Origin of the sequence: Pseudomonas sp. B392_1p (genome assembly GCF_052245235.1) — a bacterium.
GTDB classification, from domain to species: domain Bacteria; phylum Pseudomonadota; class Gammaproteobacteria; order Pseudomonadales; family Pseudomonadaceae; genus Serpens; species Serpens gallinarum.
The window spans coordinates 225,318-336,968 of record NZ_JBQPXM010000001.1 but is presented as its reverse complement, the minus strand read 5'-3'; the positions used below and the strand labels follow the sequence as shown (position 1 = coordinate 336,968).

Annotated in this window: 110 protein-coding genes, 1 tRNA gene, 1 other RNA gene and 2 pseudogenes (2 of these 114 running past the window's edge); 43 read left to right on the top strand and 71 right to left on the bottom strand. The window is 61.5% G+C overall.

The genetic code is table 11. From position 1 onward, the window contains the following. Positions 1-671 carry the 3' end of a trifunctional transcriptional regulator/proline dehydrogenase/L-glutamate gamma-semialdehyde dehydrogenase gene (putA, locus tag ACTV8E_RS01600; RefSeq protein WP_443198251.1) on the top strand. The gene continues 3,301 nt to the left of window position 1, outside the view, so the window shows 671 of its 3,972 coding nt (coding positions 3,302-3,972); its start codon lies off the left edge, out of view; it ends in the stop codon at positions 669-671. A gap of 202 nt (positions 672-873) precedes the next feature. On the opposite strand, the gene ACTV8E_RS01595 is transcribed toward putA, so the two are convergent. The 4 genes from ACTV8E_RS01595 to ACTV8E_RS01580 form a co-directional block, all read right to left on the bottom strand. Then, the gene (locus ACTV8E_RS01595) at positions 874-1,500 is read right to left on the bottom strand and encodes a LysE family transporter (protein ID WP_273538250.1); all 627 of its coding nucleotides are present in this window, start codon (positions 1,498-1,500) and stop codon (positions 874-876) included. Positions 1,501-1,652: 152 nt separating this feature from the next. Beyond that, on the bottom strand, positions 1,653-2,414 hold the full coding sequence (locus tag ACTV8E_RS01590) for a TerC family protein (RefSeq protein ID WP_443198250.1): 762 nt from the start codon (positions 2,412-2,414) through the stop codon (positions 1,653-1,655). A 4-nt stretch (positions 2,415-2,418) separates the two neighbouring features. Further along, positions 2,419-2,997: a mechanosensitive ion channel family protein gene (locus tag ACTV8E_RS01585; protein ID WP_251835681.1), complete on the bottom strand. Its 579-nt coding sequence runs from the start codon at positions 2,995-2,997 to the stop codon at positions 2,419-2,421. Then, on the bottom strand, positions 2,994-4,901 hold the full coding sequence (locus tag ACTV8E_RS01580; protein WP_443198249.1) for an ATP-binding cassette domain-containing protein: 1,908 nt from the start codon (positions 4,899-4,901) through the stop codon (positions 2,994-2,996). The genes ACTV8E_RS01585 and ACTV8E_RS01580 overlap by 4 nt, the downstream gene beginning before the upstream one ends. A 197-nt stretch (positions 4,902-5,098) precedes the next feature. On the opposite strand from ACTV8E_RS01580, the gene ACTV8E_RS01575 reads away from it, so the two are divergent. Beyond that, complete coding sequence (locus ACTV8E_RS01575; protein WP_443198248.1) at positions 5,099-5,581, top strand: TIGR02444 family protein; 483 nt, start codon at positions 5,099-5,101, stop codon at positions 5,579-5,581. A gap of 21 nt (positions 5,582-5,602) precedes the next feature. On the opposite strand, the gene ACTV8E_RS01570 is transcribed toward ACTV8E_RS01575, so the two are convergent. The 9 genes and pseudogenes from ACTV8E_RS01570 to ACTV8E_RS01530 form a co-directional block, all read right to left on the bottom strand. After that, positions 5,603-6,253, bottom strand: a complete 651-nt coding sequence (locus tag ACTV8E_RS01570) for an AlgP family protein (protein ID WP_443198247.1) — start codon at positions 6,251-6,253, stop codon at positions 5,603-5,605. Between the two features lie 117 nt (positions 6,254-6,370). After that, positions 6,371-6,847 carry a sigma D regulator gene (gene rsd, locus ACTV8E_RS01565; protein WP_273538255.1) on the bottom strand — a complete coding sequence of 159 codons (477 nt, stop codon included), beginning with the start codon at positions 6,845-6,847 and terminating at the stop codon, positions 6,371-6,373. Positions 6,848-7,104: 257 nt separating this feature from the next. Beyond that, on the bottom strand, positions 7,105-7,596 hold the full coding sequence (locus ACTV8E_RS01560; RefSeq protein WP_251835677.1) for a disulfide bond formation protein B: 492 nt from the start codon (positions 7,594-7,596) through the stop codon (positions 7,105-7,107). Between the two features lie 107 nt (positions 7,597-7,703). Then, complete coding sequence (locus ACTV8E_RS01555; protein WP_251835676.1) at positions 7,704-8,927, bottom strand: heme biosynthesis HemY N-terminal domain-containing protein; 1,224 nt, start codon at positions 8,925-8,927, stop codon at positions 7,704-7,706. Then, positions 8,924-10,048: a uroporphyrinogen-III C-methyltransferase gene (locus tag ACTV8E_RS01550; RefSeq protein ID WP_443198246.1), complete on the bottom strand. Its 1,125-nt coding sequence runs from the start codon at positions 10,046-10,048 to the stop codon at positions 8,924-8,926. The genes ACTV8E_RS01555 and ACTV8E_RS01550 overlap by 4 nt, the downstream gene beginning before the upstream one ends. A gap of 16 nt (positions 10,049-10,064) precedes the next feature. After that, positions 10,065-10,826 (bottom strand): uroporphyrinogen-III synthase, encoded by a 762-nt coding sequence (locus ACTV8E_RS01545; RefSeq protein ID WP_443198245.1) that lies wholly within the window; start codon positions 10,824-10,826, stop codon positions 10,065-10,067. Continuing rightward, on the bottom strand, positions 10,823-11,761 hold the full coding sequence (hemC, locus tag ACTV8E_RS01540) for a hydroxymethylbilane synthase (RefSeq protein WP_273538260.1): 939 nt from the start codon (positions 11,759-11,761) through the stop codon (positions 10,823-10,825). The genes ACTV8E_RS01545 and hemC overlap by 4 nt, the downstream gene beginning before the upstream one ends. A 226-nt stretch (positions 11,762-11,987) precedes the next feature. Further along, positions 11,988-12,734: a LytR/AlgR family response regulator transcription factor gene (locus ACTV8E_RS01535; RefSeq protein WP_251835672.1), complete on the bottom strand. Its 747-nt coding sequence runs from the start codon at positions 12,732-12,734 to the stop codon at positions 11,988-11,990. Then, positions 12,731-13,800 (bottom strand): annotated as a pseudogene (locus ACTV8E_RS01530) (sensor histidine kinase). The gene ACTV8E_RS01535 and the pseudogene ACTV8E_RS01530 overlap by 4 nt, the downstream one beginning before the upstream one ends. A 208-nt stretch (positions 13,801-14,008) precedes the next feature. Here ACTV8E_RS01530 and argH point away from each other — a divergent pair. Genes argH through ACTV8E_RS01515 form a run of 3 tightly spaced genes read left to right on the top strand, consistent with a single transcriptional unit; the run spans position 14,009 to position 17,078 of the window. Beyond that, positions 14,009-15,403: an argininosuccinate lyase gene (gene argH / locus ACTV8E_RS01525; RefSeq protein ID WP_443198244.1), complete on the top strand. Its 1,395-nt coding sequence runs from the start codon at positions 14,009-14,011 to the stop codon at positions 15,401-15,403. A gap of 53 nt (positions 15,404-15,456) precedes the next feature. Further along, on the top strand, positions 15,457-16,602 hold the full coding sequence (locus ACTV8E_RS01520; RefSeq protein ID WP_443198243.1) for an NnrS family protein: 1,146 nt from the start codon (positions 15,457-15,459) through the stop codon (positions 16,600-16,602). Further along, positions 16,599-17,078 (top strand): GNAT family N-acetyltransferase, encoded by a 480-nt coding sequence (locus tag ACTV8E_RS01515; protein ID WP_443198242.1) that lies wholly within the window; start codon positions 16,599-16,601, stop codon positions 17,076-17,078. The genes ACTV8E_RS01520 and ACTV8E_RS01515 overlap by 4 nt, the downstream gene beginning before the upstream one ends. 55 nt (positions 17,079-17,133) lie before the next feature. Here the strand turns inward: ACTV8E_RS01515 and ACTV8E_RS01510 are convergent, their stop codons facing one another. From ACTV8E_RS01510 to ACTV8E_RS01475, 8 genes are all read right to left on the bottom strand, one after another. Then, positions 17,134-18,000 (bottom strand): ABC transporter permease subunit, encoded by an 867-nt coding sequence (locus tag ACTV8E_RS01510; RefSeq protein ID WP_251835667.1) that lies wholly within the window; start codon positions 17,998-18,000, stop codon positions 17,134-17,136. Positions 18,001-18,079: 79 nt separating this feature from the next. Then, on the bottom strand, positions 18,080-18,961 hold the full coding sequence (locus ACTV8E_RS01505) for an ABC transporter permease subunit (protein ID WP_251835825.1): 882 nt from the start codon (positions 18,959-18,961) through the stop codon (positions 18,080-18,082). A 23-nt stretch (positions 18,962-18,984) separates the two neighbouring features. After that, positions 18,985-20,136: an ABC transporter ATP-binding protein gene (locus ACTV8E_RS01500; protein ID WP_273538268.1), complete on the bottom strand. Its 1,152-nt coding sequence runs from the start codon at positions 20,134-20,136 to the stop codon at positions 18,985-18,987. 222 nt (positions 20,137-20,358) lie between these two features. Next, a complete protein-coding gene (locus tag ACTV8E_RS01495; RefSeq protein ID WP_443198327.1) occupies positions 20,359-21,432 on the bottom strand; it encodes a polyamine ABC transporter substrate-binding protein in 1,074 nt (357 codons plus the stop codon). A gap of 216 nt (positions 21,433-21,648) precedes the next feature. Then, on the bottom strand, positions 21,649-22,743 hold the full coding sequence (locus ACTV8E_RS01490) for a polyamine ABC transporter substrate-binding protein (RefSeq protein WP_443198241.1): 1,095 nt from the start codon (positions 22,741-22,743) through the stop codon (positions 21,649-21,651). A gap of 213 nt (positions 22,744-22,956) precedes the next feature. After that, positions 22,957-24,321 carry an aspartate aminotransferase family protein gene (locus tag ACTV8E_RS01485; RefSeq protein ID WP_443198240.1) on the bottom strand — a complete coding sequence of 455 codons (1,365 nt, stop codon included), beginning with the start codon at positions 24,319-24,321 and terminating at the stop codon, positions 22,957-22,959. 39 nt (positions 24,322-24,360) lie between these two features. Beyond that, a complete protein-coding gene (locus ACTV8E_RS01480; RefSeq protein ID WP_251835663.1) occupies positions 24,361-25,719 on the bottom strand; it encodes a glutamine synthetase family protein in 1,359 nt (452 codons plus the stop codon). A gap of 38 nt (positions 25,720-25,757) precedes the next feature. Continuing rightward, entirely contained in the window at positions 25,758-26,510 is a 753-nt protein-coding gene (locus ACTV8E_RS01475; protein ID WP_443198239.1) for a gamma-glutamyl-gamma-aminobutyrate hydrolase family protein, read from the bottom strand. 277 nt (positions 26,511-26,787) lie between these two features. Between ACTV8E_RS01475 and ACTV8E_RS01470 the strand changes: the two genes are divergently transcribed. The 3 genes from ACTV8E_RS01470 to gcvH all read left to right on the top strand — a co-directional run bounded on the left by ACTV8E_RS01470 (position 26,788) and on the right by gcvH (position 29,908). Beyond that, a complete protein-coding gene (locus ACTV8E_RS01470; RefSeq protein WP_251835661.1) occupies positions 26,788-28,164 on the top strand; it encodes a glutamine synthetase family protein in 1,377 nt (458 codons plus the stop codon). A 242-nt stretch (positions 28,165-28,406) separates the two neighbouring features. Then, positions 28,407-29,489: a glycine cleavage system aminomethyltransferase GcvT gene (gcvT, locus tag ACTV8E_RS01465; RefSeq protein WP_443198238.1), complete on the top strand. Its 1,083-nt coding sequence runs from the start codon at positions 28,407-28,409 to the stop codon at positions 29,487-29,489. A gap of 35 nt (positions 29,490-29,524) precedes the next feature. Then, positions 29,525-29,908 (top strand): glycine cleavage system protein GcvH, encoded by a 384-nt coding sequence (gcvH, locus tag ACTV8E_RS01460; RefSeq protein ID WP_443198237.1) that lies wholly within the window; start codon positions 29,525-29,527, stop codon positions 29,906-29,908. A gap of 58 nt (positions 29,909-29,966) precedes the next feature. On the opposite strand, the gene ACTV8E_RS01455 is transcribed toward gcvH, so the two are convergent. Then, positions 29,967-30,281: a DUF2388 domain-containing protein gene (locus ACTV8E_RS01455; protein WP_443198236.1), complete on the bottom strand. Its 315-nt coding sequence runs from the start codon at positions 30,279-30,281 to the stop codon at positions 29,967-29,969. A gap of 45 nt (positions 30,282-30,326) precedes the next feature. Further along, positions 30,327-31,931 carry a L,D-transpeptidase family protein gene (locus tag ACTV8E_RS01450; protein ID WP_443198326.1) on the bottom strand — a complete coding sequence of 535 codons (1,605 nt, stop codon included), beginning with the start codon at positions 31,929-31,931 and terminating at the stop codon, positions 30,327-30,329. A gap of 187 nt (positions 31,932-32,118) precedes the next feature. On the opposite strand from ACTV8E_RS01450, the gene ACTV8E_RS01445 reads away from it, so the two are divergent. Beyond that, entirely contained in the window at positions 32,119-32,835 is a 717-nt protein-coding gene (locus tag ACTV8E_RS01445) for a murein L,D-transpeptidase catalytic domain family protein (RefSeq protein ID WP_443198235.1), read from the top strand. A gap of 27 nt (positions 32,836-32,862) precedes the next feature. On the opposite strand, the gene ACTV8E_RS01440 is transcribed toward ACTV8E_RS01445, so the two are convergent. Both ACTV8E_RS01440 and ACTV8E_RS01435 read right to left on the bottom strand, forming a co-directional pair. Next, a complete protein-coding gene (locus ACTV8E_RS01440; RefSeq protein ID WP_443198234.1) occupies positions 32,863-34,647 on the bottom strand; it encodes a GspE/PulE family protein in 1,785 nt (594 codons plus the stop codon). A 233-nt stretch (positions 34,648-34,880) separates the two neighbouring features. Then, on the bottom strand, positions 34,881-36,242 hold the full coding sequence (locus ACTV8E_RS01435; RefSeq protein ID WP_443198233.1) for a CYTH domain-containing protein: 1,362 nt from the start codon (positions 36,240-36,242) through the stop codon (positions 34,881-34,883). Between the two features lie 190 nt (positions 36,243-36,432). Here ACTV8E_RS01435 and ACTV8E_RS01430 point away from each other — a divergent pair, with 190 nt between their 5' ends. The 4 genes from ACTV8E_RS01430 (at position 36,433) to argA (ending at position 41,146) form a co-directional block, all read left to right on the top strand. After that, the gene (locus tag ACTV8E_RS01430) at positions 36,433-37,110 is read left to right on the top strand and encodes a TIGR00153 family protein (protein ID WP_251835653.1); all 678 of its coding nucleotides are present in this window, start codon (positions 36,433-36,435) and stop codon (positions 37,108-37,110) included. A gap of 38 nt (positions 37,111-37,148) precedes the next feature. Then, on the top strand, positions 37,149-38,414 hold the full coding sequence (locus ACTV8E_RS01425; RefSeq protein ID WP_251835652.1) for an inorganic phosphate transporter: 1,266 nt from the start codon (positions 37,149-37,151) through the stop codon (positions 38,412-38,414). Between the two features lie 169 nt (positions 38,415-38,583). After that, positions 38,584-39,768 (top strand): acetylornithine deacetylase, encoded by a 1,185-nt coding sequence (gene argE / locus ACTV8E_RS01420; protein ID WP_443198232.1) that lies wholly within the window; start codon positions 38,584-38,586, stop codon positions 39,766-39,768. Positions 39,769-39,847: 79 nt separating this feature from the next. Then, positions 39,848-41,146: an amino-acid N-acetyltransferase gene (gene argA, locus ACTV8E_RS01415; protein ID WP_443198231.1), complete on the top strand. Its 1,299-nt coding sequence runs from the start codon at positions 39,848-39,850 to the stop codon at positions 41,144-41,146. 120 nt (positions 41,147-41,266) lie between these two features. Here the strand turns inward: argA and ACTV8E_RS01410 are convergent, their stop codons facing one another. From ACTV8E_RS01410 to oscA, 6 genes are all read right to left on the bottom strand, one after another. Continuing rightward, positions 41,267-42,004: a hypothetical protein gene (locus tag ACTV8E_RS01410; RefSeq protein WP_251835649.1), complete on the bottom strand. Its 738-nt coding sequence runs from the start codon at positions 42,002-42,004 to the stop codon at positions 41,267-41,269. A 244-nt stretch (positions 42,005-42,248) separates the two neighbouring features. Continuing rightward, positions 42,249-43,235 (bottom strand): sulfate/molybdate ABC transporter ATP-binding protein, encoded by a 987-nt coding sequence (locus ACTV8E_RS01405; protein WP_443198230.1) that lies wholly within the window; start codon positions 43,233-43,235, stop codon positions 42,249-42,251. 5 nt (positions 43,236-43,240) lie between these two features. Next, a complete protein-coding gene (gene cysW / locus ACTV8E_RS01400) occupies positions 43,241-44,113 on the bottom strand; it encodes a sulfate ABC transporter permease subunit CysW (protein ID WP_443198229.1) in 873 nt (290 codons plus the stop codon). 10 nt (positions 44,114-44,123) lie between these two features. After that, positions 44,124-44,942 carry a sulfate ABC transporter permease subunit CysT gene (gene cysT / locus ACTV8E_RS01395; RefSeq protein WP_443198228.1) on the bottom strand — a complete coding sequence of 273 codons (819 nt, stop codon included), beginning with the start codon at positions 44,940-44,942 and terminating at the stop codon, positions 44,124-44,126. A gap of 108 nt (positions 44,943-45,050) precedes the next feature. Further along, complete coding sequence (locus ACTV8E_RS01390; RefSeq protein ID WP_443198227.1) at positions 45,051-46,049, bottom strand: sulfate ABC transporter substrate-binding protein; 999 nt, start codon at positions 46,047-46,049, stop codon at positions 45,051-45,053. A gap of 163 nt (positions 46,050-46,212) precedes the next feature. Next, on the bottom strand, positions 46,213-46,395 hold the full coding sequence (gene oscA / locus ACTV8E_RS01385) for a sulfur starvation response protein OscA (protein WP_443198226.1): 183 nt from the start codon (positions 46,393-46,395) through the stop codon (positions 46,213-46,215). A gap of 451 nt (positions 46,396-46,846) precedes the next feature. On the opposite strand from oscA, the gene ACTV8E_RS01380 reads away from it, so the two are divergent. Beyond that, positions 46,847-47,428 (top strand): RBBP9/YdeN family alpha/beta hydrolase, encoded by a 582-nt coding sequence (locus ACTV8E_RS01380; protein WP_443198225.1) that lies wholly within the window; start codon positions 46,847-46,849, stop codon positions 47,426-47,428. A 117-nt stretch (positions 47,429-47,545) separates the two neighbouring features. Here ACTV8E_RS01380 and alkB read toward each other — a convergent pair whose 3' ends face one another. Further along, the gene (gene alkB / locus ACTV8E_RS01375) at positions 47,546-48,214 is read right to left on the bottom strand and encodes a DNA oxidative demethylase AlkB (RefSeq protein ID WP_443198224.1); all 669 of its coding nucleotides are present in this window, start codon (positions 48,212-48,214) and stop codon (positions 47,546-47,548) included. Between the two features lie 327 nt (positions 48,215-48,541). Between alkB and lafA the strand changes: the two genes are divergently transcribed. Both lafA and ACTV8E_RS01365 read left to right on the top strand, forming a co-directional pair. Beyond that, positions 48,542-49,381 (top strand): lateral flagellin LafA, encoded by an 840-nt coding sequence (gene lafA / locus ACTV8E_RS01370; protein ID WP_443198223.1) that lies wholly within the window; start codon positions 48,542-48,544, stop codon positions 49,379-49,381. A gap of 388 nt (positions 49,382-49,769) precedes the next feature. Then, a complete protein-coding gene (locus ACTV8E_RS01365; protein WP_443198222.1) occupies positions 49,770-50,330 on the top strand; it encodes a winged helix-turn-helix domain-containing protein in 561 nt (186 codons plus the stop codon). Between the two features lie 513 nt (positions 50,331-50,843). On the opposite strand, the gene ACTV8E_RS01360 is transcribed toward ACTV8E_RS01365, so the two are convergent. The 8 genes from ACTV8E_RS01360 to fliD are packed head-to-tail and all read right to left on the bottom strand — an operon-like array spanning position 50,844 to position 57,067. Then, positions 50,844-51,785, bottom strand: a complete 942-nt coding sequence (locus ACTV8E_RS01360; protein WP_443198221.1) for an OmpA family protein — start codon at positions 51,783-51,785, stop codon at positions 50,844-50,846. Beyond that, positions 51,782-52,654 carry a flagellar motor stator protein MotA gene (gene motA, locus ACTV8E_RS01355; RefSeq protein WP_251835640.1) on the bottom strand — a complete coding sequence of 291 codons (873 nt, stop codon included), beginning with the start codon at positions 52,652-52,654 and terminating at the stop codon, positions 51,782-51,784. Before motA ends, ACTV8E_RS01360 begins: the two co-directional genes overlap by 4 nt. Before the next feature lie 10 nt (positions 52,655-52,664). Beyond that, positions 52,665-53,396 carry a FliA/WhiG family RNA polymerase sigma factor gene (locus ACTV8E_RS01350; protein WP_443198220.1) on the bottom strand — a complete coding sequence of 244 codons (732 nt, stop codon included), beginning with the start codon at positions 53,394-53,396 and terminating at the stop codon, positions 52,665-52,667. A gap of 2 nt (positions 53,397-53,398) precedes the next feature. Beyond that, positions 53,399-53,872 carry a flagellar basal body-associated FliL family protein gene (locus ACTV8E_RS01345; protein WP_273538311.1) on the bottom strand — a complete coding sequence of 158 codons (474 nt, stop codon included), beginning with the start codon at positions 53,870-53,872 and terminating at the stop codon, positions 53,399-53,401. A 32-nt stretch (positions 53,873-53,904) separates the two neighbouring features. Continuing rightward, a complete protein-coding gene (locus tag ACTV8E_RS01340) occupies positions 53,905-54,969 on the bottom strand; it encodes a flagellar hook-length control protein FliK (protein ID WP_443198219.1) in 1,065 nt (354 codons plus the stop codon). A gap of 8 nt (positions 54,970-54,977) precedes the next feature. Then, positions 54,978-55,289 (bottom strand): hypothetical protein, encoded by a 312-nt coding sequence (locus ACTV8E_RS01335; protein ID WP_251835636.1) that lies wholly within the window; start codon positions 55,287-55,289, stop codon positions 54,978-54,980. Next, a complete protein-coding gene (gene fliS / locus ACTV8E_RS01330) occupies positions 55,273-55,668 on the bottom strand; it encodes a flagellar export chaperone FliS (protein ID WP_251835635.1) in 396 nt (131 codons plus the stop codon). The genes ACTV8E_RS01335 and fliS overlap by 17 nt, the downstream gene beginning before the upstream one ends. A 19-nt stretch (positions 55,669-55,687) precedes the next feature. Continuing rightward, positions 55,688-57,067: a flagellar filament capping protein FliD gene (fliD, locus tag ACTV8E_RS01325; protein ID WP_443198218.1), complete on the bottom strand. Its 1,380-nt coding sequence runs from the start codon at positions 57,065-57,067 to the stop codon at positions 55,688-55,690. A 490-nt stretch (positions 57,068-57,557) separates the two neighbouring features. Between fliD and ACTV8E_RS01320 the strand changes: the two genes are divergently transcribed. After that, the gene (locus tag ACTV8E_RS01320; protein WP_443198217.1) at positions 57,558-58,235 is read left to right on the top strand and encodes a TetR/AcrR family transcriptional regulator; all 678 of its coding nucleotides are present in this window, start codon (positions 57,558-57,560) and stop codon (positions 58,233-58,235) included. Positions 58,236-58,414: 179 nt separating this feature from the next. Further along, entirely contained in the window at positions 58,415-59,521 is a 1,107-nt protein-coding gene (gene aguA, locus ACTV8E_RS01315) for an agmatine deiminase (protein WP_443198216.1), read from the top strand. Positions 59,522-59,565: 44 nt separating this feature from the next. Here aguA and ACTV8E_RS01310 read toward each other — a convergent pair whose 3' ends face one another. The 12 genes and pseudogenes from ACTV8E_RS01310 to flgB form a co-directional block, all read right to left on the bottom strand. Next, positions 59,566-60,612, bottom strand: a complete 1,047-nt coding sequence (locus ACTV8E_RS01310) for a hypothetical protein (protein ID WP_443198215.1) — start codon at positions 60,610-60,612, stop codon at positions 59,566-59,568. 16 nt (positions 60,613-60,628) lie between these two features. Beyond that, on the bottom strand, positions 60,629-61,531 hold the full coding sequence (gene flgL, locus ACTV8E_RS01305) for a flagellar hook-associated protein FlgL (protein ID WP_251835630.1): 903 nt from the start codon (positions 61,529-61,531) through the stop codon (positions 60,629-60,631). Between the two features lie 53 nt (positions 61,532-61,584). After that, the gene (gene flgK, locus ACTV8E_RS01300; protein WP_443198214.1) at positions 61,585-62,958 is read right to left on the bottom strand and encodes a flagellar hook-associated protein FlgK; all 1,374 of its coding nucleotides are present in this window, start codon (positions 62,956-62,958) and stop codon (positions 61,585-61,587) included. A 146-nt stretch (positions 62,959-63,104) separates the two neighbouring features. Then, positions 63,105-63,455, bottom strand: a pseudogene (locus ACTV8E_RS01295) (rod-binding protein); the annotation flags it as partial. A 2-nt stretch (positions 63,456-63,457) separates the two neighbouring features. After that, a complete protein-coding gene (locus tag ACTV8E_RS01290; protein WP_273538326.1) occupies positions 63,458-64,549 on the bottom strand; it encodes a flagellar basal body P-ring protein FlgI in 1,092 nt (363 codons plus the stop codon). 12 nt (positions 64,550-64,561) lie between these two features. After that, a complete protein-coding gene (gene flgH, locus ACTV8E_RS01285) occupies positions 64,562-65,221 on the bottom strand; it encodes a flagellar basal body L-ring protein FlgH (RefSeq protein ID WP_443198325.1) in 660 nt (219 codons plus the stop codon). 8 nt (positions 65,222-65,229) lie between these two features. After that, entirely contained in the window at positions 65,230-66,012 is a 783-nt protein-coding gene (gene flgG, locus ACTV8E_RS01280; RefSeq protein ID WP_251835627.1) for a flagellar basal-body rod protein FlgG, read from the bottom strand. A 208-nt stretch (positions 66,013-66,220) separates the two neighbouring features. Beyond that, positions 66,221-66,949, bottom strand: coding sequence for a flagellar basal body rod protein FlgF (locus tag ACTV8E_RS01275; protein WP_443198213.1), 729 nt, complete (start codon positions 66,947-66,949; stop codon positions 66,221-66,223). Positions 66,950-66,962: 13 nt separating this feature from the next. Further along, the gene (gene flgE, locus ACTV8E_RS01270; protein ID WP_443198212.1) at positions 66,963-68,150 is read right to left on the bottom strand and encodes a flagellar hook protein FlgE; all 1,188 of its coding nucleotides are present in this window, start codon (positions 68,148-68,150) and stop codon (positions 66,963-66,965) included. A 29-nt stretch (positions 68,151-68,179) separates the two neighbouring features. Beyond that, a complete protein-coding gene (locus ACTV8E_RS01265) occupies positions 68,180-68,845 on the bottom strand; it encodes a flagellar hook capping FlgD N-terminal domain-containing protein (protein WP_251835624.1) in 666 nt (221 codons plus the stop codon). Then, entirely contained in the window at positions 68,845-69,273 is a 429-nt protein-coding gene (gene flgC, locus ACTV8E_RS01260) for a flagellar basal body rod protein FlgC (protein ID WP_251835623.1), read from the bottom strand. The genes ACTV8E_RS01265 and flgC overlap by 1 nt, the downstream gene beginning before the upstream one ends. A 2-nt stretch (positions 69,274-69,275) precedes the next feature. Further along, complete coding sequence (gene flgB, locus ACTV8E_RS01255; RefSeq protein WP_443198211.1) at positions 69,276-69,635, bottom strand: flagellar basal body rod protein FlgB; 360 nt, start codon at positions 69,633-69,635, stop codon at positions 69,276-69,278. A gap of 184 nt (positions 69,636-69,819) precedes the next feature. Between flgB and flgA the strand changes: the two genes are divergently transcribed. Further along, positions 69,820-70,500 carry a flagellar basal body P-ring formation chaperone FlgA gene (gene flgA / locus ACTV8E_RS01250; protein ID WP_443198210.1) on the top strand — a complete coding sequence of 227 codons (681 nt, stop codon included), beginning with the start codon at positions 69,820-69,822 and terminating at the stop codon, positions 70,498-70,500. A gap of 511 nt (positions 70,501-71,011) precedes the next feature. Here flgA and ACTV8E_RS01245 read toward each other — a convergent pair. Together ACTV8E_RS01245 and elbB are read right to left on the bottom strand one after the other, a co-directional pair. Beyond that, positions 71,012-71,482 carry a thioesterase family protein gene (locus ACTV8E_RS01245; protein WP_251835620.1) on the bottom strand — a complete coding sequence of 157 codons (471 nt, stop codon included), beginning with the start codon at positions 71,480-71,482 and terminating at the stop codon, positions 71,012-71,014. Between the two features lie 147 nt (positions 71,483-71,629). After that, positions 71,630-72,289 carry an isoprenoid biosynthesis glyoxalase ElbB gene (gene elbB, locus ACTV8E_RS01240; RefSeq protein ID WP_443198209.1) on the bottom strand — a complete coding sequence of 220 codons (660 nt, stop codon included), beginning with the start codon at positions 72,287-72,289 and terminating at the stop codon, positions 71,630-71,632. Between the two features lie 408 nt (positions 72,290-72,697). On the opposite strand from elbB, the gene hemB reads away from it, so the two are divergent. The 3 genes from hemB to ACTV8E_RS01225 all read left to right on the top strand — a co-directional run bounded on the left by hemB (position 72,698) and on the right by ACTV8E_RS01225 (position 77,393). Further along, complete coding sequence (gene hemB, locus ACTV8E_RS01235; protein WP_251835618.1) at positions 72,698-73,705, top strand: porphobilinogen synthase; 1,008 nt, start codon at positions 72,698-72,700, stop codon at positions 73,703-73,705. 79 nt (positions 73,706-73,784) lie between these two features. Continuing rightward, complete coding sequence (gene ppk1, locus ACTV8E_RS01230; RefSeq protein ID WP_443198324.1) at positions 73,785-75,926, top strand: polyphosphate kinase 1; 2,142 nt, start codon at positions 73,785-73,787, stop codon at positions 75,924-75,926. 471 nt (positions 75,927-76,397) lie between these two features. After that, complete coding sequence (locus ACTV8E_RS01225; protein ID WP_251835617.1) at positions 76,398-77,393, top strand: DctP family TRAP transporter solute-binding subunit; 996 nt, start codon at positions 76,398-76,400, stop codon at positions 77,391-77,393. Positions 77,394-77,417: 24 nt separating this feature from the next. Here ACTV8E_RS01225 and ppx read toward each other — a convergent pair whose 3' ends face one another. Beyond that, positions 77,418-78,920 (bottom strand): exopolyphosphatase, encoded by a 1,503-nt coding sequence (ppx, locus tag ACTV8E_RS01220; protein WP_251835616.1) that lies wholly within the window; start codon positions 78,918-78,920, stop codon positions 77,418-77,420. Between the two features lie 269 nt (positions 78,921-79,189). On the opposite strand from ppx, the gene trxA reads away from it, so the two are divergent. The 4 genes from trxA to ACTV8E_RS01200 all read left to right on the top strand — a co-directional run bounded on the left by trxA (position 79,190) and on the right by ACTV8E_RS01200 (position 83,635). Beyond that, positions 79,190-79,516, top strand: coding sequence for a thioredoxin TrxA (gene trxA, locus ACTV8E_RS01215; RefSeq protein ID WP_251835615.1), 327 nt, complete (start codon positions 79,190-79,192; stop codon positions 79,514-79,516). A gap of 243 nt (positions 79,517-79,759) precedes the next feature. After that, on the top strand, positions 79,760-81,019 hold the full coding sequence (gene rho / locus ACTV8E_RS01210) for a transcription termination factor Rho (protein WP_251835614.1): 1,260 nt from the start codon (positions 79,760-79,762) through the stop codon (positions 81,017-81,019). 97 nt (positions 81,020-81,116) lie between these two features. Further along, positions 81,117-82,583 carry a 4-hydroxy-3-polyprenylbenzoate decarboxylase gene (ubiD, locus tag ACTV8E_RS01205; protein ID WP_443198208.1) on the top strand — a complete coding sequence of 489 codons (1,467 nt, stop codon included), beginning with the start codon at positions 81,117-81,119 and terminating at the stop codon, positions 82,581-82,583. Between the two features lie 83 nt (positions 82,584-82,666). Further along, positions 82,667-83,635: a CDP-6-deoxy-delta-3,4-glucoseen reductase gene (locus tag ACTV8E_RS01200; RefSeq protein WP_443198207.1), complete on the top strand. Its 969-nt coding sequence runs from the start codon at positions 82,667-82,669 to the stop codon at positions 83,633-83,635. Between the two features lie 12 nt (positions 83,636-83,647). On the opposite strand, the gene ACTV8E_RS01195 is transcribed toward ACTV8E_RS01200, so the two are convergent. After that, the gene (locus ACTV8E_RS01195) at positions 83,648-84,625 is read right to left on the bottom strand and encodes an NADPH:quinone oxidoreductase family protein (RefSeq protein ID WP_443198206.1); all 978 of its coding nucleotides are present in this window, start codon (positions 84,623-84,625) and stop codon (positions 83,648-83,650) included. Between the two features lie 160 nt (positions 84,626-84,785). On the opposite strand from ACTV8E_RS01195, the gene ACTV8E_RS01190 reads away from it, so the two are divergent. Next, positions 84,786-85,187 carry a flagellar basal body-associated FliL family protein gene (locus tag ACTV8E_RS01190; RefSeq protein WP_443198205.1) on the top strand — a complete coding sequence of 134 codons (402 nt, stop codon included), beginning with the start codon at positions 84,786-84,788 and terminating at the stop codon, positions 85,185-85,187. A gap of 12 nt (positions 85,188-85,199) precedes the next feature. Here ACTV8E_RS01190 and ACTV8E_RS01185 read toward each other — a convergent pair whose 3' ends face one another. Both ACTV8E_RS01185 and ACTV8E_RS01180 read right to left on the bottom strand, forming a co-directional pair. Then, positions 85,200-87,077, bottom strand: coding sequence for a diguanylate cyclase domain-containing protein (locus ACTV8E_RS01185; RefSeq protein WP_443198204.1), 1,878 nt, complete (start codon positions 87,075-87,077; stop codon positions 85,200-85,202). A 51-nt stretch (positions 87,078-87,128) separates the two neighbouring features. Next, the gene (locus tag ACTV8E_RS01180; RefSeq protein WP_251835608.1) at positions 87,129-87,578 is read right to left on the bottom strand and encodes an EVE domain-containing protein; all 450 of its coding nucleotides are present in this window, start codon (positions 87,576-87,578) and stop codon (positions 87,129-87,131) included. A 179-nt stretch (positions 87,579-87,757) separates the two neighbouring features. On the opposite strand from ACTV8E_RS01180, the gene ACTV8E_RS01175 reads away from it, so the two are divergent. Next, the gene (locus ACTV8E_RS01175; protein WP_273538340.1) at positions 87,758-87,886 is read left to right on the top strand and encodes a hypothetical protein; all 129 of its coding nucleotides are present in this window, start codon (positions 87,758-87,760) and stop codon (positions 87,884-87,886) included. On the opposite strand, the gene ACTV8E_RS01170 is transcribed toward ACTV8E_RS01175, so the two are convergent. The 4 genes from ACTV8E_RS01170 to ACTV8E_RS01155 form a co-directional block, all read right to left on the bottom strand. After that, complete coding sequence (locus ACTV8E_RS01170) at positions 87,872-88,540, bottom strand: 5-formyltetrahydrofolate cyclo-ligase (protein ID WP_443198203.1); 669 nt, start codon at positions 88,538-88,540, stop codon at positions 87,872-87,874. The two genes, ACTV8E_RS01175 and ACTV8E_RS01170, sit on opposite strands and share 15 nt — an antisense overlap. Positions 88,541-88,606: 66 nt before the next feature. After that, a non-coding RNA gene (gene ssrS, locus ACTV8E_RS01165) (6S RNA) lies at positions 88,607-88,785 on the bottom strand. Between the two features lie 41 nt (positions 88,786-88,826). Beyond that, positions 88,827-89,129, bottom strand: coding sequence for a cell division protein ZapA (locus ACTV8E_RS01160; protein WP_251835606.1), 303 nt, complete (start codon positions 89,127-89,129; stop codon positions 88,827-88,829). Then, a complete protein-coding gene (locus ACTV8E_RS01155) occupies positions 89,126-89,335 on the bottom strand; it encodes a TIGR02449 family protein (protein ID WP_273538342.1) in 210 nt (69 codons plus the stop codon). Before ACTV8E_RS01155 ends, ACTV8E_RS01160 begins: the two co-directional genes overlap by 4 nt. 173 nt (positions 89,336-89,508) lie before the next feature. Here ACTV8E_RS01155 and ACTV8E_RS01150 point away from each other — a divergent pair, with 173 nt between their 5' ends. The 5 genes from ACTV8E_RS01150 to ACTV8E_RS01130 are packed head-to-tail and all read left to right on the top strand — an operon-like array spanning position 89,509 to position 94,325. Continuing rightward, positions 89,509-90,066, top strand: coding sequence for a YecA/YgfB family protein (locus ACTV8E_RS01150; RefSeq protein WP_273538344.1), 558 nt, complete (start codon positions 89,509-89,511; stop codon positions 90,064-90,066). 13 nt (positions 90,067-90,079) lie between these two features. Beyond that, positions 90,080-91,414: a Xaa-Pro aminopeptidase gene (pepP, locus tag ACTV8E_RS01145; RefSeq protein ID WP_443198202.1), complete on the top strand. Its 1,335-nt coding sequence runs from the start codon at positions 90,080-90,082 to the stop codon at positions 91,412-91,414. Continuing rightward, entirely contained in the window at positions 91,414-92,598 is a 1,185-nt protein-coding gene (ubiH, locus tag ACTV8E_RS01140; protein ID WP_443198201.1) for a 2-octaprenyl-6-methoxyphenyl hydroxylase, read from the top strand. Before pepP ends, ubiH begins: the two co-directional genes overlap by 1 nt. Before the next feature lie 17 nt (positions 92,599-92,615). Then, the gene (locus ACTV8E_RS01135; RefSeq protein ID WP_443198200.1) at positions 92,616-93,098 is read left to right on the top strand and encodes a DUF4442 domain-containing protein; all 483 of its coding nucleotides are present in this window, start codon (positions 92,616-92,618) and stop codon (positions 93,096-93,098) included. 9 nt (positions 93,099-93,107) lie between these two features. Then, on the top strand, positions 93,108-94,325 hold the full coding sequence (locus tag ACTV8E_RS01130) for a 2-octaprenyl-3-methyl-6-methoxy-1,4-benzoquinol hydroxylase (RefSeq protein ID WP_443198199.1): 1,218 nt from the start codon (positions 93,108-93,110) through the stop codon (positions 94,323-94,325). A gap of 15 nt (positions 94,326-94,340) precedes the next feature. Here the strand turns inward: ACTV8E_RS01130 and ACTV8E_RS01125 are convergent, their stop codons facing one another. Beyond that, positions 94,341-94,829, bottom strand: a complete 489-nt coding sequence (locus tag ACTV8E_RS01125) for a sn-glycerol-3-phosphate transporter (RefSeq protein WP_273538349.1) — start codon at positions 94,827-94,829, stop codon at positions 94,341-94,343. A gap of 217 nt (positions 94,830-95,046) precedes the next feature. Here ACTV8E_RS01125 and ACTV8E_RS01120 point away from each other — a divergent pair, with 217 nt between their 5' ends. From ACTV8E_RS01120 to ACTV8E_RS01110, 3 genes are all read left to right on the top strand, one after another. Beyond that, positions 95,047-96,048 (top strand): extracellular solute-binding protein, encoded by a 1,002-nt coding sequence (locus tag ACTV8E_RS01120; RefSeq protein WP_251835598.1) that lies wholly within the window; start codon positions 95,047-95,049, stop codon positions 96,046-96,048. A 121-nt stretch (positions 96,049-96,169) separates the two neighbouring features. Continuing rightward, complete coding sequence (locus ACTV8E_RS01115; protein ID WP_273538351.1) at positions 96,170-97,780, top strand: ABC transporter permease; 1,611 nt, start codon at positions 96,170-96,172, stop codon at positions 97,778-97,780. Between the two features lie 61 nt (positions 97,781-97,841). Then, the gene (locus ACTV8E_RS01110; protein ID WP_443198198.1) at positions 97,842-98,003 is read left to right on the top strand and encodes a hypothetical protein; all 162 of its coding nucleotides are present in this window, start codon (positions 97,842-97,844) and stop codon (positions 98,001-98,003) included. 95 nt (positions 98,004-98,098) lie between these two features. On the opposite strand, the gene ACTV8E_RS01105 is transcribed toward ACTV8E_RS01110, so the two are convergent. Further along, positions 98,099-98,175, bottom strand: a tRNA-Arg gene (locus ACTV8E_RS01105). A gap of 120 nt (positions 98,176-98,295) precedes the next feature. On the opposite strand from ACTV8E_RS01105, the gene ACTV8E_RS01100 reads away from it, so the two are divergent. After that, a complete protein-coding gene (locus ACTV8E_RS01100; protein WP_443198197.1) occupies positions 98,296-98,994 on the top strand; it encodes a cytochrome b/b6 domain-containing protein in 699 nt (232 codons plus the stop codon). Positions 98,995-99,028: 34 nt separating this feature from the next. Here ACTV8E_RS01100 and ACTV8E_RS01095 read toward each other — a convergent pair whose 3' ends face one another. The 4 genes from ACTV8E_RS01095 to pcaD form a co-directional block, all read right to left on the bottom strand. Then, positions 99,029-99,481 carry a c-type cytochrome gene (locus ACTV8E_RS01095; RefSeq protein ID WP_273538651.1) on the bottom strand — a complete coding sequence of 151 codons (453 nt, stop codon included), beginning with the start codon at positions 99,479-99,481 and terminating at the stop codon, positions 99,029-99,031. Positions 99,482-99,611: 130 nt separating this feature from the next. Next, entirely contained in the window at positions 99,612-100,265 is a 654-nt protein-coding gene (locus ACTV8E_RS01090) for a 3-oxoacid CoA-transferase subunit B (RefSeq protein WP_443198196.1), read from the bottom strand. 16 nt (positions 100,266-100,281) lie between these two features. Next, on the bottom strand, positions 100,282-100,941 hold the full coding sequence (locus ACTV8E_RS01085; RefSeq protein ID WP_443198195.1) for a 3-oxoacid CoA-transferase subunit A: 660 nt from the start codon (positions 100,939-100,941) through the stop codon (positions 100,282-100,284). A gap of 104 nt (positions 100,942-101,045) precedes the next feature. Further along, complete coding sequence (gene pcaD, locus ACTV8E_RS01080; RefSeq protein WP_251835569.1) at positions 101,046-101,795, bottom strand: 3-oxoadipate enol-lactonase; 750 nt, start codon at positions 101,793-101,795, stop codon at positions 101,046-101,048. A 119-nt stretch (positions 101,796-101,914) separates the two neighbouring features. Between pcaD and ACTV8E_RS01075 the strand changes: the two genes are divergently transcribed. Then, complete coding sequence (locus ACTV8E_RS01075) at positions 101,915-102,790, top strand: LysR family transcriptional regulator (protein ID WP_443198194.1); 876 nt, start codon at positions 101,915-101,917, stop codon at positions 102,788-102,790. A gap of 38 nt (positions 102,791-102,828) precedes the next feature. Here ACTV8E_RS01075 and catC read toward each other — a convergent pair whose 3' ends face one another. The 3 genes from catC to ACTV8E_RS01060 are packed head-to-tail and all read right to left on the bottom strand — an operon-like array spanning position 102,829 to position 105,654. Then, the gene (gene catC / locus ACTV8E_RS01070) at positions 102,829-103,107 is read right to left on the bottom strand and encodes a muconolactone Delta-isomerase (RefSeq protein ID WP_443198193.1); all 279 of its coding nucleotides are present in this window, start codon (positions 103,105-103,107) and stop codon (positions 102,829-102,831) included. 18 nt (positions 103,108-103,125) lie between these two features. Further along, on the bottom strand, positions 103,126-104,334 hold the full coding sequence (locus ACTV8E_RS01065) for an acetyl-CoA C-acetyltransferase (RefSeq protein WP_443198192.1): 1,209 nt from the start codon (positions 104,332-104,334) through the stop codon (positions 103,126-103,128). A gap of 15 nt (positions 104,335-104,349) precedes the next feature. Continuing rightward, positions 104,350-105,654, bottom strand: a complete 1,305-nt coding sequence (locus tag ACTV8E_RS01060; protein ID WP_443198191.1) for an MFS transporter — start codon at positions 105,652-105,654, stop codon at positions 104,350-104,352. Between the two features lie 443 nt (positions 105,655-106,097). On the opposite strand from ACTV8E_RS01060, the gene gabD reads away from it, so the two are divergent. From gabD to ACTV8E_RS01035, 5 genes are all read left to right on the top strand, one after another. Then, positions 106,098-107,546 (top strand): NADP-dependent succinate-semialdehyde dehydrogenase, encoded by a 1,449-nt coding sequence (gene gabD / locus ACTV8E_RS01055; RefSeq protein ID WP_443198190.1) that lies wholly within the window; start codon positions 106,098-106,100, stop codon positions 107,544-107,546. A 75-nt stretch (positions 107,547-107,621) separates the two neighbouring features. Continuing rightward, entirely contained in the window at positions 107,622-108,902 is a 1,281-nt protein-coding gene (gabT, locus tag ACTV8E_RS01050; protein ID WP_443198189.1) for a 4-aminobutyrate--2-oxoglutarate transaminase, read from the top strand. Positions 108,903-109,357: 455 nt separating this feature from the next. After that, the gene (locus ACTV8E_RS01045; protein ID WP_443198188.1) at positions 109,358-110,608 is read left to right on the top strand and encodes a sarcosine oxidase subunit beta family protein; all 1,251 of its coding nucleotides are present in this window, start codon (positions 109,358-109,360) and stop codon (positions 110,606-110,608) included. A gap of 10 nt (positions 110,609-110,618) precedes the next feature. Next, entirely contained in the window at positions 110,619-110,948 is a 330-nt protein-coding gene (locus ACTV8E_RS01040) for a sarcosine oxidase subunit delta (RefSeq protein WP_443198187.1), read from the top strand. Then, a protein-coding gene (locus ACTV8E_RS01035; RefSeq protein ID WP_443198186.1) for a sarcosine oxidase subunit alpha crosses the window boundary here: on the top strand, positions 110,945-111,651 show its 5' end (the start). The gene runs 2,311 nt beyond the window's last position; the window shows 707 of its 3,018 coding nt (coding positions 1-707); its start codon is at positions 110,945-110,947; its stop codon lies off the right edge, out of view. Before ACTV8E_RS01040 ends, ACTV8E_RS01035 begins: the two co-directional genes overlap by 4 nt.

The following is a 111,651-nucleotide window of genomic DNA, read 5'->3' as shown; positions in this document are numbered from 1 at the left end:
TGTATCTGCACCGCCTGCTGTCGAGCCGGCCTGACGATGCCGTGAATCGCACCCTGCAGCGTCTGGATGCGCACACCCCGGCCGATACCGAACTGCGCGACCTGTGGCAGGCCGAACAGGGCCAACCTCTGACGCAACTGCAGGCCTGGGCACGGCAGAATGATCACGCCGAGCTGGCCGAGTTGACCGAACGCTTTGCCAGCGCTTCGCAAAGCGGACTGAGCCGTGTGCTGTCCGGTCCGACCGGCGAACGCAACAGCTACCTGCTGCTGCCGCGTGAACGGGTGTTGTGCCTGACCGACAGCGACACCGACCGCCTCATCCAACTGGCTGCCGTACTGGCGGTCGGCGGACGCGCGCTCTGGCCGGACAGCGAAGCCAGCCGGCAGCTGCGCACCCGCCTGCCCCAGCCAGTGCAGGCACGCATTGAGCTGGTGACTGACTGGACGGCACAAGGCGTGGAATTCGATGCCGTGCTGCACCACGGAGATTCCGATCACTTGCGCAAAGTCTGTCAGCAGATCGCGACCCGAACAGGACCGCTGATTGGCGTGGTGGGCTTGCATCCGGGAGAAATTGAAGTCCCCCTGGAGCGCCTGTTGATCGAACGCTCGCTAAGCGTCAACACCGCAGCGGCCGGAGGAAACGCCAGCCTGATGACCATCGGATGAGAGTTTGAAATAACCCCGACACCACGTAATTGGGCGGCCTCGCCCATTGCACGGTGTCGGGAGAAAAATTCCGGGATACCCGGGCAACCCGCCGTGCATGGCACCTGCGCGGCGGGTACTCGTGACGCTGATTGCATCCAGCCCATTCACCTGGTGCAAGCGACGCCGCTTACAGCAACGGCAGCATCGCTTCCCTGTCGACCTACGCCCGGCGCACCGTGGCCAGTAGCCCGGCGGCCGCGATAAACAAGGCACCGAAGCTGCGATTGAGGATGCGCTGCTGGCGCGGCGAGCGCAGCAGGCGCAGCACCTTGGCCGCCAGCCCGGTGTAACCGGCCATCACCACCAGGTCGACGGTGATCATGGTCGCAGCCATGGCCAGGTACTGCACCAGCTGTGGCTGGCGGGGGTCGAGAAACTGCGGCAGCACGGCCAGGATGAAAACAATCGCTTTGGGGTTGCTGGCATTCACCAGAAAGCCACGCAGTACCAAGCTCAACGGCCGCCCCAACGGACGCGCCGTCGTGCCGCTGGCATAGTCGCTGGGTGGAGCTTGCCACTGCTTCCAGCCCAGGTACACCAAGTAGGCCACACCAAACCACTTGATCAGGCCGAACGCCAACTCCGAGGTCGCCAACACTGCGCCCAGCCCGGCGGCCACGATGCCGATCTGCGCCGCCAATGCCAGCTGCAATCCCAGGGCATTCCAGTAACCGCGCCAAAACCCGTAGTGCAGACCGCTGGACATCGAGGCGATGGCCCCGGCCCCGGGCGACAGGCTGATCACCCAGCAGGCGATAAAGAAAGCGAACCAGGTGTCCAGGCTCATGAGCGGCTCCGGTAGAGAATGAAGGCTCGAAGTTTACGCCTGCATAACGCAGCGCGGCCAAGATTTCGACCCGCCAATCCGGTGATCCGGATCATCAGGTGACGCCTTGGCCGCGAGGAGCTGGACAGGTGTGGGGCAGCGCCCCGCACCACTCAGTCCGGCAGGTTTTTACCCAGTTTGATCGGGTCCTTGAGCTTGCGTCTCATCGCCTTGCGCATGCGGATATTCAACGCCTCGACGCCCAGCGAGAAGGCCATGGCGAAGTACACGTAGCCCTTGGGCACATGCACACCGAAGGCTTCGGCGATCAACAGCGTGCCGACCACAATCAGGAACGACAGGGCGAGAATCTTCAGCGAGGGATGCTTCTCGATGAAGTCGCTGATGGTGCCGGCGGCAAGCATCATCACCAGCACGGCGATGACGATGGCGGCGACCATCACGGGTACGTGTTCCACCATGCCCACCGCGGTGATTACCGAGTCCAGGGAGAAGATGATGTCGATCACCGCGATCTGCAGGATCACGCTCATGAAGCCAGCCTTGGCCGCGCCGCCGGGTGAGGCGTCATCCTCGACTTCACCCTCGACGCTGTGCCAGATCTCCAGGGTGCTCTTGAACAACAGGAACAGGCCGCCGAAGAACAGGATCAGGTCGCGCCCGGAAACGCCCATCTCGAACACGGTGAACAGATCGGAAGTCAGGCGCATGACCCAGGCAATCGACAGCAGCAGCAGGATGCGCGTACCCATGGCCAGGGCCAGGCCGAAGAAACGCCCCTTGGCCTGCTGCTCTTTGGGCAGGCGGGCGACCAATATTGAAATAAAGATGATGTTGTCGATGCCGAGGACGATTTCCAGGGCAGTCAGGGTTAAAAAGGCGACCCAGATTTCCGGGTTGGTAAGCCATTCCATACGATCAAATCTCGTTCTTGCTGAGTGGGGGAAGTTCGGTACCGCGCCAGCGACGCATCACTTTCTGGAAAAAAAGTGTGTTGGGGATCTGCACCAGGGCGCCGTCACTCTCTTCGGAAAGGTCTTCCAGAGTGGTATAGAGCATGTTGATCGACACAACACGGCCTTTGACCCCCGGCTTGTCGGCGGCGTCCAGCAGCTCCAGGCGATCGCCCAGGCGGAAAGGGCCAACCGTGAAGATCAGCAGCGCACAAAATAGGTTGGAGAGCACGCTCCAGGCGGCGAAGAACGCGACCGCAGCCACCGCCGCGAAGCCGGTAATTGCGGTCCACAGCACGGTGGCGGAAACGCCCAGACGCTCCAGCACCATGAGAATGGCGCTGCCCATGATCAGCCAGGTGAGTACGCCACGCAGCGGGATCAGCACTTCCATGGGCAAGCGATAGCGCTCGCCAATGCGCCAGATGAAACGGCGCAACATGCGTTGCACCAGCCAGGCCAGAAACAGAATCAGCAAAATTTGCAGGCCAGGGACCAGAATGCCAAACCATTCCTGTGCCCACAGCGGCAACCACTCTTTCATTCGACGTTCTCCAATTCTTGCTGCAACTTCTCAAGCAGTTCGAGCTTTTCCAGCCAGTGTTCTTCCAATTGCGCTTCGCGCCCCTTGAGCGTTGTCTGCTCGGCAAGCAGTTGCTTGAGCTCATCCTTGCGCGAGCCGTCGTACAGACCACCATCACCCAGGCGGGTTTCCAGCGCAGCGAGCTTTTCCTGCACCTCACCCAGCTGCTTCTCGAGCTTCTCGACTTCGCGCTTGTGCGGGGCCAGTTGCTGGCGCAGCGCGGCAGCGGCCTGGCGCTGGGCGCGCTTGTCGGTCTTGTCGCCGGTTGAAGGCGCCGCAGCGGGCGCCTGCCGCAGGCGGTACTCGATTAGCCAGCGCGCATAGTCGTCCAGGTCGCCATCGAAGGCCTGCACGCGGCCATCGGCAACCAGCAGAAACTCATCGGTGGTGCTCTTGAGCAGGTGTCGGTCGTGGGACACCACCAGCACGGCGCCCTCGAATTCCTGCAAGGCCAGGGTCAGCGCCAGGCGCATGTCCAGGTCAAGGTGGTTGGTCGGCTCGTCGAGCAGCAGCAGGTTCGGCTTGCCCCAGGCAATCAAGGCCAAAGCCAGACGCGCCTTTTCGCCACCGGAGAAATTCAGCACGGGCTCATCGCAGCGGTTACCGCGAAAATCGAAGCCACCGAGGAAATCACGCAACACCTGTTCGCGCTCGCCCTCGGCGATGCGCTGCAGGTGCAGCAACGGGCTGGCCTTGGGATCGAGGGCATCCAGCTGGTGCTGAGCGAAATACCCTATGGCCAGATTCTCCCCGCGCTGCAGACGACCGCCCAAGGCCTGAAGCTCGTCGGCCAGCGTCTTGACCAACGTCGACTTGCCAGCGCCGTTGGGGCCCAGCAGGCCGATCCGGCTGCCGGGCACCAGCTGCAGCTTGACCTTGTCGAGTACCGTCTTGTCACCGTAGCCGAGGCGGCCTTCGGCCAGATCCAGCAACGGACTGGACACTTTATTGGCTTCGCGAAAACGAAAGCTGAACGGCGAATCGATATGCGCCGCCGCCAGCACTTCGAGTTTTTCCAGTGCCTTGATGCGGCTTTGCGCCTGGCGGGCCTTGCTGGCCTTGGCCTTGAAGCGGCGGATGAAGTCTTCCATGTGCGCGCGCTGCGCCTGCTGCTTTTCGTACGCCTGTTGTTGCTGGGCCAGGCGTTCGGCGCGGGCGCGCTCGAAGGCCGAGTAGCCGCCGCGATACAGCGTCAGCGTCTGCTGGTCGAGGTGGGCGATGTGATCGACCACCGCATCGAGAAAGTCGCGGTCGTGGGAAATGAGCAACAGCGTGCCGGGGTAGCTTTTCAACCAGCCTTCCAGCCAAAGGATCGCATCGAGATCCAGGTGGTTGGTCGGCTCATCCAGCAGCAGCAGGTCGGACGGGCACATCAGGGCCTGGGCCAGGTTCAGGCGCATCCGCCAACCCCCTGAGAAGTCACCCACTGCGCGGCCCATCTGTTCGTTGGCAAAGCCCAACCCGGCCAGCAGCTTGCGCGCGCGGGCATCGGCACTGTAGCCATCGGCGTTGTCCAGCTCGGTGTGCAAACGCCCCAGCGCACTGCCGTCGTGGGCCGCCTCGGCGCGGGTCAGTTCGGCCTGGATACGGCGCAGGTTGGCATCGCCGTCGAGTACGTACTCCACCGCCGGCCGCTCCAGGGTATCGACTTCCTGGCGCATGTGGGCGATGCGCCAGTCGGCGGGTAACTGGCATTCGCCGGCGTCCGGGCTGAGCTCGCCGCGCAACAGCGCGAACAGGCTGGATTTGCCCGCGCCGTTGGCACCGATCAGCCCGGCTTTCTGCCCGGGATGCAGGGTCAACTCAGCCCCTTCGAGCAGGCGCTGCGGGCCACGTTGCAAGGTGAGGTTCTGGAGTCGGATCATCGGCGGGCGTCACACTCTATCGACATCGTTGGGGCAAGCGGCGATATAGTCCGTGCGGGATCTGGGCGGGCTGTGAAGGCATCGCCTGCCTGTTGCCGATCACCGGCTTCTCGGCTGCATCGCACGCGCTTGTCGGTGGCTTGTATGCGGCCGCGCAGTCTATCAGTTTCATTAAAAAGCAGCGCAAGGAGCTTGAATTGACCGACCTGTGGGATTTCGCGCTACGCCTTTACGCGCAGCCTGACGTAGAGCCCGCATGTCTGCGCTTGCAGGCCGGCGGTGCGGATGTCTGTCTGCTGCTTTGCGCCGCCTGGCTGGACCGGCGCGGAGTAGCCTGCGATGCGGCACGCGTGCAGCAGCTACGCAAGCAGGCGGAGCCCTGGCAGCGTACAGTGACCACTCAGTTGCGCCAACTGCGCCAAGAATGGAAATCTGCCGCCCAGGGCGATGCACAACTGACCGAGTTGCGTGAGCAGCTCAAGCGCCTGGAATTGCAAGCCGAGCAGGTGGTGTTGCAGCGTCTGGGAGCGATCGCGAGGGCCTGGCCGTCAATAGCAGGCGAGACGGATATGGTTTGGCTACGCGCCATTGCGGGCGAGACGGCCGACCCAGCAGCGTTGGCGAGCTTGCATCAGGCCGCAGCGTCCCTAGCGCGCGCACCCCATGACCGACTCCCTTAGGAGTCAGTCCGATGGCGGCTTTTATGCGTCGGAAACAGGTGCTGCCGAAGCCGTTGCTGCCTTGCGCGCAACCGGCTTGCGAGACGCGGTGGGCTTGGCGGCGGGCTTGCGCGCAGTGGCGGGTTTGGCGGGAGTGGTACTTTTCACAATTGCAGGCGTGGCGGCAGCGGCGATGCTCTCTGCCTTGCTGGTCGCACCGGCCGGTTTGCGCGCCACCGCGGTACGCGAGCGCGGCGCAGCAGCGGTGGTCTGGCGCGTCGCGGCAGCTTCGCGCTTGGCCAGCGCCTGGGTGGCAGCTTCTTTCACCTTGCCGATGCCCTGGGCGAGTTTGAGGCTTTCCTCGGCATCGGCTTGCAGTTGCGCGATGTAGGCACGGGTTTCGTTTTGCCGCTGCTGGAGGGAATCGAACAGCTCCTCCAGTTCCTCGATGCGTTTATGCGTCCTGGCCTGTGCCTTGGCCTTGCCGTTGGCAGCAGCGTCTTCCAGTTTCAGTCGCGCGTCGTGCAGTTTTTCCTGCGCCTTGCCACGTTGCTTTTCCAACTTGGCAAGCAATTTTTCAGCATCAATCTGCGCCTGGGCACAGGCCGCTTCCAAATGTTCGAGCAAGCTGCTCGAGAGTTGTTGCAACAGGTGCAGCGGGGTGTGGACAGTATTCTTCTTGCGGGCGGCCATGCTGCGCTCCTGCTTAGGCGTTGGCTTATGTTAGGCGAACCATTTTCAAGGTGAAATTGCTGCAGGTGAGGTCGCGGGTATGACGAGCACGCCCGCAACCTGATAAAAGCCGACCTGTCAGTTGCTAAGCTGCTCAGCCGCTTGGCGATGGGCGTTGTGCAACACCTCGATCATGCAGTCTTCCAGTTCGAACCGCTCGTGCAGCAACTGCCCAAGATGCTGCAGCTCATGAGCCAACGCAGGGTCTTCGGCGCAGCGACCTTTCGGGCAGCGGTCATTGAAGGCCACCGCCTGTTCCGTGATAGCTTCAATGCGGGGATAAATCTGCTTGGCCAGGTCCAGGCCACGTTGGTCGTTGAAATCACTGGCCTGACGCAGCAATTGCTCGTAGACCTCAAAATGTCCGGTGGATACGTAGTCGAGCAGGTGTTGGCAAAAGGTTTGTAGATCCTTGGGGCGACGCTGCGCATCGTCTTCTTGCGCATGCAGGCTATCAAATACCTTGATCAGCTCATGGCGAGCTTGCAGCCAGCGATCAATCAGTTGGTGAACTCCACCCCAGCGCTCCTGGGCGTTTCGGCAGCTTTCTAACATGATGACCTCGCTTCCTTTGGTCTGTGACTTCGCGCCGCGCTCACACGACGAAATGATTCGCCGCGCCAAGCGCATTACTCAAGAGGCAGACAACGGATAAAGCACTTCCGCCGACGTCTTGACGCCAATGTAGGCTTTCGTCGCGCGGCGTTTCAACCGGCAGGCGGAGAAATCTTCATACATGCGTTTGAGAGCGAGGGCTCGAAAAACCCTGCCCTTTGACGATAAAGACAGGATTTGGGAGGCGTGCGGGCCAGTCAGGTGCGGCGAAGAAGTTGGTACAGGGCGAACAGCAGCATGCCGATGAAGGCCAGCAGGCTCCACTCCGGAATGCTCATGCCGAACAGGGTCCAACTGATCTTGGCGCAGTCGGCAGTGCCGTGCAGGAGTAGACGCAAGGTTTCCTGGAACGGTAGGGCTTCGAGCATGTAATCCAGGCTGGGCAAGCACGCCGGCAGCTCATCGGCCGGTATACCCTGCAGCCAGATCTGCCGCCCGGCAATGGCGGCACCGCCGGCGGCGCTCAGCAATGCCAGTGCAGCGTAGATACGTCGCCCCAGTCGAGCCGGACCATGCACGGCGGCCAGCAGGCAGACCAGACCGAAGGCGATGACGGCAATACGCTGCACAACGCACAGCGGACAGGGCTCGAGCCCGACCACATGCTCCAGATACAGCGCGCCGCCCATGATCAACAGGCTGGCGACGAAGGCGAGAAGGAACATTAAACGCGGACTGGCCTGGGACATGGAGGCACCGGAAAACTGGAAAGGCGCTACGGTAGTAGAAAGCGCCAAGGTGTTTCAAGGCGTATTGCCACTTCATGCTGCTAAATGCCGCGCAACGAGCACAGGGCTCAGCGCGGCGCGGGCAAGGGCGTGCGCGAATTAAACAAGCCCAGTCCTTCTTGAAACAGCTGGTTGCTGCGCTCGGTCTCGCCCAGGCGGTTCAGCAGGCGGGCCAGTTCGGCGCAGGTTTGCGGATCGCGGGAAAAGCCCAGACTGGCCTCGTAGTAATCCCGCGCCTTGCCCCACAATTGATGATGCAAGCTCATGCGGGCCAAGGCGCGCAACAGGACGGGGTCCTCGGCATGCTCGCTCAACCAGGCTTCGGCGCTCTGCAATTGGCGACCCGTATCGCTGCCACGTAGCTGCCCATACAGCTCCACCAGGCGCGGCTCGTAGTGTTTCTTCAACGCAGCGCGCAGCGTTTCCTCAGCCTGAGCCTCTGCGCCCGCCTGGCGCAACTGCTCGGTATAAATCAGCAACAACTCGGGATCATTACGGTGCGCCTGACCCATCTGCTGCCAAGTGTTATGCAGCGGTTGCAGCGTGTCGCCCTGTTCATGCCCATGCAGGCTTGCGTCAAGCAGGGCCGCGCGCCAGGCCTGACGCTCGATATCGCGCAGCTCGCTGTCCGCCAGCACCTTCTGCTTGCGCAGCTCGGGCAACAGGCCGACCACGGCCGCGCTATCGCCGCGCTGACGTTGCAGATCAAGCAAACGGCGCAAGACTTCCGGGTGATGGGGGTGACGCTCAAGCATGGCGCTCAAGGTGTCGTGGGCACCCTGCAGGTTGCCACGCGCCTGCTGCAGCTCCGCGTGGGTCAGAGCCACCGCCAGTTCGGCGCGCGGCTGACGGGTCAGGGCACGTTCGAGCAGGTTGTCGCTGCTTTCATAGTCCCCCAGCTGGTTGGCCGCACGGGCCGCGCCCAAGTAATACATCAATGGCTGCGGGTCCTGCTCGGCGGCCAGGCGCAAATGCTTGAGCGCCGGGCTCCAGCGACCCTCGGCGAGCTCCAGCAACCCTTGCTCGCTGGCCTTGCGGCCGCGCCGACTGCGGTGCCGACGCGACCAGGGATTGGCCAGCGCACTGGAAACACCCAGCACGCGTAACAGCACCCGAAGCAGATAAAACGCCAACCAGAGCACCAGCAACGCGGCCAGAAAGACCCACAGGCTGGACTCGTAGCGAAAGCCTTCATAGGCGATCAGCACATAGCCGCTGCCCCGGGCGATGCCCAACCCGACCACGCTGGCCGCCACCACCAGCAACGCAATCAGCAGTACGCCACGGATCATGGCGCAGCCTCCTGCTCCGCCTCGCCATTACGCGGGGTCTGACGTTGCTGCACATAGGCCTGCAGACTGAGCAGTGCCGGCCGCAACTCTGGCGTTTCTACTTCTACCGCCTGTTCGGCCAAGGCCGCGATCCGCTGGCGCAGACTCTGCACCGCCGGGTTGTCGACATCGAAATAGTTTTTCAGTACATCATCTGCCTGCCCCAGCGCGCTGCTATAGACCGGTGCTCGAGCATTCAGCGCGCCCCACTGCGCCTGTTCCAGGGCCAGCGCCAGTGCCAGGCGCACCTGAGACAAGCTTTGGCCGGCGAGCAACGGGCGAATGTTCTGGTCGGCATTCACATCGATGCGCACGAATTTCGAAAGAGTGTGCCACCAGCGTTGCCAGGCAGGCTGCGTCGTTTCTGCGGATGCGATTGGCGCGTCATCAGGCCGAAACTCGGGAGCCAGACGCGTCAAACGTTCGGCCTGCTCGCGCAAAGCTGCCAGCTGCAGGAACAGGCCGTTGCGGTCCGGTTGCGGCAATGCACGCAACGCCTCCAGCGCCTTGATCAGCTCACCACGCGCCGCGAAGGCCAGCGGATCGTCCTGGGCGCGCAGGATATCGTCGGCTCCCTGCACCAGCGCCGTGGCGCTGGCCACATCCTGCAGTGCCGAAAGGCGCAGCATGGCCAGGCGCAGCAGGTGTTCGGCTTCGGCCAGGCGCCAATCTTCGCGGCTGGCACCCAGCAGCTGGTTCAGGCTACTGGCCAGCTGCTGCTGATCGCCCTGCACACTCATCAGCAGCTGACGCTGCTCATCCAGTTGCGCAACGCTGGGCAATTCGCCCAGCCGCGCCTGCAAGCGCTGCTCGGCTTGGGTGAGGCGTTGTTCGCTGGTTTCCTGACTGCGCTGCCACTGCGCTTGCAGTTGTTGCCAATCGGCCTGCTGGCGGTCTTGCTGCTGGTTTTGCTGATGCAGCTGCCAGGCACTCCAGCCGCCTGCACCGGCGGCCAACAGGGCGATCAGCAGGGCCAGACCGGCCAGGCCTGTGCCTGTGCGGCGATCGCTTGGCGTTGGCGAGGGCGCGACAGTAGCGTCGGTAGCCGGCAGGGAAGGGCTTTGCGCGTCAGTTTCGCTCACGTATCCATCCTTTGCTTCAAGGGGCGGGCTGCTGCAGCGCCGCCAGCAAGGCCGGGGCGCTGGCGCCACGGCAATCCACAACAGTCCGGGCACCGGCCTCACGGGCGATGTCGGCCACCCGCGGGCTGGGCACGAACAAGGGTAGACGAGCCAGTTCCGGCCAGTCATCATTGGCCAGTTGCAGCAGGTGCTCGAAGCCTTGCCCGCTACTGACCACCAAGCCGTTGAGTGCTTCGTCCAGCACCCGCTGGCGTAACGTGCCGGGCGGGTATACAGGGAGTTGCCGGCGGTACAGTGGCAAAAAATCCACCTCGACGCCTTGGTTGCGCAACCGCTCGGCAAAGAAATCTCGGCCACCGTCGCCGCGCAGAATCAACACCTTGGGCTTGGGGACGGCAAGGGCCGAGGCCAGTTGCGGGAGTGCCAGCAGAGCCTCGCTGTCATCACCCATTTCCGGCCAGGCGACCGGCAGGCCGTAGTCGGCAAGAATGCCGCCGGTAGCAGCGCCGACGCTGAACCAGTGCTGGTTGATCGGCGGCTGTGGCCAATACTGATCAATACGCTCCAACCCCAGGCGCGCTGCAGGCTTGCTGACCGCCACCACCGCACAATAGCGGTCCAGGTTGAGCAACAGACTGCGCTGTTCGGGCGTTTCTTGCAGCGGCTCGATTTCCAGCAGCGGCAGGCTGCTGCTGAAAATCCCCTGCACCGCGAGCGTCGCGGCGAGGGCTGCGCATTCCTCGGCGGGCCGGGTCAGCAGCAAACGCCATTCATTCACGGATGGCCGGCCTCGCCATAGACCGCCTGGAGAATCTCTGCGGCGCCCTGTTCCAGCAGCGCCTCGGCGACCCGTACTCCGAGAGTTTCTGCTTCGCTGACGTCGGCACGGCCTTCGGCGCGCAGCAGGCGACCGCCGTCCGGTTGGCCGACCAGGCCGCGCAGCCACAGCTGGTCGCCTTCCAGTTCGGCGTAGCAGGCGATAGGCACCTGGCAGCCACCGTTAAGGTGTTTATTCAATGCCCGCTCGGCAGTGACGCGCCATGCAGTCGGCTGGTCATGCAGCACGGTCAGCAGCTGGTGGATTTCCGCGTCGTTGGTGCGGCACTCGATACCCACCGCGCCCTGACCGCCGGCCGGCAGGCTGTCGAGAACCTCGATGCGTGCGGCGATACGTGATTCGAAACCCAGACGGATCAGCCCGGCGGCGGCCAGAATGATCGCGTCGTAATCGCCGGCATCCAACTTGGCCAGGCGAGTATTGACGTTGCCGCGCAGGAAGTGGATGTTCAGATCCGGACGGCGCGCCAGCAATTGCGCCTGGCGGCGCAGGCTGGAGGTGCCGACCACACTGCCGGCCGGCAGCGCATCGAGATTGGCGTAGGTATTGGAAACGAAGGCGTCACGCGGATCTTCGCGCTCGCAGATGCAGTACAGGCCCAGCCCCTCGGGGAAGTCCATGGGCACGTCCTTCATCGAATGCACCGCGATGTCGGCCTCGTTCTCCAGCAGGGCGGTTTCCAGTTCCTTGACGAACAGGCCCTTGCCGCCGATTTTGGCCAACGGCGCATCGAGTAATTTGTCGCCACGGCTGACCATGGGCACCAGGCTGACCTTCAGGTTCGGATGGGCCGCTTCCAGGCGCGCCTTGACGTATTCGGCCTGCCACAGGGCCAGGGCACTCTTGCGGGTGGCAATGCGGATTTCGCGAGACATGGGTAATTCCAGAGTTGAACTGGCGGCGATGATAACAGGCTCGGGCCGCCAGCTGGATTGCCGGGGATCAAGCGGCGCCGCCGTCCTGCGTAACGGACGTTGCGCACTTGCTTGGGGGGCTGCCCTCCGACGGCTCCGCGCCTTATCAATACAGCGTATTGAGGTTAAGCCGCCCGACTCGCTGGCAGCTTACAGCGGCTGGGTAACAGGCCGTTAGTACAACCTGCTACAGCACCTGCATCAACTTGCGCACCCCGGCCACGTGCCGGCGGCTAACGGTCAGTGCCTCACCATCCAACCCACGTAGATACAGCTGGAAGTGCCCCAGAGGGGTACGCTGCAACCGTTCAATGCGCTCGCGTGCCACCAAGGCATTGCGGTGAATACGCACGAAGCGATCGCCAAACTCCTCTTCCAAAGCCTTCAACGGCTCATCGAGCAACACCTCACCGCCTTCATGGCGCAAGGTCACATATTTGTGATCAGCGATGAAATACACCACCTGTTCCAGAGGGATCAACTCAATACCTCGGCGGGTGCGTGCGCTGATATGGCTGCGGGGCTCAGCGTTCGGGCCGCCGCTCGGACGTGTCAGAGCGGCCAATTGCACCCGGTTGGGGCGCTGGGCCTTTTGCAACGCATCGGCCAGCGCCTCCAGACGCACCGGCTTGACCACATAACCCACCGCGCTGACTTGAAAGGCATCCACGGCGAATTCGTCATGGGCCGTGCAGAAGATCACGGCCGGGGGTGACTCCCGCTCACACAGCCTGGCCGCTACCTGCAGGCCATCCAGGCCAGGCATGCGGATATCGAGCAGGACTACGTCCGGCTTCAGGCTGTCGATCAGGGTCAAAGCTTCCTCGCCATTGCTGGCGGAAGGTTCCAGGGCCCGGTAGCCGTCCAGTTCACCAATCAGGCGGCTGAGGCGTTCGCGGGCCAGGGGTTCATCATCGACAATCAAGACATTCATTTTGCTCTGGCTTCCTGCGTGAGTCTCAACAAGGATAGCGTAGACAGGTGACATGCCGTCCGTTACGACGTTCCACGCTCAGACTGGCATCGGAGCCAAAAAGTGCCGTTAGTCGAGCGCTTATGTTGCCTAACGCCTGTTGCGTACCCCGTGTCGCGGGCGCTATGCCGTCCTGACAGGGATTGCCGACCCGCAATTCAAACCACCCCTCGTCATAGCGTGCGTCGATCTCCACCAGCCCGCCTTCGACCCGAGGCGCCACCCCATGGATCAAGGCATTTTCCAGCAGCGGCTGCAGCGTCAGATGGGGAATCATTACCTGGGCAGGCACCCCGTCCACATTCCATTCCACCTGCAAGCGGTTCCCGAAGCGGTAGTGCTCAATGGCCAGGTAACGTCGCGCCAATCCAAGCTCGTCCTTCCAGGTCACCAATGCACCGGGCTTGGCCAGGCTGGCACGAAACAAATCGGCCAAATCAAGTACGGCCTGTTCGGCCTTGAACGGATCGCTGACCACAAGGCTGGCAATGCTGTTCAGGCTGTTGAACAGGAAGTGCGGGCGTATGCGCGCCTGCAGCGATTCGATACGTGCCTGCAGCTCCGCCTGCTGCTGTCGGCGCCATTGGCTTTGCAGGTAAAAGTAGCGTAGCAGCAGTGCCGACATGATCAGGCTGATCAAGGCGTGGCGCAGGTACAGACGCGCTTCCGGGCTGGGTGGCCCGCCCAGCTCGAAATACTCGGTGACCCAAGTACAGCCCAGGGTCAGCACCACCACGATCAGACAGCACAACGGCCCCGCCACGGCCGGGCGCAAACGGGCCAGCCAGGGGCGCAGGCGACACAGCACGGCGGCGGACAGCAGCACGCACCACTGCACGAACAGCGAAGTCAGCGCCAGGCGCACCCAGTCGAAGCCGTGCAGCATCGGTTCGGCCAGTACCAACACCAGCACCAGCAGCTCAGCCAGCAGCACCAGGGAGAGCAGCGCCTCGGGCTCGCAGAGCTCAGGCACGAAGAAATCGTCCAGGGGCGCACGCGGCGCACCGTTCAGCCATTTAATTTGCATGGCTACAGTTTCCGCTCTGCCAGGTACGTCAGCAGCGATCTGGCGCACCGAACACAGTCGCCGTCCTAAGGAAGCGTGATGCGCTCGACAGCGTTGCACGGCAGCGGCGACAGGCCCGACCCTGCTATCATTCGCGCACCTTTTTGTCGGCATGCCGGCCGCCCCGAGCGTCCCGCCTGCCTGTTGCGCACCAGCAGAGAGCATTCCCATGAGTGTCGAGAAAACCAACCAGTCCTGGGGCGGCCGCTTCAGCGAGCCCGTCGACGCCTTCGTCGCCCGTTTCACCGCCTCCGTCGACTTCGACAAGCGCCTCTACCGCCATGACATCATGGGCTCGATCGCCCATGCGACCATGCTCGAGCAGGCGGGCGTACTGAATACCGAGGAGCGCGACGCGATCATCGCCGGGCTCAAGGATATCCAGGCGGAAATCGAAGCCGGCCAATTCGACTGGCGCGTCGACCTGGAAGACGTGCACATGAACATCGAAGCGCGCCTGACCGACCGCATCGGCATCACCGGCAAGAAGCTGCACACCGGACGTAGCCGTAACGACCAGGTAGCTACCGATATCCGCCTGTGGCTGCGTGACGAGATCGACATCATTCTCGGCGAGATCACCCGCCTGCAGCAGGGGCTGCTGGGCCTGGCCGAGGCCGAGGCCGAGACTGTGATGCCCGGTTTCACCCACCTGCAAACCGCCCAGCCGGTCACCTTTGGCCACCATCTACTGGCCTGGTTCGAAATGCTCAGCCGCGACTACGAGCGTCTAGTGGATTGCCGCAAGCGCACCAACCGCATGCCGCTGGGCTCGGCTGCCCTGGCCGGGACCACCTACCCGATCCAGCGCGAAATCACCTGCCAGTTGCTGGGTTTCGAAGCCATTTCCGGCAACTCGCTGGACGGCGTGTCGGACCGCGACTTCGCTATCGAATTCTGCGCCGCCGCCTCGCTGGCCATGATGCACCTGTCGCGCTTCTCCGAAGAGCTGGTGCTGTGGACCTCCGCCCAGTTCCGCTTTATCGACCTGCCCGACCGCTTCTGCACCGGCTCTTCGATCATGCCGCAGAAGAAAAACCCCGACGTGCCCGAACTGGTGCGTGGCAAGTCCGGCCGCGTGTTCGGTGCCCTGATCGGCCTGCTGACCTTGATGAAAGGCCAGCCGCTGGCCTACAACAAGGACAACCAGGAAGACAAGGAACCGCTGTTCGACGCCGCCGACACCCTGCGCGACAGCCTGCGCGCTTTTGCCGACATGGTGCCGGCCATCAAGCCCAAGCGCGAGATCATGCGCGAGGCGGCGCTGCGTGGTTTCTCCACCGCCACCGACCTGGCCGACTACCTGGTACGCAAGGGCCTGCCGTTCCGCGACTGCCACGAGATCGTCGGCCATGCGGTGAAATACGGCGTCGACACCGGCAAGGATCTGGCCGAGATGCGCCTCGACGAACTGCGCCAGTTCAGCGAGCAGATCACCGATGACGTGTTCGCCGTACTGACCCTGGAAGGCTCGGTGAATGCCCGTGACCACATCGGCGGCACCGCGCCGGCGCAGGTGCGCGCGGCGGTGCAGCGCGGCAAGGAACTGCTCGCAGGCCGTTGAAAGATGTGGGCGAGGCAGGCACCAGTCTGCCCGCTTAACACGGGAGCGAGCCCATGAGCGCGCGCAAGCCTCGCCTGCCCTTCGCCAATGCCTGGTTCTTTCCCGCCGCAGCGCTCTACGCTGCGGTCTTGCTCCCGTGGTCGGTACTGGCCCTGTTCGGCCTGCTGCCGACACCCGCCGGATTGCTCAGCCCGCTCGGGCATGCCCATGAAATGCTCTTCGGCTTTGCTCTGGCTGTGGTCGCCGGCTACCTGCTCGGCCCGCAGCCGCTGCCGCTCATCCTATCGCTGCTGGGCTGCTGGGCACTGGCGCGCCTCGGCTGGCTGTTCTGGCCGGGGGCCTGGTGGACAGTAGTTGCCGCCGCGCTGTTTGCCGGCGGCGTGGCCTGGAACGTGGTGCCGCGTTTTCTGGGTGCGGCGAAAAAATGGCGTAACCAGATCGTCGCGCCGGTGGTGGCCTCGCTCGCCCTGCTGAGTGCCATTGCCAGCCTACCCTTGCCGTTGGAATTGACCCCGCGCCTAATGCACGAAGCCTTGCTGCTGCTCGCCATGCTGCTGTTTTTCATGGGTGGACGAATCATCGCTCCGGCGGTGGCAGGGCACATGATGAGCCAGGGTCACATCCTGGATGCACGCGTACAGCCGAGGCTGGAGGGCGCGGCCTTGATCCTGCTGGGCCTCGCCTTGCTAAGCAATCTGCTGCCCTGGGCACTGGCCAGCCAGGTAAGTGGTTTCTTGTTGCTGAGCGTGGGCCTACTGGCTGGCGTGCGCCTGTTGCGCTGGCAGCCCTGGCGCTGCGCCCGACGACCCGACTTGCTGGTGCTGCTGCTCGGTTACCTGTGGCTGAGCGTGGGCCTGCTGCTGTTCGGGCTGGCGCTGCTGACGACTGCCCTGCCGTTGAGCGCCAGCCTGCACGGCTTGACCATTGGCGCGCTGGGCACCCTGACGTTCGCGGTGATGGCCCGTACGCGGTTGATCTACCGCCTGCGAGACGCCAACGCACGGCCCTGGATTCACCCTGTCGCCGTTCTGCTCAGCCTGGCGGCGCTGGCGCGCATCCTGCCGCCACTGCTGCAGCTGCAGCCTTTTCCCTGGCTGCTGCTGTCTGCGGCCTGCTGGTCGCTGGCCTTCCTGCTACTGGTCGTGCTGCTCTGGCAGACGCGCGGACGCTTTAACCAAGAGGACGCGAGCCCACCATGAATCTGCTTATCCGCCCCGCCAGCGCCGATGACGCTGCGCTGATTCTGCGTTTTATCACTGACCTGGCCATCTACGAAAAGGCCGAGCACGAGGTCAGGACCGACGCCGCCGGCATTTGCGCCAGCCTGTTCGCCGCTGACAGCAGCGCCCAGGCGCTGATCTGCGAGCGCGACGGCCAGCCAATCGGTTACGCGGTGTATTTCTTCAACTATTCGACCTGGCTGGGTAAGAACGGCTTATACCTCGAAGACCTGTATGTCGATCCTGCCCAGCGAGGTACTGGCGCGGGCAAGGCGCTGCTGCGCCATCTGGCAAGACTCGCAGTGGACAAGGGCTGCGGACGCTTCGAGTGGGCGGTGCTGGACTGGAACCAGCCGGCCATCGATTTCTATGAGTCGCTGGGCGCGCGCCCCCAATCGGAGTGGACCACCTACCGGCTGGCCGGCCAGGCGCTGCTGGATCTGGCAGCGGATTGAGCGCCAACGGCTGCTGAAAAACAAACGCCCCGGCTTCTGGCCGGGGCGTTTGCATTCAGACCTGTACAGGTCGCACAGGCTTGTTGCTGAGGTTTTCTTCTTTCATCTGCTCGATGGAATGCTTGCGACGCTCCTCCGCGCGACGGGTGAAGTACCACGCCGCGAAGGTGAACATCGACACCACCAGCAGGATCAGGCTGGCCACCGCGTTGATCTCCGGCTTCACACCCAGGCGCACGGCGGAAAAGATCTCCATCGGCAGGGTGGTCGACCCCGGACCGGAAACGAAGCTGGCCAGTACCAGGTCATCCAGCGATAGCGCAAAGGACAGCATGGCCCCAGCAGCCAGCGAAGGCGCAATCATGGGCACGGTGATCAGGAAGAACACCTTCCACGGCCTGGCGCCCAGGTCCATGGCCGCCTCCTCGATGGACAGGTCCAGTTCGCGCAGCCGCGCCATCACCACGATTGCCACATAGGACGCGCAGAACGTGGTATGGGCGATCCAGATGGTCACGATGCCACGCTCCGCCGGCCAGCCGATCAGCTGGGCCATGGCCACAAACAGCAACAGCAGCGACAGGCCAGTGATCACCTCGGGCATCACCAGCGGTGCGGTGACGAGGCCACCAAACAGCGTGCGTCCCCGAAACCGCGGAACGCGGGTGAGCACGAATGCCGCCAGGGTTCCGATGGCCACCGCGGCGATGGCGGTGTAGCAGGCGATTTCCAGCGAGCGCATGACCGCACTCATCAACTGGCGGTTATCGAGCAAGCCGACGTACCACTTCACCGACCAGCCGCCCCAGACGGTAACCAGTCGCGAGCCGTTGAAGGAGTAGATCACCAGAATGATCATCGGCAGGTAGATGAACAGCAGCCCAACCCAGAGGACGATGTTCGAGAAACTCCAGCGCCTCATGGCTTGCCCTCCATGACCTTGGCTTGCTTCGGAATGGAGAGCCGTTTGAACAGAATCATCGATCCTGAGCGTGAGAGCGTCATGGCTTGCCCTCCAGTTCCTTGGCTTGGTTACGGTTGAACAGAATAATCGGCACCAACAGGATCGCCAGCATCACAACCGCCAGCGCCGAAGCCACCGGCCAGTCGCGGTTGTTGAAGAACTCCTGCCAGAGCACCTTGCCAATCATCAGCGTCTCCGGACCGCCAAGCAGCTCGGGAATCACGAACTCGCCAACTACCGGGATGAACACCAGCATGCAGCCGGCGATAATGCCGTTCTTGGACAGTGGCACGGTGATCTTCCAGAAACTGGTGAAATGCCGCGCACCCAGGTCGGAGGCAGCTTCCAGCAGGCTTGGATCATGCTTCACCAAATTGGCGTAAAGCGGCAGGATCATGAATGGCAGATACGAATAGACAATGCCGATATACACCGCCAGGGTCGTATTGAGGATTTGCAGCGGCGTATCGATCAAACCCACGCCCATCAGCACACCGTTGAGCAGACCGTTGTTACTGAGGATACCCATCCAGGCGTACACGCGGATGAGGATCGCGGTCCAGGTCGGCATCATGATCAGCAACAGCAGCACCACCTGTTTTTGCGGGTCGGCCCGGGCGATGGCATAGGCCATCGGGTAACCGATCAGCAAACACAACAGCGTGCTGAACAGGGCGATTTTCAACGATCCCAGGTAAGCGAGCAGGTACAGCTCGTCCTCGCTGAGGAACACGTAATTGCCGAAGTTGAGCAATACCTGCAGCTGATTCTCGGCCCAGGCAAACACTTCGGTATACGGCGGGATGGCCACATCGGCTTCGGCGAAGCTGATTTTCAGAACAATCACGAACGGCAGCAGGAAGAACAGCAGCAGCCAAAAGAACGGCACGCCGACGACCAGTTGCCGCCCGCTGGGCAGCAGTCTTTTCAGGCCGGACGCTCTCATGACTGCAGCACCACGCCGCTGTCGTCGATCCAGTACAGATACACCTGATCATCCCACGTCGGGCGCTTGACGTTGCGCTCGGAGTTGGCCAGGAACGACTGGACCAGCACGCCTGACGCCAGCTTGATGTAATACAGGGAATGACCACCCAGATAGGCGATGTCATGCACGGTGCCTTGCACCCAGTTGTAGCCTTCGTGCTCGATTTCCGGCATTTCGCTGCTGATCAGCAGTTTTTCCGGGCGCAGAGCATAGGTAACGCGTTTGTCTTCAGCGCGCGTGCTGATGCCGTGACCGACATAGATCGGGCGTTCCAGCGCCGGGCAGGCAATCACCGCGTGGTCGCCGACGTCTTCGATCAGCTCGCCATCGAACAGGTTGACGTTGCCGATGAACTCACACACCAGGCGGCTGGCCGGCGTTTCGTAGATGTCCATGGGGCTGCCGACCTGGGCGATCCAGCCCTGGTGCATGATCGCAATGCGCTCGGCCATGGTCATGGCCTCTTCCTGGTCGTGGGTGACAATCAGGCAGGTCACGCCGACGCGCTCGATGATCGCCACCAGTTCCAATTGCATCTGCGAGCGCAGCTTCTTGTCCAGCGCACCCATAGGTTCGTCGAGCAGCAGCAGCTTGGGACGCTTGGCCAGCGAGCGGGCCAGCGCCACGCGCTGGCGCTGGCCGCCGGACAACTGGTGCGGCTTGCGCTTGGCGTACTGGCTCATTTGTACCAGCTTGAGCATTTCCGCCACGCGCGCTTCGACCTCCGCCTTGGGCAGGCTGTCCTGCTTGAGGCCGAACGCGATGTTCTGCTCAACCGTCATGTGCGGAAACAACGCATAGGACTGGAACATCATGTTGATCGGCCGCTCATAGGGCGGCAGATCGGTGATGTCCTGGCCGTCCAGGTAGATGCGCCCTTCGGTGGGCCGCTCAAAACCGGCCAGCATGCGCAACAGAGTCGACTTGCCCGAGCCAGACCCACCCAGCAGGGCGAAAATTTCGCCCTTGCGGATGGTCAGCGACACGTCGTCAACCGCCACGGTATCGTCGAATTGCTTGGTCACCCGGTCAATCTTGACCAGGACTTCCTTGGCTTGCTGATCGCCACTGAGGGCTTTCTTGTAGGCGCTAGAGGCCACCGCCATAACTATCATTCTCCCCGAAACTTCAACCCTGGCGCCGCCAGGCCGGATATTTCAATAGCGATGCAGAACGACGGAAGCAGTCAACCATTCCGCGCCCTTGCAGCAAGTCAAATCAGTCGTGCCGGCGCACTCGCCAGCCCCCGTCCGGACCCTCCGGCGCGGGGGCGCAATTGAAACATTCAGACGAGCGTGGGGCCAGCCCGGGCGCGGCTTTCTCGCCACTTATTGGCCGGATTTAACCTTGGTCCAGCTACGGGTCATCAATCGCTGCACCTTTGTCGGCAATTCGGCAGAAATATACAACTTGTCCAACACATCTTGCGGAGGGTAAACAGCCTCGTCCGCCAGCACGTCCGGGTCCATGAACTCGCGCGCCTTGAGGTTCGGATTGGCGTAACCGACATAATCGCTGACCTGGGCAATCACCTCAGGCTCGAGCAGATAATTGATGAAGCGGTGCGCCGCTTCCACATTACCGCTGTCGGCGGGAATGGCCAGCATGTCGAACCACAGGTTGGCGCCCTCTTCGGGAATCACGTAGGCGATTTCCACGCCCTTGCCGGCTTCTTCCGCGCGGTCAGCCGCCTGGAACACATCGCCGGAATAGCCCACCGCCATGCAGATGTTGCCGTTGGCGAGATCAGACACATATTTGGAGGAGTGGAAATAGGTAACGTAGGGGCGCACCGCCGCCAGCTTGGCCTCGGCCTTGGCATAGTCCTCGGGGTTCTGGGTGTTGGGGTCCAGACCCAGGTAATTGAGCATGGCCGGAAGCATCTCATCACCCGAATCGAGGAACGCGACGCCGCAGCTGGACAGCTTCTTCATGTTCTCGGGCTCGAACACCATGGCCCAGGAGTCAATTTCCACGTCATCGCCCAAGGCCGCCTTGACCTTCTCGACGTTGTAACCCAGGCCATTGGTACCCCACAGATAAGGGACCGCGTACTGGTTACCCGGATCGTTGACCTCCAGCTGCTTGAGCAGGGCCGGGTCCAGATTGCTCCAGTTGGGCAGCTTGCTCTTGTCCAGTTTCTGGAAAGCACCCGCCTTGATCTGCTTGCCAAGGAAGTGATTGGACGGCACGACCACGTCATAACCGGAACGGCCAGCGAGCAGCTTACCTTCTAGGGTTTCATTGGAATCGAACACGTCATAGACCGGCTTGATGCCGGTCGCCTTGCGGAACTCGGCCAGCGTGTCTTCGCCGATGTAGTCCGACCAGTTGTATATATGCACCGTGGTTTCGGCCTGGGCCGTGCCGGTCAGGATCAGGGCTGCGCTCGCGGCGAGCATGGCGTTGCGATAGGACGTATTCAATGGAGGATCCTCTTGCCAGCCGCGGTTAAAGCCACGGTCTTGCGTCGTTTAGTGGCGACCTGAAGGTCGCACTCATGGTGCCCTGACGAAATTCGCCCCGGGCATTGGGGTTACGCTCCCGGCCTTGCGGCCTGACTACGGTTTATTACGGTGTGAATGGCCGGCTGCACGAGCAACCGGCCGGGCCCGCACTTAACGACCGGACTTGATCTTGGTCCAGCTGCGGGTCATGGCGCGTTGCACTTTCTGGTCCAGGTCCGGGAAAGTGTAGAGCTTGGCCATCACCTCTTCAGACGGGTAGATACCCGGGTCGGTGCGAATCGCCTCGTCCACCAGCGGGGTGGAAGCGGCGTTGGCACTGGGGAACTGCACATAGTCGACGATCGCCGCCATTACCTCAGGCTTCAACAGGTAATTGAGGAAGGCATGGGCGTTATCGACATTCTTCGCATCGGCGGGAATGGCCAACATGTCGAAGAACGCACCCGCGCCTTCTTTGGGAATGTTGTAGCTGACCTTGATGGCGCCACCGGCTTCCTCGGCGCGCGCCTTGGCTTGGTAAACATCACCGGAGTAGCCGATCGCCACGCAAATATTGCCGTTGGCCAGGTCGGAGATGTACTTGGACGAGTGGAAATAGGCCACGTTCGGACGGATCTTGAGGAACAGCTCTTCGGCTTTCTTCAGCTCATCGGGCTTTTCACTGAGCGCGGGGTAGCCTAGGTAATGCAGCGCGGCGGGCAGAATCTCGGTGGGCGAGTCCAGGAAGGACACACCACAGGCCTTCAGCTTCTCGATGTTCTCGGGCTTGAAGACCAGTTCCCACGAGTCCACGGGCGCGTTATCGCCCAGCACAGCTTTGACCTTCTCCGGGTTATAGCCAATGCCGATGGTGCCCCACATATAGGGGACGGCGTACTGGTTGCCCGGGTCGCTGGAGTCCAGGGACTTGAGCAGGTTCTTGTCCAGGTTGTCCCAGTTGGAAAGCTTGCTCTTGTCCAGTTTCTGGAACACGCCGGCCTTGATCTGCTTGGCCAGGAACGGGTTGGACGGCACGACGACGTCATAACCCGAACCACCGGAGAGCAGTTTGGCTTCGAGTACTTCGTTGCTGTCGAAGACGTCATAAACGACCTTGATGCCGGTTTCCTTCTGGAAACTCTCCAAGGTGTCCGGAGCGATGTAGTCCGACCAGTTGTAGACGTGCAACACTTTTTCCTGCGCCTGGGCCAAGCCGGCCACGGCAGTCAGGGACAACGCGAGAAGGGTCTTGCCGAACATATTCATGCGTTACAGCTCCGATTGTTTATAGGTATCTGGAGTGACGTTGCTGACGAACCCGATCTTGCGGCTCACTACGGCGCACCCCCGGTGAGCCTGGCCAACGCACCGGCGAAGTCTGGCAAGGACCAGGGCCCGTGACAACAGGTGCGGCGGCGAAATTGTGAGCGGACTTTAAGGATTCTGCCGTTTCGCAATCGGCGTGACGGCAATAGGCCTTCAGCCCTTGCCCGACACTTCACGTACCGTTAGATCCAGACAGGTGCGCGCCTTGTCGATCAGCTCATCAATCTCCTCCTTGTTGATTACCAGAGGCGGGGCAATGATCATGGTGTCACCCACCGCGCGCATCACCAGGCCGTTGGCAAAACAGTGTTCACGGCAACGCATGCCGACTTCCAAGCCACTGTAACGCTCGTGGGTCTCCTTGTTCTTCACCAGCTCGATGGCGGCCACCAGTCCAACGCCGCGGGCCTCGCCCACCAGCGGATGCTCGGCCAGCTCACGCCAACGCTGCTGCAAGTACGGTGCCGTTTGCGTCTTGACCTGGTTAACGATGCCTTCGCGCTTGAGCAGGCGAATGTTGGCCAGCGCCACCGCCGCCGCCACTGGATGCCCGGAATAGGTGAAGCCGTGGGCGAACTCGCCGCCGCGGTCTAGCACCTTCACCACGCGCTCATGCACCACCACGCCGCCCATGGGGATGTAGCCGGAGGTGAGCCCCTTGGCGATCGGCATCAGATCGGGCTTGAGATCATAGTACTGGCTGCCGAACCATTCGCCGGTACGCCCGAAGCCGCAAATCACCTCATCGGCCACGAAGAGGATGTCGTACTTGGCAAGGATCTCGCGCACCTTCGGCCAGTAGCTGTCCGGCGGCACTATCACCCCACCGGCGCCCTGGATCGGCTCGGCGATAAAGGCCGCCACCCGGCCCTCGCCGACGTCGAGAATCTTCTTCTCCAGTTGCTCGGCGGCCCACACACCGAAGTCCTCGGGAGTCATGTCGCCGCCTTCGCCGTACCAGTAGGGCTGATCGATGTGCTCGATACCGGGAATCGGCAAGCCACCCTGGGCATGCATCCCTTTCATGCCGCCCAGGCTGGCACCGGCGATGGTGGAACCGTGATAACCATTCCAGCGCCCAATGACCACTTGTTTATCAGGCTGGCCCAAGGTTGCCCAATAATGGCGCACCATGCGCAACACCGTGTCGTTGGCCTCGGAACCCGAGCCGGTGAAGAACACATGGTCCAGCCCTTCCGGTGCCAATTGTGCGATTTCCTGCGCCAGCTCCAACGCCGGCGGGTGGGCAGTCTGGAAGAACAGGTTGTAGTAGGGCAGCTCGCGCATTTGCGCGGCTGCGGCCTCGACCAGCTCTTCGCGCCCATAACCGACATTCACGCACCACAGACCGGCCATGCCATCGAGGATCTTGTGCCCCTCGCTGTCCCACAGGTACACGCCCGACGCCTTGGTGATGATCCGCGCACCCTTGCGGTTCAGCGCCTGGTAATCCGTGAAGGGGGCCAGGTGGTGCTGGCGGCTCAGAGTCTGCCATTGCTCGGTTTGCGGATTGCTCATCGATTCCCCCTTTGAACGCACTGTGTGGACACGCGGTGATCACACCGAAAACAACAGAAACTCCCGTTCCCAGGAGCTGATCACCCGCTTGTAGTTTTCGTTTTCGGCTCGCTTGACCGCCACATAGCCGGTAATGAATTTGTGGCCCAGGTATTTATCCAGCGTCTTGCTGGTTTCCATGCGCTCCAGGGCATCCTCGATGGTCAGCGGCAGGCGCAGGTTACGCCGCTCATAACCACGGCCCTTGACCTGGGGACTTGGGCTGATGCCCTCGATCATGCCGATATAGCCACACAGCAGGCTGGCGGCGATGGCCAGGTACGGGTTGGCGTCGGCCCCGGGCAGACGGTTCTCGATGCGCCGGTTCTGCGGCGTGGATTCCGGCACGCGCAAGCCCACCGTGCGGTTTTCTTCGCCCCATTCGACGTTCACCGGCGCCGAGGTGTCGGGCAGGAAACGGCGGAACGAGTTGACGTTGGGCGCGAACAGCGGCAGCACTTCAGGGATGATCCGCTGCATGCCACCGATGTAATGCAGAAACAGCTCGCTCATGGAGCCGTCATCATTGGAGAAAATATTGCGCCCACTCTTTATGTCGATCACGCTCTGGTGCAGGTGCATAGCGCTGCCCGGCTGATCGGTGATCGGCTTGGCCATGAAGGTCGCCGCCACGTTGTGTTTGAGCGCCGCCTCACGCATGGTGCGCTTGAACACGGTGATCTGGTCGGCCAGGTGCAAGGCCTCGCCATGGCGGAAGTTGATCTCCATCTGCGCCGGGCCTTCCTCATGGATCAGCGTGTCCAGATCCAGGTTCTGCGCCTCGCACCAGTCGTACATGTCCTCGAACAGCGGGTCGAATTCGTTGGCCGCGTCGATGGAAAACGACTGCCGACCGGTCTCCGCTCGCCCCGAGCGACCGATTGGCGCCTGCAGCGGGTAGTCCGGGTCATCGCTGCGCTTGGTCAGGTAGAACTCCATTTCCGGCGCGACAATCGGTTGCCAGCCGTGGTCGGCATACATCTTCAGCACGCGCTTGAGCAGGTTGCGCGGCGACAGCTCGATGGGGTTGCCGACCTTGTCGAAGGTGTCGTGGATCACCATGGCGGTGGGCTCCAGCGCCCAGGGCACCAGGAACATGGCGCTGGCATCCGGACGGCAGAACATGTCGATGTCCGCCGGGTCGAGCAATTCGTAATAAATGTCGTCTTCGACGTAATCGCCGGTCACCGTCTGCAACAGCACGCTCTCCGGCAGGCGCATGCCCTTCTCGGCGAGAAACTTGTTGGTTGGGGCTATCTTGCCGCGGGCGATGCCCGTCAGGTCGCTGATCAGGCATTCGACTTCGGTGATCTTGTGTTCTTTCAGCCAGCTGGTGAGCTGGTCGAGGTGGCTGCTCATAAAGACCTCAAGGTTGAACCAAACCGGCCCCTGCCGGCTCAGCGGTTTTGCGCTCGCGCCCGACACGCCCGGCCAAAGGCCTGGAACAGCGCGAGGGAATCGGGATTGGCCTGTACCTGCCATTCAGGATGCCACTGTACGCCGACAGCGAAGCTGCGTGCAGCCTCCACCGAAAAGGCTTCGATCAGCCCGTCGGGTGCGCGCGCCTCGATACGCAAACCCGGCGCCAGACGGTCGACGCCCTGTGCGTGAATGGAATTGACGTGGATTTCGCTCGCCAGGCCGAGCCCGCTCAGAACGCCGCCGGGCTCGAGGCGCACGACATGCCGCGGCGCGTACTGCACCTCCAGCGGCTGGTCCTTGGGTTCGCGATGGTCTTGATAGGGCGCCACGCTGTGCACGCTCTGGTGCAGGCTGCCGCCCAGCGCCACGTTGATTTCCTGGAAGCCGCGACAGATGCCCAGCAGCGGCACGCCAGCCTCCAATGCCGCAAGGATCAGCGGCAGGGTAATGGCATCGCGGGCCGGATCATGAGCAGTGCCCGGCGTACTGGTCGCCCCTTGATAAAAGTGCGGGTCGACATTGGACGGCGAGCCGGTGAGTAGCAGCCCATCCAGGTGCTCGAGCAGCCGCGGCAGGTCGAACGCTTCGACCAGGGCGGGAATGATCAGCGGCATGCCCCCGGCAGCAAGGGCCACCGCACGGACATATTTATCGCCGGCAATGTGGTAGGGATGCAGGCCGATCTGCTTGTTGCAGGCAGTGATTCCAATCAACGGCTGGCGGGACATGGGGCACCCGTATCCAATCTATTGCTGTTTCGTTTCGAGCTTAGTCTTGTTCATTTTTTTACACAACAGCTTGGCAAAAAACCGAACACCGCTCTGCAGCGCCCCGATCAAGCGCTCGCAACGCACCCGTCCCACCGTTCTGACACGCCCTAAAATAGGCCTTGATGCCCTGTTAGAGGGCGTAATCCGGAGCTATTGACAGCCCCTGAGGATTAAGATTGACTCACCTTCAAATGACTTCACTGATTGATATTTTTAACAAGAAAGGTGTTGCATCATGTCTCCTCCCCCACGTGCCGTTCAGCTCAACGAAGCGAACGCGTTCCTCAAGAAACACCCTGAAGTCTTGTTCGTCGACCTGCTCATTGCCGACATGAATGGTGTCGTGCGTGGCAAACGGATTGAACGCACCAGCCTGCACAAGGTGTATGAAAAGGGCATCAACCTGCCTGCATCGCTGTTCGCCCTGGACATCAATGGCTCGACCGTGGAAAGCACCGGCCTGGGCCTGGATATCGGCGATGCCGACCGCATTTGCTTCCCGATCCCCAATACACTGAGCAACGAGCCCTGGCAAAAACGCCCCACCGCTCAGCTGTTGATGACCATGCACGAGCTGGATGGCACACCGTTCTTCGCCGACCCACGCGAGGTGTTGCGCCAGGTGGTGAGCAAGTTCGACGATTTGGGGCTGACCGTTTGCGCCGCCTTCGAGTTGGAGTTCTACCTGATCGACCAGGAAAATGTGAACGGCCGGCCGCAACCGCCGCGTTCGCCGATATCCGGCAAGCGCCCGCATTCGACCCAGGTGTACCTGATCGATGACCTCGACGAGTACGTCGATTGCCTACAGGACATCCTCGAGGGCGCCAAGGAGCAGGGCATCCCCGCTGACGCCATCGTCAAGGAAAGCGCGCCCGCGCAGTTCGAAGTCAACCTGCACCACGTGGCCGACCCGATCAAGGCCTGCGACTACGCGGTACTTCTCAAGCGCCTGGTCAAGAACATCGCTTACGACCACGAGATGGACACCACCTTCATGGCCAAGCCCTACCCCGGCCAGGCCGGCAATGGGCTGCATGTGCACATCTCGCTGCTCGACAAGCAGGGCAACAATATCTTCAGCAGTGATGATCCCCAGCAGAACGCCGCTTTGCGTCACGCGATCGGCGGTGTGCTGGAGACCATGCCGGCCTCGATGGCCTTCCTGTGCCCGAACGTCAACTCTTACCGCCGCTTCGGCCCACAGTTCTACGTGCCGAATTCGCCGTGCTGGGGCCTGGACAACCGCACCGTCGCCCTGCGCGTGCCCACCGACAGCGCGGACAACGTACGCATCGAACACCGCGTCGCCGGCGCCGATGCCAACCCCTATCTGCTGCTCGCGTCGGTCCTGGCTGGCGTGCACCACGGCCTGACCAACCGGATCGAGCCGGGCCCGCCCGTGGAAGGAAACTCCTACGAGCAGAATGAGCAGAGCCTGCCCAACAACCTGCGCGATGCCCTGCGCGAGCTGGACGACAGTGAGGTCATGGCCCAATACATCAGCCCGGATTACATCGATATCTTCGTGGCTTGCAAGGAAAGCGAACTGGCCGAATTCGAGCATTCGATTTCCGACCTGGAGTACAACTGGTACCTGCACACCGTGTAACCCCCCCGCAGATACGCCCGTGCAAGAGCGGTCTCGGCCGCGATTATCGACAGCTTGGTGCTTCCGCAGCCCTATCGCGGACAAACCGCTCCTACACGAGCAGCAAAAAACGCCCGTATCCCAGTGCGCCTCTTCCGCTTACGGATGAGTTGCCGTGACCTGCTTTGTACGTGCAGCTACAATGCGCGCCATTCGACGCAGCCTGCGCCTGTTTTGGCGCCACGTCCGGCAAGGAGGTTTCCATGGGTCAACGCACGCCCCTGTACGCTCTGCATCTGGCAATGGGAGCCAAGATGACCGATTTCGGCGGTTGGGAGATGCCGCTGCATTACGGTTCCCAAGTCGAAGAACATCACCAGGTCAGACAGGAATGCGGCGTCTTCGATGTCTCGCACATGTGCGTGGTGGATGTCGGCGGCGCTAACGCCGAAGCCTTTCTGAAACACCTGCTGGCCAACGATGTCGCCCGGCTCGACCTGCCCGGCAAGGCCCTGTACAGCGTGGTGCTCAACGAGCAGGGCGGCGTACTCGACGACTTGCTGGTATACCTCACGGCGTCCGGCTACCGGCTGGTCAGCAACGCCAGCACCCGGGAGAAAATTCTCGGCTGGCTTCATCTGCACAGTCCATCTTTCGATGTAACGCTGCATGAACGCCGCGATCTGGCCATACTGGCGATTCAAGGGCCGCAGGCACGCGCCAAGCTCAGCCTGCTGGTGACCATCGCGCGCGCGGCACTGATAAAAGAACTCAAGCCATTCCAAGGCCTGGAAGAAGGCGGCTGGTTCATTGCCCGCACCGGCTACACCGGCGAGGATGGCCTGGAAGTGATGATGCCGGCCGACGATGCGGCGGATTTCTTCAACGAATTGGTCGGTGCCGGCATAGCGCCAATCGGCCTGGGTGCGCGTGACACGCTGCGTCTGGAAGCGGGGCTCAATCTTTACGGCCAGGATATGGATGAAACGGTTTCACCGCTAGTCTCCAATCTGGCCTGGACCGTCGCCTGGGAGCCGGCCTCGCGAGCCTTCATCGGCCGCGCCGCGCTGGAAGCTCAACTTGCCAGCGGCGTGCCGAGCAAGCTGGTCGGCTTGGTATTGGAGGAGCGCGGCGTGTTGCGCGCCCATCAAGTGGTGCGGGTCGAAGGCTTGGGCGATGGCGAGATCACCAGCGGCAGCTTTGCACCAACCCTGGGTAAATCCATTGCCCTGGCGCGGGTGCCGATGACCACCGGCGAGCGGGCGGAAGTGGAAATTCGTGGCAAATGGTTTCCCGTACGGGTTGTACGAGCGCAATTTGTACGACACGGTAAAATATTGATTTGATCATCGGCGATATCGCCAACCAGAGAGGACATGACATGAGCACTATCCCCGCTGATCTGCGTTATGCCACCAGCCATGAGTGGGCGCGCCTGGAAACCGATGGCACCGTGACCATCGGCATCACCGACCATGCCCAGGACGCCCTCGGCGATGTGGTGTTCATCGAACTGCCCGAAGTGGGCCAGCAATTGGCTGCCGGACAGCAAGCGGGGGTAGTCGAGTCGGTAAAAGCCGCATCGGACATCTACGCACCGATTAGCGGCGAGGTGATCGAGGTGAACTCGATGCTGGTCGACGGCCCCGAACAGATCAACAGCCATCCTTATGAGAGCTGGTTCTACAAGCTCAAGCCGCAGAACACTGCCGAAATGGATAACCTGTTGGATGCCGCTGGCTACCAGGCCTCAGTTGACGCCTGACCCACCGTGCATCACGTCCAGAGGCCGCCTTAGTGCGGCCTCTGGCGTTTCTGGACGCTTATTCTGCAAAGTGTTGGGGATACGCGAGGATCGCAGTGGCCAGTTCCAGGTCATTGACCTGTAGGTCGGGATACTGTTCACGCACCTGCTGCAGCGCGGCGTCGAGGTAGGCGCCACGCAGGGTGCCGCCGCTGGCGACGAAGGCGCTGGCATCGTCCTGGGCAGCGGAAACGACCTTATCATCCTTAAGCGTGGAATACAGCGAGGCCGAAATACCGGCCGACGTAGCGTAATCACTCCAATCCCTCGCACTTAGCGAAGTGGCGGACACACCCAGCGCGATAGCGCTGAACATCAATAGCGTGCGGCGCATGGCAGCAGCTCCTGCAAAACTGAAGAATACTTACCTTTGTTCAGATTACCGCTGCGGCAGGTGAGTTCCCGCCTGTTCTCGAGGTGAAGCCGCATTCAAGGCCGCACGCAAGGCAGGATCACGTCCGTAGATATCGGGGCGATACTGCACCCGACCACTGGCATCGACTTCTGCAGTCCAGTACGCCATGAGGATGGGCAGCGGTCGGTTCAGTCGGTACTCATGGGTCCTGCCCGTTTCCAACAGTGCCGTCACCCGTTCGTGCTCGCCCTCGCTGAGCAACAGATCCACCAGCGTCAGGGCACCTTCGACTCGTACACAACCGGAGCTGAACGTACGCTGCGCTTCCGAGAACAGCTGCTGGCTGGGCGTGTCATGCAGGTAGACCGCAAAGGGATTGGCAAAGCGCACCGCCACCTTGCCCAGCGGATTGCTCGGCCCGGCATCCTGGCGCAGGCGCAGACCCCGCACATTGTTCCAATCCACGTGATAAGGGTTCAGTCGGTTGCCATACTGGTCGAAGACACGCATCTGGTGACGGGCCAAAAATCCGATGTCACGGCGGATTTCCGGCAGTTTGTCTTCGCGCAAAATAGTCGGCGGTACCGTCCAGGTCGGGTTCAGGGTCAGCCGTTCGATCATCGACTTGAGCTGCGGCGTGGCCCGCTCAGCACGACCGACCTGTACGCGCGTCTGCCAGACAGGCATCCGGTTGCGGTAGTAGCTCAACTGCCCTCCGGCGATATCCACCAGCAGCAGCTGGCTCTCCATGTCGCGGGCGTACCAGCGCCAGCGTTCGAGATTGACGCGCAATTGATCGAGCCGCGACGCGGGGCTGATATTGAGCGCGTCCAGCGTACCCGGGCCGACGATGCCATCCACCTTGAGCGCATGTTGGCGCTGAAAGTCCTCTACCGCGTCCACCAGCGCGTATTGATAGCGCAGCCCTTCGCCGCCTTTTTCCAGTTCGAGCACCGAGGATGTCAGATAACCCGCCTGAATCAAGCTGCTACGCAAGGCGGGCACTCGACTGTCCTGCATGCCTGGTCGCAGCAGGGGGCCGGGCGGCACTGGCGTCCAGGGCGGCAGCGGGCTGTCACGCATGCGCACATAGGCAGCGCGCAACGCCTGGTACTGATCGAGCGCGGGACGGGCCTGCTCGAACGCACTCTGCACATCGTCGACGCCCAGCAACGCCAGCGTCTGCACGGTCAGGGCTTCATCCGTGTGCTGCGCACGCCACATAGGCTCCAGTTGCGCCTGTGGTAGCCGCCCATGGACGAGATGCTGCAAAGCCTGCAGATAGGCATGACTGGCTAGAATGTCGAGACAGGCGAGCCAGCGTGGATCGGCGCCGCCATTCTGGCTCATTCGCCGCAGCGTCGCCGGCTGGTAGAAGGCCGCGTCCAGGCCATCATCGGCCAGTTTCTCCAGCTCTTCCACCAAGTTGTTCAAGCTGCGCGGGTCGCTCCACAGCGGAGTGAAGGCGAACGGCAAGTAGAAAGCTTGCAAGCGCTGGCGGGCCTGTTCATCAAGCCCCGGCGGGGTCGTTTGGCAGCTGCCCGGAAACCGCCCCAGGATTTGCTGGAGTGGAGTGGTGGCGATGGGGGCGTCCGTTTTAGCCGTTGCGACGAGCGGAACCGTCAACAACCAGACACTCAGATAAACTGCCGATCGTTTTTTATCCAAGACATCGCTCCGCACTCACTTGGACAGTCAGACGGTCGCACCCTCAAAAGGGCGGACCCGTGAACAACAAGAGTCCTCAAGGAGTATAGGCAGGTAGCCAGCGATACAAGACAGGACGTCAGGAGACTGACCAACGAGGCCTTTGCCCATGATTCGCGTTATTCGACGCCTGCTTTGCGCTGCGGGATTGTCCCTGTGCGCCACGCCACTTCTGGCGGCTCAACCGACGTATCAACCCCTGGTGGACAGCCTGGCCAGGGTCGCGCCCAAGCTCGACCGTCAGGTGCTCACCCATGCCGTGGCGGCCATGCAATGCGCGGTCAATCACGGCGCCACGCCTGCCGGGCGGCTGGCGGTGATCGATTTCTCACTGCCGTCCAGTCAGCGGCGGCTGTGGATTTTCGACTTGGACAAGAAAACAGTGTTGCTCAAGGAGTACGTGGCCCATGGCCAGAAGTCCGGACAAAACCACGCCACGCGCTTCTCCAACCAGGTCAACAGTCATCAATCGAGCCTGGGTCTGTTCCGTACAGCCGAGAGCTATCGGGGCAAGCACGGCTACTCACTGCGCATGGACGGCATGGAGCCCGGCATCAATGACCGCGCCCGTGAACGGGCCATCGTCATTCACCCCGCCGATTATGTAGACCCAAGCTGGATCGCCAAGCAGGGGCGCATCGGCCGCAGCTGGGGTTGTCCGGCGGTACGCCCGGAAGTGGCGCGCATGGTGGTGGATAGCCTCAAGGGTGGGCAATTCATGTTTTCCTGGTACCCCGACCAGGAGTGGCTGCAATCCTCGGCCTACCTGAACTGCGAACCGCAGCGGGTGGCGAGCATCATTGCCGCCGGTCCGCGCAAAGGCTGATCCGCGCAAGCCACAGTTGCGTCAGCGCTACCGTTGCTCGCTCTGCGGGGTGACGCGCAACACTTCCTCCACAGTGGTCAGTCCGGCGGCAATTTTCTGCGCGCCGGACAACCGTAAGCTGCGCATCCCGTCCTTGAAGGCGGCCCGGCGTAGGGCGATCAGGTCGGTATCGGCACCGATCAGCGGCTTGAGGTGATCATCCAGCAGCATGATTTCGTAGACACCGGCGCGCCCGCGATAGCCGGTGTCGCGGCATTCCAGGCAACCCACCGCACGATGCGCACCCGTGGGCAGCGGGGCGTTCCACGGTTTGGTCAGGGTCTGCCAATCCTCGGCGTTCAACTCCACCGGCGCCTTGCAGTGGGGGCACAGGGTGCGCACCAGGCGCTGGGCCATCACGCCAAGCAGCGTGGCGCGCAACAGGTAATGGGGCACACCCAGTTCCAGTAAACGGGTGATAGCGCTGGGGGCGTCGTTGGTATGCAGGGTGGACAGCACCAGATGGCCGGTAAGTGCCGCCTGGATGGCCATCTCGGCCGTTTCCAGGTCGCGGATTTCACCGATCATGATGATGTCCGGGTCTTGGCGCATCAGCGCGCGCACGCCACTGGCGAACCCCAGTTCGATGTTGTGCTGCACCTGCATCTGGTTGAAGGCGCCTTCGATCATCTCGATCGGGTCCTCGATGGTGCAGACGTTCACTTCCGGCGTCGCCAGCTGCTTGAGTGTGGTGTACAGCGTAGTGGTCTTGCCCGAGCCAGTCGGCCCGGTCACCAGGATGATGCCGTTGGGCTGACCGGTCATGCTCTGCCAACGACGCAGGTCGTCGGCGCCAAAACCAAGCTGATCGAAACTCTTGAGCAGCACTTCCGGGTCGAAGATACGCATCACCATCTTCTCGCCAAACGCCGTAGGCAGCGTTGAAAGCCGCAGCTCCACCTCGTTGCCCTCGGGCGTCTTGGTCTTCACCCGGCCATCCTGCGGCTTGCGCTTCTCGGCGACGTTCATCCGCCCCAGCGATTTCAAGCGGCTGACCACCGCCATGGTCACCTGCGGCGGCAATTGGTAGACGTTGTGCAGCACGCCGTCGATGCGAAAGCGCACCGTGCCCTGCTCGCGGCGTGGCTCGATATGGATGTCGCTGGCGCGCTGCTGGAAGGCGTATTGGAACAGCCAATCGACGATGTTGACGATGTGCGCATCGTTGGCGTCCGGCTCCTGATCGGTAGCGCCGAGACTGAGCAACTGTTCGAAGTTGCCCAGGCCACTGAATTTCTGATCCACCGCCGTGGCGCCACTCACCGAACGGGCCAAGCGGTAAAACTCGGTGGTGAAGCGCTGAATATCCGCCGGATTGGCCACCACGCGGCGGATCGGCCGTTGGAGCACATGGGTCAGGTTGGCTTCCCAGGCATGCACGAACGGCTGGGCGCTGGCGATGGTGACCGTTTCGCTGTCCACCGCCACGGCGAGAATCTTGTGCCGCTGGGCGAAGGCATAGGACATCAGTGGCGTGACCGAGGCGACATTGATCTTCAAGGGGTCAATGCGCAGGTAGGACTGGTCGGCCCACTCGGCCAACCACAAGGTCAGGCTTTCCAGATCCAGCATGCGACCTGGCCGAGTCAGATCATTCAGCTGCTGAGTGGCGAGAAACTCCAGCGGGTGCTGCTGGGGATTGGCGGCGCCGCGGCGGATGGCCAGGCATTGCTCGGCACTTTCCTGGGACACCCGCCCCTGAGCGACCAGCTCACGCAACACATCGTTGAGGTCCAGCCAGCGGTCGGGGGCGGCAGGAGCGAAAGTGGACATGGACGAGGCCTCGGACTGCGGCAAACGGATCGGCGCAGCTTAACGAGTCGTCCTCGGCCACGCCTTGCGGCTTTGCACAGTCCGGGCAGAGGGCGGCGGAGCCGGATGCAGGAGCGGGCGGGTCCGCGATACTCGACTCCCGATACCCATCCGGGGTCGGTGATGGGTATCGCTTCGCTCAACGCCCTGCCACGAGGCGCGTGTCGCGCCAAGGAAAGGATTTTTACGCGCGGTTACTTCAAGGCTTTCCAGCCCTTGAGCATCCATACGGTTTGCACCTGCTCGGCGCGTGCTGCCAGCACGGCGTCGTCGGCCGGGGCGACTGCCAGCTCATGCAACTTGTGCAGCTCGCCGTACAGGCGGTCGGCTTCGGGAATGTTCAGCGCACCACGGGCCAGGCGCAGCCAGGCGAGCATGCGCTCCAGACGCGGCAACTGTTCAGCCAGGTCACCCGGTTGGCGCTGGTAGCGCTCCAGCGGCAGGGCGGTAATTTCCTCGTTGAACAGGCGGTTGAGCCAGCGTTCGATCGGTGCGGCGCCGGCGCGAGCACCGCGCTCGTTGCGCGCTGTGGTCCAGGCGCGGCTCAGCAGCCACTGCGAGGCCAGCAATGAGAAGCGGCCCCAGCGAATCGCGCCGAGCTCGGCAGCGAATAGCTCTGGCGCCGCCTGACGCACCTGGGCGTCATCGCGACCGGCGCTCAGGCGCGGACGCCAGTCACCGATCAACGCATCCAGCGCTTCGCGCAGCTCACGGCTGCTGGCACGCGGCACGGCCTGGCCGAGACTGCCGAGCAATGCGCGCAGGTCGAGCAAGTGTTGAAGCCACTGCTCGAGCAGCTTCCAGTGGCCATTAAAACGGTACTGCTCCGCCAGGCGCTGACTGATGCCCAGCAGGTACCAGGCCAACACAGAAAAGGCATCGTCCAGCGGTTGCTGGGCCTCAATCTGCGGCGTCGGCAGGCTCAGGCTGTAGCTGTTGGCATCGAACAGTCGGTAACCGCGCTCGGCCTTGCTGATGTCGCAGGGCATCAACGGCAGATCGGCGGCCAGCTCGGCAGCCAGCTCCAAGAGCGCTGCGGGTTCGCCCTGACGCAGTTCCAGTTCCAGCTCGCAGATTTCTTCTTCGCCTTCACCGGCAATCACCTTACCCAGGTCCAACGCCGCCTCTATCACCACCTTGGCCTTGCCGCGGCCCCAGGCAATTTCAGCTTTTTCACGGACAAAATCGGTGGTGAAGAGCGGCGCGAGTTGCTGTTTGTCCAGGTCTGCCAAGGCCGCCGGCCAGCAATCGTCCGCCAGCTTGCTCAGGTCCAGCGCGGGGGTATCGAGGTACCAGTCCCACTCGTTGCGCTCGGAAAGCCCTGCGACGCTCTGACCGCGGCTCTTCAGCGTCTGGATCAGTTGTTCACCGTCGCGGCGCAGGCGCAGGGCGACATGGGCGCGGGCCAGGTCGCGGGCAGGCGTGTCGAAATACTGATTGAACAGCTCGCCGCGCTGCCAGCCGCTCTTGTTGCGCTTCTTCAACAGCGGGTGCTCGCGCAGGGCGGTCAGGGTTTCGCGGCTGACGCGCAGCTTGATTTCGGTTTCTTTGTTCATGCGGTGGCGGGCTCGGTGTCACGATGAGAGGGCGGGAACAGACGGCGAACGTACTGCAGTCAGGGAGACCGCCTCGCGGCCTGACAAGGGCCGTCTAGCATACAGGCATTACTGTTCGATGACCTACGCTAGCGAGGGCTCGCAGTGCCCCGTATACTTGCCGCCTCTTTTCGACCTAGGGTTCTCCCTAATGCCAGTCAATCCCTTTGCCAGTCTGTTCGGTCGGTCGCCTATCGGGCCGATGCAACAACACATCGCCAAGGCCCACGAATGTGCGGCCAACCTGGTGCCCTTCTTCGAGGCCGTCATGGCCGAAGATTGGGAGCGTGTAGAACAGGTGCAGCAGGAAATGGTGCGTTTGGAGCGCGAGGCCGACAAGCTCAAGAAGAGTGTGCGCATGCACCTGCCCAAGAGCCTGTTTCTGCCTGTGCCGCGTTCCGACTTGCTCGATCTGCTCAGCGTGCAGGACAAAGTGGCCAACCGGGCCAAGGACATCGCCGGCCTGATGCTGGGCCGCCAGATGACCATTCCCCACTCCATCCAGCCGCAGATGCTTGCCTACGTGCGCCGCTGCGTGGATGCCAGCGCCCAGGCCTTGAAGGCCATGGATCAATTGGACGAATTGTTGGAAACCGGATTCTCGGGCCGCGAAGCCACGATTGTGGAGCGCATGGTCGAGGAACTGGAAGCTATCGAAAACGAGACCGATCGTCAGCAGATCGAAGTTCGTCGCGGTTTGTACAAACTGGAGAAGGACCTTCCCCCCGTCGATGTGATGTTCCTCTACCGGATCATCGACTGGGTCGGCGACATCGCCGACCGTGCCGAGCGTGTCGGCAACCGACTGGAACAACTGCTGGCGCGCTAGGCGCCAGCTTCCTTTCTGGAATCTACAGGTAATTTTTTATGTCTCTTGTCGCGGACTACGGCTTCGTACTCCTCGTGCTGGCCTGCTGCTTCGGTTTTTTCATGGCCTGGGGTGTGGGTGCCAACGACGTTTCCAACGCCATGGGTACTTCGGTGGGTGCCAAGGCACTGACCATCAAGCAGGCGATTCTGATCGCCATGGTGTTCGAGTTTCTTGGCGCCTACCTGGCCGGTGGCCAGGTCGCTGAAACCATCAAGAACGGCATTGTCGCCGCTGATGTGATTCCCGCCGACCTGTTCGTGCTGGGCATGCTGTCCTCACTGCTCGCCGCCGGGACCTGGCTGCTGGTCGCCTCCCTGCGCGGCTGGCCGGTCTCCACCACCCACTCGATTGTCGGTGCCATCATCGGCTTCGCCTCGGTTGGCGTGTCGGTCGATGCCGTGAACTGGGCCGGACTGGTACCCATTGTCTCTAGTTGGATCGTTACACCGCTTCTCTCTGGAATCCTCGCCTGGGGACTGTTCAAAAGCGTGCAATGGCTGATCATCGACACTGACAACCCCTTCCAGAACGCCAAGCGCTGGGTGCCGGTCTACATGTTCCTCACCGGCTTCATGCTGGCGCTGATGACCTTCACCAAGGGTCTGAAACACGTTGGCTTGAACTTTAGCGTGGGCCAGAGCGTGCTCTTTTCTATCGGCGTCGGTGCTGCCGTTTGCCTGCTGGGCGTTGCCCTGCTGACGCGCATCAAGCTCGACCCCGAAGCCAACCGCACGTTCCAGTACGCCAGTGTGGAAAAAGTGTTTTCCGTGCTGATGATCTTCACCGCCTGCGCCATGGCCTTTGCCCATGGCGCCAGCGACGTGTCCAACGCCGTGGGCCCATTAGCGGCAGTGGTCGGGGTGATCGAAGCCGGCGGAGACATGGTCGTTGGCGGCAAATCGCCCGTTCCGGCTTGGGTCCTGTTGATGGGCGCCTTCGGTATCGTGGTCGGCCTGGCCACCTACGGCTGGAGAGTGATTGCCACCATCGGCAAGGGCATCACCGAGCTGACCCCCAGCCGTGGCTTCGCCGCCGAACTGGCCACCGCCAGCACCGTGGTCGCTGCGTCAGGCATCGGCCTGCCAATCTCCACCACCCATACCCTGGTGGGCGCGGTCCTGGGTATTGGCCTGGCACGCGGCATCGGCGCATTGAACCTGTCGGTGGTCGGCAAGATCTTCACCTCCTGGGTCGTGACCCTGCCGATTGGCGCTCTGTTGGCGATCATCTACTTCGAAATCATGTCGCTGATTTTCCTGTAAGAGCAGTTGCAAGCTTCAGGCTACGAGCCGCAAGCTCGTAGCCTCGATTAGCCGAAGGCGTAATCCGGGGGATGCATGTCCTTCGGGTTGTCGGATTACGCTTCGCTAATCCAACCTACGCCTGAAGCCTGTTGCTATGATGAGGGCCTCTGCGAAAGAGTCGCCCCCTATGCCCTTGCCTTCGCTGAAAGACCAGTTCGCCGCGCTGATCGCCGCGCCCTCGGTGAGTTGCACCCAGGCGGCCCTGGACCAATCCAACCTTGCCGTGATCGAGTTGCTGGCCGGCTGGCTCGGCGACTTGGGGTTCGTCTGCGAACTGCAAGAGGTTACGCCCGGAAAATTCAACCTGCTGGCCAGCCATGGCACGGGCCCAGGCGGCCTGGTGCTGGCCGGACACAGCGACACCGTGCCTTACGATGCCGCCTTGTGGCGCAGCGATCCCTTGCGCCTGACCGAGCGGGACGGCCGCTGGGTTGGTCTGGGCGTGTGCGATATGAAGGGCTTTTTTCCGCTGGTGATCGAAGCGGTCAAGAGCCTGCTCGACCAGACCTTCCGCCAGCCGCTGCTGATTCTCGCCACCTGCGATGAGGAAAGCTCGATGTCCGGGGCCCGCGCCCTGGCTGCCGCCGGTCGACCGCTAGGCCGCGCCGCGGTGATCGGCGAACCCACCGGACTCAAGCCAATTCGCCTGCACAAAGGCGTGATGATGGAACGCCTGAATATCCTCGGCCGAAGCGGCCACTCGTCCGACCCCCGTTATGGCCACAGCGCCTTGGAAGCCATGCACGACGCCATGGGCGAACTCCTTGCACTGCGCGCACAATGGCAACGCGAATTCCACAACCCGCTGTTCAACGTGGCGGTGCCTACGCTTAATCTCGGCTGCATCCACGGCGGCGACAATCCCAACCGCATCTGCGGCCAGTGCGCCTTGGAGTTCGACCTACGCCCGCTGCCGGGCATGGACCCGCAGCAGCTGCGCGCGGCAATTCACAGCAAACTGCAGCCCCTGGCCGAGCGGCACCAGGTGCGCATCGACTTCGCCCCATTGTTTCCCGAGGTGCCGCCCTTCGAGCAGACTGCCGACAGCGAACTGGTACGCCTGGCCGAACGCCTGACCGGACAGGCCGCCGAAGCGGTGGCGTTCGGCACCGAAGCGCCTTATCTTCAGCAGCTTGGCTGCCAGACAATTGTGCTGGGCCCGGGCGACATCGCCTGCGCCCATCAGCCGGACGAATACCTGGAGCTGGCGCGCCTCGAACCCACCGTGCGTATCCTGCGCCAACTGATCGAACATTACTGCCTGCGCCCAATGTCCATGGATGCCAGCGCCACCTTGCCTACAGGAGACTGACCGTGCAGCCGCAGCTTCGACGATAAAGCCGCTTACTGTCTTCCGCTTGCTCATCGACCGCTTACGCAAAAGGCTTCCCATGCACGAATACGTCAACTGGCTGCGCCATGCCTCGCCCTACATCAACGCCCACCGCGACCGCACCTTCGTGGTCATGCTGCCCGGCGACGGCGTCGCCCACCCGAATTTCGGCAATATCGTCCACGACCTGGTTCTGCTGCACAGTCTCGGCGTACGCCTGGTGCTGGTACACGGTTCGCGCCCGCAGATCGAAGCGCGTCTTGCTCAGCGCGGGCTGGCGCCGCGCTTTCACCAGGACCTGCGCGTCACCGACGCGGCAACCCTGGAGTGCGTAATCGACGCGGTCGGCCAATTGCGCATCGCCATCGAAGCGCGCCTGTCCATGGACATGGCCGCCTCGCCGATGCAGGGCGCGCGCTTACGTGTCACCGGCGGCAATTTCGTCACCGCACGGCCCATCGGCGTCGTCGAGGGCGTCGACTACCAACACACCGGCGAAGTGCGACGCATCGACCGCAAGGGCATCAATCGTCAGCTCGATGAACGCAGCATCGTGCTGCTTTCGTCGCTGGGCTATTCGCCCACCGGGGAAATCTTCAACCTGGCCTGCGAGGACGTCGCCACTCGCGCGGCCATTGACCTTGAGGCCGACAAGCTGCTGCTGTTCGGAGCCGAACGCGGCTTGCTCGACGAACAGGGCACGCTGGTGCGTGAACTGCGCCCACAGCAGATTCCGGCCCACCTCAAGCGCCTAGGCAACAGCTATCAGGCCGAGCTGCTGGATGCGGCCGCCCAGGCCTGTCGCGGTGGGATCAAGCGCAGTCATATCGTCAGTTACGCCGAAGACGGCGCGCTGCTCAACGAACTGTTCACCCGTGAAGGGGGCGGCACCTTGGTGGCCCAGGAACAGTTCGAGGCGGTGCGCGAAGCAAGCATCGCCGACGTTGGCGGCCTATTGGAATTGATTCGCCCGCTGGAAGAACAGGGCATCCTGGTGCGCCGCTCACGGGAGATGCTGGAGCGCGAGATCGAACAATTCAGCATCGTCGAGCGCGAAGGCCTGATCATTGCCTGCGCGGCGCTTTATCCCATACCGGACTCGGACTGGGGCGAACTGGCGTGCCTGGCCGTGCATCCCGATTACCGCCACGGCCAGCGCGGCGATGTGCTGATGGAACGCATCGAGAAACGCGCCCGTGCGTTGGGGTTGAAGACCCTTTTCGTGCTTACCACCCGCACTGCCCACTGGTTCCAGGAGCGCGGTTTCAAACCCAGCGGCGTCGAACGCCTGCCGGCGGCCCGCGCTTCGCTATACAACTTTCAGCGCAACTCGAAAGTGTTTGAAAAAGGCCTTTAAAAGCAGCGGCCAGCATCAAGCCCGAGGCGTGACAGGGCACTCGGCTTTAACACGCTGCGCAACGCCATACCCATCGCCGTAATGCGCTGGGTATCGCTTCGCTCAACGCCAAGGCGAGGCTTATTCCAACGCCATCCATTCCTCGCTCAGGGCGCGCGCGTGACGGTCCACGGTAGTGGGCGCAAAAGGCCGACCGGAAGCGCTGACCAACGCACTGCTCTGGCTGTTCATGTCGAGCAGGGCAACGCGCAGGTACTGCCAGCGGGCCTGGATCTTGGTCAGCTTCGGATTATCCTCGGCCAACCCCTGCATTTCCTGATCAATGAACGGCACCAGCTTGCGTTCATCCTGCCCAAGATAGGTATCCGGTTGTTCGCGAGCGATCTCGAAATTACCAAAATAGGCGCGGCTGAGGTATTGCACGGCGAGGTATTCGACCTTGGCGGCCACCTCGGTGGGCGAGGCGGAAGGATGCGTGCGCAGGGCACTAAGGAAATCGCGCAGCGCACGGGCCAGTTCTTCCGGATAGCGCCAGGGCATGCTGTCTTCCCCTGGGCCGAAAGCCACGCCACGGCGCAACTCTTCTATCAATTGCAGGTGCAGGCGGTACAGCGTCTCGTCGGACTGCAGCGCCTGCATGGCCCGTTGCAAAGCCTGGATGTCATCCTCCAGCCGCAGCTGATGGTCTTTCTGAAATCCTTCACCACGCAGCAGTAACAGGCTACCGGTAGCCCGCGTGGCCTGGATCTGAACAGTTTCCACCGGCGTCAACGCGGCAAACGCCAGTGGCGGCGCCATCATCAACAGGCCCAGAAAAAGAGCCGCCAGGCGGCGCAGTGAAACCACGAACGTTGGCATGGGATGCTCCTTTTTTATTGTTGTGAGCCGTCAGCCCAGTGGCCTGGAATGACGTGGTCCCCAGCTTAGCGCTCGCCGTAACGAAAAGAGTCAGTCGAAAAGATGATTTGTGACCGGCTTGGCCTGGCGCTCTCACATGACGCCATGCAGGCGCCTTGTGGGGGGATGTCGCTTTTTTTACATCCACCCTGGGCACCGACAGGTGGACAACTAACAGCGGTTGTCCACCCTACATGCCTCTACGTCAGGGATGCAGCGGCACACCGGCCTTGGGTTTGAAGTACAGCGTCTGGCCACGGCTCAAATCAACCAGGCTGTCGTGGTCCTTGGCCACTTCGGCTTCGATCGGCTCTTCCTGCCCAGAGAGCTTCAAGGTCACCCGGGTAATGGCGCCGAGCGGACGTATGTCACGCACTTCGCCGGCGAGGAAATCGCTCAGCTGGCTACGGGACAGGTCCACTTCGTGGGGGCGGAACAGCACATGGTGCTCGGTGCCGACATACAACCGGTTGGCGTCGCCCAGGAAGTGATAGACGAAATCGCTGGCCGGATGCTCATAGACCTCGGCGGGCGAGCCGACCTGCTCGATCACGCCCTTGTTCATCACCACGATGCGGTCGGCCACTTCCATGGCTTCCTCCTGATCGTGAGTCACGAAGACGCTGGTCAGGTTGATGTCCTCATGCAGGCGCGCCAGCCAGCGACGCAGCTCCTTGCGTACCTTGGCATCCAACGCACCGAAGGGCTCGTCAAGCAGCAGGATCTTCGGCTGCACTGCCAGGGCACGGGCCAGGGCGATGCGCTGGCGCTGGCCGCCAGACAGCTGCTCCGGGTAACGGTCGCCGAGCCAGTCCAGCTGCACCATCTCCAGCAATTCCTTGACCCGCGAGGCGATCGTGGCCTCATCCGGGCGCTCGCGCTTGGGCTTCATGCGCAGGCCGAAGGCGACGTTGTCGAAGATGGTCATGTGACGGAACAGCGCGTAGTGCTGGAACACGAAACCAACGTTGCGGTCGCGCACGTCGCGGGTGGACACGTCTTCGCCGTGGAACACGATGGAACCGGTGTCCGGGGTTTCCAGGCCGGCGATAATGCGCAGCAGGGTGGTCTTGCCGCAGCCGGACGGGCCGAGCAGGGCAACCAGCTCACCGCTGTGGATATCCAGGTTGATGTCGTTCAATGCGCGGAAGGCGCCGAACTGCTTGTGGACGTTGCGGATTTCAATGCTCACAGGTTTTATTCCTCCGCGCCGCTGTGGCGTTGGCGGTTAATTCGCGATTCGCTCCACTGCTTGAGCAGCAGGATGATCAGGGCCAGGGCCAGCAGCAGGCTGGCCACGCTGAACGCCGCGACGTGGTTGTATTCGTTGTAGAGAATTTCGACATGCAGCGGCAGGGTGTTGGTAACCCCGCGGATATGCCCGGACACCACCGACACGGCGCCGAACTCGCCCATCGCACGCGCCGTACAGAGTACCACGCCATAAATCAGCCCCCAGCGGATATTCGGCACCGTGACGTGCCAGAACATCTGCCAGCCGCTGGCGCCAAGCAGACGCGCGGCCTCTTCTTCCTGGGTGCCCTGCTCCTGCATCAAGGGGATCAGCTCACGGGCGACGAAGGGCACGGTGACGAACAAGGTGGCCAGCACGATACCTGGCACGGCGAAGACGATCTGGATGTCGTGGTCCTGCAACCAGGGGCCGAGCGCACCCTGGGCACCGAACAGCAGTACGTAGATCAAGCCGGCGATCACCGGCGAGACCGAGAACGGCAGGTCGATCAGCGTGACCAGAATGCTCTTGCCGCGAAACTCGTACTTGCTCACGCACCAGGCGGCGGCAATGCCGAACACCAGGTTGAGCGGCACCGAAATGCCCACGGCGATCAACGTCAGCTTCAGCGCCGCGATAGCGTCGGGCTCAAAGATGGCGCCGAAAAAAGTGCCCAGGCCGTGCTTGAGCCCTTCGCTCAGCACGATCACCAGCGGCAGCAGCAAAAACAGTGCGAACACCGCCCAGGCCGCGCCAATCAGCGCGATGCGCCCCCAGTGGCGCGGGGCCGGTCGATGCACGACGGTAAGGGGCGCGGCCACGGAAAGACTGCTCATGACGGACTCCTCAATGGGCTCGAATGTAGCGCTGCAGCAGATTGATCAGCAGCAGCAGGATGAAGGCCACTACTAGCATCAGCACGCCAATGGCGGTCGCGGCTGCGTAGTCGTACTGGTCGAGCTTGACCATGATCAGCAACGGCAGGATCTCGGTCTTCATCGGCATGTTGCCGGCGATGAAGATCACCGAGCCGTACTCGCCGACGCCACGGGCGAAGGCCAGGGCGAAGCCGGTCAGCCAGGCCGGTACCAGCGCCGGCACCAGCACGTGGCGAAACACCTGGAAGGGTTTGGCGCCCAGGCAACTGGCGGCCTCCTCGACTTCCTTGGGGATGTCGGCCAGCACCGGCTGCAGGGTGCGCACCACGAACGGCAGGGTGACGAAGGTCAGCGCCAGGGTGATGCCCAGCGGGCTGTAGGCGATCTTGAAGCCCAGGCTGGTGGCGAACTGGCCGATCATGCCGTTGGGCGCATACAGCGCCGTGAGCGCAATGCCGGCCACCGCGGTGGGCAGGGCAAAAGGCAAATCGATCAGCGCCTCGATCAGCTTGCGTCCGGTAAAGGTGTAACGCACCAGCGCCCAGGCCAGCAGCGTGCCAATGATGCCATTGAGCAGCGCAGCGCCTAAAGCGGTGAGAAAACTCAGCTTGAGGGCGGCGAGCACGCGCGCGGAACTGATGATGGCGATGAACTGGTCCCAGCTTAGCTCGGTGGTTTTGACGAACAGGGCGCCCAGTGGAATGAGCACAAGGAAGCTCAGGTAAAACAGGGTGTAGCCCAGGGTCAGCCCGAAGCCGGGTATGACGGGAGACGTTCGAATGGACATGGTCAACGTTCGCTCTGGTTGAGCTACAAGCAAGCCACAAGCGGCAAGCACAGGAACCAGATGGGCTCGCTCTTGCCGCGTGAAACCTGTCGCTTGCAGCCGGCGCGCTTAGTACGCCTGGTAGATCTGGTCGAACACGCCGCCATCGTTAAAGAACTTGGGCTGTGTTTCTTTCCAGCCGTTGAAGTCCTTGTCGATGGTAATCAGCTCAAGGGCCGGGAACTGCTGACTGAATTCAGCCGCCACTTTGGCGTTGCGCGGGCGGTAGAAATTCTTCGCCGCGATGCGCTGGCCTTCTTCGCTGTACAGGTAATTCAGGTATGCGTTGGCCAGTTCGCGGGTGCCGTTGCGCTCGACGTTCTTGTCCACCACGGTCACCGGCGGCTCGGCAAGAATCGACAGCGACGGCACGACGATTTCCAGCGCGTCGCCGCCTTCTTCCTTGAGTGCCAGGAAGGCTTCGTTTTCCCAGGCCAGCAGCACATCGCCGATCTTGTTGTTGACGAAGGTGATGGTCGAGCCACGGGCGCCGGTGTCCAGCACGGGCACCTGCTTGTACAGCTGGGCCACGTACTCCTGCGCCTTTTCGTCGCTGCCGTACTGCTTCTTCGCCCAGGCCCAGGCGGCGAGGAAGTTCCAGCGCGCACCGCCGGAGGTCTTCGGATTCGGGGTGATGACTTCCACGCCAGGCTGGACCAGGTCGCCCCAGTCCTTCAGGCCTTTCGGATTGCCCTTGCGCACCAGGAACACAATGGTCGAGGTGTAGGGTGTGCTGGCGTCCGGCAGACGCTCTTGCCAATCTTCCGGAATCAGTTTGCCGAGGCGGTGCAGCTCATCGATGTCGCCAGCCAGGGCCAGGGTCACCACGTCGGCGCGCAGGCCGTCGATCACCGAGCGGGCCTGCTTGCCAGAGCCGCCATGGGACTGCTGGATGCTGACCTTGTCATGGCCCTGGGCTTGCCAGTGTTGGGCGAAGGCGGCGTTGAATTCCTGATACAGCTCACGGGTCGGGTCGTAGGACACGTTGAGCAATTTGTCCGCAGCGAAACTCGGGGCGGCGAACAGGACGCTGGCCAGGGCGGCGACAGCGAAACGGCGAATGGACATGGTGCAGCTCCTGAAGTTTTCTTTTACGTCTTGGCTATTTTTTGAGGAGGAGTGTCAGCTCCGCATTCGCGGGCGACAGCTGCAGTACCGGTGCGTAGTCATCTGATGGTCTCGATTCATACACGCCCTCCGGTGGTCCAGTCGGGCTTCAGCGTTGGGGTGTTTAGGCAGGCTTGCCCGGTTGATTGTGCAAACGAAATTTTTCCTTGCGCTCGATCTGCACGACTTGGCCGTTGTGCACGGTGATTTCCACCGAGCCAAAGCGCAGATCACGCAGGGCGTTGTGGATTTCACGCAGCAGGGTGGCATCGTCCTGTCCGTCGAGGCTGAGAAGGGTTGCGCTCATGGTGGCTCCGAAAGGTCGGCACCCTGACCAGTGGGCCAGGGCGTGGAGCGGAATATAGAGATCACGTTATATTCTGAAAAATACCGTTTAAGAATTTTTATATTCATTTAATTCATATCAACAGCAATTCCTGGCCAGACGCCAATGCGTGCCGGGGATAAGCAGTTGTAGGGGCGAATTCATTCGCCGTGCGCCGGGGTCGTCGGCGACTCGCGTGTGCGAGTTCCGTGCGGGTGGAGGCACGAGGCGTAGGTCGCAGCGAAGAGGTGCCCAATGCGTCATGAGTATGGCGAATGAATTCGCCCCTACGCGATGCGGGTACGGCTATCAGCCAGCCACCGGCCGAATGCCTGGGCAGGTTATGAATTATGGAATAAGAACATAATCTTTTATTCCTTCAACACTGCATTAACCCTCCCTACACTGCCGCCATTCCTTACGGAGGTGGCCTATGCCCAGTTCCCTCATTCGTTACCTGATCGTCCCCGGCTGGCATGGCTCACCGGTGGATCATTGGCAAAGCCACTGGCAACGCACCTTGCCCAACAGCGCCCGCGTCGAACAGGGCGATTGGCTGACCCCGCGACGCGAGGACTGGGTTGCCCGGCTCAACGCTGCGATTGCTGCTGATGGCTGCCCAACCATTCTGATCGCCCACAGCCTGGGCTGCGTAACGGTGGCGCACTGGGCCGAACAGGCACCACGACATTTACTCGGTCGCGTGCGCGGGGCCTTGCTGGTCGCACCAGCGGACGTCGAACGGCCCGACTGCCCCGAGCCATTGCGCAATTTCGCGCCACTGCCGCGCCAGACGCTGCCGTTCCCTAGCCAGTTGATTGGCTCGGACAACGATCCGGCAGCCACTGCCACACGTGCGTTGCAGCTCGCCATCGACTGGGGCGCCGAGGCCAGCATTCTCAGTGGCGTCGGGCATATCAACGTGAAATCCGGGCACCAGCGCTGGGAGCAGGGCTTTGCTTGGTTGTACCGTCTGCAGGTGCAGATCGACGAGCTGGAGCGGCGTCGCGCCTGACTTTTCACAGCCCGCGCGGGTAAAGCGTTCGCCACAGATTTTTGACGCCACGAATGCGGGTTGCGCGCCCTACAAATCAGCCGATGTGAAATCGGCCCTACAAAGAATGCCATGCGTTTAGCCGGCCTTGCGAAAGGTCAGGTTGATGCGGTGCGCGCCGAGCAGCTCATGGGTCGCGGCCTTAATCGTCAGCACGCCATGGTAACGCAGGCGATCCACGCCACCCCACACCACCACATCCCCATGCAGCACCGGCACCCGCTGGGTCTTGTCGCTACGCTTTTGGCCGCCGAACTGAAACACGGCGGGAATGCCCAGCGACACGGATACAATCGGCGCGCTGAAATCCTGCTCATCCTTGTCCTGATGCAACGAGAGCTTGCTGCCCGGCGCATACCGATTGATCAGGCAGGCATCGGGCAGGAAACCGGCAAACCCCGCCTCGGCGGCAGCGGCTTGCGCCAGACGCAAGAAGACCTCGGGCAACGCCGGCCAGGGTAGACCGGTCAGCACATCCGCTGGGGCATAGCGATAACCGTGGCGGTCCGACTCCCAGCCCAACGCGCCGCAATTGCTCATCGCCACCGACATGCTGTAGCCGCCCGGTGTTTGCATATGGCGAAAGGGCGCAGTTGTCTCGATATCAGCCAGCGCTGACAACAAATCGGCAACGTAGGGCAAGGCGAAGCCGCGCAGCACACAGGCGCTCGGCCCCAGCCATTCGGTGGTCGGAGTGGATTCGGGAAACAGGTCGGGAATGGAGCCCAGTCGAGTGTGATCTTTCATGGACATATGATCCTGCGCGACACGCCACAAAGGAACGCCAAGTGGCCAATGGCCGAACGCTTTTGTAGGGGCGAATTCATTCGCCTGGCGCATGACTCCCAGGCCACACCGCCGCCGCGACCAACTCAAAGGCATCAGCTGGGTCGTTCGTCGCACCCCCGCAGGTGCCGGAAAGCCCGATGCCAGGCGAACGAATTCGCCCCTACAAATGCCCCGCCAAAAATAATTCGTCAAAATAATTTAAGTCCCGCTTCAAGTCCGTCGCCCTACCTGTATAGCGGGCAATCGAAGCCAGCTTTCCAAGCCAATTTTTTGATGGAGGCCCACATGGCCATCTCGATTCATACCAACTACGCCGCATCGCTGACCCAGACCAACATGACCAAAACCAACAGCGCGCTGGGCACCAACCAGCAGCGTCTGGGTACCGGTCTGCGCGTAAACAGCGCTGCTGACGATGCCGCTGGCCTGCAAATCGCCACCCGCCTGAACGCTCAGGCCCGTGGCCAGGCTGTTGCCATGCGTAACGCCCAAGACGGCATTTCCCTGCTGCAGACCGCCGAAGGCGCGCTGAACGAATTCACCAACGTTGTACTGCGCATGAAGGACCTGGCCACCCAGGCAGCCAACGGCACGAACAGCGCCGAAGACATCACCGCTCTAGACGCTGAATTCACTCAGCTGACCGCTGAACTGAGCAACATCATTGATAACACCAGCTACGGTGCTGACAACAATCTGTTTGCATCGGGCGGCAAACTGACTGCAGCCCTGACTCTGCAAATCGGTTCGTCCTCTGCTGAAACACTGGACATTGAAGTACAAACTGAAGTCGCTGCGATCAGTACTGCACTGGCCGCTGCATCGGGTGGCATCTCTGCTTCCGGTGCTGCCAACACCATGATCGACTCGCTGAACACTCTGCTGACCAACGTCGGTTCCGCCCGTGGCGCCATGGGTGCCAGCATCAACCGCCTGAACCACACCATCAACAACCTGGCCAACATGGCCGACAACACCAACACCGCCAAGGGCCGCATCATGGACACCGACTTCGCCGCCGAAAGCGCAGCGATGGCCAAGAACAACATGCTCATGCAGTCCGGTATCGCCATGCTCAAGCAGACCAGCCAGATGCCAGGTCTGGCCATGTCCCTGCTGGGCTAAGCCCTGCCGCGTTTCCAGCCAGGCTCGCCTGGTTGGAAACCACAAAAAACCCGGCTCGCCGGGTTTTTTTGTGCCTGGAAGAAATGTAGGGCAGGTGCAATGCCAGCCGCAACACGAGGTCCAGCCATGCCTCCTCTTCGCGGCGAGCTCGCCGCTCCCACTGTGAAATCCGTGCTACGCGCCCACCCTGTGGGAGGCCCGCCCTCGGCCCGAAGCCTTCACTCAGCAAAAAATTTGCCCTTCTGTCATCGAAAAACTCACGGCAGCGGAAATAGGTCTTCTGGCCGCGACAAGAAAATGGGAACGATCCTTGCTATTACCTATGTGCTCTCACATTGGCATCAGTTTTTTGACGCACGTCCCATTACACCTTAAGTGACCTTTGCCCATGAACAGTCAAGCCCTCCAGCACGCCGTAGTCGACAGCCCCTGGTCTGCCGATTCCTTCACGCTGCGCACAGGCCGGAGCGCCTGCCGCGCCCTGTTCCAGCCGCAGCAGTACCAGTTGCGCCTGCAGCCCGAGCAAGGCGACACCGAACGTGTCGAGTTGGGTTTCGCCGGCAGCCGGGTGCTTGAGCGCCTGCTGCAGACGCCCGGCGAGGTGGTTACCCGCGAGGACCTGCTCGGCTACGCTTGGGCCGACCGCGTGGTCAGCCAGGGCAGCTTGAACCAGCAGATCTATGTGCTGCGGCAAATTCTCGGCGACGAAAAAGGTCGACAGATCATCCAGACCCTGCCGCGTCGGGGGTATTTGTTCAACCCGGACTATATCGAGGCCGAGCAGGTATTACCGGCTTCTTCCGCCGAGACGCCCGCTACGGTTCAGGCCTCACTGGACTGCAACACGAGCAACACCCGCCGCAAACTGCCGAGCTGGTGGCGACTGGTAGCACTGCTTGGCTTCACCCCCTTGCTCGCCACCTGTGCGGCCAATCTGCCAGGACTGTGACGTCTTAAGCCGTACGATGCCATTGCTGTGACGGGCGAATTCATTGGCTTTGTCCAGCTGTTGCAAGGGGCGTTACCCAAGCGTTCTATTCACCGACCTTACAACTGGTGTAAGGCGGTGACGCTCGTTGCAGGCGGGTTGGCTGTGTCATGGCGCACGTTCCTCCCGCAACTTGCGCCGGGCGTGGCCGCCCGACGAATTTCATGCCCGCATAACTCACCGCTTAGGCACGTTTCTGGCAGCTTGCATCAGCAGTCCTGCGCCCCTAACGATGTCGGGCCCTTACAGCCGCTTGGCGAGGGCGGCCTCCCACAGAGGTTCAGTGTGGGAGTTGCGACCTCGCGACGAAGACGATGGCACGGCTTAAACGCAAGCCCACCCAAACAAAAGGGCGGAAGGCAGGAGTTCTCCCTGCCGCGGGCTGCGCGGGTAACTGCGTATCAGATGCTTCCTGCGCTCGGCGGGAATCGAGCTGGGACGCTCCGCGCCCCTTCTGAGGCGCAGCCCGATCACTTACTCCACCCAGAGTGTGTCAACCTCTTTGTTCAGCACGCTAACAGGAGCGGGCTGTACAACCTTCTCTGGCACCTTTAAACGCGTGCCTTCCTTGGTGTAATGCAGCTGCGGGTAGCTTTCGCCGAACAGGTCGCGGTACAGCCCTTCGGATTTTTCCGTCAGCAGCAGCAGCTCGATGCGTCGGTTGGCGCCGTCGCGCGGATTGTCTGCGCGCAGCGGCATGACGTCGGCCAAGGCCGAGACTTGCAGCACCTGCGTCGCCTGTAAGCCGGCATTGACCATCACGTTGCGTGCCAGCAACGCGCGGTCCCCGGACAGGTTCCAGTTGTTGTAGGTGGCGCTCTTGCGGTACTGCGTGGCATCGGTGTGGCCGCTGATGATCAGGCGGTTTTCGACCTTGGCCAGCATGTGCGCCAGGCTGGTCAGCAAACGCTGGAAATGCGGATTGAGCCGCGCGCTGCCGCGCTCGAACATGAAGCGCTGCTGGTCGTCCTTGATCAGAATGCGCAGCCCTTGCGGCACCACGATGACTTCGAGGTTGGACAGCGCATCCACTTCACCGGACAGCTCCTCGATCAGATCCGCCAACTGCTCCAGATCTTCGCGGGTGTTGTACTGCCTGATATCTTGCGGCTCGGGCTGGATCTCGCGCACGCTGCCGTCCAGGTCGATCGGCAGCTCGCTGATGTTGTCGAACATATTGGCACCGACCATGCCTTCCATCAGCGGGTTGCTGACCGGGTCGTCGGCGCTGAGCGGCGAAGACGTCTTGCTTGGATTGATGATCCACAACACCATGAACAGCGCCATCATCGCCAGGGTAAAGTCAGCAAAGGCGACCTTCCAGGCACCACTGTGGGCGCCTTCATGGCCCTTCTTACGACGCCGCTTGATAACAATCTCGCGATCCTTATCGCCCTTCCTTCTCAAGCTGCTCATGCTGCGTCCCGCTCTTCCTCATAGCGGTTGACCCAGGATTCGAGCAGGCTGAACGCCGGCTTGACGTCCTGCTCGATCAGTTTGCGACCGGCATCCACCGACAGCAGCGTCGGCTTACCGGCCACATGGGCCACCAGCGTGGTGCGCACGCATTCCAGAGCCGACAATTCGGTGCGGATGCGTTGCGACATGGCCGTGGCCAGCGGCTGCATTACGCAGTAGCAGAAGAAGATGCCAAGGAAGGTGCCGACCAGCGCAGCAGCGACACTGGCACCGATTTCCGCAACCGAGCCGCCAATATTACCCATGGTGATGATGATGCCCATGATTGCGGCGAGAATACCGAAGCCGGGCATCGCTTCGCCGACCTGATTGAGCGAGCGCGACGGCAGCAGCAGGGTTTCCTCCATAGCTTCCAGTTCCTGGTCGAGAAAACCTTCCAGTTCGTGGGCACTGATCTTGCCCATCGCCATCAGGCGGAAGTTGTCGGCAATGAAGGCCATCAGGTTGGGTTCGGCGAGGATGAGTGGGTATTTGGCAAACAGCTCGCTCTTCTCCGGTTCCTCGATGTGCTCATCGAGCACCTTGAGGCCGCCGATTTCGACCATTTCCAGCAGCTCATAGAGGAGCATCAGCAGTTGGCGCTGGAATTCTTCCCCGCGCCGTTTGTAGACCACCACACCCTTGATCTGCTTGAGCATTTCGATCAGCACTTCCTTGGGATTACCCACGATCAGGCTGCCCAGGGCGGCGCCGACGATGATGAGCAATTCTGCAGGCTGCCAGAGCATGGCCAGGTTGCCGTTGGCCAGGGCATAACCACCCAGGACACACGCGACAATGAGGAGAGATCCGAAAATTTTCTGCATAACGGCTCGACTAATTAGGCTCGGTTAATAAGACACAGGCCCGTTTGACGGCCTGCTTGATCAGCTGGCAAATCCGTGCATCGCTGAGGTCCAGCACCAGCGCGATCTCCTTGAGACTGAGGTCGTGCTGGTAGTAAAGGGTCAACACCAACTGTTCGCGCTCGGACAGCCGGCCCAGCACCTGGGCCAACAGGCGTTCCTGATGCACGCGCTGCTCGAACCCCTCGGTGACATTGGCGTTCGGTTCATGGCCGTCCTGCAGCAACGCATCGAGGCTTTCGAGCGCTTCGCCGGACTGGTCCAGCAAATATGCGTGGTAGGCGTCTTCATCCACGCCGAGGTGCGTACGGATTTCCTCATCGCTCGGCTCACGCCCTAGCTGGCGCGCCAGGGCACGCACGCCATCGCGCATCTTGTGGCTCTGCTGACGCACTTGCCGTGGCCGCCAGTCCTGGCGACGTAACTCATCGAGGATCGCACCGCGAATGCGCAGGCTGGCAAAGCGACCAAATGCTTCATCCGGCTCGCCATAACGACGCAGGCTGTCGAGCAGGCCGAGCAGGCCGATCTGCTCCATGTCTTCGCGATCCAGCGTCGAACTGGCCTGCAGTGCCAGCTGGCTGACAATGCGCTTGACCAGCGGCAGATAACGCAATAGCCAGCGCTGTTCGTCCTGCGGAGCGAACAGCGGCGGGGCGCTATGCCCAGGGTAGGCTGTCTCGACGACGCAGGGGCTGTTCATGATTATTGCGCGAGCATCTTGCTGACCAACACGTGCTCGAACGGTGCCTTGAGCTGGCGTGCGGCAAAATCATCAAACAGGGTCTGCTCGATCAGCGCCTGCAGTTCGATAATGGACATCTTGCGCAGTGTCTCGTAACGCATGCCTGACAATTCGGCGACCACCGAATTGCGCACCACCGGCACCAACGGTGGCAGAAGCTTGCTGTCGACCTTGGCGCTGATCTGCAGCGCCAGGTCAATCACCACGTAATGTTCACGTTTGGCCCCGCGCACACCAATGATGATTTTCTCGATGGGCAGAAACTGGTAGGCCGACAGCTCGCTCAGCTCCCGCAACTGTTGGGCGGAATCACCATCGGCCGCGTGCAGATCACCCGTAAACGGGCGCTGAGTCATAAAAAAAGCCGCCAACGCTGTACCCACCACAATGATGTTGAGTACCAGCAGCACGACGATAACGCGGGATGACCTCATACTTTCTCTCTTACGAATTTCTGGAGTGCGCGTCAGACCGTAACCAGCACATCGGAGGTATCACGCTGGCGGGTGTCGTCCCCGCTTGGCTCCAGGACGTTGTCCCGTACCGCGTTCTCCGCGTAGCGCAGTGGCTCCTGGCGTGACTGCTGACCCGACTGACTGTCGGCACCGACCTGGACGTTGACCTGAACAAAATGCTGCGTGAGCAGCTCCTGGCGCAGACGGTCACTGGTTTGCTGCAGCAATCTAAGGGTATCGGCCTGTCCCGCATTGATTTGAATGGTGATGCGGCCCGCCTCTTGACTGACCACGATTTCCAGCTTGCCCAGCTCCGGAGGGTCCAGGCGAATGGTGGCGCGTTGCGCCTTTTGTTGTATCTGCATATCGACGCTGTCACGCAGTGCATGCAGCATCTGCTCGCCACGCTGGGCGTCCGAGCCTTGTAGTTTGAGGGTTCGCTCCGGCAGTGCGCTAACCGCTGCCGGTAGCTGACTGGCCTGACCGGAGAGCACCGCTGACGTCTCGCCCTCGGCCGCTTTGCCAACCGCAAGCGTGCCGGCCATATCCACGGTAATGCCGATAGCATTGCCGGTATTGAGCGGTGCGGCCTCGGCGCGCGCAGCGCCGGCGAGTGTTTCACTGCGCACTTCAACCTGGGCAGGCAAGACGGGAGCCTTGCCGTCGGCGGTATGTGGCTGCGTCAGGCGATCACCCGGCAGCCCTGGCAGGGATTGCGCCGCGCGATCCGCCAACACAGCGCTCTGGCTTGTCGCTGGCTGGGCCTGAACCTGTTGCTGTTGCTGGGCCAGCAGGCTGCCCAGCAGGGCTTCGATCTGCTCGAGGCCAGCTTCACCTTCAGGGGCCACCAAAGTCGGCTCCACTGCGCCAGACTCGACCGGCTCCAGCTCGGCCAGTACATCCACTAATTCAGGCAGAAGCTCAGCGCTGGCACGCAGCTCCGTCGCAAATCCAGGGGCGTTGTTGGCTACATCCTGCGATGCGGTTCCTGCAACTGCGGCGGGTGCGGACTCGGCAGCGGCGGGCAAGATGGCAGAGTTCGCCTGCTGGACAGGTCCGGCCAGATTAATACTCACAGCTGTATTCACCGCAGACTCTCCACCCAGGCATAAGCACTTCGGCCATCTGCGGGTTGTTCGTGACTGTCCAACAGCACCCGCAGGCGCTGACATTCTTCCTGGCAGCGCTGGCGCGCCAGACCGTGCAAGTGCTGAACATCCCGGCACGCGGCCAGCAGTTCGGCGCTGGGCTCGTCACCCTGCTTGCGCAGGCTCAGCAGGATGTCGCGCAGCGAGCGATCAATTTCGCGGATAGCGTCCCAGTCATCGAGATGCAGCACGCGCTCGAGTTGCACCTTGAGATTGTGCAGACGCTGCAGCTCATTGGCGGGCGGCACGCACGCCCTCCCACCCTTCGCGCAACGTGCCGAGTAGGTTTACCACTTCGTCCAGACCTTCCAGCGACAACGTCACGCTGACATCGGCCAGGCGGTAGATGCAGTAGTCGTACAACCGCGCCAGACCGGCAACCAGTTCGCCGCCGTTTTCATAGTCCAGGGAACTGGACAGCCCGTTGAGAATATTGATGCTCTTCTCGATCGAGCGGCCTTTCTCTTGGTAGCGCTTACCTTCGATGTGACCACGGGTGCGAGCCAGCTCGTCGAGCAGACCGTCGAACAGCACCAGCACCAGTTCGTAGGGCGAAGCCGCAGCGGCCTTCGACTCGAGATCGACCATGCGATAACTGTTGTAGCTGTCTTCGTAGTGGTAGGTCATGGGGCCTCAGTCGTTAGGATCATTTCTTTTCGGCGCTGGCGAAGTCGAAGTACAGGCTGGAGGTCTGCTCCAGCGTCGACATGATCTGCATCATGCTGGTGTACTGCTTGAGATAGCGTTGATAGAGATTCTCGTACTGGGTATCGACCCGCTCGTACTCGATATCGGTTCGTTTCATGGAGTCGCTGATGCTGTCCTTGCGCGTTTTCAGGATGCCGTTGACGCTGCTGGTGTAAACCGCCAGGCCGCTTTTGGTATCCAGCAAGGAGTCGAGCAAGCCTTTAGTGGCTCCATCGCCCTTGAAAATGGCATCCAGGGCTTCGGGCTTAGTGGCCAGCATCTTGTCGAAGCGCTCACCATTCAGCTCAAGGCTGCCATCGCGCTTGGCGGTGATACCCAGCGACACCAGCGATTCGCCACCGAAATTCTGGCGAATCAGCTTATCCACCATGCTCTTGATGCCGCGGGTCATACCGTCGGCGGCCAGCGCGCCACGCTCGGATTCTTCCGAACCGCTGGCAGTCAGGCTCTTGATGGTGGACATTAGGCTGTTGTAGGCGTCGACGAACTCCTGAACCTTGGCCTTGGTGGCGCTTGGGTCCTGGGCGATATCGATCGTCAGCGGCTGGTCACCTGCAGCGTGTGCCTTGGTGAAGGTCAGGCTGATGTCATCGATGACGTTGGAGAAGGTATTGCTGGAGTTGCGCAGCTCAATGCCTTCGGCCTCGCTGGCTCCCATATACACAACGGCGTCTTGGGCGGTAGACAACTGCTTGCTGCCCAGAGTGGTCTTTGTTGCGGCCTCGTCCTGCCCTTCGAGCATCAAGGAGATTTTCTGATTCTCGCCAGGATTTTCGCTGGTCAGAACCAGGCTGGTCGTGGTTCCGCTGCGTACAAGCGTGGCATTGACCGCCACTTTACTATCCTTCGCCTTGGCGTTGATGGCGGCGGCCAATTCTCCAAGCGTGGCGTAGTCCGCCGGATTCACCTCGAATGCAGTCGCCTCCGTATTACCGGGCTGGCCGACGGTCAGCTTGCCTGTAGTGGCGAGGTTGCTGTCGTTTAGGCCCTGCAGGGCAACCTGGTCCTTGCTGGCCAGTTGCTTGACGAAAAACTGATAGCTGCCGGCCACCGCCTTGCCGCCCACGGTCGCCGTAGCGTAATCCGAGCTGCTCAGCGTGGCCTTGTTTTGCACCATCGAACTGGCGCTGCCTGTGCCTTTCAGGCCACTGAGCTTGGTTTGAAAGGTGCTCAGGGCGGAACTCAACGTATTGAGCGCCGTCTGCTGAGCCTGGTAGTTCTTTTTGTTGCGATCCAGGCGACTGTAGCTGGTCTGGGTGTCGAATCCCGCCAGCTGGGTGGCCATGTTGTAGGCGTAGTTACTGTCAAAAGTCGTCATGTCTGGTACCCCTTGATGGTTAGGAGGCAATTCCGATGCCAAAACGCCATGCCGTATAAAATTGGCCGTAGCGCCGTTTGCAGCTGAAACTCCGCTTCCGCGCGAAGCACCTAATACCCCGGCGCGCGCCCGATGCGGAAACACCGCTTCCGCATTCCAGCTGGTGGTGGATTTGATAGACACAGGCGACCTAAACGCCGCAGGGCTTAAGCGCCAAGGTTCTGACGCCGTAATAAATGAGGGACCGCAGCCCCTAGAGACAGTGCTCGAGTACAACCTGTAAGGAGGCGCATACCAGAGTTTATCGACCGCAGCACTGGAACCGTGCCCGATACGGCCAGTACAACCCGATCGGCATAGACTCGGCAGCCTGCGAACCCCATCAAGGCGCTCGCGGCTTCTTGCAGCGAAAATACGCACCGTCCCATACGCCGCCAGCGCGCTTGCGCCAGCCACTCGGCCGACTTTCACCCGAACCTGGAGCTCCGGCATGCCGCCATCCGTCAACGCTCGCAAACCCCGCGCCAGCAGTCAGGCGCGCATCGCTGCCATTCACAACGCCGCCCGCGCCCAACTGGCCGATTGCGGCGTGAGCGGATTGACGATCTACGGGGTGGCCGAGCGCGCCCGGATTCCGCCTTCTTCGGTGTACCACTTCTTTCCCAGCGTACCGGCGTTGCTGCAGTCGCTGGCAGGTCAAGTCCATGCCGCCTTTCGCGCCACACTGACCGTGCCGGTTGAGCATGCATCGCTGCAGACTTGGCAGGATTTAGCGCGTCTGGTTGAGCAGCGCATGCTGTGCATCTATGCCGACGACCCCGCCGCCCGCCAACTGATACTGGCCCAGCATGGTCAGGCAGAAGTGACCCAGGCCGACCTGCAGCACGACCTGGAATTGGGCCGGTTGATGCACGCGCTGTTCGACCGGCACTTTGCCCTACCACCGCTGCCCGAGGACCTGGATGTCTTTGCGCTGGCTATGGAGCTGGCCGATCGTGTTTATGCTCGCTCGGTACAACAACACGGCGAAGTCATCCCCCGCTGGCGGGAAGAAGGCGCCCGAGTCTTTGTCGCCTACCTGGGTCTGTACCTACCACCCTGCTTGGTCAAGCGGACTGAACCCCTCGAAAACGGATTCATATCGGCAGTTCTCGAGAACACGCCCTAGGATCTTGCGTTAGCGCGCTTCATTTATCGATTTATATCGGCTATACATCCGCATAAGCCCACCTGGGCCACACTGTTATCGCCGACGGCGAGATCCCATCCGAGTATCTCCCCGGATGGTCTGCTGCCTGCAATAAAGACCTCATCGGTGGGTTAACCCACCCTACGGAAGGAAGACCGATGATCACTCTGACCACCAGCCCTCGCGCCGATGGCTTTCGTATGCCCGCCGAATGGGAAGCACACCACCAGACGTGGATGATCTGGCCCGAGCGCCCCGACAATTGGCGCCTCGGAGGCCAGCCAGCACAGGCCGCGTTCGCAGCCGTGGCACGCGCCATCGCCGAATTCGAGCCGGTCAGTGTGGGCGTGTCTGCCGGCCAGTACGCCAATGCCTGTATGCAGTTGGAGCATGCCAACATCCGCGTTGTAGAACTCAGCAGTGACGATGCCTGGGTACGCGATACTGGGCCAACGTTCGTATGCAATACCCAAGGCGACGTGCGCGGTGTGCATTGGGATTTCAACGCCTGGGGCGGCTTCAACGGCGGTCTGTATGCACCCTGGGACCGCGACCAACAGGTCGCCAAGAAGATTTTGCAGATTGAGCGCCAGGATCGTTACCGCACCGCCGACTTCGTGCTGGAAGGTGGCGCCATTCACGTTGATGGTCAGGGCACACTGATCACCACCGAAGAATGCCTGCTCAACCCGAACCGCAACCCTCACCTGAACCGTACTCAGATCGAGACGCTGCTCAGCGAGCATCTGGCAGTCGACAAGATCATCTGGTTGCCGGAAGGCCTGTACAACGACGAAACCGATGGGCACGTCGACAATTTTTGCTGCTTCGTGGGTCCCGGCGAGGTGCTGCTGGCCTGGACCGACGATGCGCAGGATCCTAACTATCCACGCTGTCGCACCGCCTGGGATGTACTCAACGACACGCTTGATGCGCAAGGACGTGCACTGACGATCCACAAGATACCGATCCCCGGCCCCATTTATGCCACTGAAGAGGAATGCGCCGGTGTCCAGACGGTTACGGGCAGCCAGCCGCGCGACCCGTCGATCCGCCTGGCCGGTTCCTATGTGAACTTTCTGATCGTCAACGGTGGGATCATCGCTCCAAGCTTTGATGACCCAATGGATGCGCAAGCTGAAGCCATCCTGCAGCGCTTATTCCCTGAGCACCGAGTGGTCATGGTGCCTGGGCGGGAAATCCTGCTGGGCGGGGGCAATATCCATTGCATCACCCAGCAGCAGCCGGCGCCGCAGAATCAGTAGAGAGCATTCATGAGCGAGGGCGCCAGGCTATGGCGCCTGCAGGATCAGGACAACAGGCTGACTACGCTGTAGCGGGTCAGGTTGGCTTGGCTGACGACGACCTGGGCCTGGCTGACATAATTGACCGGCCCACGATGCATGACTTCGTTCAGTGCTTCGACGTAGGTTTGCGCCCACTGGCGCTCATCATCTTGCAGGTGCTCGGCTAGAAATAGGCGTATATCCGACTCCCGCTCGCGGATCTGTTCACGCAGTTGGGTGACCCGGTCCAAGGCACTGACCACGCTGTCGAGGATCTGGCGCATTTCGCGCACTGACTCCAGGGCAGATTCGCTTGGCAGACCGAGCAGACCATCTTCGGCGCTTTCCACTCGCGCATAGTGGCCCTTGGCAAACAGCTTGCCCTCACCCTGCACCGCCAGCTCGTCGCGCAGCGCAGTCCAGTCGCTTTCACGAGCGGAGAATTTCAGCGAGCCGTCCGGATCGATTTCCGCGCGCAGTCCCGCCTGGTTGAGGGGCAAGTTGAAACGGCGCAAGGTTTGCTCGACGCTCATACCGTCATCGAGGACCACCGCCAAAGGTTCGCTGAGCTGGCGCCCGGCGCTGAATACTAGGGTTTCCTGGCCCGAGGCGCGCACCTGCTCGATGTTTTCCAGCCCCTGCAGGCTGAAGCGAATGCGCACCGGCTCATTCAGTTTCAGCTGGAAACTGGCATCGAGCACATTGCCGGTGTTACGGCTGCGCTGGTCGAGGATTGCGTTAACCTTCTGCAGCGCTTCGCGCGCTTGCTGACGGCTAACTGACTGGCTGGAGGCCGCGCTGACCTCGGCGCTCAACTTGAGCTTGAGCTGACTGAGCCGGCTCTGCACTTCATTCAGGTAGCTGTTGGCCGACTGGATGGAAGACAACTGCTGGTTGAGTTGCAGGCTGTAGGTGCTGCTCTGGCGTGGCGCCCGCTCGCTGGTGCGAGTTTCGCGCTGGACAGGCTGCGCGCGGCTCTGACGTTGTACGGGGACACCCTTGAGGTCCGCCGTGCGACGATCCAGGTCGAACGGCGTGACGGCTGGCAGTTGTTTATCGACAACCTTCATAGTGTCCCCTTATTCCTTAAAGCAGGTCGAACAGCGACATTCCAGTGAGCTTGGCATAGGTTTTTTGCGTGGCCTGTATGGCCATCTGGTAATTGGCCAGCTCTAGCGAACCGAGAGAATAATCGAAGCGCGACAATTCACCTTCGATTTTCTCATTGACCAGGGAAATATCCGCCTGGCTGTTGGCAAGCAGAGTCAGCGTGTTTTGCCGGCCACCGAGTTCGGTGACATTCATCAGTAGAGCATCATGGCTGCTATCCAGCGCCACGATTGCGTCGGTAATGCTGGTGCGAACTACCGCTGGATCGAGCGTGGCATCCTTCATGGAAGCCACGGCCTCGTGCAGCTTGTTGAGCAGATCCACATTGGTGCCCAACACCGTTTCGGCGGTGACATTATCATCGAGCAGCACGCCATTGGCCACGGCGACCTTGCGGGTGTCGTTGTTGCCGCCCAACGTATAAACGGTGCCATCGAACTTCACAGCCTCCTGGTTGGTGGCGGTGCCGGAAAACAAAAAGCGCCCTTCCTCGTCGCGCGAGTTGAAATAGCTGTAAATGGTTTCTTCCAAGCTTTCCAGCTCGCCGGCCATGCTCTCCAGTGCAGCCTGGTCATTAGTGCCGTTGGCTGCCCAGAGCAACAAGTCGCGCACGCTAAGTATGGTGTCGGATGCCGCAGTGAGGTTGGTCTCGGCCGCCGACAGGCGCCCGGACAGGTTGGCAATATTGGTCTGGTATTGGGCCAGACTGGACTCTTCCCGGGCGATGCGCAGCAACCGCACGCTGGAAATCGGGTCATCCGATGGCAGGATGATACGGTCGCCTGTGGCCATCTGCTGCATCAGCTTGCCGGTTTTCGCTGCGTTGTTGCTCAGCGAGCCATGCATGATGGCGTTGATCTGGGCGTTGGTGATGCGCATATCGCTATCCTTCGTTAAATCGTCGGGGCCGGCAGCACGCCGGCGCGCAGTCGTCAGAATACGGCCAGCATGCTGTCGAACAGGTCGCGGGCGGTGCTGATGACTTTCAGGTTGGCCTGATAGGCCTGCTGGAAATTCATCAAATTCACACCTTCCTCATCGAGGCTCACCGCGCTGATACTGTCGCGCTGGGCCTGGACCTGAGCCAGCACCGACGTGGCGGTTTCCAGGTCCGCCTGACCCTGGCGACTCTGACTGGCCACTTTACCCAGCAGAGAGGCATAGGCATCGTTGAGAGTGCTGGTGTTGCCATCAACGGTCACAGTGGCGTTTTTAAGCTGGATCAGCTCCAGCAACGTCTCGTTGTTACCCTGCGCGGCGTTGGCGCCGGAAGTGGAGAAGGCCAGCTCCCTGGGAGACAGGCTGGCGACCGTCAGCACCTGCGAAATGCTGGTGGGGTCATACACGAACAGCGGCTTGCCGGGATTACCATCCAGATCCGTACCGCTGGCCAGGACAGTGTTGAACTGAGTCGCCAGTTCACCGGCCATCTGGTTGATGCTGCCCTGAATAGAGCGCAGTGAATTGTATTCAGCGTCGTGCAACCCACCCAGCTTGCCGCCCCAGCCATCGCGAGCCATGGGAAACTCGGTGCCGGCGAAGGACAGCTTGAAATCCTGCTCGTTATCGGCTCCGGCGCTTAGGCTGACGGTTGCAGCGGTGGCTCCAGCCACCAGCGGCTGTCCGTTAGCCAAGGAAACACTGAAACTGCCATCAGCGGCTTCGCCCACACGGATATCGGCCAGTTCGGCCAAGCTCTGTACCAGGCTGTCGCGCTGATCGCGTAGGGCCTTGCTGTCACCGTTGGTGGCATCGGCGTAACCAATGCGCTTGTTCAACTCGGCAATGTTGCCGGTCAGACCATTTAACTCGGTGACCATCGCCTCGCGTTGGCCGCGTACGGCCTTCAGCTGCAGCTCGATATTGTTACTCAGGCCGTTAAAGCGTTGGGTCAGAGCCCGAGCTTCATTGAGTATCTGCTGACGAAGGGCAATGGAATCAGGCGTTGAAGTCGTGGCGTTAAGCGCCGCATAAAGGTCGTCCAGGCCGCCGCTGATATTCGAGCCTTCGCTGGCCATCATCTGCTCCAGCGCAACCAGATACTGCTGACGACTTGAGTTGATCCCCTGCTCGCTGGTCGAACGCCACAGCTGACGATTGACGTAATCGTCGGCAATACGCCGAATCGTCGTTATTTCTACCCCACGACCGCCACTCAAGGTGGTATGCCCGGAAAGCGACATCTGCTCGGTACGCAGGCGGCTGAAGCCCGGGGTATTGACGTTGGCGACGTTCTGGCTGGTGGTGGTCAAGGCAGTCTGCGAGGCGCGTACGCCGCTCATGCCAATCTGGCTCATAAGACTCACGAGCGATTCTCCTTGGTGTCAGGACGAATCGGCTGGGCAAAAGCCGCCGACAGCGCTTGATGAGGGGGCGTGGAGGTATTCGACGCCAGTTGCTGATTCAAGGCGACCGTTTCGCCTGCCGGCTTAAATGCCGCATGCGATTGCGCCCAGCTACCGGTCAGCGGCGCTTGCAACGCCTGGCTGGGCAGCGCGGCCACCGGCTCGCCGCCCAGCTGCTCGACCAGCATATCGGCGATGCCGGTGTTGCGCTGGCCGGCCAGTTTTTCGGCGAGCACTTCGTCGTAAAAGTCGCGCATGGTGTCCAGCTCGCGACTGCGCATCGAGCTGCCTTCGGACAGCACATCGCTGGCCTTGCGCATCTGTTTGAGGATCTGTTGCAGGAACATCGCTTCGAACTGCTCGGCGGCGGCCTGCAACTGGTCGTTGCGCGAGATGCCGGTGTGCTCCGGGGCGTTGCGCCAGGACTGCAGCGTATTCGGAAGGTTGAGAATACTCATGGTCAGATCACAATCAGTTCGGCGTTGAGGGCGCCAGCGCGCTCCAGGGCCTGGAGAATGCTCATTACGTCATCCGGCGTGGCGCCCAGGCTGTTCACGGTATTGATAATGCTTTCCAGATTGGCGCCTTCCGGCCAGCGGAACATGGCATTGCGGTCCTGGGTGACTTCCAGCTCCGAACGGGGCACTACAGCCGTCTGGCCCTGGCTGAACGGCGCGGGCTGGCTGACCTGCGGGTTTTCGCTGATGGTCACGGTCAGGTTGCCGTGGGACACGGCCGCAGCCTTGACGCGTACGCCCTCGCCAATCACCACGGTGCCGGTGCGGCTGTTGAACACCACCTTGGGTCGCTCGCGGCCCTCGCGCACCTCCACCATTTCCAGCATGGCCATGAAACTCATGCGCTGGGTGCTGGTGACCGGCGCTCGCACTGACACCTTGGTGGCGTTCAGCGCCGTCGCCGTGCCGGGACCGATGCGCTCATTGATCGCATCCACCACACGGGTGACGGTCTGGAAGCTGGGGTTGCGCAAATTGAGCATGATGTCCGGGCGCTTGGCGAAATCGCTGGGGATCATGCGCTCAACGGTGGCGCCGTTGGCGATCCGGCCCGTGGTCGCACTGTTGATCGACACGCTGGAGCCGCTGCTGCCTTCAGCCTTCAGGCCGCCGACCACTAGGCTGCCTTGGGCCAGGGCATAGATTTCGCCGTCCACGCCATGCAGTGGGGTGAGCAGCAGCTGGCCGCCGCGCAAACTCTTGGCATCGCCCAAGGACGACACCGTGACGTCAATGCTCTGCCCTGGGCTGTAGGAAGGTGGCACGCTGGCGGTGACCGTCACCGAGGCGACGTTCTTCAGTTTGGGATCGACGTTGGCCGGCAGGTTGACGCCGAATTGCTTGACCAGGTTGGCCATCGCCTGGTTGGTGAAACGTACCTGGTTCTTGTCACCCGAGCCATCCAGGCCGACCACCAGGCCATAGCCGATCAATTGGTTGTCGCGGATGCCTTCGACATCCACCAGGTCCATCAGCGGCACGGCCCGGGCGCAGGGCAGGGCCAGCAACAACAGAAGGGGGAGAAGCTTGCGCATGTCAGTATCCGCTTAGAAGGGGAACCAGGGGCTGGTAAAGAAGCGCGTCAGCCAGCCGGCCGAGTTGCTGTCGTTGAGCACGCCGCGCCCGGCATAAGAGATCCGCGCATCGGCGATGCTCTGCGAGGACACCTGGTTGAAGCGGTTGATATCGTCGGGACGTACCAGACCGCTCAGGCGGATGAATTCATCCCCCTGGTTGAGGCGCAACGACTTCTCGCCGCGCACCAGCAGCACGCCACTGGGCAGCACCTTGTGCACGGTGACGGCGATGGAGCCGAGCAGGGTGTTCTGCTGCGAGCTTTTCGCCGAACCGGAGAAGTCGCGCTGGGCATCGGCGGACGCCCCGAGGCGGTCGTACTCGCGACCGAAGACATTGGGCACGCCGATACCGATGGAGGACTCCTTGCCGAAGCTGGTACCGGCGCTCTTGCTCGATTGGGTCGATTCGTTGAGCACCACGGTGAGGATGTCGCCAACCCGGAAAGCGCGGTTGTCGTTGATCAACGAGCTGCCAAAGCCCCGGTACAACCCTCCCGCCACCGTCGTCGACTGCTCGTAGTCCAGTTCCGGCGGAGCATAATCGGTGGTATCGGCGTCTTCGCGCAACTCGTGGAAGCTGGCGCACCCACCGAGCATTAGCACAGCAACCCACAGACAAAGCGTGCGCATCATGGTCATCAAACGGTCTGGTTGAGGAATTGCTGCATGCCGGAGCTGGCGTCGAGCACCTTGGCGTTGGCCTCGTAGGCGCGCTGGATGGCGATCATCTGCACCATGGCCTCGACCACCTGCACGTTGGAACCTTCCAGCACGCGCTGCTTGAGCTGACCAAGGCCATCCTCACCCGCAGTACCCTCAACCGGTTCGCCACTGGCCACGGTTTCGCGGTACAGGTTGCCGCCCAGGGCTTCCAGACCAGCCGGGTTGAGGAAATTGACCAACTGGATCTGACCCAGGTCCTCGGTCACCCCTTGGGCATTGACCACGGTCACGGTGCCGTCGCTGCCCACAGTGAAACCGCTGCTGCCTTCCGGCACGAGAATCTCATCGGCCAGCGGCAGCCCCTGGGAATTGACCATCATGCCTTCGGCATTAAGCTGGAACTGGCCGTTCTCGGTGTAATAGTCCTCGCCATTGGGGCCTTGCACACGAAAGAAGCCCTGGCCGATGATCGCCAGGTCCATCGGCTGGCCAGTGGTCTGGATGTTGCCTTCGGTAAAGACCTTCTGGGTACCGACCACGCGCACGCCATTGCCCATCTGCAGGCCGGACGGCACGGTGTTGACCTGGTCGGCCTGGGCGCCGGGCTGCACCTCGATGGCGTAAAACAGGTCCTCGAATACTGCGCGGTCGCTCTTGAAGCCGACGGTATTCACGTTGGCCAGGTTGTTGGCCACGGTGGTCATTGCCATATCCTGGGCGACCAGACCGGTCTTGCTGACCCAAAGTGCCGAACTCATCGGTTAATCCCCTTTTCAGTGCCTGCCCCTGGCAATGCCAGGGGCGGATAATTAGTGATTGCTTCGGCGCAGTGCTCTTGGGGTGGGGCCGAATTTACTTCGGCTGCGAAGTCTCAAAAGGACCCGATCACCACCCGAACACCGCTGCCGATATGAAATCGGCCCCACACACTTAGCGCGCCCTTGCAACGCAACGGCTTCGTTTTGCTTAGCCGCGAATCAGCCGATTGCCTGCCTCGGACAGGTTTTCGGCGGCTTTCATCATCTTCACCTGGGTTTCGAACAGGCGGCTCAGGCTCATGGTCGATACCAACTGGTCGATGGACGAGACGTTGCTCGATTCCAGGTAACCGCTGGCCAGCGTGATGTCTTCGTTGGCTGCCAAGGGCTGGTTGTCGCGCGGGATCAGTAGCCCTTGGGCATTCTTGATCAGGTCTGCGCCCTGACTGTCGACCAGGCGGATACGGCCCACCTCGACCATCAGGAAATCGCCACGCGGCACCACCGACACCGTGCCGTCTGTGCCGATATGCAGCTGATCGTACTCCGGCAGCACCAGCGGGCCATCCTCACCCAGCAGCAGGCGACCACCGACAGTCAGTTGCCCTTCGGCGTCTACCTGCAAGCTGCCGTTGCGGGTGTAAGCCTCGGCGCCGGCGCCATTTTGCACGGTCAGCAGGCCTTGGCCCTTGATCGCCACGTCCAGCGCCCGGCCGGTGAAATTCACCGGCCCCGGAGTAAGGTCGACGCCGTTGTTCTCCACCCGCGCCATATGACGGCTGTCGTAACCGTAGCCTTCCACCTCGACGGCGGCTGCACGTTCCATGTCGGCGCGAAAGCCGGCGGTGTTCACGTTCGCCAGGTTGTTGGCGTGAATCTGCAGTGCCTGCATGCTGCGGTTGGCCGCTGTCATCGCGGTATAACCCAAACGATCCATGGATGATTCCGCCTTACATCGCGCTGAACAGGATCTGGTCGAGATCCTTCTGGGTGGAGATCACCTTGGTGTTGGCCTGGTAGTTGCGCTGGCCCTGCATCAAGGTCACCAGTTCCTCGGTCAGGTCGACGTTGGAGTTTTCCAGGGTCCCGGCGTTGATCTTGCCGAACTGGGCGACGCCCGCAGTGCCGATCAGCGCGGCGCCGGAGTCGATGGTTTCCACCCAGGAGGTGCCGCTGACGTTCTTCAGCCCTTCGGCGTTGATAAAGCTGGCCAGCACCACCTGGCCCTGCTGCTGACTCTGACCGTTGCTGTAGTTGACGAACACGTTGCCCTTGCTGTCGATACCGATACCGGTCTGTTCACCGGAGGTGTAACCGGAAGCAAGGTTGGTGGACACGCCGAAGTCGCTGCCGTATTGGGTGGTGCCGGTGTAGTCGATGGTGATGCTCAGGGCAGCGGCGCCGGGCGGAGTAATCCCGCCAAGAGTTACAGCCGCGGGGGACGTCATCGCCCCATTGGTATCGAATGTCACTGGCGCTGAAGGCGGAGTCATTGCTGCGCCATCAAGGTAATAATGCGCCGTCCAGTTATTGGCCCCATCGGTCACGAAGTACTGAGTGAGGGTGTGCTCCTTGCCTAGGGAGTCATACACCTTGGTGGTGTAGGTGGAGTTGTAGCTGGTCACATCCGTCGGGGTGAAAGCAGGGACCGGTGCAGTTTGATTGGCATCCAGGTTGGCAACAAACTCCAGATCACCGGTCGCCTGGGCCGGCAGCGTCGAGGCCTTGATGCGCAGATCGCCCAAGCTGCCGGTCAGCAGGTTGCCGTCAGCGTCGGTGGGGTAGCCCTGCAGCTTTTGCCCGGCGGCATTGACGATGTAATTGGCCGCATCAGTGCCGAATACCCCGGCACGGGTGTACTGAGTCTCGCCACTGGTGCCCTTGACCACGAAGAAGCCGCCACCGGAGATGGCCATGTCCAGGGTACGGCCGGTGTTCACCAGCGCGCCGCCGAGGCTGATGCTCTGGGTGTTGCCAAGCACTTCCACACCCATCGCTTGGGTGTCGGCGTAGACGCTGCCGAACTCGGTACGCGAGGATTTGAAGCCGGTGGTGCCGGTGTTGGCGATGTTGTTACTGACGGTGTTCAGCTGTTCAGTGACGGCGTTGAGGCCGGTCAGGGCAATGTTGAAGCTCATGACGATCTTTCCTCGGAATAGGATCAGGCTCAGCTGCGCTGGCCGAACTCGACGATGTTGTAGAACGGCACGCTACCGGCGCCGGCGATATTGAGGACCGGCCCGGTATTGCTGACCCGCACGTCCTTGACCAGGCCGTTGACCTCGACGGTCAGGCGCTGATCGTCGGCGTTGAATGCCTGAATGCTGTATTGGCCGGGCTTGAGGCCCAGCGCCACAGGATCGACGGTGTAGGCGACCTTGCCGGCAGCCTGCTCACCCAGCTGAATGACGGTTTCAGTGCCATTGGAGTCGGTCAGCAGCAGGCTGGTCTTGCCCGAGTAGTTATCCAGAGTGAACTGACCGTTGACCGGCTGATCATTCAGCTCGAGGCTCTCTACGTTCACCGACACTTCCTGGCCTACCAGTCCCGCAGCAGTCAGGGTCTGCAGGTTGTCGGCCAGCACCAGGCTGCTCTGCTGCAGGGTGGCCATATTCTCCATGCTCTTGACCTGCGACATGCTGGCGTACTGCTGCAGGAACTGGCTGCTGTCCACCGGGTTGGTCGGATCCTGGTTCTGGATCTGCGCAACCATCAGAGAGATGAAGTTGTTCTCCATCACGCCCAATTCGCTGAGGTCCACTGCTGCACTGGGCAGCGCGTTTTCATTGGTCAGCGCGCTACTGCGCGAATAGTTGATCGAATCAACGCTCATCAGGCTTCTCCGAGACGCAGCAGACCCTGCTGCATGCTTTTGAGGCGATTGAGGACTTCGACGCTGGTCTCGAAGCTGCGGGTCGCCGACATCATGTCGGTCATTTCCTCGATCTGATTGACCGCCGGGTAAAACACATAGCCATCGGCGCCCGCCAAGGGGTTGCCGGGCTCGTAACGCTTCACTGCCTCACGCTGGTCGGCGACCACATCGAGCACCTGTACATGGGCACCGCCCATGCCGACGCCTCGCGTCAGCTCATCGTTGTTGTACACGGCGGCGAACAGTGGCCGGCGCGCCTGATAGACATCCTCGGCGGAGGTGGCCGCCGAATCGATGTTCGCCAGATTACTGGCCACGGTGTTCAGGCGTACCGTCTGGGCATTCATCGCTGAGCCGGCGATGCGGTAAATGGATTCAAAGGCCATCGTCAACGTCCTTCAATGGCCTGCTTGAGGCCGCGAAATTTCATGGTCAGGAAGGTCAGGCTGGTCTGGAAGTCCATGGCGTTACGCGAGAACTCGGCCTGTTCGACACCCAGCTCCACGGTATTGCCATCCAGAGACGCCTGGAACGGCACCCGGTATTGCAACGGCGAAGCGAGGCTGGACTGAAACAGTTCGGCACTGCTTTCCAGGCGGCTCATTTCCCGGGCGAAGTCAATATCGCGGGCTTGAAAGCCCGGGGTGTCTACGTTGGCCAGGTTGGCGGCAATAATTTCGCTGCGCTGCATGCGCACTTCGAGCGCATGGGCATGCAGCCCAACCACGTCATCAATCCGTATACTCATGCTTCCCCCAAAAAACCGTCACTGGGGAGTGGACAGCAGCTTTCATGCCATTCCGCTATCATTTAGCAGGTAATTGATTTTGTTAGGTTTTATCAGCGTTACAGACGATCGTCGGAGACGCGGATTTCCGTCTTTGACGGCAAAAGGACGCCGCAGCGGAAGTGTTGCTTCCGCCTGCCTGGTCATGTTGCTTGCTTCGCAAAGCCAGGCTGGCGGCGTCAGCGAACAGATCGATCGGGCGCTGCGCACTCATTTACAGCCGCTCCTGCATCACGAGACTCGCCAGCATGGCTGGCAGCAGCCACGCCTGCATCTGGACAACACACTGCCCAGCAGCACGCAAAAATTGCCGGTCTGTACGCAGGACTTACAGGTCAATAACCTGTCACCCCGCCCGGCGCTCCTCAGTCGGCAACGCTACCGAATCGAGTGCGCCACGCCCGCCTGGAGCGTGAACGTGACCAGCCAGGCCGACGTCAGCGTACGGCTGCTGGTCGCCCGGCATACTCTGGAACGCGACCAGTCGCTCAGCGCCGACGATGTACTCGCCCGCCGGCAAAGCGTCAGCAAGAATCGCCAAGGGTTCTATGGACGAGTTGCCGACATCGAAGGCCTCAGCGCCAAGCGGCGTATTCGCACCGGCCAGGTACTCAGCCCGCGGTTGCTCGGCGCGCCCTTGCTGGTGCGGCGTGGCCAGATGGTGACCATTGTCGCCACCCATGACGTCATCGAAGCCGCGACGCAAGGCGAGGCCTTGAGCAACGGCAGCGCCGGTGACCTCATCAGGGTGCGTAATCAGAGCAGCGAAAAAATTATCGAGACGCAAGTGACGGGCGAAGGCGTAGTGACCAGCACGTTCCGCTAAGGAAGCGCTGTATAAGTCGTTACTTCCGCGAAGGCGGGAATCCAGAAGGCCAGGTCGATCATTCCCACGCTCCGCGTGGGAATGCAGCCCGAGGCGCTGTGCGCCTCAGAAGGGACGCGGAGCGTCCCGTGTTCGGTTCGGCTGTGTCTGCGTTAAACGTTGCTAGCCCAAGGGCGGGCGCAACGCCTGCGCCGCGCCGTCCACTCGGCGCTGCATGACGCGATTTTAGGGCGAATTCATTCGCCTGGCGCATGACCTTCAGCCCACGCATCCGCTGCGACATGCACAAAGGCATCAGCCGCGTAGTTCGTCGCATCCCCGCAGGTGCCGGAACGCTCGATGCCAGGCGAATGAATTCGCCCCTACCGGAACCTGTGCCGGGCACGGCTTTTCGGTGTGGGAGTCGCGCCCTCGCCGCGAATGCGGGCTGCCCGGTGATCTCCGTGTTTCTTTCCCCAATATCCAGCAACGGGCGAGGCCGCCCTACGTTTGTGCGGGGCCAAATAGCATCCTACCCGCACAAATAGGTGCCAGTACCCACCGCCACTAGCACGCCGTCTTCGTTATGCAACTCGCTGCGTACCACCGCAACCTTGTTACCCGCGCGCAGCGGCACAGCATGAGCGGTAAAAAGCTGACCGCGGCCTGGGCGCAGGTAATCGATACGCAGGTCGATGGTGCCCAGGCGCGACAGCCGCGCCATGCGTTCTTGCGCCGGCAGGCCGGCGTGGCGCTCGCAGGCACCGATCAACGCCATGGCACCGCCGGCCACGTCCAGTAGGGTGGCGATCACCCCGCCGTGCAGGATGCCCTGCACGAAATTACCAATCAGCTCGGGGCGCATCGGCAGGTGCATGGTCACCCGCGCTGACGACAACTCGTCAATTTCGATGCCCAGGACCTGATTGAACGGAATGCGCGCGAAAAAATGGCCGATGGCCTCGCGCAGTTCGGGTGTGAGTTCACAGGATGGACTGATCATGGGCGGCTCCGACAGTAGGCCGCCACGTTCACCTAACGGCTCGCGACTGAAAAGAGGCGCGGCAGAGCAAGCCGGCAGTTTGTCCGGAATGGCCTGCAGCTGACGGCCCTCGCAAGAGCTGTCGCTCTTCAGACGCAGCGTTCACCATCACCCTTCGCTGAGCTCCAGGACCCGATCCACCAGCTTGTTGATACCGGACGCAGCCTGGCTAATCGATTCGGCCAACATGTAGGCCGGTGTGGTGACCAGCTTGCGTTGCTCGTCGACGATGATGTCGTCGACCGTACAATCCTGGTGCTCGGCGCCCATCTGGCCCAGCGCGGCTGCTGTATCCGCATCGGTACCAATGGTGCAGACCACCCCAGCGCCATAGATCTTTGCCGCCATGGCCGGAGCGATGCAGATCAGTCCCACCGGCTTGCCTGCGCTGGCGAAGCCCTGGGCAACTCTCAGCACCTCAGGATTCACCGTGCACTGCGCACCGCTGACGGCAAAATCGCTAAGGTTCTTCGCCGCGCCGAAGCCGCCCGGCACGATCAGGGCATCGAAGTCATCAATCTTGGCTTCGCGCAGGTCTTTGATATTGCCGCGAGCAATGCGTGCGGATTCCACCAGGACATTGCGGCTTTCGGACATTTCGTCGCCGCTGAGGTGATCGACGACATGCAACTGCGCAATATTCGGTGCGAAGCACTGTACCTGGGCGCCACGCTGATCAAGGCGCAGCAGGGTGAGTACGCTTTCATGGATCTCGGCGCCGTCATAAACACCGCAGCCAGACAGAATCACAGCGACTTTCTTGTGCATGTTTTCGTTCTCCAGGAAAGAGTAAGGGCCTTGGACATGCTACCTGCTACTTACCGGGTGCACGAGGTCTGGGTGTCAGGCCATACCGCGCAACAAACCGTAGAGGCCCGACGTTGGGCCGAAGCTTTTTGCCGAGCACAGCCGCATGTCCAGCCATGCCACCGCCTTCGCAGCGTGATTGCCCCCACACCCGCCTGTGCAAGGTCCACTTCGTGTCCTACCGCTGTTGATCTGCGTCAAACGGTCATTCGGCTGCCGTTTGCCAGCGACCCTGACCCTAGCCAACAATGGTCATCTGGCGCGTTCGGTGCAATTCCCCCCACGGACGCCGTGGCGTCATCAAGCAGTCATAATGACGCCTTATAACTGTCACACTTGCGCCACACGCCTGGCGCCCTGGAGTCTGCCGTGAGCTTTACCCCCGCCAATCGCCTGTTCCCCTCCACCCGCCTGCGGCGCAACCGCAAGGATGACTTTTCCCGTCGTCTGGTGCGCGAGAATGTACTGACCGTCGATGACCTGATCTTGCCAGTGTTCGTGTTGGATGGCGAAAACCAGCGTGAGGCCGTAACGTCGATGCCCGGCGTCGAGCGGCTGTCCATCGATCTGCTGCTCCAGGAAGCGGAAACCTGGGTCGAACTGGGCATCCCGGCGCTGGCACTGTTCCCGGTCACGCCCGTGGAGAAGAAGTCCCTCGACGCCGCTGAAGCCTGGAATCCGGACGGTATTGCCCAGCGTGCCACCCGCGCCCTGCGCGAACGTTTCCCGGAGCTGGGCATCATCACCGACGTGGCTCTGGACCCGTTCACCACCCATGGTCAGGACGGCATCCTCGATGAGAACGGTTATGTGCAGAACGACGTGACCGTCGATGCACTGGTCAAGCAGGCATTGTCCCATGCCGCCGCTGGCGCCCAGGTCGTTGCGCCGTCAGACATGATGGACGGACGCATTCAGGCAATCCGCGAGGCGCTGGAACTGGCCGACCATTCCAATGTCCGCATCATGGCCTACTCGGCCAAGTACGCCAGCGCCTACTACGGCCCGTTCCGCGATGCAGTGGGCTCGGCCGCCAACCTGGGCAAGAGCAGCAAGAACACCTATCAGATGGACCCGGCCAACGGCGACGAAGCCCTGCATGAAGTGGCGGCAGATTTGGCCGAAGGCGCCGACATGGTGATGGTCAAGCCCGGCCAGGCGTATCTGGATATCGTCTGGCGGGTGAAGGAAACCTTCAAGACGCCGACCTTCGCCTACCAAGTGAGCGGCGAGTACGCCATGCACATGGCAGCTATCCAGAACGGCTGGTTGAGCGAGGCGGTCATTCTCGAATCGTTGGTCGGCTTCAAGCGTGCCGGTGCCGATGGCATCCTCACCTACTTTGCAGTCCGCGCCGCGCAGTTGTTGAAACCCTGATAACAGCAGTAACACAGGAACCTAAATGAGCAGCGAAGGACTCACCGACAGCATCCCACTCGACACAGCCTCCGCGGTGATGGTCGAAACGGTCACGATCACCGACAACCTGCCGGCCGTGGTCGAGGCGCCGCCGGTGATTCCCAATCTGGACGACAGCAGCCTGTACATCCACCGAGAGCTGTCACAGTTGCAATTCAACATCCGCGTGCTGGAACAGGCGCTGGATGAATCCACGCCGCTGCTTGAACGTCTGAAATTCCTGCTGATCTTCTCAAGCAACCTCGACGAGTTTTTTGAGATCCGCGTCGCCGGGCTGAAGAAGCAGATCACCTTTGCCCGCGAACTGGCCGGTGCCGATGGACTGCAACCCCATCAGGCACTGGCGCTCATTGCGGAGGTGGTACACGGGCAAGTCGAGCGGCAATACGCGATTCTCAACGATGTGCTGCTTCCCGAGCTGGCCAAGCAGCAGGTGCGTTTCATTCGCCGCCGGCACTGGACGCCCAAGATCAAAACCTGGGTGCGGCGTTATTTTCGCAACGAGATTGCGCCTATCATCACGCCGATTGGCCTGGATCCCACCCATCCGTTTCCGCTGCTGGTCAACAAGAGCCTGAACTTCATCGTCGAGCTGGAGGGCATCGATGCCTTCGGCCGCGACTCAGGCCTGGCGATCCTGCCGGCGCCGCGCATGCTGCCACGGGTGATCCGCATTCCTGAAGAGGTGGGCGGCGCGGGTGACAATTTCGTGTTCCTCTCCTCGATGATCCATGCCCATGCCGACGATCTGTTCCACGGCATGAGCGTCAAGGGCTGCTACCAGTTTCGCCTGACCCGCAACGCCGACCTGTCGGTGGATGCAGAGGACGTGGAAGACCTGGCCCGCGCCTTGCGCGGCGAACTGTTGTCGCGTCGTTACGGCGATGCGGTGCGTCTGGAAGTGGCCGACACCTGCCCGAGTCATCTGGCCGACTACCTGCTCAAGCAGTTCAACCTGGCGGAAAACGAGCTGTACCGCGTCAACGGCCCGGTCAACCTGACCCGTCTGTTCAGCATCACCGGCCTGGACAGCCAGCCGGACCTGCAGTACACGCCGTTCACGCCGACCATTCCCAAGTTATTGCAGAACAGTGAGAATATCTTCAGCGTGATCGCCAAGCAGGACATCCTGCTGCTGCATCCTTACGAGTCTTTCACGCCGGTGATCGACCTGCTGCGCCAGGCCGCCAAGGACCCCAACGTGCTGGCGATCAAACAGACGCTGTACCGCTCGGGCGCCAACTCGGAAATCGTCGACGCACTGGTCGATGCGGCGCGCAGCGGCAAGGAGGTCACCGTAGTGATCGAGTTGCGCGCGCGGTTCGACGAGGAATCCAACCTGCAGTTGGCCAGTCGACTGCAAGCCGCCGGGGCGGTGGTCATCTATGGCGTGGTCGGCTTCAAGACCCACGCCAAGATGATGCTGATTCTGCGCCGCGAGAACGGCGAACTGCGCCGTTACGCACACCTGGGCACCGGCAACTACCATGCCGGCAATGCCCGCCTGTACACCGACTACAGCCTGCTGACCGCCGACGTGGCGCTCGGCGAGGACGTGTCCAAGCTGTTCAGTCAGTTGATCGGCATGGGCAAGACGCTGCGCATGAAAAAACTGCTGCACGCGCCTTTCACGCTGAAAAAAACTTTGCTGGACCTGATCACGCGCGAAACCCAGAACGCCAGCGAGGGTAAACCCGCGCACATTATCGTCAAGGTCAACTCGCTGACCGATCCGAAGATGATCAAGGCGCTGTACAAGGCCAGCCAGACCGGGGTGAAGATCGACTTGATCGTGCGTGGCATGTGCTGCCTGCGCCCAGGCATTCCCGGCGTGTCGCACAACATCCACGTGCGCTCGATCATCGGTCGCTTCCTGGAACACAGCCGGGTGTATTACTTCCTCAACGGTGGCGAGGAGCTGATCTACCTGGCCAGTGCCGACTGGATGGAGCGCAACCTCGACAAGCGCGTCGAGACTTGCTTCCCGGTAGAAGGTAAAAAGCTCACCCTGCGGGTCAAGAAGGAGCTGGAAACCTACCTCGCCGACAACACCCAGAGCTGGATTCTGCAATCCGATGGCCGCTACGTGCGCAACAGCCCGACGGGCAATGCCCACCCGCGCAACAGCCAAGCCATTTTACTGGATCGTCTTGGCACGCCGCTGCTAACAGTACGCTAACCGTCAGGGCGCGACGTAAGTCGCGCCCTTGGCTGGTTAAGCGCGCCTCAGCCCTGGGATGACGTGCAGGCCGCAGCCTGGTTCGATGCCCGGCACATAAAGGGATCCCGCGGCTTGCGCTGCTGGGACTATCCACGACGAGGGTTGGAAACCCGTGATGAAGCCCGCTCGCCGCAGCAATCCACAGCCCGCCCCAAGCCGGTTAGCTCGAGTCATCCCGCCCGTTTTGCGCGCCATTTCTCATACCTGTGACCGAGTAGACGGCACGTTTTGGGCCAATGGCCAAAACTCCACCTTGCGTGGCCACAAGCCAGGCAGCCATCGGTCGTTTCACACAGGTGCAACGGCCTCATTGCCGGATCAGCGACGTCCACCAGCAGGACGCCAGCGTGCGCGCGATCCGCGTATTTTTTGATGCAAGCCGGCTATCGGATCGTTGCCGGCTTGGTCACTGTGTGGCTGGAAATCCAGATGCTCCCATCATGTCTCGTGGCCGCGTTGTTGGCGCTCTCCATCATTACCCCCCTGCACGCCCAGGAGAGCCAGCCGATCCTGATCCGTTTCGCCCATGTGGTGGCCGATGACACCCCCAAGGGCAAAGGCGCGCTGCTATTCAAGCAACTCGCGGAAGAACGCCTGGCCGGCAAGGTCAGGGTCGAGGTGTATCCCAACTCGACCCGTTACGGCGATGCCGACGAGATGCAGGCATTGCTCAATGGCCAGGTCGAGCTGCTCGCGCCGTCCTTATCCAAATTCGACCGTTACACCAAGCAGCTGCAGGTCTTCGACTTGCCGTTCCTGTTCGATGACGCCGAAGCGGTCAAGCGTTTCGGCAAGCGCGAGAAAAGCCAGGAACTGCTGCGTTCCATGACCAGTCACGGGATCACCGGGCTGGCCTATTGGAGCAACGGCCTCAAGCAATTGTCGGCCAATCGCGCCTTACGGCTCCCCAAGGACGCCCAGGGATTAAAGTTCCGCATCCAGAACTCGGCCGTGCTGGAAAGCCAATTCGAATCGATCGGCGCCCAGGCAGTGCGCCTGGCCTTCGGACAGATGTTCAAGGGACTGGAAAGCGGCGAGGTACAAGGCGCGGAAAACCCCTGGTCGAACATCGTCAGCCAGAAGGTCGATACCGTGCAGTCTCATATCATCGAGAGTAACCACGGCGTGCTGCACTACATGCTGATCACCAATACCTCGTTCTGGCACAGCCTGCCTTATGCGATCCGCAGCGAGCTGGACAACATCATTCTTGAAGTGACCCATGTGGTGAATGCCGAGGCGGAAGCGCTGAATGCGCGTGACCGCCAGAAGGTTCTGGCCGCCGGACGGGTCAAGGTGATCGATCTCAGCGATGCGGAGCGTGAAGCCTGGCGCCAGGCCATGCTGCCGGTCTGGAAGCGCTATGAAGACGAAATCGGCACTGACGTGATTCGTGCAGCGCTGGCCGTCAATCGCAAGCGCTGAGCCGACAGTTCAACACGGCATCCGTCAGCGAGCAGTCAGGCGATACTCGATGCGCTGGAGCCACTCGGCCTCCTGGGCGAAATCCGCCTGGGTCAGCGGGTTGGCGGCCAGCCAGCCTTCCGGGAAAATCAGCTCCAGACTGCGCTCGCCGACTTCGAGGCGCACCTTGGGCATTTCCTGGGTGCCGCGGATATGGTGGAACAGAATAGCGAAGCGCAGCAGGATGCACAGGCGCACCAGGCTTTCGGTGTCCGCCTCGGCATCCCTGAACTTGTCCAGCGGGATATTGCGTCGATGGCCTCGCACCAGCAAGGCGAGGACCTGCTGATCCTGGCGTGAAAAACCCGCCAGATCGCAGTGTTCGATCAGGTAAGCACCATGCTTGTGATAATGGTAGTGGGCGATATCCAGGCCCACTTCGTGAACACGCGCAGCCCAGCTGAGCAGCTCGCGATGCCAGTCTTCCTGCAGATTCCAGGCAGCCGCCACCTGATCGAGTGCCGACAGCGCCTTGGCCTCGACCCGGGCAGCCTGCTCAAGGTCGACGTGATAACGCTCCATCAGCGCTGACAAGGTACGTTGGCGTACATCCTCATGCTGATGGCGACCGATCAGGTCGTAGAGCACGCCTTCGCGCAAGGCACCTTCGGAATGCGTCATGGTTTCCAGCCCCAGCGCATCGAAAATCGCTTCAAGAATGGCCAGACCAGCCGGGAAAATACCCCGCCGCTCAGGCTTCACACCTTCAAAGTCGACTTTATCTACATCGCTGCACTTGAGTAATTTGCGCTTCAGCCAGACCAGCCCCTGGGCGTTGACCTCGCCACTGCCCCGCCCACCGGCTTGAATCGCCAGCCCCACGGAACGAATGGTGCCCGAAGCCCCAATGGCCTCCTGCCAGCCCTGTCGGCGCATGCCCTGTTCCCGACTCATCAATTCCAGACGTGCGGCGGTATAGGCCTGGGCATAACGTGCGGCGCTGATCTTGCCATCGGCAAAGAAACGCTGGGTAAAGCTCACACAGCCCATCTGCAGACTTTCGCGCAGCAACGGCTCGAAACGTTGGCCGATGATGAATTCCGTGCTGCCACCGCCAATATCGACGACCAGACGCTTGCCGGGCATATCCGGGAAGGTGTGTGAAACGCCAAGATAAATGAGGCGCGCCTCTTCGAGGCCAGCCACGACATCCACGGGGTGCCCTAGGAGCGCCTCGGCACGCCGGATAAACTCTTTGCGGTTGCGAGCAATGCGCAGCGCATTGGTGCCGACAATGCGCACTGCACCCTGGGGCAGGCCATTGATCAGCTGGGCAAAGCGCCCCAGGCAATCCAGGCCACGCTGCATCGCTTCTTCGCTCAACAGTCGCTGCTCATCAATCCCCGCAGCCAACTGCACCTTTTCGCCCAAGCGCTCGAGAATACGAATCTCGCCCTGATCGACCCGCGCCAAGACCATGTGAAAACTGTTGGAGCCCAGGTCAATGGCAGCGATCAGCGGAAAGGGATCGGGAGGAATGGCTGGCATGAGCGAAGCGTCTCTTGGAAAATCGCGACATCCTGCCACGATAGTCGGTGAGCGCCAACGTTTTACCCCTGTCACGCTTGTCGCAGGTCTTTTCAAAAAACCAGCGACGAATGGTTGGCACCTTGTCTACATGCACCGCGCCTAACGTGCAGTTCCGATAGACTTTACAGCCAGGGTCGATAGCCAGTGGCAATCAGCGCCACCTTCCGATTACGACCATTGCGGGATATGATACCGCCACTTTTTTTGCTTCCGACCAGGAGATCTCCATGAGCGAGTTCATCACTAACGTCAGCGACGCCAGTTTCGATCAGGACGTGCTCCAGGCAGAAAGCCCGGTGCTGGTCGACTACTGGGCCGAATGGTGCGGCCCCTGCAAAATGATCGCCCCGGTGTTGGACGAGATTGCACAGACTTACCAAGGCAAACTGAAGGTCTGCAAGCTGAACATCGACGAAAATCAGGCCACCCCACCCAAATACGGCGTGCGCGGCATCCCGACCCTGATGCTGTTCAAGAACGGTAATGTCGAAGCCACGAAGGTCGGCGCCCTGTCCAAATCGCAACTGGCGGCCTTCCTCGACGCGAATATCTGATCCGCGCATCGATTTTCTATTGAAAAACCCCATCAGTCGGTGGGGTTTTTCATATCCGGGGCTAGACGCTGGTAATCCCCCGGTGGTAGATTCGGCCTCGCTGCTTCTTTCGCAGCCCCCCGCAAGCCGTCGCCGACGCACTCCTACATTCGTATCAGTACAGCGATCCAGTCGCCTCTTCGCGGCGCGGCCTTCAAGCTCAACGCTTGCCCACTCCTATTGCATATCTATTCGTCATTCCTTATGAATCTGACCGAACTCAAGCAAAAGCCGATTGCCGAACTCCTCGACCTGGCCGAACAAATGGGCATCGAGAACATGGCCCGTTCGCGCAAGCAGGACGTGATTTTCTCCCTGCTGAAAAAACACGCGAAAAGCGGCGAGGAAATTTCTGGCGACGGCGTTCTCGAAATTCTGCAAGATGGCTTCGGCTTTCTGCGCTCCGCCGATGCCTCCTACCTGGCCGGCCCTGACGACATTTACGTGTCCCCCAGCCAGATCCGCCGCTTCAACCTGCGGACCGGCGACACCATCATTGGCAAGATCCGTCCTCCCAAAGAAGGAGAGCGCTATTTCGCGCTGCTCAAGGTTGACTCGATCAACTACGACCGACCGGAAAACGCCAAAAACAAGATTCTCTTCGAGAACCTGACCCCGCTGTTCCCCACCCAGCGTTTGAAGATGGAAGCGGGCAACGGCTCCACGGAAGACCTGATCGGCCGCGTTATCGACTTGACCGCCCCGATCGGCAAGGGTCAGCGCGGTTTGATCGTCGCCCCGCCGAAAGCGGGTAAAACGATCATGCTGCAGAACATCGCGGCGAACATCACCCGTAACAACCCTGAGTGCCACCTGATCGTCCTGTTGATCGACGAGCGCCCGGAAGAAGTGACCGAAATGCAGCGCACCGTGCGCGGCGAAGTGGTCGCCTCGACCTTCGATGAGCCGCCGACCCGCCACGTACAGGTCGCTGAAATGGTCATCGAGAAGGCCAAGCGTTTGGTCGAGCACAAGAAGGATGTGGTCATCCTGCTTGACTCCATCACACGCCTGGCACGCGCCTACAACACCGTGATCCCCAGCTCCGGCAAAGTGCTCACCGGTGGTGTCGATGCCCACGCCCTGGAAAAGCCCAAGCGCTTTTTCGGTGCTGCGCGCAACATCGAGGAAGGCGGTTCGCTGACCATCATCGCCACCGCGCTGGTGGAAACCGGCTCGAAGATGGACGAGGTGATCTACGAGGAATTCAAGGGCACCGGCAACCTGGAACTGCAGCTGGAACGGCGCATCGCCGAGAAGCGCGTGTTCCCGGCCATCAACATCAACCGTTCCGGCACCCGCCGCGAAGAGTTGCTGACCGCCGATGACGAGCTGCAGCGCATGTGGATTCTGCGCAAGCTGCTGCACCCAATGGATGAAATCGCGGCCATTGAATTCCTGCTCGACAAGCTCAAAGACACCAAAACCAACGACGAATTCTTCATGTCCATGAAGCGTAAGTGATCGACAGGCGGCGAGCCGCCTGGGGCCGAAGGCTGGAGGTGGGACGTTATGCTTTTCGTCCAGCTTCCAGCCTTCCGCGTTTTAATCGAGAAGCCTGATGAAATACTCCGACTTGCGCGATTTTATCCGCGCCCTTGAACAGCGCGGCGAGCTGAAGCGCATTCAGACGCCTGTCTCACCCATCCTAGAAATGACCGAAATCTGTGACCGGACCCTGCGCAAGCAGGGCCCGGCGTTGCTGTTTGAAAACCCCACAGGGTTCGACATGCCGGTACTCGGCAACCTGTTCGGCACGCCCGAGCGTGTCGCACTGGGCATGGGCGCTGACGATATTTCCGAACTGCGCGAGATCGGCAAACTGCTCGCCTACCTCAAGGAACCGGAGCCGCCCAAAGGCCTGAAAGATGCCTGGAGCAAGCTACCGCTGCTCAAGAAAGTCGTCAGCATGGCGCCCAAGGTGCGCAAGGACGCCGTCTGCCAGGAAGTGATCCTTGAAGGCGATGATGTGGATCTGGGCACGCTGCCTATCCAGCATTGCTGGCCGGGCGACGCGGCGCCGCTGATCACCTGGGGGCTTACCGTCACCAAGGGGCCAAACAAGGAACGCCAGAATCTGGGCATCTATCGCCAGCAGGTCATTGGTCGCAACAAACTGATCATGCGCTGGCTCAGCCATCGCGGCGGTGCGCTGGATTACCGCGAGTGGTGCGAAAAATACCCGGACCGCCCGTACCCTGTGGCCGTGGCGCTGGGAGCCGATCCGGCGACCATTCTCGGCGCGGTCACGCCAGTACCCGATACCCTGTCCGAATATGCCTTCGCCGGCCTGCTGCGCGGCTCGCGCACCGAATTGGTCAAGTGCATCGGCAGCGAACTGCAGGTCCCAGCGGGCGCGGAAATTATTCTCGAAGGGCATATTCATCCCGGCGAAATGGCCGATGAAGGCCCGTATGGCGATCACACCGGTTACTACAACGAAGTGGACCGCTTTCCGGTGTTTACCGTCGAGCGCATTACCAAACGCCGCGATGCGATCTACCACAGCACCTACACCGGCCGGCCGCCGGATGAGCCGGCGGTGCTCGGCGTGGCACTCAACGAAGTGTTCGTGCCGATCCTGCAGAAGCAGTTTCCGGAAATCATCGACTTCTACTTGCCGCCCGAAGGCTGCTCGTATCGCATGGCGGTGGTGACCATCAAAAAGCAGTACCCGGGCCATGCCAAACGGGTGATGCTTGGCGTGTGGAGCTTTCTGCGCCAGTTCATGTATACCAAGTTCGTCATCGTTACCGACGATGACATCAATGCCCGTGACTGGAACGACGTGATCTGGGCGATCACCACGCGCATGGACCCCAAGCGCGACACGGTACTGATCGACAACACGCCGATCGACTACCTGGATTTCGCCTCGCCAGTGTCTGGCCTGGGTTCGAAAATGGGCCTGGACGCCACCCACAAATGGCCAGGTGAAACCAGCCGCGAGTGGGGCCGCGTCATCGTCAAGGATGAGGCGGTGGTCAAGCGCGTCGACGAACTCTGGTCGCAACTGGGCATCGACTGATAAATGACACAAGAGGCAGGGCATCGACCCCGCCCACCTGGCCTTGGCGGGCCTTTCACGCCCGCCCACTAAAAGACGTGCACATGAAAGTTACCTTGCAGCCCAGTGGCGCCGTTCTTGACGTTCGCCCTGGAGAAACCATTCTCGACGCCGCACGGCGCCTGGGTTATGACTGCCCCCAAAGTTGTCGCAACGGCAATTGCCATATCTGTACGGCACAGCTGCTGGAAGGTCGTGTGCGCCAGCGGGGCATGGACCAGGGCCCTGGCGAACTGTTCCCCTGCCTGGCCGAACCGCTTGAGGCGTGTCAACTGCATTGGGAGAGCGTACTGATGCCCGGCGAACTGCCCGTGCGCCAGCTTAGCTGTCAGCTCATCGCATGCGAGGCGGTCGGTGGCGATGTATACCGTCTGCGCCTGCGTGCACCGGCCGGCAAACCACCACGCTACCATGCTGGCCAATATGCGCTGCTGCAGCGGGAGGACGGCGAATGGTCGGCCTTCTCGCTGGCCTCGGCGCCGGCGATGGGGCGTGAGCTGGAGCTGCATATCCTCGCCCGTGAAGCGCAGCCACGAGAGCTGCTGGAATTCATCAATCGCCAAGGGTTCGCTCGTGTGCAGCTGCCATTCGGCGATACCCATCTGGCCGAATTGCCGGACGGGCCGCTGGTGCTGATCGCCGCCGGAACCGGCATGGCACAGATGCACAGCCTCATCGAGCATTGCCGCTTCAGTGGCTTTGCCCACCCGGTGCATCTGTACTGGGGCGCACGCACCCCCGAAGATTTCTACGACTTGCCTCACTGGCAGGAATGGCGACAGCTGCCCAACCTGTTCCTGCATCAAGTGGTCAGCGAGGTCTGCGGCTGGGATGGCCGGTGCGGCATGCTCTACGAGGCGATTCGAGAAGATTTTGCCGAGCTCAGCTCGCTGCATGTCTTTGCTAGCGGCTCGCCAGCCATGGTGTATGGCACCCTGGATGCACTGCTCGAGGCCGGTCTGGACGCCCATCAAATGCGCGCCGATGTGTTCGCCTACGCGCCTCGAGAGTGAAGGCGGAACGCCTTAACGAACCTTGACTACCACCTTGCCCAGCGCCTTGCGCCGCGCCAGGGTATCGATTGCCAGTCCGCCCTGGGCCAACGGGAAGATCTGCGATACGCGTGGTTGCAGCTTGCCCTGGGCATGCCAGGCGAACAGTTGCTGAAAGTTGGCGGCATTGTCTTGCGCCTGGCGCTGGGCAAAGCTGCCCCAGAACACGCCGATGATCGCGGCGCCCTTTAGCAACGCCAAGTTGGCCGGCACCTGAGGTATCTGCCCGCTGGCGAAGCCGACCACCAGCAACCGACCGTTCCAGGCCATGGCGCGCAGGGCCTGCTCGAACAGCTCGCCGCCAACCGGATCGAACACAACATCGACACCCTGACCGTTGGTCTGCGCCTTGAGGGTGTCCTTGAGGTTGCCCTTGGAATAATTGATCAGAGCATCAGCGCCGGCAACCTTGGCCACCTCCAGTTTTTCCTCGCTGCTCGCCGCGGCGATCACCCGCGCGCCCATCGCCTTGCCGATTTCAACGGCGGCCAGCCCGGTACCGCCTGCCGCGCCCAGCACGAGCAGGGTTTCCCCCGGCTGCAGGTTGGCGCGCTGTTTAAGCGCATGCATTGCGGTGCCATAGGCCATTCCAAACCCTGCCGCCGTATTGAAATCCATGCCTGCGGGCATCGGTATTACCTGCTGGGCCGAAACCGCCACCTGTTCGGCAAAGCCGCCCCAGCCGGTCAGGGCCATGGCGCGGTCGCCGGGCTTGAAGTTGCGAACTTGCTCGCCCACCGCGGCAACAATGCCGGCAACCTCCCCACCGGGCGCAAAAGGTAGCGGCGGCTGGAACTGGTATTTGCCCTCGATGATTAGACTGTCGGGAAAATTGACCCCGGCAGCATTCACGTTGAGCAGAACCTCGCCCGGCTTGATCTCAGGGGCCATGATGTCTGCCAGCACCAGGCTGGAAGCAGGGCCGTAGGCATTGCACAGCAGAGCTTTCATGGAGCACGTCCTTAGCAAGAAGAACTGCCAGTGTAGAAGGGCGCAACCGTCGGTCAATCCGTATCCCAGCCGGTGATAACGGGTCATAACCGGATGGTTGGTGTTGGGGGATGGCGAAGTAATAGCTATGCTAGGCCGCATTCTCAGCAGGAGTCAGATCGTGAAGCGTTGCATTGCATTGTTGTTGCTGCTTGGCCTGCCACTGGGCATCGCCCAGGCCGCCAGGGAAAATGATCCGACCAAGGTCGGTTATCTGGAACTGCGCCCCGCACTGGTGGGTAATTATGGCGAAGGCGCCCGGCCCAAATTCTTCAAGGCGGACGTTGCCCTGCGCGTCATCGGAACCCAAAATCTGGAGCGTCTGGAACACCATCAGCCATTGATTCGCAACGAATTGATCATGATGTTTGCCGAGCTGGGCAATGACAGCATCACCACCGTAGAAGACAAGGAAGCCCTGCGACAGCAAGCGCTGGAGCGCGTGCGCAAGGTCATTGAGGAAGAGGAAGGCCGTCCCTTGGTGGAAGACTTGCTGTTCAACAATCTGATTGCTCAACCCTGAACTGCGCCTGGTTTATTGCTCAGGCAAGGATGGCGCCGCATCCTGATTGACACCAAATCCCGCCCAGACGCAGGTTTGGTTACGCCCATTGCGCTTGGCCCGGTACAAGGCCTGGTCACTGTGGGCTATCAGGGTCTGGGGATGCTCCTGGAGATTAAGGTCGGAGGTGGCTACGCCGATACTGAGGGTCAAGCGCCTCAATGGGCTGCCGGGGTGGGGAATTGCCAGCTCGGCCAGGCGCTGATGCACACGCGCGGCCAAGTGCTCAGCGCCCTTGAGTCGTGTATTGGTCAGGATGATGGCGAACTCTTCGCCACCGTAGCGACAGGCGATATCGCCTTCACGCTGCAAGCACTCCACCAGCAACTGGGCGACCTTGCGTAGCGCATCGTCCCCGGCCAGATGGCCCAAGGTGTCGTTGTAGGATTTGAAGTGATCGATATCCAGCATCAGCAAAGACAGCGGCGCACCAATCCGGCGCAGGCGGCGCCATTCCGCCTGAAGTTGCTGGTCGAAATGCCTGCGGTTGTGCAGTCCGGTCAGGCCATCCTGTTGCGACAATCGTTGTAAACGCGCCTCAAGCTGTAAGCGCTCGCTGTTATCACGGGCCACGCCAATCAGATATTCACGCCCATTGCGACTCACCAACTGGGCACTGATCTCTGCCGGCTGCAGGCTGCCATCGCGGCGCAGCAATTCTCGCTGCAAGAAGCGCGGCAAGCCAGCGCGATGCAACTGGCGAACTTCCTCCAGCCATTGTTCGTAACCGGGTATCAACTTTTGCGGAGCCTGCTCAAACAGCTCGATGAAGGTTCGCCGGTCATATCCAAGGCCCAGATGGATTGCACGGTTCATGTACAGCATCTTTCGGCTGTGCGAATCGACGATAAACAGGCCGTCGCGACAAAAATCGGTCAGATCGAGGATCAACTGTTGCTGCTCACGGCTGTCGCGCAGCGCTTGCTCGACCTGTTCGCGTCGCGCCATTTCGCTCTGCAAGCGCAGGTTGGCAGCCAGCAATGCGCGAGCACGTCGCGAGTTTTCAAAGGCCAGGTACAGCGCAGCGACCAACAACAGGCTAAGCCCCAGGCTGGCCACCAGCACGGCACGTGTCCAGGGCCGATTGATGCGAGCCTTCAACGTTGAAGTCGGACTCAGGCGCAGGCTGAAAGTCGTGTTGTCGATCAGGTCCAGGGGCACGACACGCTGCAGATCATCCGGGCTGGAGGGCGAAACCTCATCGGGATAGCGCCGAAGACCATCCTCCAGCAACTCTATGCCGAAGCGCTGGTCGGCAATCGAGGAAAGCAATTCGTCGAGCAGCGGTGTAACGCGAAAGATGGCTTGCAGGTATCCATCGAAACGCCGCTCCGACTGGGCGTCGGGTACATACAGCGGGACATAGAGGATTAATCCACGTCCACCTTGCAGCAGCTCGAAACTGCCACTCAGTTGGCTACGCGCACTGACGCGAGCGCGCTCCGCCACTTTATAGTTGGGGTGTTCAGGAGTCAGTTGAAAATCTTGCGCTGCCTGATTGCCCTCGCTCGGCAAAAGCCAGCGCATACGTAAATCCGCACCTAGCCATTGGATGGATTGATAGCCGGGAAAGCTGCGTAACAGAAATTCGGCTTCGCGTTCCCAGTCCGCGCGCGACAGCCCTCCCTCATGCTGCCAACGCTCGGCCAGACGGCGCAAGTCAAGCTCCTGGTCAGCCAGCCGGTTTTCGAGCTGGCGGGCCAGTGTTCGGGCCTGTACAGCGACACGCTCGCCGACAAAATTGCGCTGGTCGGTTTCAAGTTTTTGCCAGAACAACCCGCTCAATACGAACAGTGCCACGAGCAAACCGCCGAGCAGCAGATTGAGTAAAGATACCGGGGCTCGGATCATGGACACACTCCCTTGTGTGCTGAATATGTAGCACAGCCTCTTCAGAGTGCCTCACACCAAGGAAAGAATACTTTGCCACGCGACGGGCGATACCGGCATCACCGACAACCGGCTGCCCTTTTTTACAAGGGCAAGTTCAGCGAGCTGGGGGAGGGCCTTGAGTTGCGACAAGGGAATCACAGCAGCAAAGACATCGACGAAACCGACGTCCACGGCACTCCAACGATTCTTGTCGGGCGTCGACATGATGTCAAAATAGTGGCTATCCGGATCGAGAGCGGTTGGGTCGGGATAACTGGAAGTGAGAATTTTGCCCACGCCGGCAATACCCGGTTTGGGGCAGCTGGAATGATAGAAAAAGAACAAATCTCCCGGCTGCATGGCCCGCAGATAGTTTCGCGCTTGATAATTGCGAACTCCATCCCAGCGCGCTTGGCCCAGATGCTGTAGCGACTCTATTGACAGCTCGTCGGGTTCCGACTTCATTAACCAATACGGCATGAACTTTGCCTTTAGTCGTGGGTCCGATGTTCCCGGACATTTAGGAGCCCTAGGCGTCGCGTCGCAACACTCGTTCAGTTACGGCAGACCACCGCTCGTTTTTTTGAATGGCTTGCAGATGCGAGACATAAGAAACGCCAGGGTTTTCATGTAGTTGTCTATTTGGGGAAAGACAAACGATGAAACGCAAGCCGGATATTTTATTAGTACTGGTGATTTTGTTCAGCCTGGGCATGGTCACCACGGGCTATACACAAGGCCTTTGGGACCGTCAAAACGACAACTCTGCAGCTTTAACCGGCCGCTGACGCCGCCATAGCGCTCTCAACAGACTGTGTTTCAACGGTCTGTTGAGCGTTTCTGACGCCGTACCAGCCCCGATCAGTCACGGTGGCCTGCATGGGGATATCCCAACGGGCCAATGTCAGCCGGTCAACCTTCTGACACTCATGAGCCAAGCCCAACAATGTCGGCTTGTGCCATTTTTTGCGCAAGTTGCGAAACGCCAGGCCACGGTCGTAGAAACCGCCGCCCATACCCAGGCGACCGCCATACGCATCAAAACCGACCAACGGCATGAGAATCAGGTCCAATGCCCAGGCCTTGCGCTGTCGGGCACGATTGACCCGAGGCTCGGGTATGCCAAAGCGATTGCGGCGCAACGGCTCGCCAGGATCAATTCGCTGAAACGCCATCTGGGTGCGTGGCCAGCTGTTGAGCACCGGCAAGTAGGTGCTTTTGCCTCGCCGCTGAGCTTCGACCATGAGGGCGCGCGGGTCTATTTCCCCATCATTGGGTAAATACAGCGCGATGTGTCGGGCACGGCGGAACAGCGGATGCTGGGCGAGCTGGCAGTACAGGTCACGAGCCGCGCGTCGCTGCTCAACGGGACTCAATTGCCGGCGGCACTGGCGTAGCAGGCGGCGCAGCTGGGGGCGGGACAGGTCGTCGCCATGAATCATCGCGAACCGGCCATAGGCAGAACGATAAAACGCCAGTGCGGGTAACTCGGCTGGCGGTTAGAAGTGGAACTCCCCAAAGTGCCGCTTTCGGCTTTGGCCCTTGAACCCGAGAGTTCAAGGTGGCGACTGCAGGCGACCTTAAGGCTTTCCGTCGAGCGGACATGCACACGGGCCACACGTACAGCCTCCAAGGTTTTGCTTATCGGGAGAGGGACATGGCCTACCGGCAAACACCCCAGGGAGCTGGGAGGCAGTATACCCCAATCAATTCTGTTGGCGACTGTCACTAGTCCGGGTTGCTGCCCAGCGCCTGATCGACCCGCTCCAGCATGTCGCGTATCTGTTCGCGACTGGCGCCGGTTTGCTGATCGAAGAATTGCTGTTTCTGCAGCAGCTCATGGGTGATGTTCAGCGCGGCCATCACGGCGACCCGCTCAGATCCGATCACCTTGCCGGTGGCGCGGATCTCGCGCATTTTGCTGTCCAGATAACGCGCGGAGTTTTCCAGATTGCTGCGTGCTTCCGCGGGACAGGCAATGCAGTACTCCTTGTCGAGAATCATCACGGTGACGGTGGTTGACTGAGTCATGAGTCCTGCTCCAGGGCTTTGAGGCGTGAAATCATCGCTTCGACCTTTACCCGGGCCATTTCGTTCTTCTCGACCAACTGGGCACGTTCTTCGCGCCAGGCCTTTTCACTCACCCGCAACTGACGATTGTGCGCCTTGAGCTGCTCATGCTGTCGCAGCAACACTTCCAGCTTGGCCGCCAGCGCGTGTAATTCGGCGTTTTCCATGGGCTCTCGAGAAAAACCAGGGTTCTGGACTATAAGGGATTGTCCCCGCTAAGGGCCAAACCTGCTTGGCTTCGAATCAGTGATGACGGTCGCGTTATTGGTCTGCCCCCGCCAGGCTGCTAGGATACGAGTCCTTCATTCTAGTGATTGCGCTGCCTTGCGCCTAGCAGACCATGTCCAGTTCCAGTTCTCCGTATTACGCTTTCGCTGCCTTGCTGGCCAACGCCGGGCATCCTGTCTCCCCCGCTGAACTGCACGGCGTGCTGCTCGGCCGTAGCTGTGCCGGCGCCGGCTTCGATCCAGAGCCTTGGCTGGCCGATGCCCAGGAAGTCCTTGGCGATGCGCCGCAAGACACCGTCCGTCAGGCCCTGATCGGCCTGCAGGAGATGGTCAAGGCCGAGCTGGGCAGTGGTGACTTCACCGTCGTGTTGCTGCTGCCTGGCGACGAGGCGCCGTTGGAAGAACGCGCCTTGGCTCTCGGGCAGTGGTGCCAGGGCTTTCTCTCCGGCTTTGGCCTGACTGTGCGCGACAGCGCGCTGTCCACCGAAGCCACCGAGGTGCTGCAGGACCTGGCTGCCATCGCTCAGGTGCAAAGCGCACTCGAGGATTCCGAAGACGGCGAAAGCGATTATATGGAAGTCATGGAGTACCTGCGCGTGGCGCCCTTGCTGCTGTATGGCGAATGCGCCAAGGCCCCAGTTGCCCCCTCCCCGAAGCCTTCTTTGCACTGACCGGAACGCCGCCATGAATCGCATCCCGCAATCGGAATTCGCCCAGCGGCGCCAGGCGCTGATGGCGGTAATGGACCCCAACAGCATTGCCATCCTGCCGGCCGCCCCGGCACAGATGCGCAACAGCGATGTGGAACACACCTATCGCCAGGACAGCGATTTCCAGTACCTGTCCGGCTTCCCTGAGCCCGAAGCGGTGATCGTGCTGATTCCCGGCCGCGAGCACGGCGAGTACGTGCTGTTCTGCCGCGAGCGCGATCCGGAGCGCGAACTGTGGGATGGCCTGCGCGCCGGACAGGAAGGCGCGGTGCGCGATTATCATGCCGACGACGCGTTTCCCATCAGCGATCTCGATGACATCCTGCCCGGCCTGATCGAAGGCCGCGAGCGGGTTTACTACGCCATCGGTCGCGACGCCGAGTTCGATCATCGGCTCATGGAATGGATCAACATAATCCGCGCCAAAGCCCGCCAGGGCGCCCAGCCGCCCAGCGAATTCGTCGCCATTGATCACTTGCTGCATGACCTGCGCCTGCGCAAGTCGGCTAACGAGATTGCGATCATGCAGACCGCCGCGGCGATTTCCGCCCGCGCCCACGTTCGCGCCATCCAGGCCAGCCGCGACGGGTTATGCGAGTACCACCTGGAAGCCGAGCTGGACTACGAATTTCGCCGCGGCGGCGCGCGTCTGCCGGCGTACGGCAGCATCGTCGCTTCCGGCCGCAACGCCTGCATCCTGCACTACCGCGAGAACGACGCACCGCTCAAGGATGGCGACCTGGTGCTGATCGACGCCGGCTGTGAAATCGACTGCTACGCCAGCGACATCACCCGTACCTTCCCGGTCAGCGGCACCTTCTCGCCGGAACAGAAAGCCATCTACGAACTGGTGCTGGAAGCCAACCTGGAAGCCTTCAACCACATCGGCCCCGGCAAGCGCTGGAACGACGCTCACGAAGCGACCGTGCGCGTCATCACTGCCGGTCTGGTGAAGCTCGGCCTGCTGCAGGGCGAGGTGGACGAGCTGATCGCCCGCGAGGCCTATAAACCGTTCTACATGCACCGCGCCGGCCACTGGCTGGGTCTGGATGTACACGATGTCGGCGACTACAAGGTCAATGGCCACTGGCGCCAGCTGGAACCTGGCATGTGCATGACCGTCGAGCCGGGCATCTATATCGCGGTGGACAACCAGAACGTCGAGGCGAAATGGCGCGGCATCGGCGTGCGCATCGAAGATGATGTGGTAGTGACCGAGACCGGCTGCGAAATTCTCACCGGCGGCGTGCCGAAAAGCGTTGCCGAGATCGAAGCCCTGATGGCCGCTGCGCGCGCACAGGTGGCGTGATGGCCCGTACGCAGCTGGCGATCATCGGCGGCGGCCTGGTGGGCGCCAGCCTGGCCTTGGCCCTGCAAGACAGCGCCCGAGCACGGGGCTGGCAAATCATCCTGATCGAGCCCTTTGCCCCCGGCAATCCCTACCAGCCCAGTTATGACGCACGCAGCTCGGCGCTGGCGTACGGCAGCCGGCTCATCTACGAACGACTCGGTGTCTGGACGAGCATTGCGCCCCGGGCCGAGCCGATTCTGCATATCCATGTCTCCGAACAGGGCCGCTTTGGCGCCACGCGCATGCATGCCGGCGACGAAGGCGTGCCGGCCCTGGGTTATGTCGTGGAGAACGCCTGGCTCGGCCAATGCCTGTGGCAGGCGCTGGATCATGACGTGGTGAAATGGCGCTGCCCCGCGGAAGTACGCGACCTGCAACCGCTCACCGACGGCTATCGGCTGATGCTCAATGACGACACCACACTGGACTGCGACCTGGCGGTGCTCGCCGATGGTGGCCGCTCTGGATTGCGTGAACGCCTGGGCATTCAAGTCAACCGCCGCCCGTACGGGCAGAGCGCGCTGATCACCAATATCTCCCCGACCCTGCCCCATGGCGGCGAAGCCTTCGAGCGTTTCACCGCGCAAGGCCCCATGGCCCTCCTGCCGATGTCGGAAAATCGCTGCGCGCTGATCTGGACGCGTACCGGTGAGCACGCCGAACGCCTGCAAAACCTGCCAGATGAGCAGTTTCTGGCCGAGTTGCAGGATGCGTTTGGCTATCGTCTGGGCGCGCTGCGCCAGGTCGGTGCGCGGCACTTGTATCCGCTGGCGCTGATCGAAGCTCAGGAACAGGTGCGCGCCAACCTTGCTGTGCTCGGCAATGCCGTGCACAGCCTGCACCCGATTGCCGGCCAGGGTTTCAACCTGTCGCTGCGCGATGCCCTGGCCCTGGCTGAATGCTTGCAGGAAAGCGACGCACCGCTGGGTGACCTGGCCACGCTGCAAACCTACCGCGAACGCCAGCGCCCAGACCAGGACATGACCATTGGCTTTTCCGACAAGTTGACTCGCCTGTTCGTCAAGAATTCCACTCTGCTCGGCCACACCCGGCACCTCGGCCTGCTGGGACTGGACCTGCTGCCGCCGGTCAAGAGTTGGTTCGCCCGCCAGGCCATGGGCTTGGGTACCCGCTCGCTGTGATTCCGGATTAAAACGCAATGAATGCAAAAAAACTGGCCCGCAAGGCGCGCCTGCTGCGCTGGCTGCTTAACTGTTACCCGCCCTACCTAGGTGCAGGTATTCGCGTCTGGCAGATCAGCGCAGACTTTCGCCAGGCGCGGGTAAAGATGGGCCTGAGTTGGTACAACCGCAACTATGTGCGCACCCAGTTCGGCGGCTCGCTGTACAGCATGACCGACCCGTTCTACATGCTGCTGATCATGGAAAGTCTCGGCCGCGACTACATTGTCTGGGACAAGGCCGCGCACATCGATTTCATTGCACCGGGCAAGGGCACGGTGTACGCGGACTTCAGCATCGACGAGACATTGCTCGACGAAATACGCCAGCGCACCGCTGGTGGTGACAAATACCTGCCCGAGTTGCAGGTCGAGGTGCGTGACGCGCAGGGAACGCTTGTCGCGCGCGTTCACAAGACGCTTTATATCCGGCTCAAGCCGCAGTTGCGGCCGGCCGCCTAAGGAATGGACATGCAAGTGGATCTGATCATTGTGGGCGCCGGTATGGTTGGCAGCGCCCTGGCCTTGGCGCTGCGCGACAGCGGCTTGAATACCTTGCTGGTTGACGGCGGGCCGCTGCAGGTCAAACCCTTTGCAACCGATGCACCCTTCGAGCCACGGGTCAGCGCGCTGTCGATGGCCAGTCAGCGTTTGCTGGAACGCCTGGGCGCCTGGGAAGGCATTCGCGCGCGGCGCTGCAGCCCCTATCGCGACATGCGGGTGTGGGATGCCTCCGGCACCGGGCAGATCCACTTTTCCGCTGCCAGCGTGCATGCCGAGGTGCTCGGCCATATCGTCGAGAACCGCGTGGTGCAGGACGCGCTGCTTGAGCAACTGCACAGCAGCGATGTTCAGCTACTGGGCGACGCGCGCGTCGAGCAGCTGCGGCGTACCGAACACGGCTGGCTGCTGACCCTGGGCGATGGTCGCGAGCTGCGCACGCCCTTGTTGATTGCCGCCGATGGCGCCAATTCCGCAGTGCGCCGCCTGGCCGGCTGTGAAACCCGCGAATGGGATTACCTGCACCATGCCGTCGTCACCAGCGTGCGCTGCAGCAAAGACCATGACCTGACCGCCTGGCAACGCTTCACCGACGACGGTCCGCTGGCTTTCCTGCCACTGGATCGCCAGGGCGACAAACACTGGTGCTCGATCGTCTGGTCCTGCACGCCAAGCGAAGCCGGCCGCGTGATGGGGCTGGATGACGAGGCGTTTCGCGCCACCCTCGGCGCTGCCTTTGAGCACCAGTTGGGCACAGTGCTGGAAGCCGACCCACGGGTGTGCATTCCGCTGCGCCAGCGCCACGCCAAGCGCTACATCGAACCGGGCCTGGCACTGATTGGCGATGCGGCGCACGTCATCCATCCGCTGGCCGGACAAGGCGTCAACCTTGGCTTTCTTGACGCCGCTGTGCTGGCTGAAGTGCTGCTGCATGCCCAACAACGCGGCGAAACCCTGGCCGACAAGCGCGTGCTCAGCCGTTTCGAGCGCCGCCGCATGCCCTATAACCTGGCGATGATGGCGTCCATGGAAGGCTTTGAGCGGCTATTCCAGGCCGACCAGCCGACCCTGCGCTGGCTGCGCAATGTCGGGTTACGCCTGGTCGATCGTCATGAGCAGGCCAAGGCGCTGTTCGTGCGCCAGGCGCTGGGGCTGAGCGGGGATCTGCCGGAGCTGGCCAGACCCTGAAGCCTGCGCGCGGAGCTACCAGCTGAGCAGATCGGCACCAAAGGTGAACATGAACCCCGCCGTGCCGAGCAAGGCGACCTGCGCATTGGCACCCATCATCTGATAGCCCAACGCAGGGATGGCGCCCAACCCTACGCCTTTGCGGTTAACCGGAATTTTGTTTTCGTACTCACCGGTGTACCCCAGCAGTGGACCGGCGGTCAGCTTGACGTACAGGTTGGGACTGACCGCATCAAACGTCCATTGCTTCCCTGCGTAGAAATACTGGCTGGGCTGGTCGAATGAATTGTCGAACAAAACACCACCAAACACCCATTGCGATGGCACCTTGTACTCAATACCAATCAGGTTCGGCGTGTTGTTGTGCTCCGGATTGTGTTCCCAATGATAGACGTAGGGTGCGTATTGGATCCCCAGGGTATGCGTCTCCGGCTGGCTGGCGGCAAACGTCAGGCCACAGACCAATGCGCTGGCACAGGCGATCAGGGGTTGGAAAGCTTTCACAAAAGGACTTCTCTAAAGCGGAATTGAGCGACTGCAGCCTCGACGAATGAGGCACGCGCGAGGGCGCGCACCTTAACGCGCAGTTGCGACCCATGCAAAACAACATGTTGCGCTGCTCCACCGCACAAAAGCCTGCGGCTAAATGCTGCGTTGTGAACTCAAGTGATAGTCACTATCATTTGCTTTCCCAACTTCCCCAGCAAGAGGCAGTTTTTTCATGCAGGTCAGCAAAATGTTGCTCGCCGCCCTGGCGCTCGGTGTCTGCGCCGGGCAGGCCCAGGCCGCCGATGAAGTGGTCGTCTACTCCTCGCGGATCGACGAATTGATCAAGCCGGTGTTTGATGCCTATACCGCCAAGACCGGAGTCAAGGTCAAGTTCATCACCGACAAGGAAGCGCCACTGATGGCACGCATCAAGGCCGAGGGCGACAATACCCCGGCTGACCTGCTGCTCACCGTGGACGCCGGCAATCTCTGGCAAGCCGAGCAGATGGGCATTCTTCAGCCCATGAAATCCGCTGTGGTCGACGCCAATATTCCTTCGCAATACCGCTCTTCAACCGGTGCCTGGACTGGTCTGTCGCTGCGCGCGCGCACCATCGTCTACTCCACCGAGCGGGTCCAACCAGAAGAGCTCAGCACCTACGAGGCACTGGCTGACAAGAATTGGGAAGGCCGCCTCTGCCTGCGGACCAGCAAGAAGGTGTACAACCAGTCGCTGACCGCCACTCTGCTGGAAACCCACGGTCCCCAGAAAACCGAAGAAGTCCTCAAAGGCTGGGTCAATAATCTGGCCACCGATGTGTTTGCCGACGACAACTCGGTCATCAATGCAGTAAACGCCGGCCAGTGCGATGTGGGTATCGTCAACACCTACTATTTCGGGCGCTTGCATAGGCAGAACCCTGATCTCAAGGTCAAGCTGTTCTGGCCAAACCAGGCTGACCGCGGTGTGCACGTCAACCTTTCCGGCATCGGCCTGACCAAGTACGCACCCAACCCGCAAGCTGCGCAGAAGCTGGTGGAATGGATGACCGGCGAAGAAGCCCAGGCGATTTTCGCCGGCGCCAACCAGGAATTCCCGGCCAACCCCAAGGCTCCGGTTTCCGAGGAAGTGGCTGCCTGGGGCTCGTTCAAGGCTGACAGCATTCCAGTCGAAGTGGCCGGCAAGCGCCAGGCCGAAGCCATCAAGTTGATGGACCGGGTAGGCTGGAATTAAGCGCCAGGCTGTCGGGCTAAACACAGCCGCCAGCCACCTCTAGCTGCTTTATACTGCGCGCCCCGGCATCGTCCGGGGCGCCTGCATTTCGACGGACCCTTTCCCGCAGTAAGGAGTTTGCGTGGCCCACCCGATTCAGCGCCGCTGGTACCCCATTGCCTTTGGTGTCGCAGCGCTGGTGTTGCTGCCCTTGAGCGTGCTGCTGTTCAGCTGGCATGACATCGACGCCGAGATCTGGTCGCACCTGTGGGAAACCCAGATGACCCGCCTGATCGGCAATACCCTGATCCTGGTGCTGGGCGTCGGCCTTGGCGTCACCGTGCTGGGCGTCAGCCTGGCCTGGCTGACTTCGCTGTGCGAATTCCCTGGACGCAAGTGGTTGGACTGGGCGCTGATGCTGCCCTTCGCGATTCCCGCCTACGTGCTGGCCTTCGTATTCATCGGCCTGTTCGATTTTTCCGGACCGATCCAGAGCCTGGCCCGCGACTGGTTCGGCAGCGGCATTCGCTTTCCACCCGTGCGTTCCACCGGCGGGGTCATCGTGGTGCTGGTGCTGGTGTTCTATCCCTACGTTTATCTGCTGGCCCGCTCGGCATTTCTCGCCCAGGGCAAGGGCCTGATGGAGGCTGCGCGCGTACTGGGCCAGACGCCCTGGCAGGCGTTTTGGCGCGTTGCCCTGCCGATGGCCTGGCCGGCCATCGGCGCAGGGCTGGCGCTGGCGATCATGGAAACCCTGGCCGATTTCGGCGCCGTCTCAGTGTTCAATTTTGACACCTTCACCACGGCCATTTACAAGACCTGGTACGGCTTCTACAGCCTGACCGGCGCCACCCAACTGGCCAGCTTGTTGCTGCTGGCGGTGCTGCTGGTGTTGTACGGCGAACGCCGCGCCCGCGGCGCCAGCCGACCCGCCAACGAGCGCCCGCGGGGCAAGGCGCTTTATGAATTGCGTGGCTGGAAGGCCGCACTGGCCACTGGCTGGTGCGGTTTGGTGCTGCTCTGCGCCTTCGTGATTCCCCTGCTGCAGCTGCTGGTGTGGTTCTGGCAGCGCGGGCGTTTCGATCTGGATGAGCGCTACGCTGACTTGATCCTGCACACCCTGTATCTGGGCGGCATGGCCGCACTGATTTGCGTCGCCGTGGCGCTGCTGCTGGCCTTCGCCCGCCGCCAGGCGCCCACCGGTGCGATTCGTTCGGCGGTGGGCCTGGCCAACGTCGGCTACGCCCTGCCCGGCGCGGTATTGGCGGTGTCGATCATGCTCGCCTTCAGCTACCTGGACCGTCATCTGGTCGTGCCGCTGTCGGGCTGGCTGGGCGGCGCTGGCAAGCCGATCCTGCTGGGTAGCCTTGCCGCACTGCTGGTCGCCTACCTGATCCGCTTTCTTACCGTGGCCTATGGCCCTCTGGAAAGCAGCCTGGCGCGCATTCGTCCGTCTTTGCCGGAAGCCTCGCGCAGCCTCGGCGTTGGTGGGCCGGCGCTGTTTTTCAAGGTCTACCTGCCGTTGCTGCTGCCCGGCGTGCTGAGCGCCGCCTTGTTGGTGTTCGTCGACGTCCTCAAGGAGATGCCGGCGACCCTGCTGATGCGCCCCTTCGGCTGGGACACCTTGGCCGTGCGCGTCTTCGAGATGACCAGCGAAGGCGAGTGGGCACGCGCCGCGCTGCCTTCGTTGACCCTGGTACTGGTCGGACTGTTGCCGGTGATCCTGCTGATTCGCCGCTCGGCACGGCGTTAACACCCCACAACTGAAAACGCCACCGCGTGCGCTTATGCAGGCGGTGACGTCAAGAGGAACCATGACACAACTGCAACATCTCGGCCTGGCCCTGTTCGTGCTCTTCACCTTCGGATTCGCCCTGGGCTATACACAGGATTGCCCGGACGGCTCCACGGTGGAAACCTTCATGCTCGATGGCGTGGCGGCGAAGCTGGTCGGGCGCGACCTGTGCACGCCATGACAACCACCTGCTGAATCGACATTTTTTCGGCGGGCACAAAAAAACCCGCCGAAGCGGGTTTTCAGTTACTTACGGACGCACCGTAAATAGGTAAGTGGCGCACCAGGCGGGATTCGAACCCACGACCCCTGCCTTCGGAGGGCAGTACTCTATCCAGCTGAGCTACTGGTGCGTTGCGGGGCGCCATGATACGCATCTCCCCCCTGGGCGTCCACGGGGGAATGCTTTTCACGCGGTGCCGGATAGCGGCACGAGAATCACAGTTCATTGATGAATCAGAGGAAGGAAGTTGATGTCGGGCAGTATCAAGGTCTGGGATGCGCCGTTGCGCCTGTTTCACTGGTTATTCGCCGGCAGTGTCAGTGGGGCGATCGCCACCGGTTGGCTGGGCGGCAACCTGATGATCTGGCATGGCCGCTTGGGATTGCTGGTGTTCGGCCTGCTGGTATTCCGTCTGCTGTGGGGCATCTGCGGCTCGACCTATGCGCGCTGGTCACGAATCGTCAGCGCACCACTACGCCTACCAGCTTATCTGCGCGGAGAATGGCGCCACGCCGGGCACAGCCCGCTGGGTTCGCTGTCGGTACTTGCCCTGCTTGGGCTGGTGGGCTTTCAGGTGGTCAGCGGGCTGGTCGCCAACGATGACATCGCCTTCCAGGGACCGCTCTATCGCTTGGTGGACAGTGACACCAGCGCCTGGCTGACCGGGCTGCACCGCGAGGCCAAGTGGTGGCTGCTCGGCCTGACCGGCCTGCACGTGCTGGCCATCGCCTACTACAGCCTGATTCGCAAACGGCCGCTGGTGCGCGCGATGATTTCCGGTCGCAGCCAACGAACCTCTGCCGAGCAGCAGGAAGCACAAGGCGGCGCGCCCTGGCTGGCAGCCGTTACGCTGGTCTGTGCTGTGATGGTGGTCTGGGCCGTAGATTCGGCCGCCGGCTGGCTGGCCCCGCCGCCGCCAAAAACCGCACCGGTGATGCTCGACTGGTAACGACACGGCCGGCGTAAGCCGGCCGCCGCTGCGCTTACTTGGCGCGGAACTGGTCGTGGCAAGCCTTGCAGCTCTGCCCGACTTTGCCGAACGCGGCCTTGATGCTCGCCTGGTTGTCGCCTTGCGCAACGCTGGCCAGTTGATTAGCGGCTTCAGCGAAGTTTTTGCCCACCTTGCCCGCTTCTTCCAAGTTCTCGAAGAAGGCAGCTTTCAAGCGCGTCTGCTCGCCGAATTGCTCACGGGTGGTCTGCGGGCTGTACAGGGCACCCATGCCGGAGTTGGCAATGGCGGCGATGGTCTGCGCGGCGGCCGAAACTTGAGCCTGGTTGTACGGCACGCTGCCATCGATGACCTGCGCCTTGATCTTCCCCATGTTCCAGGACATGAACTGGTAACCGGCCTGGCGGATTTCGACCTGCTCCTCAGGTTTGAGCTGCGCCTGGCTGGCCAGACTGGTCATCAGCAGCGCGGCGCTCAGGCCACCCATCAACAATGCTTTCACGGTATCTCCTTTCAGATGTTATCCACAGCCCGGGGCGCAGCAGGCGCCGCCGGAGGCGAGGGATAATAAGGTTTGCCGGTCGAAAGCGTCTATTCGCTACTGTCTAGCCAACGGCTCAGCCCGCAAGGCCGCTGGTAAAACGCAACGGTACGGCCGTGATGTTCTGCAGGTCCGAGGCCGTCATGCCATCGACCAGTTCGATGACCTCGACACCCTGGTTGTCGATCTCGAACGTCGCGTATTCGGTGTAGACGCGGCTCACGCAGCCCAGGCCGGTCAGTGGATAACTGCAGGTCGGCAGCAGCTTGCTCTGGCCGTTTCGATCCAGATGCTCCATGACCACGAAGACCCGCTTGGCGCCGATGGCTAGGTCCATCGCGCCGCCAACGCCGGGAATCGCATCGGGCTTGCCGGTGTGCCAGTTGGCCAGATCGCCGCGCTCAGACACCTGAAAGGCACCCAGCACGCAGATGTCGATGTGCCCGCCGCGCATCATGCCGAAGGAGTCCGCGTGATGGAAAAACACCGTGCCGGGCTGGATCTGAATAGCTTCTTTGCCGGCGTTGATCATGTCCCAATCCTCTTCGCCGGCCGGCGCGGCCTGCCAGCGGCCCAGCACACCGTTTTCGCTGTGCAGAAAAATGTCCTTGTCACGCGGCAAATGGTTGGCGATCAGCGTCGGCAGGCCGATGCCGAGGTTTACATAGGCGCCTTCGGGAATGTCGCGTGCGACCCGTGCGGCGATCTGGTTGCGAATGTCGATGCTCACGATAAAGACTCCAGGGTTAGCGGCAGACCAGGCTCTTGACGAAGATACCGGGGGTGACCACGGCTTCCGGGTCCAGCTCGCCCAGCTCGCACACCCGGCCCACCGAAGCAATGGTGTGACGGGCAGCCATGGCCATCACAGGACCAAAGTTGCGGGCGGTTTTGCGATACACCAGGTTGCCCCAGCGGTCGCCGACTTCTGCCTTGATCACGGCGTAGTCCACATGGATCGGGTATTCGAGCACGTACTGGCGGCCGTTGATCTCCCGGGTTTCCTTGCCCTCGGCGAGCAAGGTGCCGTAGCCGGTGGGCGTATAGAAGGCGCCGATGCCGGTGCCGGCGGCACGTAGGCGCTCGGCAAGGTTGCCCTGGGGCACCAGCTCAAGCTCGATCTTGCCGGCGCGATAGAGTTCTTCGAATACGTAGGAATGGCTCATGCGGGGAAACGAGCAGAGGATCTTCCTCACCCGGCCAGCCTTGAGGAGCGCGGCAATGCCGACATCGCCGTTGCCCGCGTTGTTGCTGACCAGCGTCAGTTCGCGGGCACCGTGCTCGATCAGCGCATCAATCAAATCTTCGGGCTGTCCGGCCCCACCAAAACCGCCAATGGCGATGGTTGCACCGTCCTCGATGCAGGCCACCGCATCGGCGGCACTGCCCAGCAGTTTGTCGATCATGGATAAAAACCGTCACCAAGTTAGAAATGACTCACAAAGGCGCAAACCCAGGCCACAGGACTTCTGAAGTCCACGCCTTCGCAAGATGACCGCGTTTCAGGACTTCAGACAAAGGCCTGGATGGCAGCAAGGAACTCGCCCGGCTTCTCGACGTTGCCGATATGCGCAGCGCCCTGAACCGCGATGAGGCGAGCATTGGGAATGCCATTGGCGAGTTCTTGCATGACCGCCACCGGGGTGGACAGGTCTTCCGTGCCTGCGATGGCCAGCGTCGGGCAGTTGATGCGGCCCAGGTCGGCGCGGGCATCGAAACGGGAAACCGTCTCGCAGACAGCGGCATAGCCTTCGGCATCAAGGGTGAGCATTTCATCCAGCAGCGTGCGGGCGAACGGGCTGGTTTCCATGAAGCCCGGCGTGTACCAGCGCCCCTTGGTCGGCTCGAGCAGCCAGGCCATGCCTTCGTTGCGTACCTTGGCGGCGCGGTCCAGCCAGACCTGGGCATCACCGAACTTGGCCGCGGTACAGCACAGCACCAGCTTTTCCACCCGTTGCGGGTAATCAATGGCCAATTGCTGCCCGATGGCGCCGCCCAGGGAAAGCCCAACGTAGCTGAACGTCTGGATATCCAGGTGATCGAGGATTTCGATCACGTCGGCGGCCAGCTGCTTGACCTCCAGGCCCGCGCTGGACAGGTGTTGCGACTGGCCATGACCACGGGTATCGAAGGTAATGACCTGATACTGTTCAGCCAGGGCGCCGACAATGTTGTCCCACATCGCCGACGAGGTTCCCAGTGAACTGCCCATGACCAAGGTCTTTTGCTTATTTTTGCCGTGAACGGTGTAGTGCAGCATGATTAACCCCTTTTTATTCTGTGAATGGGCTGAATGAGCGTGGCATTGATTGTTGAGGCACACTTCTTTTCGTTCAAATACTTTTTCGATATGCCATTCATAGCGGGAGAATGTCAGTAATGGAATTCCGACTGCTTAGATCATTTCTTGTCGTTGCCGAAGAATTGAATATCGGCAAAGCGGCCAAACGCCTGCATATCGCCCAACCGCCGTTATCCAAACAAATCCAGCAATTGGAAGCCGAACTGGATGTCCAGTTATTCGATCGATTACCCAAAGGGGTAAAATTGACACCCGCCGGTGAACAATTGGTTCGCGAGGGAAAGAAAATTCGCCTGGCTGTCGAACAGGCCGTCGCTGTGGTGAACAAAGCGGCCAATGGCAGCCACGGTTTATTGTTTTGCGGCTTCTCCGGCGCACTGCCCACCAGCGTACTGCCGGGCATGATTCGTTCGATTCACCGTTTCTATCCGGGTATCGACATGCGCATCACCCGGCGCGCCAACTCGTCGCAGGTGCTGGAAAGCGTGCTCAGCGGCGAGATCGATGCGGGTCTGGTGCTATTACCCATCAACTGCGTGGGGCTCAGCACGCAAATCATCAGCAGTCACCGGCTGGTCGCAGTATTGCCGGCCGAGCATGCTCTGGCTGGACAACCAAGCATCGCCCTCAAGGATTTGCAGAACGAGGCGTTCATCAGCAACAAGCCTTATGAGGGTTCGGTCATCCGCGAAGTGTTCATGGCGGCCTGCGTCGAAGCCGGCTTCAACCCGAAGATCGTGCAGGAGGCAGAAGACACCTATTCCATTCTGATGATGGTGGCGGCAGGCCTCGGCGTGGCGGTGTCGCTGGAAGGGGTCGACGTCATCAATAGCCGGGAGGTTGTCTACGTCCCCCTCAACGACGTGCCTCGCTCGGTGGAGATGGCGGTTGTCTGGCGCGAAGAAAACCCCTCGCAATTACTGCACAACGCCATTAACTCGTTGAATTTCTGATAAGCAGAGGGGGAATATAAATTCCCCCTCTTTAATTATCAGCTCAATGCAGATGGATGTTTCGCCAGCGCAGTAACTTCCATTTCCATATAAGGGAAGAGCGGGAAGTTGGAAAGAATCTGATGCAGCTCATCCGTCGATTCAACGTCGAAGATGCTGACATTGGAGAATTTGCCTACTACTCGCCAGATATGCGGGAACTTGCCATTCTTCATGAACTTCTGGCCGTATTCGCGTTCGCGCGCAATGATGTCCGCCCATACAGCCGGATCAATATCGTGGGGTTTCTTGACCGTCATCTGAACCATGAACAGCATATTAATTACCTCTTTTTGTTAGTTGTTTACGTTTTTAATGATGGCGGCCAGGCCTTGCCCGCCGCCGATGCATAGAGTGGCCAAACCGTAGCGGGCCCCGCTGCGCACCAGCTCAGCCGTCAAACTGCTGACCAGGCGCGCGCCGGTGGCACCGATCGGGTGGCCGAGGGAAATCCCCGAACCGTTGACATTGAGTCGAGCGGCATCGTCCGGGCCCAGCTCCAGCAGGCGTGTGCACGCCAAGACCTGGGCGGCAAAGGCCTCATTGAGCTCGATCAGGTCCATGTCATGCAGACGCAAGCCCGTGCGCGCCAACACCTTGCGGGTCGCCGGTACCGGGCCGATACCCATGGTGTCGCTGGGTACGCCAGCCACCGCCCAGTCGAGCAGCTCCGCCCGTGGCTTGAGATTGAGCCGCTCGACCATGCGGGCGCTGGCGAGTATGCAGAAGCAGGCGGCATCGTTCTGCCCCGAGGAGTTGCCGGCGGTAACCGTGGCCTGCGGATCTTCGGCCGAGAGGATCGGCCTGAGGCTGGCCAGCTTTTCCAGGGTGCTGTCGGCACGCGGATGTTCGTCTTCGGTGATCAGCCTGTCCTTGACGCGGATCGGCACGATCTCGTCGGCGAACTTGCCGGCCGCTGCGGCCCGGGTGGCGCGCAAATGGCTTTGCAGGGCCAGTTCATCCTGCTCCTGGCGGCTGATGGCGAATTCCCGGCGCAGGTTTTCCGCCGTCTGAATCATGCCACCGGGCAGTGGACGACGCTGGCCACCGGCATACATGCGTCCGTACTTGAGCGAGTCGCGCAGGGTGATTTCGCCGTGGCCGCCCCAGCGCGCGCTGGTGGTATAGAACGGTGCCTGACTCATCGATTCAGTGCCGCCGGCAATGACCAGGTCGGCCTGGCCGCTCTGGATCAACATGTAGCCTTCGATGATCGCCTGCAAGCCAGATCCGCAACGGCGGTCGACCTGGTAGCCGCAGACGCTGTCCGGCAGGCCGGCATCAAGGATCAGAGCACGGGCGATGTTGGGTGCTTCGGAGGTTCCGTAGCCCTGACCGACGATCACCTCGTCGATCAGCTCACCGGGAATGCCCGACTTGTCCACTAGATGAGTCAGCGTGCGGATACCCAGCTCCAGGGCACTGAGGTTCTTGAACACGCCACCGAAGCGCCCGATGGGCGTCCTGGCGGAGTCGCAGATGAAGACGGGTTGAGCGGTTCTCATGGCTGCAGATCTCGCTTAAACGCTGGGCTGAACGGCCGGCTTGGCGGCACGGTCGCTGTAAAAACCCGCCAGGACTACGCACAGGCCGACCAGGGTGATGGCGGCAACGTAGTAGCCGGGAGATACATTGCTGCCGGTCTGGGCGACCAGGGTGGTGGCGATGTAGGGCGCGGTGCCGCCAAGCAGGGCGTAGGCCAGGTTGTAGGACAGCGCGCTGGCGGTGTAGCGGATGCGCACCGGGAACAACTCCACCATCAACAGCGGCGTGAGCGTGGAAATAATTCCGATGGAGAAACCGTACAGGCTCAGCCCGATGATCGCGGTGCTCAACTCGCCGGTGCTCAGCATGTTGAAGGCCGGCATCACCAGCGCCGCCATCAACAGCGCGGAGCCAATGGCGATCTTCTGAATGCCGAAGCGGTCGATGGCCCATCCGGCGACCAGGCAGGCGACACAGAACACGCTCAAAGCGACGATGAACGCGGTCAGTGCCTCGGCGCGGGCCATGCCAGCGTTATTGATCATGAAGGTGATCATGTAGCCGGTCAGCAGGTAGAAGCCGATGGCGTTCACCGCCGCCCAACCGAACATGATCACCATCTTCTTCTTGGCGTGCTTCACCGCCTCGACCAGCGGGGCATGCTGAACAGGTTTGCTCTGCTTCTGCATCTGCTGGAATTCAGGCGACTCTTCCACCCGGTTGCGCAGGTACAAGCCGACCAGACCCAGCGGTCCGGCAATGATGAACGGCACGCGCCAGCCCCAGTCATGCACCTGCTCGGGCGACAGCGCATAGGTCATCAGCAGACCGACACTGGCACCGCCAATGATGCCCAGCGCCGTGGCGATCGGGTTTACGCTGCCGAACAGCGCGCGTTTGCCCTTGGGCGCGTATTCGATAACGAAGGTGCTGGAACCAGAGTACTCGCCCCCCGCGGACAGTCCCTGGAACAGGCGCCAGATGATCAACAGGATCGGCGCCGCCAGCCCAATCGTGGAATACGCCGGGGTCAGCCCGATGGCCAGGGTCGCCAGGCTCATCATCAATACCGCAGCGCCCAAGGCCTTCTTGCGACCGCGTTTGTCGCCGTAGTGACCAAAGAGCACGCCGCCGATAGGACGAGCAAAGAAGCCCAGTGCGAACACCGCGAAGGTGGCCAGCAGGCCAGTGGTGGGATTGTCCGAAGGGAAGAAATGCAGGGCAATGATTGAAGCGAATTGAGCGTAAAGAACGAAGTCGAACCATTCGACGAAGTTGCCGATTCCGGCGGCGGTGACCGCTTTACGACGGGCGACAGCCAGTTCGTTGTTAGTCTTCATGTGCTTCTCCGCGACGAAAAACAGTGGTGTTCTTCGTCATCCCAGTTTTTTTGGATTTATGTGGGTTTTCAGTCGTGTCCTGCTCGCGTTGCGAACACGCTTGGATTTACATTCTGGGAAAATGACCGGCGAGTCTAATACTGATTCGGTATCCATCCGATACTGGCGGGGTATCGCCTGCAGCCAGGCGTGGGCCTTCACGCCGACATGGGTTTGCGCCGAAGGGCATTCACTGAGGAAAAGTCTGGACAGTGATGTTTATTTTCTCGAACAGACCATTGCCCTTCACCCCACAAGCTCCTAGGATTTGTTCAGTATTTCAAACAGACCGTTTTGAGCGAACGAGCGATAGCGAATGTGGGCGGCAGCCCCACAGACCGACCAGGAAGCGCGTTCCCCTCATTCAATCTTGCCGGCGCCGGGCGTTGGCACAGGAGGTTTCAATGCAGCTCAACGATCCCACTTTGTTTCGTCAGCAGGCCTATATCGATGGCGCCTGGCAGGATGCCGACAGCGGCCAGACGCTTCAGGTGACCAACCCCGCCACCAACGAGGTATTGGGTTCGGTGCCAAAAATGGGCGCTGCCGAGACGCGTCGCGCCATCGACGCCGCCAATCGTGCACTGCCGACCTGGCGCGCCCTGACCGCCAAGGAGCGCGCGCAGAAGCTGCGCCGCTGGCATGAACTGTTACTGGAAAACCAGGACGATCTGGGCCGGCTGATGACCCTGGAGCAGGGCAAGCCGCTGGCCGAGGCCAAGGGCGAGATCGCCTATGCCGCGTCGTTCCTGGAATGGTTCGCCGAGGAAGCCAAGCGCATCTACGGCGACACCATTCCCGGTCACCAGGCGGACAAGCGCATCATCGTCATCAAGCAGCCGATCGGCGTCACCGCGGCGATCACCCCCTGGAACTTCCCGGCGGCGATGATCACCCGCAAGGTTGGCCCAGCGCTGGCCGCTGGCTGCACCATGGTGCTCAAGCCGGCGTCGCAAACGCCCTTTTCGGCACTGGCGCTGGCCGAACTGGCCGAGCGTGCCGGGATTCCCAAGGGCGTGTTCAGCGTGGTCACCGGCTCGGCGGGCGAGATCGGCGGTGAGCTGACCAGCAACCCCATCGTGCGCAAGCTGAGCTTCACCGGCTCGACCGAGATCGGCCGGCAGCTGATGGCTGAGTGCGCCCAGGACATCAAGAAGCTGTCCCTGGAGCTGGGCGGCAACGCGCCCTTCATCGTCTTCGACGATGCCGACCTGGACAAGGCAGTGGAAGGGGCCATGGCTTCGAAATACCGCAACGCCGGGCAGACCTGCGTGTGCGCCAACCGCCTGTACATCCAGGACGGGGTGTATGACGCCTTTGTGGAAAAGCTCAAGGCCGCCGTGGCCACGCTGAAGATCGGCAACGGCCTCGACGAAGGCGTGACCACCGGCCCGCTGATCGATGACAAGGCGGTGGCCAAGGTCGAGGAACACATCGCCGATGCGCTGGGCCAGGGCGCCAAGATCGTCACCGGCGGTAAACCCCATGCGCTGGGCGGCAGCTTCTTCGAGCCGACCATTCTGGTGAACGTACCGAAAAGCGCGAAGATTTCCCGCGAGGAAACCTTTGGGCCGCTGGCGCCGCTGTTCCGCTTCAAGGACGAGAATGAGGTGATCGCCATGGCCAACGACACTGAATTCGGCCTGGCCTCGTATTTCTATGCGCGCGACCTGTCGCGGGTGTTCCGCGTCGCCGAAGCGCTGGAGTACGGCATGGTCGGTATCAACACCGGGCTGATCTCCAACGAGGTGGCGCCGTTCGGCGGCATCAAGGCCTCGGGTCTGGGCCGCGAGGGCTCCAAGTACGGTATCGAGGATTACCTGGAAATCAAATACCTGTGCCTGGGGCTGTAAAACCTGTTCAGCCAGTACCAACCCTGCTTTAACGCTTTGCCACTGAACCGCACCTGAGCGCCGATAGAGGACACCATGAGCAAAACCAACCAATCGCTGATGCAACGCCGCATGGCTGCCGTCCCGCGTGGCGTCGGCCAGATTCACCCGATCTTCGCAGAGCGCGCGGAAAACGCCACGGTGTGGGACGTCGAAGGACGTGAGTACATCGATTTCGCCGGCGGCATTGCGGTGCTCAACACCGGTCATCTGCACCCCAAAGTGGTCGCTGCCGTACAGGAGCAACTGACCAAGCTGAGCCATACCTGCTTTCAGGTGCTGGCCTACGAACCCTATGTCGAGCTCTGCGAGAAGATCGCCGCGCGCGTACCGGGAGACTTCGCCAAGAAGACCCTGCTGGTCACCAGTGGCTCGGAAGCCGTCGAAAACGCAGTGAAGATCGCCCGTGCCGCCACCGGCCGCGCCGGGGTGATTGCCTTCACCAGCGCCTACCATGGGCGCACGATGATGACCCTGTCGCTGACCGGCAAGCAGGTACCCTATGCCGCCGGCATGGGCCTGATGCCCGGTGGCGTGTTCCGCGCCCAGTACCCCAACGCGCTGCACGGCGTCAGCGTGGACGACGCCATGGCCAGCATCGAGCGCATCTTCAAGAACGACGCCGAACCCCGTGATATCGCGGCGATCATCATCGAACCGGTCCAGGGCGAGGGCGGTTTTTACGCCGCACCCAAGCCTTTTATGCAGCGTTTGCGTGCGCTGTGCGACCAGCACGGCATTCTGCTGATTGCCGATGAAGTGCAGACCGGCGCCGGGCGTACCGGTACGTTCTTCGCCATGGAGCAGATGGGCGTGGTGGCCGATTTGACCACCTTCGCCAAGTCCATTGCCGGCGGTTTCCCGCTGTCTGGGGTGTGCGGCAAGGCCGAGTACATGGACGCCATCGCCCCCGGCGGCTTGGGCGGCACCTACGCGGGTAGCCCAATCGCCTGCGCAGCGGCCCTCGCCGTCATGGAGGTATTCGAGGAGGAAAATCTGCTGGAGCGCAGCCAGACCGTGGGCGAAACCATCAAGGCCGCCCTGCGCGAGGTGCAGAGCAAACATTCGGTGATTGGCGAAGTGCGTGGCCTGGGGGCCATGGTCGCCATCGAGCTGTTCAAGGACGGTGATCCGCATCAGCCCAATGCCGAGCTGGTCAGCCAGGTCGTCACCCGCGCCCGCGAGAAGGGGTTGATCCTGTTGTCCTGCGGCTCCTACTACAACGTGATCCGCGTGCTGGTGCCGCTGACCGTACCGGACGAGCAACTCAAGCGCGGCCTGGAGATTATCGCCGAGTGCTTTGACGAGCTGGCCTGATAGCTCAAACCGAGCGCTGCGGCATTCCGTCGTCGGGCGGCCTCGCCCATTGCACGGTGTGGGGATAAAAACACCGAGTCATCTGAGCACCCCGCCGCACGGCTGAAACGCCGCCGGCGGGGTGCTCGTTCGTCTTAAAGCTTCCAGCCAACCCTCCTGCAGCCAGCGACGCCGCCCCAAGGCCGCACATGCGCCTCGCTCCGTTGCACACCCCATTAGGCGTGATCGACAACGCCCGAACCATGGCCGGCGTATTTATCAAACACGGCTACGATTCAGTGTTCGTGATACCGATACCGCCGTTCCGGATGAACTGGATCCGCCAGGCTCTTACCGGCAAAGAAACAGATGCACTGCAGCAGTGGATCGCGCCCCCACCACGTCAATAAAAAAGCTGTTCCGAACGACCCTCAGCCCCCGGTTTGTCGCTGAGCACGATTTTGGAGTGGATGACCATGCAACGCTATTCTGGCTTCGGCCTGTTCAAGCATTCCCTCAGCCACCACGAAAACTGGCAGCGCATGTGGCGCACACCGACCCCGAAAAAGGTCTACGACGTGGTCATCGTCGGCGGTGGCGGGCATGGTCTGGCGACCGCCTACTATCTGGCCAAGGAACACGGCATTACCAACGTGGCGGTGGTCGAGAAAGGCTGGCTGGGCGGCGGTAACACCGCGCGCAACACCACCATCGTTCGCTCCAACTACCTGTGGGACGAGTCGGCGCACCTGTACGAACACGCGATGAAACTCTGGGAAGGCCTGTCCCAGGAGCTGAACTACAACGTGATGTTTTCCCAGCGTGGGGTTTACAACCTGTGCCACAGCCTGCAGGACATCCGTGATTCCCAGCGCCGGGTCAGCGCCAACCGTCTCAACGGCATAGACGGCGAATTGCTCGATGCCAGACAAGTGGCCGACGAGATTCCGTACCTCGACTGTTCCAGGAACACCCGTTACCCGGTGATGGGCGCCACCGTCCAGCGTCGCGGCGGCGTGGCGCGTCACGATGCCGTGGCCTGGGGCTATGCCCGTGCCGCCGACGCCTTGGGTGTGGACCTGATCCAGCAGACCGAAGTGACCGGTTTTCGCAAGGAAAACGGCGTGTGCATCGGTGTCGAGACCCGCCAGGGTTTCATCGGCGGCAAGCGCGTCGGTGTCGTCACGGCCGGCAATTCCGGGCACATGGCCAAACTGGCCGGTTTCCGTCTACCGATCGAGTCCCATCCGCTGCAAGCGCTGGTGTCCGAGCCGCTCAAGCCGATTATCGACAGCGTGATCATGTCCAATGCTGTGCACGGCTACATCAGCCAGTCCGACAAGGGCGACCTGGTGATCGGCGCCGGTATCGACGGCTACAACGGCTACGGCCAGCGGGGCTCGTACCCGGTGATCGAGCACACCCTTCAGGCCATCGTCGAGATGTTCCCGGTGTTGTCGCGCGTCAGCATGAACCGTCAATGGGGCGGCATCGTCGACATCACGCCGGATGCGTGCCCGATCATGTCGAAAACCCCGGTACCCAATCTGTTCTTCAACTGCGGTTGGGGCACCGGTGGCTTCAAGGCAACCCCAGGCTCGGGCAACGTGTTTGCGGCCAGTCTGGCCAAGGGTGAAATGCACCCATTGGCAGCCCCTTTCTCCCTCGACCGTTTCCACAGCGGTGCGTTGATCGACGAACACGGCGCTGCCGCGGTTGCCCACTAGGAGAACTCCCATGTTGCAGATCTTCTGTTCTCACTGCGGCGAACTGCGCTCCGAAGAAGAGTTCCACGCATCCGGCCAGGCGCACATCCCGCGCCCGCTGGACCCGAGCAGTAGCACCGACGAGGAGTGGGGCGACTACCTATACGTTCGCGACAACCCGCGCGGCCTGCACCACGAGCTGTGGGTTCACGTCGCCGGTTGCCGTCAGTGCTTCAACGTCACCCGTGACACCGTGACCTATGAGATTTTCGAAACCTACAGGATCGGCGCCAAACCACAATTCACCGACACGACCAATAGCCCTATAACGGCCACCACGGCTCAGGGAGAGCAGGCATGAGCCAGATCAATCGCCTGCCTAGCGGCGGACGGATCGACCGCAGCAAGGTCCTCAGCTTCACCTTCAATGGCCAGAGCTTCCATGGCTTTGCAGGCGATACCCTGGCTGCGGCCCTGCTGGCCAACGGTGTCGACATCATCGGTCGCAGCTTCAAGTATTCCCGTCCGCGCGGCATCGTCGCCGCCGGTGCCGAAGAGCCGAACGCCGTGCTGCAGATCGGCGCGACCGAAGCCACGCAGATCCCCAACGTACGGGCCACGCAACAAGCGCTGTACCACGGCCTGGTCGCCACCAGCACCAACGGCTGGCCGAGCGTGAACAACGACATGATGGCAATCCTCGGCAAGGTCGGCGGCCCGTTGATGCCCCCGGGCTTCTACTACAAAACCTTCATGTACCCGCAATCGTTGTGGATGACGTACGAGAAGTACATTCGCAAGGCCGCCGGCTTTGGCCGCTCGCCGACCGAGAACGATCCGGACACCTACGACGCCATGAATCAGCACTGCGACGTACTGATCGTCGGCGCGGGCCCCGCCGGTCTGGCCGCGGCACAGGCCGCCGCGCGCAGCGGTGCCCGGGTGATTCTGGCCGATGAGCAGGAAGAGTTCGGCGGCAGCTTGCTCGATTCCCGTGAAAGCCTCGACGGCAAGCCCGCCATGGAATGGGTTGCCCGCGTCATCGATGAACTGAACAACACCCC

What these genes read in the sequence shown, in the direction of transcription:
- ACTV8E_RS01595 (WP_273538250.1), bottom strand. Translation starts at nt 1,500, where the DNA reads ATGAGCCTGGACACCTGGTTCGCTTTCTTTATCGCCTGCTGGGTGATC.
- ACTV8E_RS01590 (WP_443198250.1), bottom strand. Translation starts at nt 2,414, where the DNA reads ATGGAATGGCTTACCAACCCGGAAATCTGGGTCGCCTTTTTAACCCTG.
- ACTV8E_RS01585 (WP_251835681.1), bottom strand. Translation starts at nt 2,997, where the DNA reads ATGAAAGAGTGGTTGCCGCTGTGGGCACAGGAATGGTTTGGCATTCTG.
- ACTV8E_RS01580 (WP_443198249.1), bottom strand. Translation starts at nt 4,901, where the DNA reads ATGATCCGACTCCAGAACCTCACCTTGCAACGTGGCCCGCAGCGCCTG.
- ACTV8E_RS01570 (WP_443198247.1), bottom strand. Translation starts at nt 6,253, where the DNA reads ATGGCCGCCCGCAAGAAGAATACTGTCCACACCCCGCTGCACCTGTTG.
- rsd (WP_273538255.1), bottom strand. Translation starts at nt 6,847, where the DNA reads ATGTTAGAAAGCTGCCGAAACGCCCAGGAGCGCTGGGGTGGAGTTCAC.
- ACTV8E_RS01560 (WP_251835677.1), bottom strand. Translation starts at nt 7,596, where the DNA reads ATGTCCCAGGCCAGTCCGCGTTTAATGTTCCTTCTCGCCTTCGTCGCC.
- ACTV8E_RS01555 (WP_251835676.1), bottom strand. Translation starts at nt 8,927, where the DNA reads ATGATCCGTGGCGTACTGCTGATTGCGTTGCTGGTGGTGGCGGCCAGC.
- hemC (WP_273538260.1), bottom strand. Translation starts at nt 11,761, where the DNA reads ATGTCTCGCGAAATCCGCATTGCCACCCGCAAGAGTGCCCTGGCCCTG.
- ACTV8E_RS01535 (WP_251835672.1), bottom strand. Translation starts at nt 12,734, where the DNA reads ATGAATGTCTTGATTGTCGATGATGAACCCCTGGCCCGCGAACGCCTC.
- argH (WP_443198244.1), top strand. Translation starts at nt 14,009, where the DNA reads ATGAGTGTCGAGAAAACCAACCAGTCCTGGGGCGGCCGCTTCAGCGAG.
- ACTV8E_RS01520 (WP_443198243.1), top strand. Translation starts at nt 15,457, where the DNA reads ATGAGCGCGCGCAAGCCTCGCCTGCCCTTCGCCAATGCCTGGTTCTTT.
- ACTV8E_RS01515 (WP_443198242.1), top strand. Translation starts at nt 16,599, where the DNA reads ATGAATCTGCTTATCCGCCCCGCCAGCGCCGATGACGCTGCGCTGATT.
- ACTV8E_RS01510 (WP_251835667.1), bottom strand. Translation starts at nt 18,000, where the DNA reads ATGAGGCGCTGGAGTTTCTCGAACATCGTCCTCTGGGTTGGGCTGCTG.
- ACTV8E_RS01500 (WP_273538268.1), bottom strand. Translation starts at nt 20,136, where the DNA reads ATGGCGGTGGCCTCTAGCGCCTACAAGAAAGCCCTCAGTGGCGATCAG.
- ACTV8E_RS01495 (WP_443198327.1), bottom strand. Translation starts at nt 21,432, where the DNA reads ATGCTCGCCGCGAGCGCAGCCCTGATCCTGACCGGCACGGCCCAGGCC.
- ACTV8E_RS01490 (WP_443198241.1), bottom strand. Translation starts at nt 22,743, where the DNA reads ATGAATATGTTCGGCAAGACCCTTCTCGCGTTGTCCCTGACTGCCGTG.
- ACTV8E_RS01485 (WP_443198240.1), bottom strand. Translation starts at nt 24,321, where the DNA reads ATGAGCAATCCGCAAACCGAGCAATGGCAGACTCTGAGCCGCCAGCAC.
- ACTV8E_RS01480 (WP_251835663.1), bottom strand. Translation starts at nt 25,719, where the DNA reads ATGAGCAGCCACCTCGACCAGCTCACCAGCTGGCTGAAAGAACACAAG.
- ACTV8E_RS01475 (WP_443198239.1), bottom strand. Translation starts at nt 26,510, where the DNA reads ATGTCCCGCCAGCCGTTGATTGGAATCACTGCCTGCAACAAGCAGATC.
- ACTV8E_RS01470 (WP_251835661.1), top strand. Translation starts at nt 26,788, where the DNA reads ATGTCTCCTCCCCCACGTGCCGTTCAGCTCAACGAAGCGAACGCGTTC.
- gcvT (WP_443198238.1), top strand. Translation starts at nt 28,407, where the DNA reads ATGGGTCAACGCACGCCCCTGTACGCTCTGCATCTGGCAATGGGAGCC.
- gcvH (WP_443198237.1), top strand. Translation starts at nt 29,525, where the DNA reads ATGAGCACTATCCCCGCTGATCTGCGTTATGCCACCAGCCATGAGTGG.
- ACTV8E_RS01455 (WP_443198236.1), bottom strand. Translation starts at nt 30,281, where the DNA reads ATGCGCCGCACGCTATTGATGTTCAGCGCTATCGCGCTGGGTGTGTCC.
- ACTV8E_RS01445 (WP_443198235.1), top strand. Translation starts at nt 32,119, where the DNA reads ATGATTCGCGTTATTCGACGCCTGCTTTGCGCTGCGGGATTGTCCCTG.
- ACTV8E_RS01440 (WP_443198234.1), bottom strand. Translation starts at nt 34,647, where the DNA reads ATGTCCACTTTCGCTCCTGCCGCCCCCGACCGCTGGCTGGACCTCAAC.
- ACTV8E_RS01435 (WP_443198233.1), bottom strand. Translation starts at nt 36,242, where the DNA reads ATGAACAAAGAAACCGAAATCAAGCTGCGCGTCAGCCGCGAAACCCTG.
- ACTV8E_RS01430 (WP_251835653.1), top strand. Translation starts at nt 36,433, where the DNA reads ATGCCAGTCAATCCCTTTGCCAGTCTGTTCGGTCGGTCGCCTATCGGG.
- ACTV8E_RS01425 (WP_251835652.1), top strand. Translation starts at nt 37,149, where the DNA reads ATGTCTCTTGTCGCGGACTACGGCTTCGTACTCCTCGTGCTGGCCTGC.
- argE (WP_443198232.1), top strand. Translation starts at nt 38,584, where the DNA reads ATGCCCTTGCCTTCGCTGAAAGACCAGTTCGCCGCGCTGATCGCCGCG.
- argA (WP_443198231.1), top strand. Translation starts at nt 39,848, where the DNA reads ATGCACGAATACGTCAACTGGCTGCGCCATGCCTCGCCCTACATCAAC.
- ACTV8E_RS01410 (WP_251835649.1), bottom strand. Translation starts at nt 42,004, where the DNA reads ATGCCAACGTTCGTGGTTTCACTGCGCCGCCTGGCGGCTCTTTTTCTG.
- cysW (WP_443198229.1), bottom strand. Translation starts at nt 44,113, where the DNA reads ATGAGCAGTCTTTCCGTGGCCGCGCCCCTTACCGTCGTGCATCGACCG.
- cysT (WP_443198228.1), bottom strand. Translation starts at nt 44,942, where the DNA reads ATGTCCATTCGAACGTCTCCCGTCATACCCGGCTTCGGGCTGACCCTG.
- ACTV8E_RS01390 (WP_443198227.1), bottom strand. Translation starts at nt 46,049, where the DNA reads ATGTCCATTCGCCGTTTCGCTGTCGCCGCCCTGGCCAGCGTCCTGTTC.
- oscA (WP_443198226.1), bottom strand. Translation starts at nt 46,395, where the DNA reads ATGAGCGCAACCCTTCTCAGCCTCGACGGACAGGACGATGCCACCCTG.
- ACTV8E_RS01380 (WP_443198225.1), top strand. Translation starts at nt 46,847, where the DNA reads ATGCCCAGTTCCCTCATTCGTTACCTGATCGTCCCCGGCTGGCATGGC.
- alkB (WP_443198224.1), bottom strand. Translation starts at nt 48,214, where the DNA reads ATGAAAGATCACACTCGACTGGGCTCCATTCCCGACCTGTTTCCCGAA.
- lafA (WP_443198223.1), top strand. Translation starts at nt 48,542, where the DNA reads ATGGCCATCTCGATTCATACCAACTACGCCGCATCGCTGACCCAGACC.
- ACTV8E_RS01365 (WP_443198222.1), top strand. Translation starts at nt 49,770, where the DNA reads ATGAACAGTCAAGCCCTCCAGCACGCCGTAGTCGACAGCCCCTGGTCT.
- ACTV8E_RS01360 (WP_443198221.1), bottom strand. Translation starts at nt 51,785, where the DNA reads ATGAGCAGCTTGAGAAGGAAGGGCGATAAGGATCGCGAGATTGTTATC.
- motA (WP_251835640.1), bottom strand. Translation starts at nt 52,654, where the DNA reads ATGCAGAAAATTTTCGGATCTCTCCTCATTGTCGCGTGTGTCCTGGGT.
- ACTV8E_RS01350 (WP_443198220.1), bottom strand. Translation starts at nt 53,396, where the DNA reads ATGAACAGCCCCTGCGTCGTCGAGACAGCCTACCCTGGGCATAGCGCC.
- ACTV8E_RS01345 (WP_273538311.1), bottom strand. Translation starts at nt 53,872, where the DNA reads ATGAGGTCATCCCGCGTTATCGTCGTGCTGCTGGTACTCAACATCATT.
- fliS (WP_251835635.1), bottom strand. Translation starts at nt 55,668, where the DNA reads ATGACCTACCACTACGAAGACAGCTACAACAGTTATCGCATGGTCGAT.
- fliD (WP_443198218.1), bottom strand. Translation starts at nt 57,067, where the DNA reads ATGACGACTTTTGACAGTAACTACGCCTACAACATGGCCACCCAGCTG.
- ACTV8E_RS01320 (WP_443198217.1), top strand. Translation starts at nt 57,558, where the DNA reads ATGCCGCCATCCGTCAACGCTCGCAAACCCCGCGCCAGCAGTCAGGCG.
- aguA (WP_443198216.1), top strand. Translation starts at nt 58,415, where the DNA reads ATGATCACTCTGACCACCAGCCCTCGCGCCGATGGCTTTCGTATGCCC.
- ACTV8E_RS01310 (WP_443198215.1), bottom strand. Translation starts at nt 60,612, where the DNA reads ATGAAGGTTGTCGATAAACAACTGCCAGCCGTCACGCCGTTCGACCTG.
- flgL (WP_251835630.1), bottom strand. Translation starts at nt 61,531, where the DNA reads ATGCGCATCACCAACGCCCAGATCAACGCCATCATGCATGGCTCGCTG.
- ACTV8E_RS01290 (WP_273538326.1), bottom strand. Translation starts at nt 64,549, where the DNA reads ATGCGCAAGCTTCTCCCCCTTCTGTTGTTGCTGGCCCTGCCCTGCGCC.
- flgH (WP_443198325.1), bottom strand. Translation starts at nt 65,221, where the DNA reads ATGCGCACGCTTTGTCTGTGGGTTGCTGTGCTAATGCTCGGTGGGTGC.
- flgG (WP_251835627.1), bottom strand. Translation starts at nt 66,012, where the DNA reads ATGAGTTCGGCACTTTGGGTCAGCAAGACCGGTCTGGTCGCCCAGGAT.
- ACTV8E_RS01275 (WP_443198213.1), bottom strand. Translation starts at nt 66,949, where the DNA reads ATGGATCGTTTGGGTTATACCGCGATGACAGCGGCCAACCGCAGCATG.
- flgE (WP_443198212.1), bottom strand. Translation starts at nt 68,150, where the DNA reads ATGAGCTTCAACATTGCCCTGACCGGCCTCAACGCCGTCACTGAACAG.
- ACTV8E_RS01265 (WP_251835624.1), bottom strand. Translation starts at nt 68,845, where the DNA reads ATGAGCGTTGATTCGATCAACTATTCGCGCAGTAGCGCGCTGACCAAT.
- flgC (WP_251835623.1), bottom strand. Translation starts at nt 69,273, where the DNA reads ATGGCCTTTGAATCCATTTACCGCATCGCCGGCTCAGCGATGAATGCC.
- flgB (WP_443198211.1), bottom strand. Translation starts at nt 69,635, where the DNA reads ATGAGTATACGGATTGATGACGTGGTTGGGCTGCATGCCCATGCGCTC.
- flgA (WP_443198210.1), top strand. Translation starts at nt 69,820, where the DNA reads ATGTTGCTTGCTTCGCAAAGCCAGGCTGGCGGCGTCAGCGAACAGATC.
- ACTV8E_RS01245 (WP_251835620.1), bottom strand. Translation starts at nt 71,482, where the DNA reads ATGATCAGTCCATCCTGTGAACTCACACCCGAACTGCGCGAGGCCATC.
- elbB (WP_443198209.1), bottom strand. Translation starts at nt 72,289, where the DNA reads ATGCACAAGAAAGTCGCTGTGATTCTGTCTGGCTGCGGTGTTTATGAC.
- ppk1 (WP_443198324.1), top strand. Translation starts at nt 73,785, where the DNA reads ATGGTCGAAACGGTCACGATCACCGACAACCTGCCGGCCGTGGTCGAG.
- ACTV8E_RS01225 (WP_251835617.1), top strand. Translation starts at nt 76,398, where the DNA reads ATGCTCCCATCATGTCTCGTGGCCGCGTTGTTGGCGCTCTCCATCATT.
- ppx (WP_251835616.1), bottom strand. Translation starts at nt 78,920, where the DNA reads ATGCCAGCCATTCCTCCCGATCCCTTTCCGCTGATCGCTGCCATTGAC.
- trxA (WP_251835615.1), top strand. Translation starts at nt 79,190, where the DNA reads ATGAGCGAGTTCATCACTAACGTCAGCGACGCCAGTTTCGATCAGGAC.
- rho (WP_251835614.1), top strand. Translation starts at nt 79,760, where the DNA reads ATGAATCTGACCGAACTCAAGCAAAAGCCGATTGCCGAACTCCTCGAC.
- ubiD (WP_443198208.1), top strand. Translation starts at nt 81,117, where the DNA reads ATGAAATACTCCGACTTGCGCGATTTTATCCGCGCCCTTGAACAGCGC.
- ACTV8E_RS01200 (WP_443198207.1), top strand. Translation starts at nt 82,667, where the DNA reads ATGAAAGTTACCTTGCAGCCCAGTGGCGCCGTTCTTGACGTTCGCCCT.
- ACTV8E_RS01195 (WP_443198206.1), bottom strand. Translation starts at nt 84,625, where the DNA reads ATGAAAGCTCTGCTGTGCAATGCCTACGGCCCTGCTTCCAGCCTGGTG.
- ACTV8E_RS01185 (WP_443198204.1), bottom strand. Translation starts at nt 87,077, where the DNA reads ATGATCCGAGCCCCGGTATCTTTACTCAATCTGCTGCTCGGCGGTTTG.
- ACTV8E_RS01180 (WP_251835608.1), bottom strand. Translation starts at nt 87,578, where the DNA reads ATGCCGTATTGGTTAATGAAGTCGGAACCCGACGAGCTGTCAATAGAG.
- ACTV8E_RS01175 (WP_273538340.1), top strand. Translation starts at nt 87,758, where the DNA reads ATGAAACGCAAGCCGGATATTTTATTAGTACTGGTGATTTTGTTCAGC.
- ACTV8E_RS01170 (WP_443198203.1), bottom strand. Translation starts at nt 88,540, where the DNA reads ATGATTCATGGCGACGACCTGTCCCGCCCCCAGCTGCGCCGCCTGCTA.
- ACTV8E_RS01160 (WP_251835606.1), bottom strand. Translation starts at nt 89,129, where the DNA reads ATGACTCAGTCAACCACCGTCACCGTGATGATTCTCGACAAGGAGTAC.
- ACTV8E_RS01155 (WP_273538342.1), bottom strand. Translation starts at nt 89,335, where the DNA reads ATGGAAAACGCCGAATTACACGCGCTGGCGGCCAAGCTGGAAGTGTTG.
- ACTV8E_RS01150 (WP_273538344.1), top strand. Translation starts at nt 89,509, where the DNA reads ATGTCCAGTTCCAGTTCTCCGTATTACGCTTTCGCTGCCTTGCTGGCC.
- pepP (WP_443198202.1), top strand. Translation starts at nt 90,080, where the DNA reads ATGAATCGCATCCCGCAATCGGAATTCGCCCAGCGGCGCCAGGCGCTG.
- ubiH (WP_443198201.1), top strand. Translation starts at nt 91,414, where the DNA reads ATGGCCCGTACGCAGCTGGCGATCATCGGCGGCGGCCTGGTGGGCGCC.
- ACTV8E_RS01135 (WP_443198200.1), top strand. Translation starts at nt 92,616, where the DNA reads ATGAATGCAAAAAAACTGGCCCGCAAGGCGCGCCTGCTGCGCTGGCTG.
- ACTV8E_RS01130 (WP_443198199.1), top strand. Translation starts at nt 93,108, where the DNA reads ATGCAAGTGGATCTGATCATTGTGGGCGCCGGTATGGTTGGCAGCGCC.
- ACTV8E_RS01120 (WP_251835598.1), top strand. Translation starts at nt 95,047, where the DNA reads ATGCAGGTCAGCAAAATGTTGCTCGCCGCCCTGGCGCTCGGTGTCTGC.
- ACTV8E_RS01110 (WP_443198198.1), top strand. Translation starts at nt 97,842, where the DNA reads ATGACACAACTGCAACATCTCGGCCTGGCCCTGTTCGTGCTCTTCACC.
- ACTV8E_RS01100 (WP_443198197.1), top strand. Translation starts at nt 98,296, where the DNA reads ATGTCGGGCAGTATCAAGGTCTGGGATGCGCCGTTGCGCCTGTTTCAC.
- ACTV8E_RS01095 (WP_273538651.1), bottom strand. Translation starts at nt 99,481, where the DNA reads ATGGGTGGCCTGAGCGCCGCGCTGCTGATGACCAGTCTGGCCAGCCAG.
- ACTV8E_RS01085 (WP_443198195.1), bottom strand. Translation starts at nt 100,941, where the DNA reads ATGATCGACAAACTGCTGGGCAGTGCCGCCGATGCGGTGGCCTGCATC.
- pcaD (WP_251835569.1), bottom strand. Translation starts at nt 101,795, where the DNA reads ATGCTGCACTACACCGTTCACGGCAAAAATAAGCAAAAGACCTTGGTC.
- ACTV8E_RS01075 (WP_443198194.1), top strand. Translation starts at nt 101,915, where the DNA reads ATGGAATTCCGACTGCTTAGATCATTTCTTGTCGTTGCCGAAGAATTG.
- catC (WP_443198193.1), bottom strand. Translation starts at nt 103,107, where the DNA reads ATGCTGTTCATGGTTCAGATGACGGTCAAGAAACCCCACGATATTGAT.
- ACTV8E_RS01065 (WP_443198192.1), bottom strand. Translation starts at nt 104,334, where the DNA reads ATGAGAACCGCTCAACCCGTCTTCATCTGCGACTCCGCCAGGACGCCC.
- ACTV8E_RS01060 (WP_443198191.1), bottom strand. Translation starts at nt 105,654, where the DNA reads ATGAAGACTAACAACGAACTGGCTGTCGCCCGTCGTAAAGCGGTCACC.
- gabD (WP_443198190.1), top strand. Translation starts at nt 106,098, where the DNA reads ATGCAGCTCAACGATCCCACTTTGTTTCGTCAGCAGGCCTATATCGAT.
- gabT (WP_443198189.1), top strand. Translation starts at nt 107,622, where the DNA reads ATGAGCAAAACCAACCAATCGCTGATGCAACGCCGCATGGCTGCCGTC.
- ACTV8E_RS01045 (WP_443198188.1), top strand. Translation starts at nt 109,358, where the DNA reads ATGCAACGCTATTCTGGCTTCGGCCTGTTCAAGCATTCCCTCAGCCAC.
- ACTV8E_RS01040 (WP_443198187.1), top strand. Translation starts at nt 110,619, where the DNA reads ATGTTGCAGATCTTCTGTTCTCACTGCGGCGAACTGCGCTCCGAAGAA.